This is a genomic window from Arthrobacter sp. MDB1-55 (genome assembly GCF_059092925.1).
Map to the genome: position 1 here is coordinate 115,344 of NZ_JBNHID010000004.1, position 89,163 is coordinate 204,506.

Genomic DNA, 89,163 nt, shown 5'->3' on the forward strand with positions numbered 1-89,163 from the left:
GTGGCGCTGGCGATCCTCCTCAATGAGCCGGTGGCTATTGCCTACGTCGTGGCAATCAAAGGTCTCGGGCGCTATGCGGAGCTCAAAGAAACCCCTGCAGCCGCCGAACGTTTCATCATCGGGACGCTGACATCCCTGCTGTGGGCGTGCGCTGTCGCGGGCCTCACAGCGGTCTATCTCCTCTGATCACGTAGGGTGGAGACATGAGTGTTTTTGCAGTCGAGTACGTGTATGGTGCCGAATCCGCAGCCAGCCGGGATGAGCATCGCCCCGCGCACCGCGAATGGCTGAACCAGCTGGTCAGCAAGGGAAACGTCTTGGCATCCGGCCCCTTCGCAGACAACGCAGGGGCGCTGCTGCTCTTCGTTGCAGGCAGCGAAGCTGAGCTGAGCGACCTCCTGAAGCAGGATCCTTTCGCAACCGCGGGCGTCATCTCCGCGGTCAAGACAACACAGTGGAACCCCGTCATCGGAGTTCTCTCGGAGCACGCGGACCGGTAGCCGGCCTGCCGCACCCAGGGTCCGTCCCTCCCCACCAAGCCTTACCTATCCCTGGAGGATGCTTTGACCTCGGTCAACCTCGGAATGCCCGCCGCTCCGCCGCCCACCCTGGCGCCTCGGCGCAAAACCCGCCAGATCAAGGTGGGGTCTGTAGGCGTTGGATCGGACTCACCGATCAGCGTCCAGTCGATGACCACTACTCCCACTACCGACATCAACGCGACGCTCCAGCAGATCGCTGAACTGACGGCGTCGGGCTGCGACATCGTCCGCGTGGCGTGCCCGTCTGCCGACGATGCCGAAGCGTTGCCCATCATCGCGAGGAAGTCGCAGATCCCCGTGATCGCTGACATCCACTTCCAGCCGAAGTACGTCTTCGCCGCGATCGACGCCGGCTGCGCCGCGGTCCGTGTGAACCCGGGAAACATCCGGAAGTTCGACGACCAGGTGAAGGAAATCGCGGCCGCCGCCAAAGCTGCAGGCACGTCCATCCGCATCGGCGTCAACGCCGGTTCGCTCGACCCCCGGTTGATGGAAAAGTACGGCAAGGCGACCCCCGAGGCGCTCGTCGAGTCCGCTGTCTGGGAAGCATCGTTGTTCGAGGAACACGACTTCCACGATTTCAAGATTTCGGTCAAGCACAACGACCCTGTTGTGATGGTGAGGGCCTACGAACTGCTGGCTGAGCGGGGCGACTGGCCGCTGCACCTCGGGGTCACCGAAGCCGGGCCTGCGTTCCAAGGCACCATCAAGTCCGCTACAGCCTTCGGCGCGTTGCTCTCCAAGGGAATCGGTGACACCATCCGGGTCTCCCTGTCGGCACCCCCCGTTGAGGAAATCAAGGTCGGAAACCAGATCCTCCAGTCGCTGAACCTGCGTCCGCGCAAGCTGGAAATTGTGTCCTGTCCCTCCTGCGGCCGCGCCCAAGTGGATGTGTACACCCTCGCCGACCAGGTGACTGCCGGTCTCGAGGGTATGGAGATTCCCCTTCGAGTTGCCGTGATGGGTTGCGTGGTCAACGGTCCGGGTGAGGCACGCGAAGCCGACCTCGGTGTGGCTTCCGGAAACGGCAAGGGCCAGATCTTCGTCAAGGGAGAAGTCATCAAGACTGTTCCTGAGGACCAGATTGTTGAGACACTCATTGAAGAAGCAATGAGGATTGCCGAAGAGATGGGCGAAGCCGATGGCGAAACTGCTGGCTCGGGTGGCCCCGTGGTTACCGTCCGGTAGACAGTCCCCGAGTGGAGTAGCCTTTCGGACTCTCACGGGGAGGGACACCCCACCTCTCTGGGAGTTGGTGAACTCGGACAGCACGGCCAACGTTTTCATGGCCGCGCACCTCGAGGCGTCCGGCACGGCCGCGCCGTCGTCGTCCGGCGGGGAAGTGATCGGGGCGTTCCGCGGCTCCCGGATGCTTTCCGCCTGCTGGACAGGAGTCAACCTGGTCCCCATCGGGATGGCAGGTGATGACGCCGCGGCACTGGGCACGCTGCTCGGCGAAAGCGGACGGCGGTTTTCCTCCATCTTCGGTCCGGCGGAGAGCGTGATGGGTATCTGGTCCACCTTCAGTCCCTACAGCCCCGACCCGTTCGACGTACGTGCCGAGCAGCCGCTGCTCGAGATCAGTGAGCCCTCGCCCGTTCGCCCGACGCCGACGCTCCGCCACACGCGAAGTGAGGAGCTGGAGAGAATCCTTCCAGCCTGCGCGGCCATGTTCGAAGAGGAGGTGGGATACTCCCCGTACATCGGAGGCGAGGAACACTACCGACGGCGGGTGGCCAGCCTTATTCGCAGGCGCCACTCGCTGGTGGATTTCGACGACGACGGGCAGGTGATTTTCAAGGCGGAGTTGGGAACGGTGTCGGCCAGCACAGCGCAGATCCAGGGTGTCTGGGTCAACCCGGTGTATCGCGGACAGGGACTTAGCGCAGGCTATATGTCCGCCGTCGTGAACGAGGCGCTCAAACTGGCGCCGGTCGCCAGCCTGTACGTAAACGACTTCAACTCCCGGGCACTGGCGCTGTACAGGACCGTCGGATTCAGGCAGTCAGGTCTCTTCGCTACCGTCCTCTTCTGACCTCCGGTCCGTTCCTCTCCAGTCCCGCCGCGAAAGGCTTGTCATGACCAGCGCGCATCGCATCGGCGTCGCACTCGCCGTTGTCCTCGCGCTGGCCGCCTGCACCGGCGCGCCGGTCGAAGAAGAGCCGGCGGCATCATCGACGCCCACGAACACCGCAACCTCCGCTGAGCCCGGTACGGGCCAGCCGGATCCCGGTACCGGCGGCGCGTCGCAAGACGGCGACGGTTCCCAGCTGGACCCGGCGGAGCTGGTTGGGGTGCTCACTGCTGTGGACGAGGCGGAATCCCTAAATGCCCAGGTAATTCCGGACGCAGAAATCCGCACCCGCGAGAAGGAAGCCGCTCAACAGGTCGCGGGCATCACGGTGACTCCCGAGGAGTGCCACGCCTACATTGAATCAAGTCCCGACGTGTCGGAAAGGGCCAGCCGCGGTGCGATGACCTTTGCGGGGGAGTCATCCCTGCAGCCCGACACCGTCAGCCTGTCGAGTTTCGCGTCGGCAGAGGCGGCGCGTGCACAGGTGCAGGCGAGCCGGAAGCAGTTGGGTCCCTGCTCCGAGTTCACCATGGACATCTCCAACCAGTCCGTCCGTACGACCGTGGAGCAGATCTCAGCGAATACCGCGGCAGACGAAACCCTGGCCCTGCGCACCACCGCCCAGGTGCCCGGGACCATCCAGCAGTCAATCACGGTCAGGGCCGCGGTGGGCAGCACAGTGGTGGACGTGCTCGTGGGGAGCTCAACGGATCCGGAAGCCGACGTCGCCCGGGCGGAGAAGCTGACTGACCGGGTCGTGGCGGAGCTGCGGCTCCGCTGAACTGCGGTGTCATTTACAGTCCGCCGGACCGGTTAGATTGGTAGGTGTTGTTTACTGCCGCCGTACTCCCTTCATCCGCGGCAGAAAGTGCCAAAGAAACGGATTCCAAGCGTGGTCCTTCGACTCTCCACTCTTTTCCTGCGCACGCTGCGCGAAGATCCCGCCGAAGCTGAGGTGGCGAGCCACCGCTTGCTGCTGCGCGCCGGTTACATCCGCCGTGCCGCTCCGGGCATCTACAGCTGGCTGCCGCTCGGACTGAAAGTCCTCGCCAGGGTGGAGACGATCATCCGCGAGGAGATGGATTCCATCGGCGCTCAGGAGGTTCACTTTCCTGCGCTGCTGCCCAAGGAGCCTTACGAGGCCACCAACCGCTGGACCGAATACGGCGAGGGCATCTTCCGCCTGAAGGACCGCAAGGATGCGGACTATCTCCTGGCGCCCACCCACGAGGAAATGTTCACGTTGCTCGTCAAGGACCTGTACAACTCCTACAAGGACCTGCCGCTCAGCCTCTACCAGATCCAGACCAAATACCGCGATGAGGCCCGGCCGCGGGCAGGGCTCCTCCGCGGACGCGAATTCATCATGAAGGACTCCTACTCCTTCGATGTCGACGACGCCGGTCTCGAGCGCAGCTACGAGCTGCACCGTGAGGCCTACCTGCGGATCTTCGCCCGGCTCGGGCTTGAGGTGATCCCGGTAGCCGCCACTGCCGGAGCGATGGGAGGCTCCCGCAGCGAGGAGTTCCTGCATCCTTCCGACATCGGAGAGGACACCTTCGTGGTGTCCGACGGCGGATACGCGGCGAACGTCGAAGCCGTCACCACGGTGGTGCCGGCCGAGCTTGACTACGCCGATGCGCCCGCCGCCGAGGTACGGGACACGCCTGATACCCCGACCATCGAGACGCTGGTCGACCACTCCAACTCAGTCCTGCCGCGTGAGGACCGCCCGTGGACTGCTGCTGACACCCTCAAGAACGTCGTGCTCGCGGCAGTTCTGCCCACGGGTGAGCGCGAGCTCGTGGTTGTTGGAGTCCCGGGCGACCGGAACGTCGACCTGAAGCGTATTGAGGCCAACATCGCCGTCCACCTGTCTGTCGGCGGTGAGGTTGCCGTTGAGGCAGCCACCGACGAGGACCTGAAAAAGCGCCCGGGGCTGGTGAAGGGATACATCGGTCCGGGCCTCAGCCCCGATTCAGCGGTGCTGGGCTCGAAGAGCGCTACCGGCCTTCCCTTCCTGGTCGACCCGCGGGTCGTCTCCGGCACCGCGTGGGTCACCGGGGCAAACGTCCAGGGAAAGCACGTCTTCGGCCTCATTGCCGGCCGTGACTTCACGTGGGACGGCGTGATCGAATCAGTTGAAGTGCGTGAAGGTGACGAAGCCCCGGATGGCTCCGGTCCGCTCCGCGCACAGCGTGGAATCGAGATGGGACACATCTTCCAGCTCGGACGGAAGTACGCTGAGGCGCTCCATCTGAAGGTCCTTGACCAGAACGGCAAGCTGACAACGGTCACCATGGGCTCCTACGGCGTCGGCGTCACGCGTGCAGTGGCAGCGCTGGTGGAATCCAACCGCGATGACAAGGGCATCATCTGGCCGCGCAACGTGGCACCGGCAGATATCCACCTCGTCGCGACGGGCAAGGGCTCTGAGATCTTCGCTGCCGCCGAGGAACTGGCAGCCGAACTGGAGGCCAGGGGCCTGAGCGTTCTGTACGACGACCGGCAGAAGGTATCTCCGGGCGTGAAGTTCGGCGATGCCGAATTGATCGGTATTCCGACCATCGTCGTCGTCGGCCGTGGGCTGGCTGAGGGCCAGGTGGAGGTCAAGGACCGCCGAACAGGTGAGAGCGGGGATGTAGCTGTGGCAGACGTCGTCGAGCATCTGCTGACGCTCGCCCGCGCCTGAGGCTCCCACGGTGATGTCCGGGCTGGAAGAAATCCAGCTGGCTACAATCGTGCTCGTCGTGGTGGCGGGCTTCGCCGCCGGTTGGGTTGATGCCGTGGTGGGCGGCGGAGGGCTGATTCAGCTGCCCGCACTGCTGATGGTGCCGGGCATTACCCCCGTGCAGGCTTTGGCCACGAACAAGATGGGTTCCATCTTCGGCACGACGACGAGCGCCGTCACCTTCTTCCGGCGCGCGAGACCGGATCTTCGGACCGCGGTGCCGATGGCGGTCATCGCGCTCATCGGCAGTTTCGGCGGTGCTGTCCTCGCGGCGTCGCTTCCGGCGTCGGTGTTCAAGCCCATCATCATCGTTGCGCTGGTGGCGGTGGCCATCTTCACCGCATTCCGTCCGACCGTCGGCACCCTCACCAAGCTGAGGCACACCGGTCACCGGCACTACGGGACGGCCGGCGCGATCGGGCTGGTCATCGGCTTCTATGACGGTCTGATCGGACCTGGCACAGGTTCATTCCTGATCATCGCAATGGTCACCCTGCTCGGATACAGCTTCCTGGGCGCCAGCGCGAAGGCAAAGATCGTGAACATGGCCACCAACTTCGGTGCGTTGGTCTTCTTCCTGCCCAACGGCTCCCTGCTGTGGGGCGTCGGCCTGATCCTGGGCCTGGCTAATATGGTTGGCGGCTATGTCGGTTCCCGGATGGCGATCACCCAGGGCAGTACCTTCATCCGAGCGGTGTTCCTGGTGGTCGTCGGAGCCCTCATCCTGAAGCTCGGCTATGACGTGTGGGTCGAGAACATTCGCTGAGTGACGGTTACGGGGCGGCAAGGCGGCCAGCCGGCGGCAGGTGCCCCAGCGGCTTGCGCAGAAGATTGCTCGCGACCCACAGCGAGCGGTCGGCGTCGTCGGCTTTCCCCTCGCGGAGGTAGCCCAGCGCGTTCTCCACTTCCCGGACCACCGACCAGTCTCTGGCCAGCATGGCATCCAGACCCGCGGCGAGTGCAAGGTCGGTGCACCGGTCGCGCAGGTGCGCCGCCGGGTCAGATTCCGACAGGTCGCTGATCCGATTCCACAGCATCGGGGCTACGGCGAACTCTGCATCTCCCAACACCGGCTTGGGATCGATCGCGAGGAACTGACGGGGCCGCTCGGGTACCGGCAGGATGTTCAGGTAGTGCAGATCGGAGTGAACAAGCACGTCGTGGTCCCGGCGCCGGCCCACCGCCCCATGCACCTGGCACACCTCAAGGGCGTACTCCAGCAGCCAGCGGTCGAACGGCCGCCCAAGCATCTCCCACTCGAGCGGTAACGTGTCCGTCCACTGCTCAGCCTGATCAGCGACGGAGGGGATGGACAACCATCTCGGGTCCGGTCCTGTGGAACCGCCAGGCCTGATGGAAAGCCGGCGCATGATCGATCCCCAAATCTCTGTGGTCTCGTTCAGGGGCAGCTCCGCAAGAGATGAATCGCCGTCGAGCCGCTCAAGAAGCAGCACGAAATCGTCGCCGGCACTGTCGAGCAGTTCAACGGCTCCGCGGCCGTCCCACAACGCCAGAGCCTCAGGCTCGGCTGCGGCCTCCGCGTGCGGGGCTGTGATCTTGAGGACGGCGGGACGCCCGTCGGCACAGGCAACGGGAAGCACGACGGCGCAGTGTCCTGTCCACGGTGCAGCCTCCGGTTCCAGCTCGAGAACCAGATCCCATTGGTCCAGGTAACGCTCGGCGATGCCGGCCCAGCACTCCAGCCACGCCCTGCCGCTCGGCAGGCTCAGGACCCTGCGCACCAGGGTGCGCGGGAGCTCGATGTTGAGTGCGTCCACCCGTCAAGACTAGCTGGCAGGCTCCGGCAAGCGTGGATACTCGACCGGGTCGATCCCGGGCAGTATTCCCGTGGCGTCCTTGGGCGACGTTCCTTCCACGGACTCGGCGAGGTGCTGGGCCGTTTCAACGAGTTGGCGCAGCGCCCACTCACGCACAGGTCCCGGTGCGCTGACTCCGACGAGGTCGGCGTAGGTAACTGTCAACCCGCTCTCAAGCTCCCGCAGCGCGTCGTCGGGCGCCGACTGGAAGCGGTCGTCGAGGGCGTAGGCGGCTGCCGGGAGCGGCTCGGCGACGCAGTGCTGCGCCAGTACGGCGGCACCCAGGGCGGCTGCGCTCTCGTGCTGCGCCATCCGCCGAAGGAAAGGTGCGGGATCGTCGGCACGGGCGGCGATCACCTCATACGCATAGGAGGCACGCTGTTCCGCCAGCACCGCCGTCCGTGCACCATCCAGGCCGGGCTCCGGCTCCTCCAACGTAGTGGTTTCCAGCGGGCACGCCGGTTCAGTGAGGTCGTCATGGCGCACTTCGGGCACCGGAATCCCGGGAACGGCGGCGTCGAGGCGCCCGGCAAGCTCCCGGCCCTGGAGCCATTGCGCAGTTGCCGCCGACGCCAGGACGCGGGAAGGGCCCGGTTCCACTGTGGCGGCAGCTTCGAAGCTCTCGGTATAGGAGGCTGTCAGCTCGGCCAGCAGGTCAGCAGGGGAGGGTGCCGGCGTCGTTGTCGCGGTGGAAGGCGACGGCGTCGAACTTACGACGGGGGAGACGGAGGGGGAGGGCGATTCCCTCGCGCCGGCGGGCCGGAGCGCGAGGGCATGTATCCCGAACATCTCCGCAAGCTCGGCATAGTCCGAGCCGTTGGTCACAGGTACTGTCCGCTCCAGGGCGGTGGCGGTGGATGCCAGGCCGTTGGCCGCGGTGGAGGCGCCGCTAAGGGCGACTTCCTCTGCGCTCGGTACGCGGTCCGGAGAACCCTTGCCGATGACCAAACCGATTGACGCGACGAGCAGGAGAACAAGCATCAGCACGACCGTCCGCAGGACACGCCGAACTGCTCCACCGAAGCCGCTGCCGGTGGTGGCGGAACGGTCATTCGATTGCGTCACAACCGATCATCATGCCATGCGAGAGACCCGTGTGGTGTGCCATTCACCGACCTGTCATAAAGTCGTTAGGGTAGTAGCTACAAGATCATCGAGCGGGAGGCGGCAATGGCTGTTAGGTCCGGCAAGCAGACCACTGCCGAAAGGCAAAAGGCTCCGGCATACGGCCGTAGTGAGACTCCCGCACACCTCAACGCCGCAGCTGAAGCCCAGCGGCTGAGGGATTTTCTGCGGCCCACCGTGGAGCAGCACAAGTTGATCCTCGAAGACGTCGAGGTCCGCATCGCCGGAAGCCACCGGACACTGCACGTAGTTGTCGACCTACCGGACGACGGCGCCGAGGGAGTGAGCCTCGACACCATTTCCGAGGTTTCGCAGAGCGTCTCGAATGCCCTCGACAACGATCCCGGCGACGACGGACGTCCCTACAATCTGGAGGTTTCATCGCCGGGTGTTTCCCGGCCGCTCACAGAGCCGCGACACTGGCGACGGAACGTCGGCCGGCTGGTGGACGTAAAGCTGGTAGACGGTGAAGTACTTGAGGGCCGGTTGATCGCCGCTGAGGAGCAGTCGATTTCCCTCACACCGCTCTTGACCGTCAAGAAGGGCACCAAGCCCAAATTCGGTGAAGACCGGGAGATTCCCTACGACCAAATCCGCAAGGGTACCGTTCAGGTTGAGTTCACCCACGCTGATGCCGAGGAATCCGGCGGCGACAATGACTGATTACACCGCTGGTTGCTGAGGAGGCCCCCAATGGACATAGATATGAGCGCTCTGCGGCTACTTGAACGCGAGCGTGAAATTCCCCTTGACCTGTTGATCCCAACGATCGAGCAGGCGTTGCTGGTTGCGTATCACAAGACCACCGGTGCGCAGGATATTGCCCGGGCGGAGCTGGACCGTCGGACCGGCCACGTCACCATCTGGGCGACGGAAGTCGATGACGACGGCGTAGCAGTGGGTGAGTACGATGACACGCCCACCGGTTTCGGGCGGATCGCGGCGAGCACCGCGCGTCAGATCATCCTTCAGCGGTTGCGCGACGCCGAGGACGACAACATCCTGGGTGAGTTCCGTGGCAAGGAGGGCGAGCTGGTAGCCGGCCTGATCCAGCAGGGCAACAACCCGCACATGATTCAGGTGAATCTGGGATCGGTGGAAGCGCTGCTACCGCCGCCGGAGCAGGTCCCCGGTGAAAAGTACCTCCACGGCACCCGTCTGCGTGCTTATGTGATCGACGTGCACCGCGGGATGAAGGGTCCGTCAATCACACTGTCGCGGTCGCACCCCAACCTCGTGCGGAAACTCTTCGAACTCGAGGTTCCTGAGATCGCGGACAAGAGCGTGGAGATTGTGGCGCTGGCGCGGGAAGCCGGCCACCGCACCAAGATCGCGGTGAAAGCCCACGTTCCGGGCGTCAATGCGAAGGGTGCCTGCATCGGCGAGATGGGCTCCCGCGTTCGCGCGGTGATGAATGAGCTCAACGACGAAAAGATCGACATCGTCGACTACAGCGATGATCCGGCGACCTTCATCGCCAGCTCATTGTCGCCGTCGCGCGTTTCGTCAGTGACCATCACGGATGAGAAAACCCGCAGCGCACGTGTCGTCGTGCCTGACTACCAGTTGTCTCTCGCTATCGGCAAGGAAGGCCAGAACGCGCGGCTTGCAGCGAAGCTGACCGGATGGCGCATCGACATTGCGTCGGACGCCGCCGGAGCCTGAGGCAGCGGGGAACTTTCCTCGACAATTTGCCAATGCGTCATATCGACGTCCATGGCGCTAGAATGGATAGGGCTTATGTCGTTACGCCACCAGCCGGTACGAACCTGCATCGGTTGCCGGGGCCGTGACGACCAAGTCTCTCTGGTTCGATGGTCAGCGGTTAACCGTGGCGGCGTCAGCGTCGCTGAGGTGGATCTTCGCCGTCGGCTGGAGGGCAGGGGTGCCTGGTTGCACCCCCGGCCGTCCTGTGTGGAGCTCGCGCTCAAACGCAAAGCGTTCAACCGCGCCTTTCGGGGCCCGGTGGATACGCAGAGCGTGGAACATTGGCTGCACACACTCCAGGGCAACTCCTGATGGGGCTGTCCTGTATGAACACCGTCCTCCCTGAAAGCGGGTCAGAAAACTGATGGAAACCCGATGAGTACCCAGCCATGAGTGCCCAACGATGAACAATCTGTTGAGCTCTGCAATCGGCGCGTCAACTGCTTCGGCGGTTGGGGTCTGCAGTAGGAATTAGACGGTTCGCTCCTTACTCGGTGCGGACCGAGAAGGAGAAATGTGGCCAAGGTCCGCGTACACGAGCTTGCAAAAGAGCTCGGCATTACCTCAAAGGATGCAGTAGCAAAGCTGCAGGAACTGGGCGAATTCGTCCGGTCGGCATCCTCAACCATCGAAGCCCCCGTCGTGAAGAAACTTCGCGGTGCTTTCCCCGATGCGCCGGCAGCCGCCAAGGCGCCCGCATCAACACCGGCGCGAGCTCCCCAGCCCGCGCCCAAGGCAGCAGCGTCCCCGCGACCGGCTCCGGCTGCTCCGGCTCCGGCGCCCGCCCCGGCACCGGTTTCCGAGAAGCCCGCAGCACCGGCGGCACCGGCAACTTCGGCGCCCGAGGCACCCCGCGAGCAGGCACCTGCAGCCCCGGCGTTCAAGGCACCTGCTGCTGCGAAGCCGGCTCCAGAGGCTCCGGCAGCCCCCGAATCCGGTTCCACCAGCGATTCCGGAACTGACCGTAAGCCTGGCCCGAAGCCTGCAGCCGCACGGCCGACGTCGGCACGCCCCGGAGCAGCTCGCCCCGGTGGTGATCGTGCAGGCGGTCCCCGCCCCGGCAACAACCCCTTCGCAACGTCCCAGGGCATGCCCCGATCCGGGCGTGGTGACGGCGATCGTGCCGGCGGCCCCCGTCCGGGCAACAACCCCTTTGCAACATCGCAGGGCATGCCGCGTCCAGGAGGGCGCCGCGATGACGAGCGACCACCCCGTCCGGCTGCCGGAGCGGGCGGTCCGCGTCCCGCCGCCGGTGCGGGCGGTCCCCGTCCGGGAGCACCGCGTCCGGGAGCACCCCGCCCCGGTGCACCGCGTCCCGGTGGTGCCGGCGGAGCCCGGCCGACTCCCGGCATGATGCCGAACCGTACCGAGCGCCCCGCGGCTCCCGGTCGCGGTGGAGCTGCCGGTGCCGGACCTCGTCGTGGTCCCGGTGGAGCCCCTGGTGCCGGTGCTGGAGCCGGTGGCGGCGGCGGAGCGCCGGTCGGCGGCGGTTTCGGCAAGGGCGGCCGCGGACGCGGCGGTACTGCCGGTGCCTTCGGTAAGGGTGGTGCCGGTCGCGGCAAGCAGCGCAAGTCGAAGCGGGCGAAGCGGCAAGAGCTCGAGCAGATGTCAGCCCCGTCGCTGGGCGGCGTCAGCGTTCCCCGCGGCGACGGCGGCACTGTTGTCCGGTTGCGCCGCGGATCGTCGATCACTGACTTTGCCGAGAAAATCGATGCGAACCCCGCAGCTCTGGTGACCGTGCTCTTCCACCTCGGTGAGATGGCTACGGCAACCCAGTCGCTGGATGAAGCAACGTTCGAGGTTCTCGGTGACGAGCTCGGCTACAAGATCCAGGTTGTGTCCCCGGAGGACGAGGAGCGTGAGCTGCTCGAGAACTTCGACATCGACCTGGATGCAGAGCTTGACGCTGAAGGTGACGCGCAGCTTGAAGCACGTCCGCCGGTGGTAACGGTCATGGGCCACGTCGACCACGGTAAGACCCGACTGCTGGATGCGATCCGCAAGTCGAACGTCGTGGCAGGCGAGCACGGCGGCATTACCCAGCACATCGGCGCGTACCAGATCGACCACGAGCACGAGGGCGACAACCGCGCGATCACCTTCATCGATACTCCGGGTCACGAGGCGTTCACCGCCATGCGTGCCCGTGGCGCAAAGGTGACCGATATCGCCGTGCTGGTTGTGGCTGCGGATGACGGCGTCATGCCTCAGACCGTTGAAGCGCTCAACCACGCCCAGGCGGCCGGCGTTCCGATCGTCGTTGCAGTGAACAAGATCGACAAGGAAGGGGCTAACCCGGACAAGGTCAAGGGTCAGCTCACTGAATACGGTCTGGTTCCGGAAGAGTACGGCGGCGACACCATGTTCGTGCACGTCTCCGCGCTGCGGGGCGAGGGAATCGACGAACTGCTCGAAGCGGTACTGCTCACGGCGGACGCGGCGCTCGACATGCGAGCCAACCCGAACAAGGACGCCCGCGGAATTGCCATCGAAGCGAACCTCGACAAGGGCCGCGGCGCAGTAGCGACCGTGCTGGTCCAGTCGGGAACGCTGACGGTCGGCGACACCATCGTCGCGGGTATCGCTCACGGACGTGTCCGTGCGATGTTCAACGAGGACGGCGAAAACGTCTCGGAGGCGGGTCCGTCCCGTCCGGTACAGGTACTGGGTCTGTCCACAGTGCCCCGTGCAGGCGACACCTTCCTGGTTACGTCGGATGAGCGCACCGCCCGTCAGATCGCTGAGAAGCGTGAGGCAGCAGACCGCAACGCGGCGCTGGCCAAGCGCCGCAAGCGCGTCAGCCTGGAAGACTTCGACCAGGCCGTCGCCGAGGGCAAGGTTGACACCCTCAACCTCATCCTCAAGGGTGACGTTTCGGGTGCGGTCGAAGCCCTCGAGGACTCGCTGCTCAAGATCGACGTCGGCGAAGGAGTCGCCCTGCGCGTCATCCACCGCGGCGTGGGTGCCATCACGCAGAACGACGTCAACCTGGCAACTGTCGACAACGCGATCATCATCGGCTTCAACGTTCGGCCCGCCGAGCGTGTGGCCGAGCTTGCCGACCGCGAAGGCGTGGACCTGCGCTTCTACTCGGTCATCTACGCAGCAATTGATGACATCGAGCTGGCGCTCAAGGGCATGCTCAAGCCGGAGTACGAGGAAGCGCAACTCGGCACTGCCGAGATCCGGGAAGTCTTCCGGTCCTCCAAGTTCGGCAACATTGCAGGCTCGATCGTTCGTTCCGGTGTAATTCGCAGGAATTCGAAGGCACGTCTCATCCGTGACGGGGTCGTGGTTGGCGACAACCTCACCGTCGAGTCGCTGCGCCGTTTCAAGGACGATGCCACCGAGGTCCGGACGGACTTCGAATGTGGTATCGGTCTGGGCTCCTTCAACGACGTCAAGGAAGGCGACATCGTGGAGACCTACGAGATGCGCGAGAAGCCTCGGGTCTAGGGTTCATCTCAGGCGGGGCCGCTGCATGCAGCGGCCCCGCTTCCTGCCCCATTCCGACGACGGGCCATTGCCGCCGTCGTCGTTGTCGCTCCCTGAGGGGAGGAAGTAAGGAGAAGTCATGGCAGACGCCGCACGCGCCGCACGGTTGGCGCAGCGCATCAAGGTCATTGTCGCCGAAGCCCTCCGCCGTCGGGTCAAGGACCCCCGGCTTGAAGCGGTCACCGTCACTGACGCCAGGGTCACCAACGACCTGCAGCACGCCACCATCTACTACACGGTGTTCGGCGAGTCAGAGGAACAGGCCGCAGTGCACAAGGCGCTGGAATCAGCGAAGGGTGTGCTCCGCTCTGAGGTGGGCAGGAACATCACGGCCCGTTTGACCCCCACGCTCGAGTTTGTTCCGGACGAGATCCCGGTCAACGCAAGCCATCTCGAAGATCTGCTGCGCACCGCGAAGGAACGGGACGCGGAAGTTGCGGAACTCGCTCGGAAGGCCGCTTTTGCCGGCGATGCTGATCCGTACCGCAAGCCCGGTGAGGAAGACGACCGGGACGACGAGTCGCGTTAGTCCTGTTTGCGCCCAGGAAGCCTGCTCACTCCGGTGAGCAGGCTTTCCTTGTCTGTACAGAGCGCGATGCGGATCCACCCCTCTCCGTTGGAACCGAAGGCAGTTCCCGGAGCGACCGCGACGCTCTGCTCCGCGAGGAAGGTCCGGACCCAGGAGCGCACATCGCCCCCGGTCGCGTGGGACATGTCGGCCCACAGGTAGAACGCTCCTTGCGCCTCAAGGTAGGGAATCCCGAGTGAATGAAGCACCGACGTCGCCGCGTCCCGGTTGGAACGGTAGTGAGCGGCCGCCGTTTCAATGTAGTCGGTGGGTCCGGTCAAGGCAGCGATCGCCGCATACTGGGGCGACGCTCCGACACAGGAGACGATGGATTCCATCACCGCGTTGAACTGTTGCCCCAGCCCGTCCGGCAGAATCAGCGCTCCTATCCTCAGTCCCGTCAGCCCGAACGTCTTTGACAGGGTGAGTGAGGTCAGCACACGCCGCGGCGTTCCCTCGAAGCGTGCAGGGCTCACGTGCGGAACGCCGTAGGTGAACGCTTCGTAGCATTCATCCGAGAGAATCCACAGGTCGTGGCGTTCAGCGAACTCCACGAGCTCCCTGGTGAGGTCCTCGCTGAAGACGGCGCCGAGCGGATTCGAGGGGGAATTCAGCACGAGAAGCCGGGTTCTCGGGTTCACCAGCTGCTCCAGGTCGCTGATCTTCGGCTGGAACCCGTTGTCCGGGCGGAGGGGGTAGTCGACAGCGCGAGCGTGCACCAGCTGGGCAGTCATGATGAAGGTCGGGTAGCCCGGGTTGGGAATGAGGACTTCGTCCCCAGGCTCAAGCAGCATGCTCATGGCCAGGTGCAGGCCCTGTTGCGCACCGGCAGTCACGTAGACCCGTGACGGGTCGACATCCACACCGTTCACTGTTCCGAAGCGTGCCGCGAAACCCTGACGCAGCACAGCGAGGCCCTCATTCGGTGTGTAATTCGTGTCGTCCCTGTCCAGCGCGGCGATTCCAGCGTCGAGGATGTGGCGGGGAACGGGAAACCCCGGCTCGCCGATGCTGAGTACGACGGCGTTGGGCGTCGCCCACGCGGCCTGGGTGATCTCCCGAATCTGGTTGGAGGGAAGGTTCTCGACGTGCTTGGCGATGGACGGCATACGGGCATCGTAGCGAGTGACGGGCGGGAAGGCGCCGAGACCTATACTGGAAGGCGTGAATTCCGGGCAGGTCCACTCAGGACTAGTGATAGTGGACAAGCCGCAGGGCTGGACCAGCCATGATGTCGTCGGCAGGATGCGGCGGTTGGCGGGAACCCGGAAGGTGGGGCACGCGGGTACCCTCGACCCCATGGCCACAGGGGTCCTCGTGGTTGGAGTGAACCGCGCGACGCGCCTGCTGACGTACATTGTGGGCACCTCCAAGACCTACACAGCCACGATCCGCCTGGGGCAGTCCACCATCACCGACGACGCCGAGGGCGAAGTGACGTCGGAGGTCTCGGCTGAAGTGGTTTCATCGGAGGCTATTCGGACGGCGGTTGCCGCACTCACCGGTTCGATCAGCCAGGTTCCCAGCAGCGTCAGCGCGATCAAGGTGAATGGTGAGCGTGCCTACAACCGCGTTCGCTCCGGGGAGGACGTGGTTCTGCAGCCTCGGCCGGTGACGGTTCACAGTTTCGATATTTCGGAGATCCGCCGGCTGCAGGGCGGAGTCGTACAAGACCTCGATGTAACGGTGCGGTGCAGTTCCGGAACCTACATCCGCGCCTTGGCGCGGGATCTCGGGGCTGCTCTTGGGGTCGGCGGGCACCTCACGGCGCTGCGCCGGACAGAGGTGGGACCGTACAGTCTCGACCAGGCATCAACCCTCGAAGAATTGGCACAGGATTTTCGGCTGCTCGGCATCGATGAAGCCGCCCGCGCACTCTTTCCCGTTCGTGAGCTGAGTGATTCAGAGGCTCAGGATCTTTCCCATGGCCGCAGGATTGGTGCCAGCGCCGACACCCCAGCGCCCTCAGCGGACCACACTGACCGTCCGGTTGCCGCTTTTGCCCCGGGCGGCGCGTTGATCGCCCTCCTCGAGAACCGGGGCCTGGAGGCCAAACCTGCCCTGGTCTTCGCACCCGGCGAGGCGGGCGCCTGATGGTGGTCGACGGTTTTTTCATCGCCGGCACGGTGGTGTGCCTTCTCTCGACTCTCATTTGCATCGGTGCGGCCGTGATCAGGCAGCCTCCCAATGACGTGACCATCCTTGCAGTGGCAGCCGTGGAGCTGTTCCTCCTCGTGTACCTGGTGGCGGGGATTTTCCGGCAGGCCGGCGGGGAACCCGTTACGGGCGAGGTATGGGAGTTCTGGGGCTATTTGCTGACCGCGTTGATGATCCCGGTGGGCGCGTTCTGGTGGGCAATCCTTGAGCGTTCACAATGGAGCAACCTGGTATTAGGCGCGGTAGGAGTGACCATTTTCGTGATGCTGTACCGGATGGAGCAGATATGGGACGGAGCAGTGCCGGCATGAACAGGCACGATGCAACGGGGGAGGCGGCTCACACCTCCGATGGCGCAGGTGTTGCCGGTGGAACCCAGGAACCGGGCGCTTCCGCAGGCACCCTGAGCAGGGGCCCGGGCCGCCTCCTCATTGCCGTGTACGGTGTTTTTGCGCTGGCGGCCACCGCGCGCGCGGCGTTCCAGCTCGCGACGAAATTCGACGAGGCTCCGCTGGCCTATGTGCTGACCGCGGTGGCCGCCCTCGTGTATGTCTTCGCTACCGTCTCCCTGAGCCGGTCGGGGGTGCGCTGGTACAGGTATTCCCTCGCTGCGGTGTCCCTCGAGCTGATCGGGGTCCTGACTGTGGGGACCCTGAGCGTTGTCGATCCGGTCCTCTTTCCCGCCGACACGGTCTGGTCGGTGTACGGCCGGGGATACGGCTTTGTTCCGCTGATCCTGCCGGTGCTTGGCCTGTGGTGGCTCTACCGACACCGTGCCGTAACGGCCGCGAACCGACGCACGTGAGCGCCGGGAGTGAGAGGATGAGCTGAGAGGGCCCGGCCCTGGCGGATCATCGAGCACAGAGGGAACATCATGAACAGCAACACCCCTGACAACACGGATCGTCGCAGTTCTTCCATGAACGCCGGACAGGACTCCGCGAACCCCTCACATGGTTCTGCGGGCACGTCCGACGCTTCCCGTCAACCCGCCTCCGGCCAGTCCTCGTCGGGAAAGGCCCCTTCAAAAACTTCCAAGAAGGACGCTGGGAAGACAACCAAGACCAGTCACGACTGGAGCGTGTTCCGCACCGTGGTGGTGCTCGTGGGGCTTCTCATTGCCGGCTTCGGAGCGTACTACCTGATTACCGGTTCAGCAGGGCTACCGGAGACGGGAGACGGTCCCGTGAACCCGACTCTGGAGAACCAGTTCCGATTCTTCGCCGCGATGATGATCGGCGTGGGCGCCGCCTTCGTGACGATCGCGATCAAGTTCCAATGGGCGAATATGCTCTGGCTGGTCTGCCTCATGGTGTTCATCGGCGGTATTGGCCGGGTTCTTTCGTGGGCGTTCTCCGGGACCCCGCACTTCCTCCTGATCATTCTCATGGTTCTCGAGCTCGCCTTCCCGGCTGCTCTGCTTGTCTGGCACCGGTACATCGCCAAGACGACCGAGCTGCGGCGGGAGTATGCCGCCCGCCCCTAGCGGTGTGCGGATTTGCCGGCAGTACGTCGCGATCGATTGCCGGCGTGTAGGCACGCAAGCCCGACTCCGAGCATGACAAGTGCGGCTCCGGAGGCAACCTTCGCAGGAATGCCTGTCTGTGCGAGTTCCGCTCGGGCGGGAGCCTGCCCGACCTCGTCTGAAGCAGGAAGTGCCGGCGCTACGGTGGCATCGGGTGTGGGTGGTTGTGCCGGCTCATCTTCCCCCACACACACCGTTTCCGAGGGCTCACCGAAAGCGGAGGTGAAAGCGTTGGTGTGGTCGTCGCCCGCGTAGGAGGCGACGACTGTGTAGCACCCGGGAGCGGTGAAGGCTGCGAAGGATTCACTGGATTGGCTGCCGTTCAGGGCCGGGACCTCGACTTTCGAGTGCAGCGGAGCGTCGGCGGGCACGTCAGCAGTGAGTGAGGGCCGCTCCGGGAGCGGGCCGTACATTGACAGGGTCACAACCGCACCGGTTTCGATTGAGGGTTGCCCAAAGCCTGACCCGATCACTGTGTCGGTAACCCGTTCACCGACAAGTGAGTCGTGTGTCGACAGTTCAGTGGTGATGTCTGGTGTCCACGGTACGAAGGTCGTCTCATCCGAGATGCCGTATTCCCCCTGCCAACCGAGCACATAGCGGGAGGCCTCAGCAGGAAGGGTGCTTTCGGGGCTGATCGACTCAGTCCAGACGTACCATCCCGGCGAGGGGACAACCAGCCCGGGGGTGTCGTACCTCCCCGGACCCTGCACGCGGGTGGTAACGGCGCCCACCATGGGGGTGTCGGAAGGCACTGATTCCTGAAGGACAGGACGAGACGGCAGGGGTCCCCACAGCGTTGATACGACCTCCACAGACACCGGGGTTCCGTCTCCGGGCATTGACAGCCACGGTGCCGTTCCACCAGGACCTCCTGCAGCGGGAGAGGTTCCCACTGTCAGGACATCATGAACGGTGGTGCCCACGCCTGTTCGCGCAGCGGATGCGCGGGTGACCACCGTCGGTTGGAAAGCCGGGAGGTCGGCGATTGCTGCGGCTGAATCACGCGGTTCAACAACTGCTGCAGCAAGCAGTCTCTGGACTCCGTCGCGGGATGGCAGGAGCCACTGCACTCCCGCCGCCGGTGTCCGGGGAACTGAAACCGTGAGTGAGCCTCCGCCTAGTCCTGTCCGCTTCAGGGTGAGCCGGTGGGGCTCATCAGCAGTGGTCCAGGTGGCGCCCCTCTCCTCAGCCAAGGCAAACGGTCCACTCAGCTCTGCACCGGCCGCCAGACCGGCTGCCGATGTGCCGTCTGCACCAAGAACGGAGACGGACGCGGTCATTGTTCCCTCAGCTCCCGCGGCCTCCAGTCTGATGTCAACCTCATAGGGGCCCGCTTCGCTGAATGCGACCTTGGTCATGGAGCGTGCCTCCGCCACCACCCCATCGGGCAGTCGCTCTGCCCTCAGGATGGCGTCCATCCCGGATGAATCCCACGCCATTCCGGGGGAGGTAAGCGCCCAGACGGCCAGCTGCACGGACGCCGCGGTGGCATTGTCCGCGGTGTCACCCCACCGGTGCAGCAGGTAGGACAACGCCGCGTTCTCTGTCGGATTCAATGCACTCCCGTCACTACGGATGAAGCCGCCCGAATGTCCGTCCTCGTATCCTCCGGCATTTTCCGGGGAGAGCCGCTCGAAATCAGTGCAGTACGCGGCCAGGCCTCGGGAGTTCTTGTACTGGCCCACAAAGTGTTCGGCCGCGTGCACACCGGCCGCTCGCGTCCATCCTCCTCCCACCGGCGCGGCCTGGGACGATGGCACCTGAGGCAGACACAAGAGGGTGACCAGGAAGAGGCACACTCCGGCCGTCCGCATTGCCCCTCGGCGCCGGGATAGGAACAGGGAAAATGACACGGAAGATCCTCCTGAGGTGAGTGGGGGCCGCGTTCCTCCCTTGTGGGTGCGGCCAACAGGTATCAATCGTCGCTGTGCCGTTCTCCGAGAGGCGGCCCTCCGGCTTCCATGTGCACAAACTGCCTCAACCGGCGTCGCTGTGCAGGAAAAGAGATTGGCCCGGGAAGTCTCCGTCCTGACTGCGTTCATGGATCGGCCATAATAAGGAACGACGAAGGGTACTGTTACCCGCCCAACCCCAAGGGAGATGCGTGTTCTACTGGAGAGACCTGGCCGATGTGCCGGAGGGTTTCGGTCCCGCAGTCGTCACCATCGGGAACTTCGACGGTGTCCATCGCGGCCACCAAAGCGTGCTTCAGCAACTGGTGGCTGCCGCCCACGAACGAAATGCAGCCGCCGTCGTCATTTCATTCGAGCCTCATCCCGCCCAGGTTCATCGGCCGGAGAGCGCGCCCGAACTGATCATGGGCCTGCAGGACCGAGTGGAAACCCTTGCCGACACAGGCATCGACGGCGTGCTGATGATGCATTACACCCTCGAGTTGGCCGCGTTGACGCCGGAGGAGTTCGTCCGGTCGGTCCTCGTCGACGGTTTGCGGGCGAAGGCCGTGGTCATCGGCCATGACGTGCGCTTTGGCCGCGGCAACTCGGGCGACCTCTCGACGATGCAGGAGCTGGGCGCCCAGCTCGGCTTCGACGTGGTCGTCATCGACGACTTCGGATCAAGCCTGCAGAGTACGACGACGGCTGGAGGCCAGCGGCGCTGCTCCTCAACCTGGGTGCGTGAAGCGCTGGTTGCCGGGGACGTCACGACGGCGGCCCGTATCCTGGGCCGGCCCCATCGCATGCGCGGCGTTGTCGTGCACGGAGCCGCCCGGGGGAGGGCCCTGGGATTTCCCACCGCAAACCTGTCCTCCGACTCCACCGGGTTCATTCCCGCTGATGGAATCTACGCCGGCTGGCTCATCGACAGCAGCCAGGTGCGCTGGCCCGCAGCGATCTCCGTCGGATCCAATCCCACGTTCGAAGGCGTGTCCAGGCAGGTCGAGGCGCACGTGATCGATCGGCCGAAGGAAGAGATCGACGTATTTGACCTGTATGGGCAGACGGTGATCGTGGAGTTCGTACGTCGGCTGCGGGGTATGGTGACCTACCGCGGGCCCGAAGCACTGATCGACCAGATGCGCTTGGACGTGGACCAGACCCGTAGCGTGCTTTCGACAGAACAGCGTACCTACGGGTAAAGTTGACCGAGGTCCTGCTGCAGTCCGTGGTTGCTGGACCACCGCCGGAGCTCCGCTCGATCTGCGAGGGGAACCGGCATCTACTTTGTTCACGGTACAACTCATAGGAGTTATTTGTGGCACTTGACGCCGCTCTGAAGCAGGAAATCATCAAGGAATACGCAACCTCCGAGGGCGACACCGGTTCGCCTGAGGTGCAGATTGCAATGCTTTCCCGCCGAATTCTTGACCTGACCGAACACCTGAAGAAGCACAAGCACGACCACCACACGCGTCGTGGCCTGCTTCTGCTGGTTGGTCGCCGTCGTCGTCTGCTGGACTACCTGCGCGACACCGACATCACGCGCTACCGTACGCTCATTGAGCGCCTCGGCCTGCGCCGCTAGTTAGACTGTGAGGCGGCCCCTTCCTTCGGGAAGGAGCCGCCTTCAATCTTTGCGGCAGATATGCCGCAAAGGAACCGCACTCCCAGGAGTGCGTTGGAAGTAAAAAGTCCATACCAGGAGCCAGGCGGACACGCAGGCATTCGCGGTCCTCGGTAGTGGTCTCCGGGCACCATCCGTGTGATGGCAGTTCCCGTGGACCTCGATCGAAGACCGGGTGCCACAACCCGTCCTAACGGCGTTGACCAGCAAGACGCCGCCTGCCTCCGTCACCACAGAAACGGAGGTGACTCTCTATGGAGGGTCCCGAAATCCAGTTCGCCGAAGCCGTTATCGACAACGGTCGCTTCGGCCAGCGCACAGTTCGCTTCGAAACCGGGCGTCTCGCCCAGCAGGCCGCCGGTGCCGCAATGGTCTACATCGACGAGGACACCGCGCTCCTTTCCGCCACCACTGCAGGAAAGTCCCCGCGCGAAGGTTTCGACTTCTTCCCGCTCACCGTGGACGTCGAAGAGCGTATGTACGCTGCCGGCCGCATCCCGGGCTCGTTCTTCCGCCGTGAGGGCCGCCCGTCCACCGAGGCGATCCTCGCATGCCGCCTGATGGACCGCCCGCTGCGTCCGGCCTTCGTGAAGGGTCTGCGCAACGAGGTTCAGATCGTCGTCACCGTGCTCGCCATCAATCCTGATGTCCGTTACGACGTCGTCGCTATCAACGCCGCTTCCATGTCCACGCAGCTCTCCGGTCTTCCGTTCTCCGGTCCGATCGGCGGCGTTCGCGTTGCGCTCGTCTCCGACGGCTCCGGCGAGGACCAGTGGATCGCGTTCCCGAAGCACTCCGAGCTCGAGAACTCCGTGTTCGACATGGTTGTTGCCGGCCGGGTGGTCGGTGACGATGTAGCGATCATGATGGTCGAGGCTGAGGCCACCGACAACTCCTGGTCCCTCATCAAGGACAACGGTGCGACGGCACCTACCGAAGAGGTCGTCGCCGACGGCCTTGAGGCTGCAAAGCCCTTCATCCGCGCACTGTGCGAAGCCCAGTCGGACCTCGCCGGCCGCGCTGCCAAGCCCACGGTTGAGTTCCCCGTGTTCAAGGATTACCAGGACGACGTTTTCGCTGCCGTTGAGGGTGCTGCCGGTTCACGCCTGGCTGAGATCTTCACGATCGCCGACAAGCAGGAGCGAGAGGACGCAGCCAACGCCTACCGCGCCGAGGTCATCGAGTCGCTCTCCGGCCAGTTCGAGGGCCGCGAGAAGGAAATCGCCGGAGCCTTCAACTCGGTCACCAAGAAGGTTGTGCGTCAGCGCATCCTGCGTGACCAGGTCCGTATCGACGGCCGTGGGCTGAGCGACATCCGCAAGCTCACCGCCGAGGTGGAGGTCCTTCCGCGCGTTCATGGATCGGCCATCTTCGAACGTGGCGAGACCCAGATTATGGGCGTCACTACGCTGAACATGCTCAAGATGGAACAGCAGATCGACTCGCTGTCTCCGGTGACGCGCAAGCGCTACATGCACAACTACAACTTCCCGCCCTACTCCACCGGTGAAACCGGTCGCGTGGGATCGCCGAAGCGCCGCGAAATCGGTCACGGTGCGCTGGCGGAGCGTGCTCTCGTCCCGGTTCTGCCCAGCCGCGAGGAGTTCCCGTACGCCATCCGCCAGGTCTCCGAGGCCCTCGGCTCCAATGGTTCCACTTCGATGGGCTCCGTCTGCGCTTCGACGCTGTCGCTGCTCAACGCCGGTGTGCCCCTGAAGGCTCCGGTTGCGGGTATCGCAATGGGCCTCGTGTCCGATGAAGTGGACGGCCAGACCCGTTACGCGGCCCTGACCGACATCCTCGGCGCCGAAGACGCTTTCGGTGACATGGACTTCAAGGTCGCTGGTACTTCCGAGTTCGTCACGGCGATCCAGCTCGACACGAAGCTCGACGGCATCCCGGCTTCTGTGCTCGCGGCAGCACTGAAGCAGGCCCGGGAGGCACGTTTGCACATCCTCGGAGTTCTTGAGGCTGCGATCGACACCCCGGATGAGCTCTCCGAGTTCGCTCCGCGCATCATCTCCGTGAAGATCCCGGTCGACAAGATCGGTGAGGTCATCGGCCCCAAGGGCAAGATGATCAACCAGATCCAGGAAGACACCGGAGCCGACATCTCGATCGAGGACGACGGCACCGTGTTGATCGGCGCCACTGACGGTTCCTCGGCCGAAGCTGCCCGCGCTGCGGTGAACGCTATCGCGAACCCGCAGGTTCCCGAGATCGGTGAGCGTTACCTGGGCACGGTTGTGAAGACCACCACCTTCGGTGCGTTCGTTTCACTGACGCCGGGCAAGGACGGGCTGCTGCACATCTCAGAGCTGCGCAAGCTCGCCGGCGGCAAGCGCGTGGACAACGTCGACGACGTCGTCTCCGTGGGCCAGAAGGTCCAGGTCGAGATCACCAAGATCGACGACCGCGGCAAGCTCTCTCTCTCGCCCGTAGTGGCGGAGGAAGCCGGCGAAGCCGCTGCTGACGACGCTCCGGGTGCTCACGCACAGGATGCCGCCGAGGGCGACGACAACTAGCGGACACGCTGACAAGCACAAACCAACGGCTCCGCGGCGAACTGATTCGCCGCGGAGCCGCTGGCGTTGAGGAGAAGTTATGACTGAAACAGGCCAGGGCTCACCCGTCCTACTTCCATTGGTGACGGGCGGTTCCGAGCACTCTTCCATGCTCGTTGCGGGAGCACAGGGGGGAGCGGTGGTCCGCCGCTCTGTGCTGCCCGGTGGTGTCCGTGTACTGACCGAGGCAATGCCCGGGCAGCGGTCGGCGAGCATCGGTTTCTGGGTGGGCGTCGGTTCCCGCGACGAAGCCGACGGAGAGCATGGTTCCACGCACTTCCTCGAGCACCTGCTGTTCAAGGGAACACAACGGCGGACCGCGCTTGATATCGCCGCCGCCTTTGATGAGGTCGGGGGAGAATCGAACGCTGCGACCGCCAAGGAAAATACCTGCTACTACGCGAGGGTTCTCGATTCCGACCTCCCGATGGCGATAGATGTCATCGCGGACATGGTGACATCGGCCGTCATCGATCCGGAGGAACTGGAGCAGGAGCGCCACGTCATCCTGGAAGAGATCGCGATGGACAGCGACGACCCGTCCGACGTCGCGCACGAAAAATTTGTCGAAGCCGTCCTGGGCGCACACCCGCTTGGGCGCCCCATCGGCGGGACCCCTGACGCTATCAAGGCCATCTCGCGCGACTCCGTCCTTGACCACTACCGCCGCTACTACCGTCCGGAGGAACTGGTGGTGACGGCGGCCGGAGGACTGGATCACGACGTCGTATGCTCACTCGTCGTGCAGGCGCTTGAACGGGCGGGGTGGACGCTTGCAGCAGACGCCGCCCCCGTTCCCAGGCGTGCGCCGGAGCCTACCGTGCTCAAGGACAGCGGTGGAGTGCACGTGATCCGGCGCGCAGTGGAGCAGGCGAATGTCCTGGTGGGCTGTCCGGCACTGACGGCCACGGACGATCGGCGCTTCGTGATGAGCGTCCTCAACGCGGTGCTCGGCGGGGGCATGTCCTCCCGTCTCTTCCAGGAGATCCGGGAGAAGCGTGGGCTCGCCTACTCGACCTACTCTTTCTCGGCGTCGTACGCCGACGCAGGTTATTTCGCCATGTATGCCGGGTGTAGCCCGGCGAAGACGGGCCAGGTTATCGGCCTGCTCAGCGCGGAGCTCGAGCGGCTGGCATCGGAGGGCGTCAGCGACGAGGAACTCAGGCGTGCGGTCGGTCAGCTCTCCGGCGGCATGGTGCTTTCCCTCGAAGACAGCGGTTCGCGGATGACCCGACTGGGCCGCGCGGAGCTGGTCAGCGGCGAGTTCCTCGGGCTTGACCTTACGCTGGAGCGCGTCCGGGCTGTGACTGCGGATCAGGTGCAGGCGCTCGCACGGCAGCTCGCTGATGCACCCCGGACTATCACGGTCGTTGGACCGTTCGACAGCGAGGCGGAGCTGGGCCTGTAGCCAGGCCGGCGATGTCCTGCCGCCTAGCCCCCGGCGAACGGCGGCAGGACATCGAGAACGTCGCCGCGTCCCAGTGGTGCGGTATGGTCGCGCAGCGCAACCTCGTTGAGCAGGAAGCTGCTTCGTTCCAGAACCTTTGCCATGGACGGATCGCCGTCGGGGTGGAGGCTGCGGATCTCGCCCAGCACCTCCGAAAGCGCCACGCCGTCCAGATCGAGGCGTTCTTCAGGGACGCCGGCGGCCGCCTGGGCCGCGCCGAAGTATCGAACCAGCAATTCAGCCGCCAATCGCACTCATGGAGCGGTCGGGCTGCACGAAGTCGGCAGCCCCAAGGCCGGTATGGTCCATGCCGTGCGCCTTGGGCTTGGCCCACATTGCTTCCTGCCAACGCCGGGCGATGGCGTCGTCGTCGGCGCCCGAGCGCAGCAGGTCCCGCAAATCTGTTTCTTCGCGGGAGAACAGGCAGCTCATGATCTTGCCCTCGGCCGTCACGCGCGTGCGCCTGCAATCTGCACAGAAGGGCTCCGTCACGGAGGCGATGATTCCCACGGTGCCGATAACGACGTCGGGCGCTTCCGGCCTGCGCACCTCCCACCGTTCGGCGGGGGCACCGTCGCGGTTCCGCGGGTCGGGCGTGAGCACGAACCGTTCGGTGAGACGTTCTCGGATCTCGGAAGCGGTGATCATCCCGTCACGGGTCCATCCGTGATCGGCGTCGAGGGGCATCTGCTCGATGAAACGCAGTTCGAATCCACGTAAGACAGCCCACTCCAGCAGGTCCGGCGCCTCGTGGTCGTTGATTCCGCGCATGAGTACGGCGTTGATTTTGACCAGCCCGAGACCGACGGCGGCAGCCGCCTCGATACCGCGCAGAACCCGGTCGAGGAAAGGCCGGCGGGTCAGCTGGGCGAAGGTGTCCGGGTGCAGCGAATCCATGGAAACGTTGATCCGGGTCAGGCCGGCGTCCTTGAGGCGTTGAGCTTTCTTATCCAGGCCCAGGCCGTTGGTCGTCAGCGATACCGGTAGGTCAGGGTGCTGGGCGCGGATATCGGCGATGATGTCGATCAGGTCCGCCCGCACCAGCGGCTCACCGCCCGTCAGGCGAAGTTCGCGGATGCCCAATATGTTCACTCCTATGGCGACCAGCCGGACAATTTCCTCGCGGGAGAGCACCTGGTCCTTCTGCAGCCATTCCAGACCCTCGGCCGGCATGCAGTAGGTGCAGCGAAGATTGCACTTGTCGGTGAGGGATAAGCGCATGTCTGTGGCCCTGCGCCCGTAGGAATCAACCAGCCCGGCATCGGGCGCAGGCATATTCGCGCGCACGGTAGGGCTGCCAAGTGGGATTGCCATAGTCCGACATTACGCCCTTTGTCTCAGGCCCTCCATTTATTTATCCCAAGGCTCGGGGAGCTTCGCGGGACGCGCCCCAGCTAGGCTGGGATGTGCATCATCGCATGCACACCACGTAATGTCCGCGCGGCTTGATACAACGGGGCACAATGACACGAACAGTCGAGGAACATCAGCAGGCCGTACTCGGACTGCTGAGGTACAGCAGCGCCTTCGCCGACCGGACGGCCGAAATGCTGCCCCTCAGGGCGGCGCGGGGACGGGTGCTCGCTGAGGACCTGCGCGCCCCCGTGAGCCTGCCTCCCTTCGACAACTCGCAGATGGACGGCTACGCGGTCCACCACGCTGACCTCGATGGCTCCGAGGCCCGGCGGTTCTCGGTCGCGCCCCCGGTGCCTGCCGGTGCCAAACCCGATGTACTTCTGCCTGGTTCTGCCGCACCCATCATGACGGGAGCCATGCTCCCGGAGGGGGCAGCCGCCGTCGTACCGATCGAGCGGGCGGTGCCCTCCCAGTTCCCCACCACCACTCAGTATCGGAACTCCCAGCTCACGGTGGAGTTGCCCGCCGTCGAGGAGGGCTCCTTCATCCGGCGCGCAGGCAGCGATGTTGCGGCTGGAAGTATCGCCCTGGAGGCGGGGACCCTGCTGGGGCCCGCGCAGCTCGGTCTGGTGGCGGCCTGCGGCCTGGCAACGGTGTCCGTGCGACCACGATTCCTCGTGTTGCTCCTCAGCACGGGCGACGAAGTCCAGAAACCCGGCACCGCGCTTGCACCCGGCCGGATTTTCGACGCCAACACCACACTGCTGACGACGGCACTTGAAGAGGCGGGCGCGGAAGTACAGCTCCACAACATCGTGGCTGACAATCCGGAGGAACTGAGGGATGCACTGCAGTCCATCGGCCGGCCGGTCAATCTCATCCTGAGTACCGGCGGCATCAGCCAGGGTGCCTATGAAGTGGTCAAGCAGGCGCTGGCAGACAGCAGCGTCGAGTTCCTGTCGGTGTCCATGCAGCCCGGCGGGCCGCAGGCCATCGGTACCATCAACGGAGTGCCCTTCCTCGGGTTCCCAGGCAACCCAGTGAGCGCGCTGGTCTCCTTCGAAATGTTCCTCCGGCCCGCGCTCAGCACAGTTACCGGGATACCGGGTAACCGGGTCTGCCTGCCGGCACGGCTCACCGAGGACGTCCGTTCGCCGGAAAATAAGCACCAGGTCCGCCGGGGGCTCTACACAGACCGAACCGGCCAGGGGGAGGGGATCGGAGACGTTACGCTGCTTGGCGGGCCAGGTTCCCACCTCCTGCACGCCCTTGCCGGATCGAACGCGCTTGTGCACCTGCCCGTCGGAACGGGCACTGTGGAGGCGGGCACACCGGTTGCCGTATGGCTGCTCAGCGAGCTCCGCGGCGTCGTGCAACCACTTCATCCCAGCAACCCCAACCGAGAGGCGCTGACATGACCGAACCCCAAGCCCGGCTGACCCATGTGCGCGACGACGGCTCAGCACACATGGTCGACGTATCGGCGAAGGCCGTTACCGCGCGCGAGGCAACCGCCCAGAGCGTCCTGCGGACAACCCCGGAAGTCATCGCGCTGATCGTGGACGGCGACCTTCCCAAGGGAGACGCCCTCGCGGTGGCCCGCATAGCGGGAATCATGGCGGCCAAGCAGACCTCGACGCTGATACCGCTGTGCCACCCGTTGCCGTTGAGCAAGGTGACCCTCGACTTCGCCCCGGACGGCGACGCGGTCGTCGCGACGGCAACGGTGAAGACCACCGCTGTGACCGGCGTTGAGATGGAGGCATTGACTGCGGCGTCCGTTGCCGCCCTGACGCTCTACGACATGATCAAGGCCGTGGACAAGCACGCCGTCGTCACGGACATTCGGGTCCTGGCGAAATCGGGCGGAAAGAGCGGGGACTGGATCGCATGAGTTCCCCCAGAACAGCCGCGCTGATCATCGCGTCGACGCGTGCCGCGGCAGGCGTGTACGAGGACGAATGCGCGCCCCTGATCCAGCGCTGGCTGGTGGGAAAGGGCTACGCCGTGCAGCGTGCGGAAGTGGTTCCTGACGGCGATGCAGTGCGCGAGGCCCTCGCCCTCTGCCTTGGCGGCGCACCGTCCGTGCTCATCACCAGCGGAGGCACTGGCCTGAGCGCCGACGACGTCACCCCTGAGCTCACCGAACCCTTCCTCACCCGTTCGTTGCCGGGAATCATGGAGGCGGTCCGTCGGGCAGGAGCCGCAAAGACTCCCATGGCCGCATTGAGCCGTGGATTTGCCGGAGTGTCCGGCTCCACCTTCGTCATCAATCTCCCGGGATCGCCGGGGGCAGTCCAGGACGGCCTGGACGTACTGGACCCCGTTCTTGACCACATCTGCGAGCAACTTGAGGGAAGCCATGAGCACTAGCACTGTCCTGCACGCCGGCGTTTCCGCCGAGCCCCTCGACCTGAATCTTGCCCTCAGCGTCGTAGGTTCCGCTGACTGCGGAGCGGTGGTGGGCTTCGGGGGAGTGGTGCGCAACCACGACGGCGGCCGGCAGGTTGACCGCCTGGGCTACAGCGCCCACCCTTCCGCGGGAAACGTGATCGCCGAGATCGCCGCGGAAATCGCCGAAAAGTACAAAGGCATCCGGATCTGGGTGGCGCACCGCACCGGCCCATTGGCGATTGGGGATCCGGCCCTGGTCGCAGCCGTGGCCTCGGGCCACCGCGGCGAAGCATTTGCAGCGTGTACTGAGCTCGTCGACACCGTCAAGGCCCGCGCCCCCATCTGGAAGGAGCAGTTCTTCGCGGACGGCTCGGTCGAATGGGTCGGCGTCGAGGGCTGACCGGACCAGTAGCGCCTGCTGGCCTCCCACGTCTCGCTGGCGCTCGGCGCGAGACCCTCGGCCAGTAGGCTTAGCCCCATGACTCAACCGACTTCCGTTGCCGTTCTTGGCGCCTCCGGCCGCATGGGTACCGAGGCCGTCAAGGCTATCGATGCTGCTGCTGACCTCCGACTAGTCGCTGCCCTTGGCAGGACAGATTCACTCGAGGACATTGTGACAGCTGGCGCGCAGGTGATTGTGGACCTCACGGTGCCGGAGAGCACCGAACACAACGTGGCGTTCGCCGTCGAGCACGGCATTCACGCCGTCGTCGGGACCACCGGCTGGGACGAGGAACGAATCGGTCGTCTCGAGGGATTGCTGGATCGGAACCGTCACGTCGGTGTGCTGATCGCGCCCAACTTCGCCCTCGGCTCGGTGCTCGCAACGGCCTTCGCCGCCCGGGCGGCGCGGTACTTCGAATCGGTTGAGCTCATCGAACTCCACCACCCGGACAAAGTGGATGCACCGTCAGGCACGGCGGAGCGGACGGCGGCTCTCATTGCCGACGCGCGTCGCGAGGCCGGGCTCGCCGCGAGCCCGGATGCCACCCGAACGGCACGCGACGGTGCCCGCGGCTGTGACATCGACGGTGTCCGTGTTCACTCCGTGCGCTTGCGGGGTCTCGTAGCGCACCAGGAGGTCCTCTTCGGGGGCGTCGGCGAGCAGCTGACCATCCGCCACGACTCGTTCCACCGCGAGTCCTTCATGCCGGGCGTGCTGCTCGGGGTCCGCGAGGTGAGTTCGCGTCCTGGCCTCACCGTGGGCCTGGACGGTTACCTGGACCTGCAGGCGTGATGCAGACTGTGGACTTTCTGAAGAAACATCGCGTCAAAATAGGCGTGGTCTTCGTCACTGTTCTCCTTGCTTTCTGGCTCATAGTCGCACTGCAGCGAAGCGTGATCCTGCTGACCGATCCGGATCCCGTCGCCAAGGCGCTTGGTGTGGCCTACCTCCTCCTTCCGATGATCGGCGCATGGGCCCTGGTTCGGGAACTCTCGTTCGGCGCCCAGACCGAGCGGATGGCGTCCACACTCGACTCAGAGGGCGGTTTGCCGGTGGATGACCTGCCACGCACGCCTGCGGGCCGCATCGTGCGGGAGGCAGCCGATGCGCAGTTCCCCGCGTACCAGGCGGAAGCCGAAGCCAATCCGGGCGACTGGCGTTCCTGGTTCCGGCTCTCATGCGCCTACGACGCCGCCGGCGACCGCACGCGCGCACGCCGCTCAATGCGTCACGCAGCGAAGCTTTTCCGCGGGGAAGCGGACTAGCCGGGCCTTCGTGCCCTGCCCGGTGAGCGGGCCGCGTCGCTTGCGCCGGCCGCTACAAATTCCAGCGGCCCGCGCGCGCCTAGTTTCCGCACCAGCAGCCCAAGGGCAACGAAGACGGTCACCTGGGCCCAGTAGACCGGCGCAGGGTCCAGGGGAACCTCCTGCTGGTCGACGATACTCATTACCCAGATGTGCAGGGAGTAAAGGGTCAGCGTCATTGCACCGGGAGCCGACAGCGGCAGCAGCAGCCAGGGCAGCCGACGTGTCACCACGAGGCAGAGCCCGACGACGGCCGCTGCCGTACCAGCGGTGTGCATCAGATCCAGCGGCGTGCCGGAGTGGGGAGCGCTGGCTGCAAGCCACCACCAGGTGCCGGCCTGGTCGACCCCCGTCAGACTGACTGGAAGCATTGCCTTGATGTCGTAGCGCTGTGCCTGGGGAGTATCGAGCAGGACAGCCAGCCCGCCAAGCGGCCCCAGCAGCAACGCGCTGATGAACTTCGCCGTGCTTGCAACGCCCACTCCGACGAGTAGCAGGCCGAACTGGACGCCGGGTGCCCTCAGGTTCAGACGGCCTATGAGCATGCCGAGCAGGAGATAGCTCAGCCACTGAATCGCGGGGTAGTAACCGGTCACGAGGATATCCGCGAGCAGTGTTGCAGGCTGCCCGAAGTGCTCGAGCGCGGGATTACCGTCCAGATCCGAAGGGTCGATGTTGGCGTCGGCCCAGGGCCGCAGCAAGAATGCCGCGGCGGGGGAGAGCAGCGTCCAGGCGACGGCCCACCACGCCAGCTGCCCCCGCGGCATCCCCACGAACGGCAAAGCCATCAGGAACAGGATTCCGTAGTGGAAGAGGATCACAGCGATGTTGGTTTCGAGGCCGCCAAGCATCAGGCCCACCATTGCAATAACGACGGCGCGCGCAGCGATCCCCCTGCGGTCGCGGGAGATACCGCCGCGGTTGTGCAAGGCGTTGCCACCGGTCAGCAGTGCCAGACCGATACCCGCCACGAGTGCGAACAGGGCAGATGACCGTCCGGAGAAGGTGGCACCTATCCATGAAGCCTCGGAGCTGCCCTCCAGGTAAAGGGGGAAAACGTGGGTGGACATCATGCCGAAAAGGGCTATGCCCCTGGCCGCATCGATACCGCTCAGCCTGCCCGGGCTCTGTGTGATGGCCATGATGGAATGTTCTCACGCCCGCTGCAGCGGGTAAGTTTGACCTATGGCTGCCTCCGATAATCACCCGCTCCCATTCGGTTCCCTCGTCACTGCCATGGTGACTCCGTTTACCCCCGACGGCGCTGTGGACTTCGATGCAACGGCTGCGCTGGCGGTCCGTTTGGTCGAGGACGGGTGTGACGGCCTGGTGATTTCCGGAACGACCGGTGAAACGTCCACCCTGGAGGACCAGGAGAAGGAAGACCTTTTTCGCGTTGTCGTGGAAGCGGTGGGCGGCCGGGCCAAGGTCATCGCCGGTACCGGCACGAACCACACGTCCCACTCGGTCGAGATGGCTCAGCGCGCCCAGCGCGCGGGTGCAGACGGACAGCTCGTCGTCACTCCCTACTACAACAAGCCGACACAGTCCGGCGTCCTGGCACACTTCGACGCGGTGGCCGCCGCCTCTGACCTGCCGATCATGATCTATGACATCCCGGGCCGGGCAGGTATCCCCATCAGCACTGAAACCATGATCCGGTTGGCTGACAACCCCAAGATCCTTGCGCTGAAAGACGCCAAGGCGGACTATGCGGCGGTGACACGGGTGCTCGCCAACACAGCGCTGGACGTCTACGCAGGCGATGACGGCCTGACGCTGCCGTGGATGGCCGCCGGCGCCGTCGGCGTCGTAAGCGTCAGTGCCCACGTAGCCACCGCGCAGTTCCGCGCGCTAGTCGATGCCGCGACGGCGGGTGACTTCGCCACCGCGAGAAAGGTTCATTTCGATCTCGACCCGGTGGTCCGCGCGGTCATGACCCATATTCCGGGTGCTGTTTCCGCCAAGCAGATCCTGCGGATGCAGGGAGTGCTCCCGAACTCCGTGGTGAGGTTGCCCCTGGTCGAGCCCACCGCCGTCGAAATGGAACCGGTACTGACTGACCTTGCCGAAGCGGGCTGGGACTTTTCCGCGGGCGCAACCCGCTAACCTCCGAAAGGCCGACGTATGACAGAACTCGCAGGGACCACACTCGTCCCGCCTCCGCCACTCGCCGAGGGAACCCTAAGGGTCGTTCCGCTCGGCGGACTCGGAGAAATCGGCCGGAACATGGCCGTCTTCGAAATTGGCGGCAAGCTGTTGATTGTGGACTGCGGGGTTCTGTTCCCCGAGGAGACCCAGCCCGGCGTCGACCTGATCCTGCCGGACTTCTCCTATATCGAGGATCGGCTGGATGACGTGGTGGGCCTCGTGCTCACCCATGGTCACGAGGATCACATCGGCGCAGTGCCCTACCTGCTCCGCCTCAAGGCCGACATACCGCTGATCGGATCGCAGCTGACGCTGGCACTGATCGAAGCGAAGCTCCAGGAGCACCGGATCCGTCCCTTCACCCTGACCGTTGCTGAGGGTCAGATCGAACAGTTCGGGCCGTTTGAGTGTGAGTTTGTTGCGGTCAACCACTCCATCCCCGATGCGCTCGCTGTGTTCATCCGCACGAAGGCCGGAACCGTTCTGCACACCGGTGACTTCAAGATGGACCAGTTGCCGCTTGACGGGCGTATCACGGATTTGCGTGCCTTCTCGCGCCTCGGCGAAGAGGGGGTTGACCTGTTCATGGTTGACTCCACCAACGCTGACGTACCGGGATTCACGACAGCCGAACGTGAAATCGGACCAGAGCTTGACCGGCTGTTCGGCCAGGTGAAGAAGCGTGTGATCGTTGCCTCGTTCTCTTCCCACATCCACCGCGTGCAGCAGGTACTCGATGCAGCCCAGGCGCACGGCAGGTTCGTGTGCTTTGCCGGCCGCTCGATGGTGCGCAACATGTCCATCGCCGCGAAACTGGGCTACCTCCGAGTGCCTGATGGAATCCTGGTCGATGTGAAGAACGTGGACGACCTCCCCGATGACCGGGTGGTGCTGATGTCCACGGGCTCACAAGGCGAGCCGATGGCAGCGCTGTCCCGTATGGCCAACGGTGATCACCCCATCACCGTGGGCAAGGGAGACACCGTCATCCTGGCCTCCTCCCTCATTCCCGGGAATGAGAACGCCGTCTTCCGCGTCATCAACGGACTCCTCAAGCTCGGAGCCGACGTGATCCACAAGGGCAACGCGCGCGTTCACGTCTCGGGGCATGCGGCTGCGGGAGAACTGTTGTACTGCTACAACATTCTCAAGCCGAAGAACGTCATGCCCGTGCACGGCGAAACCCGCCATCTGATCGCGAATGGGAACCTTGCGATCCAGACCGGTATCCCGAGCGAGAACGTCCTCCAGACAGATGACGGTTCCGTTGTGGACCTGAAGGACGGCGTCGCACGTATCGTGGGCGCGGTGGAGTGTGGATATGTCTACGTGGACGGCTCAAGCATCGGCGAGATCACCGACGCCGACCTGAAGGACCGCCGCATCCTCGGCGAGGAGGGGTTCATCTCGATCATCACCGTGGTCAACCGCAGTACGGGAACCATCGTCTCCGGTCCGGACATCCATGCCCGGGGCTTCGCCGAGGACGATTCGGTCTTCGACGACATCAAGCCGAAAATCAGCTCTGCCCTGGCCGAGGCCGTCATGAGCAACAAGGACCACACCACGCATCAGCTTCAGCAGGTGGTACGCCGCGTCGTCGGAACCTGGGTCAACCGCCGTTACCGACGCCGTCCCATGATCATTCCGGTCGTTCTCGAAGCCTAGCTGGCGTGCTAATCCCCGGAAGCAGGGGCCCGGTCCGGTAGCGTAGCGAGTATGGCGACCCGTACTTCCCCTCCTTCTTCGCGGGGTCAACAGCCGCGAGCTCCACAGTCGCGAGGTTCGCAGCCGCGCACCCGCAGCACGGCCGTTGCCGGCCGGGGGTCGACGGCGCGCGGAACCAGCAAGACGCAGCCGCTGCCTGAAGCTGAGGAAAAGCTTCCGCTGCCGCTGCGGGCAGTCCGCGGGTTCTGGATGGCACTGGCACATTTGATCGCCGGCGCGATCCGGAAGTTCGGCCATGACGTCCAGCCACAGAAAGACCTCCGCAGGGACGGTACAGGCTTCTTCCTTTTCCTCTGTGCAGTCGCCGTCGCGACGGTTGAGTGGTGGGCGCTCACGGGACCGGTTGCCGATGCCATCCACGCAATTGCCGGGGGATCGGTGGGCTGGATGGCCCTGCTCCTGCCCTTTATCCTGCTTACCGGAGCAGTTCGCCTCTTCCGCTATCCGGAGAACCCGCGCGCGAACAACCGCATCGGAATTGGGCTGACCGTCCTTACTTTCTGCGGAGCAGGTATCGCACACCTCGTCGGCGGCCAACCCGAACTTGCCGCCGGACTGGACCCGCTGTGGCGAGCCGGGGGAGTAATCGGGTACCTCATTGCCGCACCGGCAACAGCCCTCCTCTCTGTCTGGCCCGTCGCTGTTGTGCTCTCCTTCTTGATTTTCGTAAGCATCCTCATCATCACGGCCACCCCCTTCCGCCATATCCCGTCCCGGCTGCGCCACCTGTACGAGCACCTCATGGGCCAGGACCTCAATGACCGCGACAGCGACAGCGATGAACACGACCAGAGCTACCTGTCCGATCGTGAACGCGCCCCGGCCAAGCCAAAGAAGAAGTCACGCCTCTTCGGCGGTAGAAAGAACACGGCCGAGGAAGAGGAGCTGGACGGTTACGTCGGGGACGAAGCCTTTGAACGTGCCGTGCTCGACGACGACGCTGACACTCCTCCCGCGCCGCCGACGATTCCCCCGGGTGTGCGGCGTCCCACGCAGCAGGAGATGGCTACAGAGAAGATCAAGCGGAATCAGGGGCTGGGCGCCGCCGAACCTGCCACCGAAGCCATGTCGGTGCTTCCTCCCGCCAGTGCTCCGGCTGCGCAACCCGCGCCGGTCCCATCCAATCCGGTTCAGCCGCAGGCACCTACAACGCCGATTCCGCAGCGGACCGAGCAGCTTTCTCTCGCCGGTGACGTCACGTACACGCTCCCGCCATCCGACTACCTGCCGGCCGGCACCCCGCCCAAGGAGCGCTCGGAGGCAAACGACGCGGTCGTTGCCGCGCTGACCCACACCCTTGAACAGTTCAACGTCGATGCGAAGGTCACCGGGTTCTCCCGGGGTCCGACGGTGACCCGGTACGAGATTGAACTGGCGTCGGGCACCAAGGTGGAGCGGGTCACCGCTCTGTCCAAGAACATCTCCTATGCGGTAGCGAGCTCGGACGTACGAATCCTTTCGCCGATCCCCGGCAAGTCAGCCATCGGTATTGAGATCCCCAACACCGACCGTGAAACGGTGTCTCTGGGCGACGTCCTGCGTTCAGGCAATGCGCGCAAGACAGAGCATCCGATGGTCATGGGTGTCGGCAAGGACGTCGAAGGCGGGTACGTTGTAGCCAACCTCGCCAAGATGCCGCACCTCCTGGTGGCGGGCGCAACCGGTGCGGGTAAGTCCTCCTTCGTGAACTCGATGATCACGTCCATCCTCATGCGGGCCACGCCCGATGAGGTGCGCATGATCATGGTCGACCCGAAACGGGTTGAACTTACGGCGTACGAGGGCGTTCCGCACCTCATCACCCCGATCATCACCAGCCCGAAGAAGGCTGCTGAAGCCCTCCAGTGGGTTGTCCGTGAGATGGACACGCGTTATGACGACCTCGCCAACTACGGCTACAAGCACATTGACGACTTCAACAAGGCTGTACGCAACGGGAAGGTGGTCCCGCCGCCGGACTCCAAACGAGTGGTCCGCCCGTATCCGTACCTGTTGGTGATCGTCGACGAGCTTGCCGACCTCATGATGGTTGCCCCGCGCGACGTCGAAGACTCAATCGTGCGAATCACCCAGCTTGCGAGGGCGGCAGGTATTCACCTGGTACTGGCCACCCAGCGCCCATCGGTAGACGTGGTTACCGGTCTGATCAAGGCCAACGTTCCCTCCAGGATGGCCTTCGCCACCTCCTCTGTGACCGACTCGCGGGTGGTCCTTGACCAGCCCGGTGCGGAAAAGCTGATCGGTCAGGGTGACGCCCTGTTCCTGCCCATGGGCGCGTCGAAACCTATGCGCGTGCAGGGTGCCTGGGTAACCGAGTCGGAGATCCATCGGGTGGTGGAGCACGTCAAGGAACAGTTGAAGGCGGTCTACCGCGAGGACGTCGCAGTCGAGGCGCCCAAGAAGCAGATTGACGACGACATCGGCGATGATCTCGATGTCCTGCTGCAAGCCACCGAATTGGTGGTCACGACGCAATTCGGTTCCACCTCGATGCTCCAGCGGAAGCTTCGCGTCGGTTTCGCGAAGGCAGGGCGCCTCATGGATCTGCTCGAATCGAGGGGTGTGGTTGGCCCGTCGGAGGGCTCGAAGGCTCGCGACGTCCTGGTGAAGCCGGACGATCTCGGTCCGGTCCTGGCAGCCATGCGAGGGGATGACCCGCCCTCGGCGGCTCCGGCGGAGACCGCGGCACCCGATTCCTCTTACCAGCCCGGTGCGGTGACTGATCTCGTCGCAGACGATCTCGATTCCCGCCCTCAAGCGGTCGACTACCATGACGACGACGAAGACGACGGCTCTGAAGACGCTTGGTCCCTGACAGGCAGGTAGCCTTGGTCCGTGAGCAATTCTGAAGCCGGAGCGGTACCAGTCCTGAACGTCGCCAATGTGTTGACGGTCGTCCGGATTGCGCTGGTGCCGTTCTTCGTCTGGTTCCTCCTGGCGGACGCAGGCCAGGGCGGCCTCCTGCGATGGCTCGCCGTCGCAACGTTTGCGATCGCCATCTACACCGACAAGCTTGATGGGGACATCGCCCGCAGCCGAGGTCTCATCACAAACTTCGGGAAGATTGCAGATCCCATCGCGGACAAGCTGCTGATCGGTTCAGCACTGATCCTCCTGTCCGTGCTGGGTGAGCTTTGGTGGTGGGTCACTCTTGTGATTCTGGTTCGCGAGCTTGGAATCACCCTGCTGAGGTTCGCCGTGATCCGCTACGGTGTCATGCCGGCCTCCCGCGGCGGGAAGCTGAAAACTGTCGTCCAGACCCTGGCAATCTTCCTCTACCTGCTTGTCCCGGCGCTGGGAAGCTGGGCGTTCTGGCCGGCCGTCACCGTCATGTTGGCAGCACTTGTGATCACTGTGGTGACCGGCGTCGACTACATCCTTCAGGCTGTGCGCCTACGGCGCACGGCTCGAAACACCTCGGCCTGACCGAACGCTGTGGCATTGAACCAGAAGGGTGCAGCGGCGCCCGCGAGAGTAGTTGCCCTGGCTGCAGAACGCGGACTGACCATTGCCACCGCCGAGTCACTGACGGCCGGAATGGTCGCTGCGGTCCTGGCTGAGGTACCAGGTGCCTCGGCGGTGCTGCGGGGTGGCGTGGTGTCGTACCATCGTGAGCTGAAGGAATCGCTCCTTGGTGTCGACGCGGGGCTTCTCGCGCGCGTGGGCGCCGTCGATCCGGCAGTCGCCCTGCAGATGGCGCTGGGCGCGCGAGCAGCGTGCGGAGCAGACATCGGCGTAGCCACCACTGGCGTTGCCGGGCCGGAACCGCACGAGGGCAAGGAAGTAGGAACGGTCGTCGTAGCTGTGACCTCCGGCGAAAGCTGCATTGTGCGGGAATTCCGATTCGAGGGAAACCGTGCCCAGATCCGGAAGGCTTCCTGTGAAGCAGCCGTGAACATGCTCACGGAGGTGCTCGAACGGGAGCCGCTGGGAACAAACGGCGTACCGCAATAGTTATCAATAGTGTCCGGCACGCAGACGCAAGACGGGCTAGGCTTAAATCAGAAGGTCGCTCAGCGGCCGGCACAAGGGAGTTAGGCGATACACATGGTAAAGCAACCCGTATCCGTAAACGGTGTCATCCGTTGGCGGGATGTGGGGTTGGCAGAAGATCCGCAACGTAAGCCGAAGGAGCGCAAGATGGTCGTTTTACGCCACGAGATCGGGGACGTCCTGCGCGACGTCCGCCAGCGCCAGGGCCGTACGCTCAGGGAAGTGTCGCACAGCGCCCGGGTTTCGCTCGGCTATCTGAGCGAGGTTGAGCGGGGTCAGAAGGAAGCGTCCTCGGAGTTGCTTTCGTCGATCTGCTCCGCGCTCGATGTGCCTCTGTCCATGATGCTTCGGGAGGTCAGTGACCGTCTGGCTGAAGCCGAGGGGGTCGCTGTTCCGGACACCGTCCCTCAGGAGTTCGCCCAGCAGTTCGGCGGCGATATGCCGGACGACTTTACCGACGGTTTCAGCCGCGGACTGGCAGTAACCAAGAACTAGATCTGCTTCCAGCAGGCTTGAAGAGGCTCGCCGCATGCGGCGGGCCTCTTCACATGTCTGTGCTACCAGTTGTCCTTGGTGTAGGTCTGGTTCAACTGGGAAATAAGGTTTCCGAGCGTTGTGAGGTCGGCCAGACTCCAGTCTTCCATCAACTGGTGGAATGCCTCCTTGCGGGCCTCCTGCGCGGCAGAGAGTTGGGTCAAGCCGTCCTCAGTGAGGCTGATCGACTGGGCGCGGCCATCGAGCGGGTCAGCGGTCTTTTGGACCAGGCCCAGCTGCTCCAGCATCGCAATCTGCCGGCTGACGGACGGCTTGCCTACCCCGATGCTGGCGGCCAGGTCTGTCAGGCGCATTGACCCCTCCCGCTGTAGTATGACCAGCAGCCCGTAGGCCGCCGGCTCCATATCCGGATGGACGCGCCGAGCTACTTTGTAGGAGTTCGACCGCGCGCGCCTCCACAGCATGCTGAGCTGTTGCTCCAACGCCTGCACGGCAGCATCGACGGAGGCATCGGGTTCCTGGCGGTCTACAGTCATGCGTTTCATTCTAGGGTTTATCAGGACAAGGAGAACGCGGCATGCGCACAAGCGACTTTTGGCGCTTGATGGATGATGAATTCGGGTCCGCCTATTCACGGACACTGGCTCAGACCCTGCACCTCTCGGGGTTGGGTGACAGAACACCGGCCGAGGCCCTGGGCGCCGGCATCGATCCGAGGGCCGTGTGGATCGCGGTCTGTGAAATGCAGGACGTCCCTGAGTACCGGCGGCTCGGTCGGGACGTGAAGCCGCGCTAGACATCGGCGGAACACGCGCGCGAATCAATCGAATATGTATTCGGGTTCGGACTATGCTGAGCACAGAGAATAATCACGCCGCCCGTCCTCCACAGCTCCGCAGAAAAACGGGAGATGTCCACATCGGTTGCCCTCAAAGGCGCTTTGTCGGAGGGGGACGTTACGGTCAAGAGGAACAGTTAAACGGGCCTTAGGTGGCCACGAGTAAACCGAGGTGAATGATGGCCGTACCAGCCGATCGTGAGAAGGCTCTTGAGGCCGCACTGGCCCAGATTGACAAGCAATACGGCAAGGGGTCAGTCATGCGCCTTGGCGACGAGGTCCGTGCTCCCATCGAAACCATATCCACGAGCTCCATCGCTCTTGACGCTGCGCTCGGAATCGGCGGTTTGCCACGTGGTCGCGTCGTCGAAATCTATGGACCGGAATCGTCGGGTAAAACCACGGTCGCGCTGCACGCCGTGGCCAATGCCCAGCGCAACGGCGGAATCGCCGCTTTCATTGATGCCGAGCATGCCCTGGACCCTGAGTATGCCAAGAAGCTGGGCGTGGATACCGATGCGCTGTTGGTCTCTCAGCCGGACACGGGTGAGCAGGCGTTGGAGATCATGGACATGCTCGTTGGCTCAGGATCCATCGACATCGTTGTCATCGACTCCGTTGCCGCACTTGTTCCCCGCGCCGAAATCGAAGGTGAAATGGGCGACAGTCACGTCGGCCTGCAGGCCCGGTTGATGAGCCAGGCGCTTCGAAAGATCACCGGGCGCCTGAGCCAGACCAAGACCACTGCCATCTTCATCAACCAGCTTCGCGAGAAGATCGGTGTGTTCTTCGGGAGCCCGGAAACCACCACGGGCGGCAAGGCGTTGAAGTTCTACGCGTCTGTGCGTATCGACGTGAGGCGCATCGAGACCCTTAAGGAAGGCACTAATCCGGTCGGTAACCGGACGCGGGCAAAAATCGTCAAGAACAAGATGGCTCCGCCCTTCAAGCAGGCAGAGTTCGACATCCTGTACGGCTTCGGAATCTCCCGAGAGGGTGGCCTCATCGATGTCGGCGTAGAGAACGGTCTTGTCAAGAAGTCCGGTGCATGGTTCACCTATGACGGCGACCAATTGGGACAGGGCAAAGAGAACGCCCGTAAATTCCTCATCGACAACCCTGACCTTGCGGATGAACTGGAGAGGCGAATCCGCGAGAAGCTCGGAGTGGGAGGCGCAGCAGAGGCCGCTCCGGAAAAAGACAGTCCCAAACTCAAGGCAGTCGGCGGTGAAGGCGGCCGTTAGGCTTTGACGAGTGAATTCCCCCGAGTGCCGGGTGCCCGTCAGCCGGGCACCCGGCGCTCCGGTAAGAGGAACGGGCCCCAGACGCCCGTGCCGGGCACACCTGCGGACGTCACACCCGAAGCGGACCCCTATGAGGTGGCGCGCTCGATTGTTCTGAGGCAACTATCGATGGCTCCTCGGAGCCGTCATCAGCTGCACAGCAAGCTGCTCGAGCGCGGTGTTTCTGACGGGGTGGCACAGGAGATCCTCGACCGCTACGAAGAAGTCCAGCTGATCGACGATGCAGAGTTTGCCCGCATGTGGGTCAGAAGCAGGGCTCAGACCCGGTCGCTTGCAAGGTCAGCCATCAGGCGGGAGCTCGCCGACAAGGGTATTGCAGCGGAGCTCGCTGATGAGGCATTGTCCCAGCGCACCGATGAGGACGAACGCGCCGCGGCCGCGGAACTGGTACGCCGGAAAGTGAGGCCACTGGCTGACCCTGGAGACCGTGGCGCACAGGATAAGCAGGTGCGACGCCTCGTGGGGATGCTTTCCCGAAAGGGCTACTCGCCGTCGATCGCGTTTTCTATCGTCAAGGATGTCCTCGCCGAGCAGTAGGGTCCGGTGCCCGCAAACCTCTGCAGAGGGCAGGGCGTGGGCCGGATTGGGACTGGGCGCAGCGGGCCGTACCCTTAACTGGTGAGTTCCACAGTTGTTTTCCCGTCCACTCAGGCCGAGCCAGAGCCAGTCCCATCAGCCCGGCGCACGTACGACGTGCGCACGTTCGGGTGCCAGATGAACGTGCATGATTCCGAACGCATCGCCGGCCTACTGGAAGACGCAGGTTACGTTCCCGCTGCCGGCGATCAGGCCGACGTCGTCGTCTTCAACACCTGCGCGGTTCGCGAGAACGCTGACAACAAGCTCTACGGCAATCTCGGCCAATTAGCTCCCGTCAAGCAGGCGCGGCCGGGGATGCAGATTGCAGTCGGCGGCTGCCTTGCTCAGAAGGACCGCGACACCATCCTCCGCAAGGCGCCCTGGGTCGACGCAGTCTTCGGAACCCACAACATCGGCGCGTTACCCGCTCTGCTGGAGCGTGCCCGGCACAATGACGAGGCGCAGCTCGAAATCCTCGAGTCGCTTGATGTTTTCCCTTCCACTCTGCCCACCAAGCGCGATTCCGTGTACTCGGGTTGGGTATCGATCTCAGTCGGCTGCAACAACACCTGCACCTTCTGCATCGTGCCCTCGCTGCGTGGGAAGGAGAAGGACCGCCGTCCCGGGGAAATTCTCGCCGAGATCGAAGCCCTCGTTGCCGACGGCGCCATTGAAGTCACCCTCCTCGGGCAAAACGTAAATTCCTATGGTGTGGAGTTTGGTGACCGGGGCGCCTTCGCCAAGCTGCTGCGCTCGTGCGGCAACATTCCCGGGCTGGAAAGGGTCCGGTTCACCAGCCCGCACCCGGCGGCCTTCACAGACGACGTGATTGATGCCATGGCAGAGACACCCAACGTCGCTCCGCAGCTTCACATGCCGCTGCAGTCCGGTTCGGACCGCATCCTCAAGGCAATGCGCCGCTCTTACCGGTCGGAGAAATTCCTCGGAATCCTCGACCGGGTCCGGATGCGCATGCCGCATGCCTCGATCTCTACGGACATCATTGTCGGCTTCCCCGGTGAGACAGAGGAGGATTTCCAGGAAACCCTCCGTGTTGTTGAGCAGGCCCGCTTCGCCACTGCTTTCACTTTCCAGTACTCGAAGCGCCCGGGAACTCCGGCCGCCGAGCTTCCGGACCAGCTTCCGAAGGCAGTGGTTCAGGAACGGTACGAGCGTCTCACCGCCCTGCAGGACCGTATATCGGGGGAGGAGAACGCGGCTCAGGTGGGTCGACGCGTGGAAGTGCTCGTCACCGCGCAACAGGGCCGCAAGGCTCACGAGACACACCGTTTGAGCGGACGTGCGCAGGATCAGCGGCTCGTCCATTTCTCCGTCCCGCCGGGTGCCGATACCCCGCGGCCGGGTGATGTGGTCACCGTGACCGTCACCGGAGCAGCCCCGTTCCACCTGGTGGCCGACCCCTCGCTGCAGGATTATCACCTGAGGCGGTCCCGAGCGGGAGACGCCTGGGACCGATCGCAGGCGGAGTCCTGCGGTGCACCGGTACCGGGCGCGGGTGGACCAGGAGGAAAGGGCGTCGCCCTCGGCATGCCGTCGCTTCCCCAACGCCGTAACTGAGGTGAGCGGAACTGGACCGGCCAGACGATTGCCGCTGATCGCCGTCGTCGGGCCCACGGGCTCGGGCAAATCCGAGCTGGGTATCGCGCTGGCCCACAGGCTGGACGGCGAGGTCATTAACGCCGACGCGATGCAGTTTTACCGAGGCATGGATATCGGCACAGCCAAACTGCCGGTCGAGGACCGCGAAGGGGTTCCGCACCACCTTTTGGACATCCTTGATGTGCGGGAAGAGGCCAGTGTCGCCCGCTATCAGGAGTACAGCCGCCAGGTCATCACGGACATACGTGCGAGGGGGAACGTGCCCATCCTCGTGGGTGGATCGGGCCTCTATGTGCGCGCAGCTCTGGATGAACTCGAGTTTCCGCCGACCGACGCCGCGGTACGCGCGCGTCTGGAGACCGAGAACGACGAGAACGGACCAGCGGCCCTGCGAGACCGGCTCGCTGTGGTGGACCCAGTTTCGGCAGAGCGGCTGGGTGATGAGCGCAGGGTTATCCGGGCACTGGAGGTGCACGAAATAACAGGACGCCCCTTCAGTTCCTTCATGCCGCAACGTGTGTACCACCAACCGGCTGTGCAGATCGGACTGCAAGTGGACCGGGAGGTCCTGAAGGAACGGCTAGCGAAGCGGGTGCACCTCATGGTCGAGGCCGGCCTGGAAGACGAGGTGCGGATGCTCGACGGCCAGGGCCTGCGTCAGGGGCGCACAGCCGCACGCGCTCTGGGCTACAGCCAGTTCCTGCACGTGCTCGACGGCGAATGGTCGACGGCGGAGGCGGCAGCGGACACGATCGCGGCCACCCGCCGCTTCGCCCGCCGGCAACTGACGTGGTTCCGGGCTGACCAAAGGGTCCATTGGGTCGACTGGCGTCATCCGGAGCTCGTCGAGCTCGCCGAGAGAGCGGTCCGTAGCGGGGGAGCCCTATCCTAGAATGGTGAGCACATCCGCCGAAGCAGCACTGTCCGCACGTTCGCGTCTGTCCGGCCTGCCCTTCACCAAGGGACACGGGACGGGCAATGACTTCATCCTCGTTGCTGATACCGACGGATCGGTGGACCTCACCGCAGCTGACGTGGCGGTTGCCTGCGACCGGCACCGGGGCATCGGCGCTGACGGGCTCATCCGGGCGGTGCCGTCGTCGTACCTTCCCGAGGGCCGCGCCCTGCTTGAGCAGGCTCCGGACGCGCAGTGGTTCATGGACTATCGCAATGGTGACGGTTCGGTGTCCGAGATGTGCGGTAACGGAGTCCGCGTCTTCGTTCACTTTCTGGTCAGCAGCGGCCTGATAGACCTGCCGGAAGGCGCCGTCGTGGCCGTGGGAACGCGCGGCGGCGTGAAGCGGGTCGAACGTTCCGTGGACGGTTACTCGGTGGACATGGGAGCCTGGGAGTTTATCTACCCCCGGGCAGCCGCTGAGCGTGCCACGGATTCGCTCGTGGACGCCGATGGACTTCAGGTTGCCCGCCCGGGCCTGTCCATCAGCATGGGTAACCCGCATACGGTCGTCGCCCTCGCCGAAATTGCCGAACTGCGCGCAACTCGCCTCTTTGACGCCCCCGTCGTGAACCCTGTGCCGCCGAACGGTACCAACGTCGAATTCGTGGTCCCGCATGATCCCCTGATGCACGACGGCGTGGGCCAGGTCAGCATGCGCGTCCACGAGCGCGGTGTAGGAGAAACGCTGTCCTGCGGCACCGGTGCCTGCGCGGCGGCGGTTGCCACCCGTTACTGGGCCGGCGAGGATGCCCCGGACATCTGGAGCGTTACCGTCCCGGGCGGGACCGTGGGCGTGCGATTCGCGCCCAGCGCCGGTGGCTCGGAGCACGTGCACCTCAGCGGGCCGGCTGTCCTGGTGGCCAACGGGGTCTTCGCCTAACCGTCGTGCGCGTCAGCGGCTGCGTTTGACACGCAGAACGCGGAAGGATTTCGCGGTCGCTGCACGATCGACGTCGTACCCGGCTGGAAGCTCTGTGCCCAACCATCGCTGCAATGAATCGGCCCCCAGGTTCTTCTGCACTACGAGCCACGCGGTTCCGCCCGGTGCAAGGCGCGGAAGCCACTGCAGGAGCAGCTCGTGCAGGGCCTCCTTGCCGATGCGGATCGGAGGATTAGACCAGATCGTGTCAAAGGAGATGTCCGGGTCGACGTCGTCGGGCAAGGTAGCGGTGAGGTTGCCCAGGCCCAGCCGGCGGGCATTTTCTTGTGTCAGCTCCAGCGAGCGCTCGTTGACATCGACCGCGACGACGTTCGCGTCAGGCGCCTGAATCGCCATGGTGAGGGCGATTGGCCCCCACCCGCAGCCAATATCAAGCAGATTGACACCCCGAGGGGACGGCACCTCCGACAGCAGGATGGCCGTGCCCTTGTCCACCCCATCAGGGCTGAAGATGCCGCCTGACGTCACCAGTTCCCGTTCCTTGCCGGCAAGGGTCACCCGCAGCGGACGGCGGCGATCCGGTCCGGAGGGGGCGGCGCTGAAGTAGTGCTGCGAATCCATAGTGTTCAAGCCTAATGCGCATGGCGAAGGCCAGGTGTCTCAGAAGACGGGCTGCCACTCTTCGCGCTCAGAGAATCCTCCCCACACAGCTGCGGCAACGGACTACCATGGAAAGACACTTACCAAGGGAGAGTATGACCACACATCACGGAGCGTCGGCGACGCCCGAGCCGGAGATGGGCCCGGATGAGATTCAGGCCGTCATCGACCGGATCCTTGCCAAGGACCCCGCATCGTCCAGCGCTAGCAGCGCACCCCGCCGTTTCGGCAGCGGGCCCCAGAGCCGGGCACAGGCGCTGTCGGACCTCGACGAGGAGCACACCGAGTATGACGGTGAGCAGCAGGACCTCGAGGAGCGGCGTGCATTGCGGCGCGTGGCAGGCCTGTCCACGGAACTCGAGGACGTCACCGAGGTCGAGTACCGGCAGCTGCGTCTCGAACGCGTCGTCCTTGCAGGCATCTGGACTGAAGGCACCTTAGAGGAAGCCGAAAACTCCCTGCGGGAACTCGCTGCGCTGGCAGAGACGGCGGGATCGGAAGTGCTTGACGGCATCATCCAGCGACGCTTGAAGCCTGACCCGGGCACGTTCCTGGGAGCCGGTAAGGCCGAGGAGCTGAAGAGCATTGTGATGGCAACCGGCGCGGATACCGTTATCGTCGACAGCGAACTGGCGCCATCCCAACGCCGCGGACTGGAAGATATCGTCAAGGTCAAGGTGATCGACCGGACGGCCCTGATCCTCGACATCTTCGCCCAGCATGCGAAGTCCCGTGAGGGTAAGGCGCAAGTGGAGCTCGCGCAGCTTGAGTACCTCCTTCCGCGGCTGCGTGGGTGGGGTGAATCGATGTCCCGCCAGGCCGGTGGCCAGGTCGGTGGTGCCGGAGCAGGCATGGGCTCCCGTGGTCCCGGTGAAACCAAGATCGAACTCGACAGGCGTAAGATCCGCACCCGAATGGCCAAGCTCCGGCGCGAAATCGCAGGGATGAAGCCGGCGCGTGAGACCAAGCGGGCCAACCGCCGTCGTCATGAGGTTCCGTCCGTGGCCATTGCTGGGTACACCAACGCGGGTAAGTCTTCGTTGCTGAACCGGTTGACGGACGCCGGCGTCCTGGTGGAAAACGCGCTCTTCGCAACCCTGGATCCAACCATCCGCCGGGCTCAGACGCCGGATGGGCTTGAGTTCACTCTTGCGGACACCGTCGGATTCGTCCGGTCTCTTCCTACCCAGCTGGTTGAGGCCTTCCGGTCGACGCTCGAGGAGGTCGCTGACGCTGACCTGATCCTTCACGTCGTTGATGCCTCGCACCCCGACCCTGAGGGTCAGATCGCTGCGGTCAGGGAAGTTCTGACCGAGGTCGACGCCCGCAAGGTGCCGGAGATCGTCGTCCTCAACAAGGCCGACGCTGCGGATCCTTTCGTCCTGGAACGCCTTCGGCAGCGGGAACCGCGGCACGCTATCGTATCGGCCCGCACCGGTCAGGGAATCGACGAGCTGCTGCACCTGATCAGCCAGGCGATTCCGCGTCCCAGCGTGAAGCTGACCCTGTTGGTGCCCTACCAGCGCGGCGAGATCGTCAGCCGGTTGCACCAACCAGATGCGGAAATCCTCCGTCTGGAGCACATCGAAGACGGTACAGAGGTTGAGGTCATGGTCAGGGAGGGCCTGGCCGCAGAATTGGAGCCGTTCGTCAAGCATGGCTAAGGGGAACGTAAGTCCCCTTCAACTGCTCGATTCCGTCGTGGAAGCGATGGGCGGACAGCAGCGCAGCGGGCAGCATGAGATGGTGAGTCAGGTCGAGGAAGCTATCGACAGCGGCACCCACCTACTGGTGCAGGCCGGCACCGGAACGGGTAAGTCACTGGCCTATCTCCTGCCGCTCATTGCGCACGCGGTCAAGAGCGACACGACCTCCGTTGTATCAACGGCGACGCTGGCACTGCAGGCGCAAATCGTCAATCGCGACCTTCCCCGGCTCCTTGACACCCTGCAGGGAGCCCTGCCCCGGCCGGTGAATGTGGCTCTGCTCAAAGGCCGAAGCAATTACGTCTGCAAGCACAAGACTGCGGGGGGCTTTCCCGACGAGGACGACTCCGGCGCCTTGTTCTCCCTGGACGGAGACGCCGCTTCACCGCATCCGTCGGCCGGCCCCAGTACACCGCTGGGCCGTGAGATTGTCCGGTTGCGGGAGTGGGCTGAGGAGACGGACACCGGGGACCGGGATGAACTTCTTCCCGGCGTGAGCGACCGCGCCTGGCGCCAGGTCTCCGTGTCGAGCATGGAGTGTCTCGGAGCGCAGAAGTGCCCGGTCGCTGAGGAATGCTTCAGTGAGCGGGCGCGGGAGAAGGCCGGGCAGGCGGACATCGTCATCACCAATCACGCTCTGCTGGCGATCAACGCATTCGAGGGGCTTGCAGTACTGCCCGAGCATGATGTGGTGGTCATCGATGAGGCGCATGAATTACACGACCGCGTCACCTCGGCCGTATCCGGTCAGCTGTCAGGGGCTCTGATCGGGGCGGCCTCGTCCGCAGCGAGGCGTCATCTGAGCGCCAGCACGGACACCCTGCAGGCGGCACAAGCGGCCTTCGAGCTGGCCTTCGACGCCCAGCCCACCGGGCTGATGGCCGGCGGCCTCAGCGAGCAGCAGGAACTCGCCCTCGTCCAGCTGCGGGAAGCCTGCCGCCTGGCACTCTCCGAGTCGAGTTCGGACGGGGCGGCCCAGTCGGCCGACGGCGGACGCCAAATGGCCCGTTCCCGCCTGCTGATGCTGCTGGAGCTATCCGAGCGGATGGTTGCAGCAGGCGGCGCGGGTGAAGTGCTCTGGGCCCATCGACCGAGCACCTTCACGCCCGGCTCGGGCTATTCCTCCGCGGATGATTCTTCGCCGGCGACAATCAGCATCGCCCCTCTTTCAGTTGCCGGCCGGCTGAGGCGCGGCCTGTTCGAGGACCATACAGTCGTTCTCACCTCCGCGACCCTGGCCATCGGCTCCGAGTTCGGGCCTGTTGCAGGTTCTTTGGGGCTAACGGGAGAGGGCGCTCCTTCGTGGACCGGCGTCGACGTCGGCAGCCCGTTCGACTATCCCCGGCAGGGAGTTCTGTACGTTGCCAGGGACCTGCCGAAACCCGGCAGGGGCACCTCGGAGGAACAGCTGAACGAACTCGTTGCCCTCATCACGGCTTCCCGCGGCGGAGCGCTCGGATTGTTCTCGTCCCGTCGCGCCGCGGAGGAGGCAGCCGACGCTCTGCGCACGCGGGTGGACGTCGAGATACTGTGCCAGGGAGAATCCTCCATGTCGGCACTGGTTAAGCAGTTCTCCGAAGAACCGGACACCTGCCTTTTCGGCACTATGTCACTGTGGCAGGGCGTTGATGTGCCCGGAAGTTCCTGCAGGCTGGTGACGATCGACCGTATACCTTTCCCCCGGCCGGACGATCCGCTGATGACTGCCCGGACGCGGGCAGTTGCCAAGTCGGGAGGAAACGGGTTTATGCACGTCTCAGCTACGCATGCGGCCGTCCGCCTCGCTCAGGGTGCCGGCCGCCTGATCCGGGCGCACGACGACCGGGGGATGGTGGCCATTTTGGATTCCCGTCTTGCAACGGCCGGCTATGGGGGCTTCCTGCGATCCGCACTGCCGCCTTTCTGGCCGACGACGGACCGGGCAACGGCACTCGCCGTTCTCTCCCGGCTGGCCGCGACGCACGCCGCCTAAGTCCAGGGCTGCCGGAGCGGCCGGTCAGAGGGCGCGCATCACCGATACGACTTTGCCCATGATCGTGGCGTGGTCCCCAAGAATCGGCTCATAGCTGGTGTTCTGCGGCAGAAGCCAGGTATGGCCGTCCCGCTGCCGAAAGGTCTTCACGGTCGCCTCGTCGTCCAGCAGCGCTGCCACCACGTCACCGTTCTCGGCGTTGCTCTGCTTGCGGACCACCACCCAGTCCCCGTCGCAGATAGCGGCGTCGATCATGGAGTCGCCGGAGACGCGCAGCATGAAGAGGTCCCCATGGCCGACGAGTTGCCGGGGGAGAGGCATGACGTCCTCCACTACCTGGTCCGCCAGGATCGGGCCGCCTGCGGCGATGCGTCCGACCATCGGAACCATGGCCGCGTCAACAGCAGACGCCGCCGGTTCTTCCATCGAGCCGGAGTCGGGCAGCACACGCGATGAACTCTCTCCCAGGGTGAGGGGAAGAAGTATCTCCATTGCCCGGGGCCGCTTTGGATCGCGCCGGATATAACCCATGCGCTCAAGCTGGGCCAGCTGGTGAGTCACGCTCGACAGGCTGGCGAGACCGACGGTGTCTCCGATTTCCCTCATGGATGGTGGGTAGCCGTGTGCAGCCACGCTGCGCTGGATTGTTTCGAGGATTTTCTTTTGCCGGGCTGTCATTCCCTTGGGCGTGGCCCTGCCCCGCGGCCGTCCGCGTCCGCGCTTGACGTCGGTCGGCGGTACCTCCGTGATGTCCCCTGCCGCGTTGAGATCTGCCACGAGAATGCATCCCTTCCCTCCGGCGGGACCCGGCCCTCCGGCTCTCCAACCTGTTTTGTCAGTGGTGGGTGATGAGCTGGTCTTCGAAAGCGGCCGCGCCCTCACCCTTTCCAGCAACGCTAGGGGAGAGGGAACGTCTTTTCAAACATTTGTTCGAGCGAGTCTCGACAATATTAGTTCAAAGATGCTAAAAATAAACCCAGAGGAATAGAACACAGGTTCGAATAAAGCTTGTGGGACTCCGCACAAGAAGAAAGGTGGACGCCATGTCGACGCTCCATTTTGCAGGATCAGCTCCTTCGCTTAGCTTCAACATCGCTTCCCGTCCCGGGGCCGGCAAGCCAGTTCGCCTGCACCTGACGCGCCGTGGGTGGATCGTGCTGGTAGCCGTGCCGCTTGCTCTCCTTGCCGCAGCTGCGCTCATTGTCGGCTCATTCTTCACCTCGCAGGCTCAGGCCACCGGCGTTGGCGGCGCCGTCTCGGACACCGTGCGGGTCAACGTCGCCTCCGGAGAGACTCTCTGGACGTTGGCAGCCGAATATGCACCCGAACGGGATCCACGTGCGGTTGTCCAGGAGATCGTCGAGCTCAATGCTCTGGCATCCTCCACCGTGCAGGCTGGCCAGTCCCTGCATATTCCAGTGGACGCCCCGTAGCCCAGGTAGACATGCTTCGCGCGGGTGGGTGACGTAACCGGCGTAACACGGCAACAGGTCGCACGGTGCGATTCTGCGTTGCGGATCGAGCGGCCTTAAACTCGGGTAGTGACCGATCAGCTTGAACGCCTCAGCCGCCTGCCGATTCGAGAGAACCTGAGGGGCCTCCGGCCATACGGAGCTCCCCAGATCGATGTTCCGATCCTGCTGAATGTCAACGAGAACACCCATGGCGTCCCGGAAGACGTCCGCGTTGCAATAGTCGAAGCGGTACAAGAGGCAGTAGCTGGCCTCAATCGCTACCCGGATAGGGAGTTCACCCTCCTGCGGGAGCACCTGGCCATGTACCTCGGTCACGGCCTTGGTCCAGACAACATCTGGGCGGCCAACGGGTCCAATGAAGTTCTGCAGCACATATTGCTTGCCTTCGGCGGACCGGGGCGAAAGGCCATCGGCTTCCCGCCCACTTACTCGATGTACCCGTTGCTCGCCGGATCCACCGGCACCGAGTATCTGACGGGCGCCAGGGGAGACAACTTCAACCTCGATGCGCAGTCGACCGCGGAGGAGGTTGCTGCTACTGGAGCGAACATTGTTTTCCTGTGCAGCCCGAACAACCCAACCGGCACCGCCCTCTCACTCGACGTTGTCGCAGAGGTCTATGACGCCGGCGAAGCAGCGCAGTCGATCGTGATCGTCGACGAGGCATACGCGGAGTTCTCGCACACCGGCACACCGAGCGCCCTCGAACTGCTCCCCGGCAGGGAGCGGCTCATCGTCTCAAGGACCATGAGCAAGGCGTTCGCCCTGGCCGGAGCCCGCCTCGGTTATCTGGCGGCGGCCCCCGAGATCGCGGACGCCCTTCGCCTGGTGCGGCTCCCATACCATCTGTCCGCTATCACCCAGGCCACAGCAGTCGCAGCACTGACCCACTCCGCAAAACTGCTCGCAAACGTGGACGAGATCAAGCGCCAGCGGGATCGCATCGTGTCCGGGCTTACCGAGCTGGGACTTCCGGTCGCGCCGTCGGATTCAAACTTCGTCCTCTTTGGAGGCCTTCAGGATCCGCAGGCTGTATGGCAGGGTCTCCTCGACGCCGGAGTACTTATCCGGGAGGTGGGTATACCGCAGCACCTGCGCGTTACCGCGGGTACCCAGGAGGAAACCTCCATCTTCCTCAAAACCCTCGAATCCCTGATCCGGCCGAGCGTCTCCTAAACTAGACCGGGATGCACGCACGGCGCATAGCCCGTTGCGTTGCCGTTACAACCGTAAGGACCATCCATGACCGCGGAAGCTACCGCACTACGCGCTGCCCGACGGGAGCGGACCACGAGCGAATCGTCGGTCTTCGTCGAAGTCGACCTGGACGGCTCCGGCCGCTCCGAAATCAGCACCTCTGTCCCGTTCTACGACCACATGCTGACGGCTCTCGCAAAGCACTCGCTGATCGACCTCACCGTCAGGGCCACCGGGGACACCCACATCGATGTCCACCACACGGTCGAGGACGTCGCTATCACGCTCGGTGAAGTGCTGCGCGAGGCGCTCGGTGACAAGGCGGGAATCCGCCGCTTCGGTGAGGCGACCGTACCGCTCGACGAAGCCCTCGCCAACGCCGTTGTCGACATCTCGGGACGCCCGTACCTTGTGCACAGTGGTGAACCTGCGGGTCAGGAGTATCACCTCATTGGAGGACACTTCACCGGCTCCCTCACTCGTCACGTCTTCGAGGCCATCACGCTGCACGCCCAGATTTGCCTGCACATGACCGTGCTTGGCGGCAGGGATCCCCACCACATCGTCGAGGCACAGTTCAAGGCCTTCGCGCGGGCCCTGCGCGCTGCCGTTGAACCGGATCCCCGGGTAACGGGAATTCCGTCCACCAAGGGAGCGCTATGAGTGCGCCCAAGGTGACAGTCCTCGACTACGGCTCGGGAAACATCCGCTCCGCAGTTCGGGCGCTCGAGCACGTCGGCGCAGAGGTCACTCTGAGCGCCGCTGCCGATGACGTGCTCAACGCAGACGGACTGGTTGTGCCGGGTGTTGGTGCCTTCGCCGCCGTCATGCAGGGACTGAAGGACGTTGACGCGCTGCGAATGATCGGCCGCCGGGTCGCCGGTGGCCGGCCGGTTCTCGGCATCTGTGTCGGCCTCCAGGTCTTGTTCGAGGAAGGCGTGGAGCACGGCGTGCGCACCCAGGGCATGGGGGAGTGGCCAGGTACCGTTGAGCGCCTCAAAGCTGACGTGGTGCCGCACATGGGCTGGAATACGGTCGAGCCGCCGGCCGAATCGGTACTGTTCGAAGGCATCGAGGAGGAGCGTTTTTATTTCGTGCACTCCTACGGCGTGCAGGAATGGAACTTCGACGTCAACCAGCCGGCCATGCGTCCTCCGATGGTCACCTGGTCAACGCATGGTGGCCGATTCATTGCCGCCGTGGAGAACGGGCCGCTCTCCGCCACACAGTTCCACCCGGAGAAGTCCGGAGACGCCGGAGCCCAGTTGCTGCGCAACTGGACCGGGAGCCTCCGCTAACCATGTGGAGCGTGATTCTGATGGGGTTGGCCGGGCTCCTGATCGGCGGTGTTGTTTCGTTCCACCGGCAGGGGATGCCGCGAAGCCTCACCATCAGTTTCGGAATTCTCGCCGTCATGGCCCTGCTTGCTGCTTACCTGCTGACCCTCACCCCGTAACCGTCCACTGCGACGGCACCCAAGACCTGAACAAAGGACGTGCATGAGCCCCTTCACCGAATCACCCATCCTTGAACTGCTACCCGCCGTCGACGTCGCTGACGGTCAGGCGGTACGCCTGGTCCAGGGCGCCGCAGGCAGCGAGACGAGCTACGGCGACCCCTTGGATGCTGCCCTGCAGTGGCAGAACGACGGCGCCGAATGGGTTCACCTCGTGGACCTCGACGCTGCCTTCGGCCGGGGATCAAACCGTGACCTGCTCGCCCGTGTCGTCAAGGAACTGGACATCAAGGTGGAACTCTCCGGCGGCATCCGTGACGACGCGTCGCTGGAGCAGGCCCTTGAGCTCGGAGCAGAGCGCGTGAACCTCGGTACCGCTGCCCTGGAGAACCCTGTCTGGACCGCAAGCGCCATTGCCCGCTACGGTGACGCCATCGCCGTCGGCCTCGACGTTCGGGGGACCACGCTCGCAGCCCGCGGCTGGACCGAAGAGGGCGGTGACCTCTGGGAGGTGCTCGCCCGTCTCGACGACGCCGGGTGTGCCCGCTACGTAGTCACCGACGTCACCAAGGACGGAACACTGCGCGGTCCGAACATCCAGCTTCTCCGCGACGTCCTGGAGAAGACCCAGCGTCCGGTCGTGGCATCCGGCGGTATCTCCAGCCTTGAGGATCTGGCGGCTCTCCGGCAGCTGGTCCCGGACGGACTGGAAGGCGCCATCGTGGGCAAGGCCCTGTACGCAGGAGCTTTCACCCTCCCGCAGGCGCTCGACATCGCAGGGCACCCGGAACGCTGACCATGACGGAGCGCAGGCTTCCGGCCCATATCGAGGCGGCGCTGAACGGGAACGTCGCTGACTCGGCAGGGCGCCCCTGGAAGGGCAGGGACCTCTCCGGGGGCGGCAATCTCCTGCACGCATTCGATAAGGACGACGGCGCTGTCCCTGCTACGTACGCCGCTGCACTGCGCGACCTGGTGAACGGAGCCGTGGATGAGACGGCGGTCGTTCGGGCGCTGGCCACGGTGCGGGTCTTCGTGCCGGTGGTTGCCCAGTTGGGCGGGCAGGAGGCCGAGGCGCCCACGGACGGACACCATCACGACGGCGACAAGGAAGCCGACATGGCGCTGGTCGCCATCAAGTCCCCGGACGGCAGAAGTGTCCTGCCCGTCTTCACGTCCACGGGGCACCTTGAACGTTGGCATCCGGAGGCCCGCCCGGTCGCTGTGTACGCAGCCCGGGCGGCTCTTGCAGCTGTGGCCGAGAACGCGGATCTGATGGTGGTGGATCCTGGCGCTGAGGTGACTTTCGTCGTCCGTCGCCCGGCGTTGTGGGCCTTGGCCCAGCAGAAGGAATGGTCGCCGTCGTATGCTGATCCTGATCTCGCCCGGCTGGTCAGTGAGGCAGTCCCTCCGGACGGACGCATCACCCGCGTCGAGCTGGCGCCCGGTTCCGGCGTTTCGAGCCGTACCGCTGAGGGTAGAGTAGTGCGCGGCGGAGGTGCCGGCCCGGAGCTACGGCTGACCCTCGCTCTGGAGGCAGGCCTCTCGCAGGAGGACGTCCGCTCCACCACGGCGGCTTTCCAAAGCCGTCTCCAGCAGTTGCAGGAGTTCGTGGAGCGGGTCGACTCGCTCGAAATCCGGCTCACGCGTTGACCATTCACGCGGATGAGCCCGCGTGAAAGATGAAAAACGTTGAACTTTTCCGTATACCGGGACCTGTTGAGGGTTGTCCCGGTGCGCCGCCTGTTGATCGTCGGCATGATCGCGCGCTTCCCACACTCGGCCGCGGGAGTTCTCCTGACGCTGCACGTGGTGCAGTCTCTCGGTCGTGGTTACGCGGAGGCTGGAGCTGTCGCGGCCGTGATGACCATCGGTATCGCGGTGGGTGCGCCGTGGCGGGGCCGGCGGGTGGATACCGCGGGCCTGCGCGTGGCCCTGATTCCTTCCGTGATAGCCGAAGCCGTCATCTGGTCGGTGGCTCCCCACCTCACCTATGAGTGGCTGTTGCTGGCGGCCCTGGTGGGCGGGATCTTCACGCTCCCCGTGTTCTCCGTAGTCCGGCAGTCCCTGGGCGTACTGGTGAGCGGCGATTCGCGCCGTACCGCATTCACCCTTGATGCTGTAGCCACCGAAGTGATCTTCATGGGAGGGCCGGCTCTCGGAGCTGTCCTCGCGACGCAGGTATCCACGGTCCTGGGGCTGACGGTCGTCGGCATCTCCACCGCTGTGGCGGGCCTGCTCCTGATCTGGTTCAACCCGCCCACACGCAGCTCCCAGCCGGGCGCGGCTGCCGCGACGCCCTCTGCTGAGCAGGATGACCGGGCAGCCGTGGACGTGCTCGTGGCGTCCGCACCGGCACATGTCAGCGAAGCATCAGCCGAACTCGTGCCGGGAGCCCGGCCCGCCCGGACGGCTCGGGCGCGTAGCCGGGTGGCACACAGTTTCGCGTGGCTCACCCTTCCGGTGGCAGTGGTCATGATCGTCGCAGCGGGGGCCGGTCTTGTCCTGGCCGGGACCGACGTCGGAATCATCGCCGTGCTGGAGAGCGACGGGCGCGCGTTCGAACTCGGATGGGTCTTCCTGGCCTGGTGTTCCGCCTCCGTGGTGGGCGGCCTGGTCTACGGGGCAATGCACCGGCCGCTGTCCCCGTTGGTTCTCCTGCTCCTGATGAGCGTGCTGACCATTCCCATGGGTTTTGCCGACAGCACGGTGGTCCTCGCCCTGCTCTCAATCGCGCCGGGACTGTTGTGTGCCCCGGTGCTCTCGGCGGCGTCCGAGCGGATCGCCGACCTGGTCGCCGAGGAACGCAGGGGAGAGGCGATGGGCTGGTACGGGTCAGCCCTGACGTCCGGCGTGGCACTGGGGGCACCCCTGGCGGGCCTGATGATCGACTCGGTGGGACCCTGGGGTGGGTTCGTCGCAGTTGGGACGGCGGCCGCCGCCCTGAGCCTGATCTGCCTGGTGGCACAACAGGTACGGCGGCGGCGCTCCGCCTGAGGGCCGCCGTCAGTCAGTTGACCGGGGCCCGCCCCTGTACTCCTGCTAGTTGACCGGTCCGGTGAACTTCTCGCCGGGGCCCTGACCGGGCGCGTCGGGGATGAGGGATGCCTCGCGGAAGGCAAGCTGCAGGGATCGCAGTCCGTCGCGCAACGGTCCTGCGTGCTGGCTGCCGATCTCGGGCGCCGCAGCGGTGATGAAGCCGGCCAGCGCGGTGATCAGTTTCCTTGCCTCGTCGAGGTCCTTGTAGGTTTCGGCGTCGGAACCCTCTGCGAGTCCGCACTTGACGGCGGCTGCGCTCATCAGATGTACCGCGGACGTGGTGATGACCTCGACTGCCGCAACCTCGGCGATGTCCCGAACGTGATCCGACGCCGAGCCGGAGGCGGCCCGCGTCTCCTCCGGGGACTGGAAGGTGTGACGGGAGGCTTCGGGATTACTGTCTGCTGTGCTCATGCTGGTAAGCTTGTCACAGACCAACTGAGGGTCGTTATTTTTTATGGCCGGGAACGGCATGAAAAAGATCACCAGTATGCAAGCGGAGTCCTCTCCCACCCGCGATTGCCGCCGTTGCCCTTGAAGCAGCTACAGGCAGCCGGGTTCCAGGTCGGTGCTCAGGCATTCCCCTATGGATGTGCCATGCACTGATGCTCGAGGCCTTCGATTGCGCATGCGATTGGAGGCCTTCTCCTTTTGCAGGCGGTCCAGGTTTTCAACGGACATCAGGAGCAGCACATTAGCGAGCCAAGAATCAATGATCGTATCCGCGTCCCAGAGGTGCGGTTGGTAGGCCCTGCGGGCGAGCAGGTTGGAATCGTCCGTATTGAAGACGCCCTCCGCCTCGCCGCTGAGTCCGACCTTGATCTTGTTGAGGTGGCACCTCAGGCCAAGCCCCCGGTCGCCAAGCTCATGGATTTTGGTAAGTACAAGTACGAAGCCGCGGTCAAGGCGCGCGAGGCGCGCAAGAACCAGACCAACACGGTGCTGAAGGAAATTCGTTTCCGGTTGAAGATCGACACCCATGACTACGAGACCAAGCGCGGCCATGCCATTCGCTTCCTCGGAGCCGGGGACAAGGTCAAGGCGATGATCCAGTTCCGTGGTCGCGAGCAGCAGCGTCCTGAGATGGGCATCCGCCTTCTGCAGCGCTTCGCGGAGGATGTCGCCGAGGTCGGCGTAGTCGAGTCCACGCCGCGCATCGACGGTCGCAACATGGTGATGGTCATTGGCCCTGTGAAGAACAAGGCCGAGGCAAAGGCTGAAGCGCGCCGCGCGGCACAGCGTGCTGAGTCGAAGGCAGCGAACGAGTCCTCCAAGGGCAAGGTCGACACCTCCGGGCAGGCACCGTTGACTCAGAGCCTCGGGGATCTGCTTCCTGAGGAACTGCGTGCTGCGTCCTTGGCCTCTGCTCCGGAATCCGCTGTTGAGCCCGAAGCTGTTGAGACGGTTACCGAAGCCCCGGCAACGGAGCCAGCAGCGACTGAGCCTTCCGCCCCCGCGGCTGCCGCTCCAAAGGCGTCAGAGGTTGAGCCTGAGCTCGCCGAGGTGAAGCCTGAAGCTGCAGCGCCCAAGCAGGCGGCAGCTCCCAAGCAGGCGGCGGCACCCAGGCAGTCCGCTGCGCCAGCACCGGCTCCAGCGCCAGCACCGACTCCGGCCGCAGCGCCGAAGCCGGCTGCTACCCCGAAGCCTGCCGCAATGCCCAAGCCGGCGGCAACGCCGAAGCCGAGGCCCGCGGCTGCACCGAAACCAACCGGTAAGGCGGCGCCCAAGGGCACGCCAAGCCGTCCGAAGCCGTCCGGCTCCAACTAGGAGCCGGCTGCCGCCCCGGCAGCGAGGCAACACGTAAGCACCGCAGTTCGCTGCGGGTACCGCAAAGAGCCGCCGGCAAAGTGCCGGCGGAGACCAAAGGAGATCGGTTTCCATGCCGAAGATGAAGACACACAGTGGCGCCAAGAAGCGCTTCAAGCTGACCGGTAGCGGAAAGCTCAAGCGCCAGCAGGCCAACCGCCGTCACTACCTGGAGCACAAGCCCTCCACCCTGACGCGCCGTCTGGCCAGCGACCAGATTGTCTCCAAGGCGGACACCAAGGTCATCAAGAAGATGCTCGGCGTCTAACACAGCACCCCCTACCACTTCCGGACACCCTGAATATCGGCTGTACTGCCGCAGGGATACGCGTTCGGACGATCGAACTAAGGAGTACGCACGTGGCACGTGTGAAGCGGGCGGTCAACGCCCACAAGAAGCGTCGGGTTATTCTCGAGCGCGCCAAGGGCTACCGCGGTCAGCGTTCGCGCCTGTACCGCAAGGCAAAGGAGCAGCTGCTCCACTCGTTCGTCTACAGCTACGGTGACCGCCGGAAGCGCAAGGGCGACTTCCGCCGCCTCTGGATCCAGCGCATCAACGCTGCCTCCCGCGCCAATGGCCTCACCTACAACCGCCTGATCCAGGGCCTCAAGGCCGCAGGCGTTGAGGTTGACCGTCGCATGCTGGCCGATCTGGCCGTGACCGACGCCAACGCTTTCGCAGCCCTCGTGCAGATCGCGAAGGACGCACTGCCGTCCGACACCTCTGCGCCGGTGCAGGCCTAGCCAGCACTTCGCCGGTTTCCTCAGCCGGCCATCAATTCATGAGTACATCCGAACGCCCCCAGGCACCGCTACTCAGCAACCCCCGATCCGATCGGGTTCGCGAAGTAGCCAAGCTTGCGGGGCGTTCGGCGCGTCTGAGGCAGGGGCGCTTTCTCGCCGAGGGGCCTCAGGCGGTTCGTGAAGCTCTTCGTCTTCATCAGGAGCGGCTCACCGCAGAGCAGAGCGGTGTCGTGGATGATGTGTATCTAACCGCGGAAACCCTGGAACGCTATCCGGAGTTCGGCTCTGTGGTACCGGTGCGCATGGTGACAGCCGAAGTCCTCGCTGCCATGAGCTCCACCGTGACTCCACAGGGCGCTGTCGCAGTCTGCAGATTCATTGATTCCCCGCTTGCCACTGTGCTCGAGCGCCGTCCGGGGCTGATAGCAGTGCTCGTAGAGGTTCGGGACCCGGGAAATGCCGGGACCATCCTCCGCGCAGCCGACTCCGCGGGTGCTGATGCCGTGATATTCACAGCGGGCAGCGTCGACATCTATAACCCGAAGGCCGTGCGATCGACGGTGGGCTCACTCTTCCACCTCCCCGTAGTGGTCGGTGTTGAGACCCAGGATCTCCTCGCTGAACTGGTCGGGCGCTCCATGACGACGCTGGCCGCTGATGGGTACGGTGACTGGAACCTTGACGAGCTCCAGGACGCGAGCGCTGCCCGGCGGCTGGCGCCGTCGTCTGCGTCCGCACAGGAGGAACAGTCTCCATCTCCCTTACTGGAGGCTCCCACCGCCTGGCTCTTCGGCAACGAGGCGCAGGGCCTGGGCCCGGACGTCCTGGCCAAGGCCGACTACCGGGTGTCGGTTCCTGTCTACGGACTTGCTGAGAGCCTCAATGTGGGAACGGCGGCAACAGTGTGCCTGTACGCTTCAGCCCGCGCTCAACGGGGCTGAAAATTCCTCGCCACGCACGCCTGCGGAGGATGCAATCAGCGGGAAACCGTCTGCAGGACGGTTTCCGCCGTCGTATTCTTCCGGTCCATGCGCCCGCTCAAGAGGGCTACGCCGAGGCCGAAGGCGGCAAGGACCGCACCAACCAGGGCCGGGGCGGTGTACCCCCACCCCAGCGCGATGACTGCACCGCCGAGGAACGCGCCGAGGGCATTGGCCGTGTTCAGCGCCGCATGGTTCATTGACGATGCCAGCGACGGCGCATCAGGCGAGACATCCATGAGGCGGACCTGAAGCGACGGAATCAGCGACGAGCCGATCGCTCCGACCAGGAAGACAAAAAGCAGTGCGGTCGGCGCCCATTGAACCGCAAAGGCGAAGACCAGAAGGCACGCCGAGATACTTCCCATCACCCAGTAGATGGTTCCCAGGACCGAGATGTCTGCGAGCCGCCCACCGACGATGTTTCCGGCAACCATGCCCAGCCCGTACAGGGCGACGACGATCGGCAGCAGGGACTCGGAGACGCCGGCCACGTCAGTCATGGTCGGCGCGATGTAGGTGTAGACGGCGAAGAATCCACCGAACCCGACGGTTCCGATGAGCAGCGTCATCCAGACCTGGCCGCGCTTGAGGGCGCCGAGTTCGCGGGTGATGCTCGCGCCGTCGCGCACGTCCTGGTGTGGGACGAAGCGGGAGATCAGCAGCAGCGTGAGGACCCCGATCAGGCCAACGAGGATGAACATGGTCCGCCAGCCGTACTCCTGCCCCAGCCAGGTGGCGAAGGGAACGCCCACAACGTTGGCCACGCTCAGTCCCATCATGACCATGGCGACGGCCTGAGCACGGCGGGTCGGAGCGGACAGGGATGCGGCAATCACCGCTGCGACTCCGAAGAAGGCGCCGTGCGGCAATCCGGACACGAAGCGTGAGACCAGCAACCAGCCGTAGTCGTCAGCTATGTAGGAGGAGAGGTTGCCGGCCGTGAACAGCGCCATGAGAGCCAGCGCAACCCGCTTATGCGGCAGGCGTGCTCCGAGAGTCGACAGCACCGGTGCACCCACCACGACGCCCAGCGCGTAGGCGGAGATGACATGACCGCCGGCCGGGATGTCGACTCTGAGGTCGGCGACCATGTCGGGAAGGAGGCCCATGATGGCAAACTCCGTGGTGCCGATTCCGAACCCTCCGACAGCAAGGGCAAGAATCGCCAGCAGAAGGTTGTGCTGTTGCGGGCGCTGGGTGGTAAAAGCAGGCACGGGACTCATTTCGACGTCGGGACGCGCCCGTCAGGCGCTCGTGTGGTGGCCGCGCATCGTTGAGCAGGAAAAGGTGAGCAGGGAAATCGGTCATCTTCGAAACGGCATAACGCGCTGACGCTCCGGTTTATTCATGGAGCTTCTCGTTGCTGCCCACACGCAACCGCCTCGTGGCTGGCCACTGCGCCCGCAACGCGCCCTTCCACTTTACGGGTCCGAGACCGAATCGATGCCAAAACGACTTCATCGCGAACCGTCCGCGGCATCGGCATCGGCTCTAAACTTGGACCGGCACGAGGAGCGCGGAGCCATGGATGAGACATCCCCAAACCCTGTAATTTTCCCCAGAACGTCCCGGAATCTTCCTCGGAAACCGTATGACGGCAGGTCGCCCGCGCCGCCGTCGATCGTCCGAAGGACCGTCACCACCTGCCTGATGACCGTCAGCCTGGTTCTCGGCATGCTCGGAACGACGCTTCCCTCGGCGCACGCAGCCCCTCTCTTCGGGCACGACATCTCCTGGCCTCAGTGTTCGACGGCACAGGGCGGCTTCGGGTTGCCCCTTCCGCCGCCTGCCTCCCAGTTCGTCATCATCGGGCTGACGCGAGGGCTCGCGTTCACGGAGAATCCTTGTCTGGCCGACCAGGTCGCCTGGGCCCGCACCAACGGGAAACCGGCACACGGCTACGCCATGGGCACCTACCCGACCACGGCGCAACTGAACACCTACGGGACGCAGGGGCCGTGGTCGTCCGCGACCCATGCCGGCAGGCTTTCCAACGTCGGTTATTCCGAAGCCCGCTTCGCTGTCCAGAGCATGACCCGGGTCGGCTTCCGACCGCCGGTGGTATGGATCGACATCGAGCCTCGCCCGGCACAGCCCTGGCCGGCCGCCACCGCTGCCCAGCGGTTGGACAACAGGTACCTCATCGAAGGCCTGATGCGCGGACTGCGCGACTCAGGCTTCGCTTACGGCTTCTACTCCTACACAGCTGGCTGGCAGGAGATCACGGGCTCCTGGCGGCTGAGCGGTGTCCCTGTGTGGGCGACGGCGGGCACACTCGACTATCCGACCGAGGCCCTCGACCGGTGTTTCCAGCCCAGCTTTTCTGCCGGCCGCGTCTACATCTCGCAGTGGTACGACAATGTCCGCGATTACGATCGCACCTGTGAACCGTACAACTTCACCCCGCTGGCTATCCCTGCCTCGACGTTGTCCGGCTCCACCGCCGAGTTCAACGGCGACTGGCGAAACGACCTGCTGGCCCGGGTCGGGTCATCCGGTGAGCTGCGGCTGTACGCAGGCACCGGCCTCGGGCGTCTCAACCCCGGAGTGACGATAGGCACAGGCTGGGGGGTCTTCAATGCGCTCGAGACGGCCGGGGACTTCAACGGGGATGGCCCTTCCGACGTCGTCGCGCGTGAAGCGGCGACCGGGGTGTTGTGGCTGTACCGGGGTAACGGCACCGGAGGATGGCTTCCACGACTTCGCGTGGGAAGCGGCTGGAATGCATTCAACAGCATCGTCGCTCCGGGCGACTTCAACGGGGACCAGCGCGTGGACCTGCTGGCCCGGGACCGGGCAACCGGTGTGCTGTGGCTCTACCCCGGCAACGGCACCGGAGGCTGGTTGCCTCGTGTACGCGCGGGAAGCGGCTGGAACGGATTCAACGCCATCGTTGCACCGGGTGATCTCAACGGGGACCGCAACAGCGACATCCTGGCACGGGACGGCGCCGGCAACCTGTGGCTCTACCCGGGCAATGGCTCCGGCGTATTTCTCCCGCGTATCCGGGCGGGGCACGGCTGGACCCCCATGACCGCGATTGTCGGAGCCGGGGACCTCAACGGTGACCGTCTTGCTGACATCGTCGCCCGCGACCCCGGCGGTGCCCTCTGGCTCTACCCGGGCAACGGCCGTTCAGGATTCCTTCCGCGGACTCCCCTGGGAACGGGCTGGAACGGACTCAACGCCATCTTCTGACAGGTGCACCGGTTGAGGCCCGCCTACACTGGCTGAATGACCGATACCGCTCGCAAACAGATCGTTGGTGCCGCCATCGTGGATTCGCTGACGGCTCCCTCAAGGCTGCTCGTTGCGCGCCGAACCGCCCCGGAGCAATTCGCGGGCCAGTGGGAATTTCCCGGCGGCAAAGTCGAGCCCGACGAGGATGACGTCGAGGCGCTCCAGCGCGAAGTGCGCGAGGAACTCGGAGTCGAGGTGCGGCTCGGGGCCGAACTGGAAGGCCCGGAACCTGGAGGTTGGCCCCTGAACGACGTGGCGTCAATGCGTGTGTGGCTGGCTGTTATCACCGCGGGAGTACCTGCCGCACTTCAGGACCACGACGAACTGCGGTGGGTCGGCCTGGCGGACACGGGAACACTCAGGGAACTGCCGTGGATACCAGCCGATCGGCCCATCGTCGACGCGCTGCTGGACGCGGTGGTTCCCGTCGAGGACCTTGCGTAGGAAGGCTCTTCAGAAAAGGGTCGGTTCTGCGCTGGTCATGACCGGAGTTTTTGGTGACTGCTCCGAGCTGCCTGATTCCTCCCGGAAGAACCGAGCACCGGCAGACAAGCCATGACGACGCCGGTGGACCCGCAAGCGCTCGGAGAGCCACGCACGGTACTCACCGGAGGCATAACTGCCGCCGCGATACAGCCGCCGATACCGGCCCACGAGCTGAGGGTGCGTTTTGGCGAGCCACTCCATGTACCACTCGCGGGCTCCGGGACGCAGGTGCAGGGCTCCTGCCGACACTCCCGTGGCACCGGCTGACGCGAGGGCACCGAAGAGCGCATCCAGCGCTTCGTCGCTGTCGGTCAGCCAGGGCAGGATCGGCATAGCCATCACGCCACAGGGCAGCCCCGCATCCCTGAGCCGGGTGATCAGGTCCAGGCGGGCTCGCGGCGTAGGTGTTCCCGGCTCAACCGCATGGGCCAGTTCGGGGTCGAGTACGGCCAGGGAGATGCCCATTCCCAGGCTGACCTGCGTGCCGGCCTCCTTGAGGAGCGGGATATCCCGGCTGAGCAGGGTTCCCTTGGTGAGGATCGAGAAGGGCGTGCCGCTGTCAGCCAGGGCGCGGATGATGTCCGGCATCAGCCGGTACCGGCCTTCAGCCCGCTGGTAGGGATCGGTGTTGGTGCCCATGGCGACGTGCTCCCTGGTCCACGACGCTTTCAGCACTTCCCGTCGAAGGACCTCGCCTACGTTGGTTTTCACCACCACCTGGGAATCGAAATCGAGCCCGGTGTCCAGGTTGAGATAGCTGTGGGTCTTCCGGGCGAAGCAGTACACGCAGGCGTGTGAACATCCGCGGTATGGGTTGACGGTCCAGGAGAAGGGCATTCCCGAGCCGGCTGGAACTCGGTTGAGCGCGGACTTGGCCATCACTTCGTGGAAGGTGATGCCTGCGAACTCCGGAGTACGGACGGACCGGACAAGTCCCGCAAGCGGAACGAGAGGCTGTTCGGTCTCGCTGCCCACGGCCGTCGTCTTCTGTGCATCCCACCGCATGCTTTTATTAGAACATATGTTCCAACTATTTGTCGGCGTCGGGAAGGAATAATCTGGAGCAATGATTCTCCTCACGGGTTTCGAACCCTTCGGCGGCGAAACCGTCAATCCTTCGTGGGAAGCGGCCGAGCGGGCGGCAGGGCTTCTGGTCTCCTCGGGCGGATCGGCGGTCGCCGTCCAATTGCCGTGCGTCTTCGGTGCCAGTATCAAAGTCCTGGCAGAGGCGGTCCGCACCCACCAACCGGACGTGGTGCTCTGCGTGGGCCAGGCCGGAGGCCGATCGGAGGTCTCGCTGGAGCGGGTGGCGATCAACGTGGATGATGCGCGTATCCCCGATAATGCAGGGAATCAGCCGATTGATGATCCAGTTGTGGCAGGCGCGCCGGCTGCGTACTTCAGTACCCTTCCGCTCAAACGCGGCCTGGCCGCTCTCTCTGATGAGGGCTTGCCCGCATCGGTGTCGCAATCCGCCGGAACCTATGTCTGCAACCACGTCTTCTACGGGTTGATGCACCTGCTTGCCGAGCACGACGGGGGCACGAGGGGCGGCTTCATCCACGTACCCTTTTCACCTGAACAGGCAGCCGCCCATAACGCACCCGGTCTGCCGATCGAGCAGATGGCCGCGGCTCTGGTTATCATCGCCCGCACCAGCGCCGCCACAGGAGCGGATCTCCGGATAGCGGCGGGGGCGGAGCACTAACGTCGCCCGGCCCCGAGCGGGGTCGCAGCACTAACGCCGCCCGGCGCCGAGCGGGCGTCGCAGCACGCGTCGCACCGGACGCTCGACGTATCCGCCGTCGCGCAGCCCGGCCGAACGTTCGAAGGGGTTTCGCGAGGCGGGATCACCAGTGAGGAGCCAGGAGACTCCGGCGCACAGGAAATACGCGGGCAGGAACGGCAGCCCAAGGCACAACGCGTACTGCGTGCAGTGGCGGGCCTCATGAGCCAGCAGGTGCGGACGACGGGCGACTTCCGCAGGGCCTGCCCGGAACAACACGACGTTGCCTATCGTGAATGCCGACGCCTTCGGGAGGCGGGGAGTGTAGCGATGGGCGAAGATGAGGCCGTGGTCGGAGGCCCGGACCTCGCACCCTGTCAGCCTCGCCGCAGCAACTCCGAGCAGGGTGGAGCCGTTCATCCAGTTGAGTACCCAGCGGAGCCGGTCGCGGCCGTCCATGGACGTAAGTCTAGGAGGTGAACGCCTTGGGAAGCCGCACCTGTATCCGCACATATTCGGGCTCCGAGCTCACGGTCCTCTAGACTGGCAAGGCCGCCGGGATGCTGGATTCACTTCCGCTGCCGGCACCCATCGCGCTCACGACACCAAGGTAAAAGCACACTTATGTCTGAACCCAACCCACCCGCGGACCTCCCTACGTCGGATACTGCTGTGTCCGCCAACGTCGCCGCCCCGGATCCACTGGATGCTGGTGCGATTGCTGCCGCCGTTGACCGAGCCCTCAGCGACATCGCCGCCGCCGCCAACCTTGACGAGCTCAAGGCGGTGCGGCTCGCGCACACCGGTGAGAAGTCTCCGATGAGCCTCGCGAACCGGCAGATCGGCTCGCTCGCAAAAGATCAGAAGGCAGCCGCCGGGAAGAACATCGGCCCGGCACGTGGACGCATCAACCAGGCGCTCGCAGCACGCACCACGGAACTCGAGGTAGAGCGGGATGCACGCATCCTCGTGGAGGAGGCGGTCGACGTCACGGCAGCTCCGCGCCGTCGTCGTGCCGGCGCCAGGCACCCGCTCTCCATCCTGCAGGAGCGGGTCAGCGACATCTTCGTCGGCATGGGTTGGGAGATTGCCGAAGGTCCGGAGGTTGAATCCGAGTGGTTCAACTTCGATGCGTTGAATTTCAAGCCGGACCACCCTGCCCGTGAAATGCAGGACACCTTCTTCGTCGAGCCTCCCGAAGCTCACCTGCTCATGCGCACGCACACTTCGCCCGTGCAGGTGCGCGCCATGCTGGAACGCGAGGTTCCCATCTACGTGTTGTGTCCCGGCAAGGTCTTCCGAACCGACGAGCTGGATGCCACCCACACGCCGGTGTTTCACCAGTTCGAGGGCCTGGCCATCGACAAGGGCCTGAGCATGGCCGACCTGCGCGGAACGCTCGAGCACTTCGCCCGGCTCATGTTCGGTGAGGACGCCGGCATCCGCCTCCGTCCCAACTTCTTCCCCTTCACGGAACCCTCCGCGGAGCTCGACATCTGGCACCCCGGCGCCAAGGGCGGCCCGCAGTGGATCGAGTGGGGCGGCTGCGGCATGGTGCACCCCAATGTGCTTCGGGCTGCCGGCATCGACCCCGAGGTGTACTCGGGATTCGCCTTCGGCATGGGCATTGAACGCACTCTCATGTTCCGCAATGAAGTATCAGACATGCGGGACATGATCGAGGGCGATGTACGTTTTAGCGAGCACTTCGGGATGGAGATCTAACCGTGCGAATTCCACTGTCTTGGTTGCGTGAGTACGCACAGGTTCCGGCGGAGGCCACCGCCGAAGACGTCATGGCCGAGCTCGTCAAGGTCGGCCTGGAGGAAGAGGCTGTCCACCGTCCAGCGGACACGCTCTCGGGGCCGATTGTCGTAGGCCAGGTGCTCTCGGTCGTCAAGGAGCCCCAGAGCAACGGCAAGACCATCAACTGGTGTCAGGTCCGGGTAGTACCCGAGGGTGCGGAGCAGACCCTGACTGCGGACGGCATCGATCCGTCGGGCGTGCAGGGCATCGTCTGCGGGGCGCACAACTTCGTCGAGGGCGACAAGGTAGTGGTGACTCTCCCGGGTGCTGTGCTGCCCGGCGACTTCCGCATCGCGGCACGCAAGACCTACGGCCATGTGTCCGCCGGTATGATCGCCTCGGTGCGCGAACTGGGCATCGGTGAGGACCACGACGGCATCCTGGTCCTCTCCACACTCGGACTGGACCCCGAGGTGGGTTCGGACGCCATGGAGCTGTTGGGGCTGTATGACCAGGCGGCCGAGATCAACGTGACCCCCGACCGCAGCTACTGCTTCTCGATCCGAGGGATCGCCCGGGAGTACGCCCACGCCACAGGTTCCGCCTTCACCGATCCGGCAGGCGCCGTCGTCGTCGATCAGGCTGATGGCTCGGGATACCCGGTGCGGCTGGAAGACCAGGCCCCCGTCTACGGGAACGACGGCTGCGACCGCTTCGTAGCCCGCGTCGTTCGCGGTGTGGACGCCACCCGGCCGACGCCGCAGTGGATGGTGTCCAGGCTGAGGCTGGCCGGCATCCGGTCCATCTCGCTTCCCGTCGACATCTCGAATTACGTGATGCTTGAGCTTGGCCAGCCCACGCACTGTTACGACGTCGCCAAACTCACCGGTGACATCGTGGTGCGCCGCGCCAATCCCGGGGAGACGATCGTCACCCTCGATGACCGCAAGCGGGAGCTGCATGCCGAGGATCTGCTGATCACCGACGGATCCGGGGCCATCGGCATCGCCGGCGTCATGGGCGGTGCTGCCACCGAGGTATCGGACACAACCGCTGACGTGCTGGTCGAGTCAGCGCACTTCGACGCGGTATCAATCGCCCGGTCGCGCCGCCGGCACAAGCTTCCCTCGGAGGCCTCCAAGCGCTTCGAGCGCGGCGTCGACTGGTATGTTGCCGATGTTGCGGCGCAGCGTGTGGTCGACCTGCTGGTGAAGCTCGCCGGAGGCACCGCTGATGCGTCCATCACTGACGTCGGAACCTCGCCGGAACCCGTACTCATTGATCTGCCCGCAGGCTACGCCTCCGAGCGGATCGGCATCGATTTCGCGCCGGAGCAGGTTGTCGGAGCGCTCACTGACCTGGGTGCCGAGGTCAGCGAACACGACGGCGGCTGGCGCGTAACAGCCCCAAGCTGGCGCCAGGACCTCACCATCAAGGACGACCTTGCCGAAGAGATTGCGCGGTTGGTCGGTTACGACCAGATTCCGTCGCGCCTCCCCGTGGCGCCTCCCGGCCGGGGGCTCACACGCGCCCAGCAGCAGCGACGTCGTGTCCTGGCTGCGCTCGCAGACTCGGGCCTGACCGAGGTGCTGTCCTATCCCTTCGTGTCGCAGGAGGCGAATGACACCTTCGGCGCTGCTGAGGGAACAGGAGCGGCCGTCAAGCTCGCCAACCCGCTCAGCGCGGAGTTCAGCTACCTGCGTCGCTCCATCCTGCCGGGCCTGATCGAGGTGGCCGAGCGGAACTCCTCCCGCGGCTTCCGTGATCTGGCGCTCTTCGAGGCCGGTCTGGTCTTCCTGCCCCAGGAGAACCTCGGTACTGAGAGCATCCCGCCGCTCGGCGCGCTGCCCGACGACGCGACGCTCGAGGCGCTGTACGAAGGCCTGCCGGTCCAGCCGTTGACCATCGCCGCTGTCTTCCTGGGCAAGGACTCACCTGCTGCCGCCGGCCACACGCCGCGCGCATACGACTGGGCCGATGCCCTGGACACTGTGCGGCTGATGGCCGACGTCGTGGGTGTCGACCTCGTCATCGAGCAGGGTGAGCACCAGGCGTTCCATCCGGGACGCACCGCGCGCATCAGCCTGCGCACAGGTGAGCTGCTCGGCTACGCGGGCGAACTGCACCCTAAGCTGCTCGCCGCGCAGGACCTCCCGCCGCGCACGGTGGCGCTGGAGATCAACCTGGACCTCCTGTTCGACGCGGCTCCGGACGTCATCGTGGCACGGCATCTGTCCACATTCCCGGCAACCACCCAGGACGTCGCACTCGTGGTGGATTCCGCCCTGCCTGCGGACGCTGTCCTGGCCACCCTGCGCGAAGGCGCGGGGGAGCTGCTGGAGGACGTTCACCTGTTCGACGTCTATTCCGGCCAGGGCATCGGGGAGGGCAAGAAGTCGCTCGCCTTCGGCCTGCGCTTCCGCGCGACCGACCGCACCCTCACCGCCGACGAAGCAAGCGCCGCCCGCGACCAGGCGGTACACCTTGCGGCCGAGCGCCATGGAGCAGTGCAGCGCTAGGCCCTCGTTGAGTGGCAGGACACGCCCCGAATGGGTGGCCAGCGGGGAGTGTCCTGCCGAATGAACGATTAGGGGACAAGGAGGATCTTCCCGGTCGTCCTGCGTGCCTGCAGGTCTTCATGAGCCTGCGCCGCCTCGGCAAGCGGGTAGCGCGCGCCGATCCGTACTGTCAGGGATCCATCAGCGACCGCACCGAACACCTCACCGGAGCGCCAGCGCCGTTCTTCCGCGGACCGCAGGTAGAACGCCAGGCTGGGCCGCGTCACGTACAGGGAGCCCGAGCTGTTCAGTCTCTGCAGGTTGAAGTCAGGGACCGGACCGGACGCTGCCCCGAACAGCACGAGCATTCCGCGCACGCGCAGCGACTCCAGAGAACCGTCGAAGGTCGCCTTGCCGACGCCGTCGTACACCACATCGACGCCCTTGCCGTCAGTCAGCTCGCGCACCTGTTCCGGGAAGCCTTCATAGCGAAGCACGACGTCGGCGCCCGCTTCCCGCGCGAGCGCTTCCTTCTCATCCGTGGAAACAGTGGTGATCACCCGCGCGCCCTTCGCCTTGAGCAGCTGGGTCAGCAGGAGTCCGGTGCCACCGGCTCCGGCATGGGTCAGCACAGTCTCTCCTGCCTGGACCGGATAGGTGGAATTCACGAGGTAGTGCGCGGTCATTCCCTGCAGCGGAAGGGCAGCAGCGGTCTCAAGATCCACGCCGTCGGGCACGGGCAGCGCCTTGTCGGCGTCCACGAGGGTGTATTCGGCGTAGGAGCGGGATCCCTCCGCGAACGCCACCCGATCGCCGGGGGAGAAGCCTTGGGCCTCCGGGCCGACTTCCAGCACCTCACCGGCAGCCTCTCCGCCCGGGATGAAGGGGTAGTCAACAGCGTAGATTCCGGCTCGCTGGTACGTCTCGATGAAGTTCACTCCAACGGCGGCGACCTTCACCAGCACCTGCGAGCCGGTGGGGCTGGGCCTATCGACTGTGATTGGGCGGAGGACTTCGGGGCCTCCGGCGCGCTCCGCTGAGATGGCTGTGGGCATGGTCTGGGTATTCCTCTCGTCGGACTGCTCTTAACTGCACCAACCGGGGTTGCGGCGCGGTCATTCCTTCTGTCCGCAAGTTGAGTGCATAACTATGTGTTCTAGTGAATAGGTTTACTGTACGATGATTCGCATGAGTATTTCCGTGGCGGTATCCGGAGCAAGCGGCTATGCAGGCGGCGAAGTCCTGCGTCTGCTCTCCACACATCCGGACGTGACCATCGGTGCGATCACCGCACACAGCAGTGCCGGCAGCCGGCTGGGTGAGGTGCAGCCGCATCTGCACCCCCTTGCTGACCGGGTCATCGAGGAGACCAACGCTGACAATCTCAGCGGACACGACGTCGTCTTCCTGGCCCTGCCGCATGGCGCCAGTGCCGAGGTCGCCGCGCAACTGCCCCCCGACGTCCTTGTCATCGACGCCGGAGCCGATCACAGACTCGAAGACGCCGACGCCTGGCACCGCTTCTACGGATCCCCGCACGCAGGCACCTGGCCCTATGGACTCCCCGAGCTGCCGGGTGCACGCGATAGCCTGCGCGGCGCTCGGCGCATCGCCGTTCCGGGATGCTATCCCACCAGCGCCCTCCTCGCCCTTACCCCGGGGTTCACGGCAGGACTGCTTGAGCCTGACGACGTCGTGATCGTCTCTGCCTCGGGTGCGTCAGGTGCCGGCAAGGCGCTCAAACCGCACCTGCTCGGTTCCGAAATGATGGGCGGCATGAGTCCCTACGGAGTGGGCGGCAGCCACCGGCATACCCCGGAGGTCGAGCAGGGGCTGGGCTGGGCGGCGGGCACGCCGGTCACCGTCTCCTTCACACCTACCCTCGCTCCCATGTCGCGGGGAATCCTGACGACGGCGACCGCCCGCGTCGTTGCCGGCACCACGGCAGCGCGCCTGCGTGAGGCCTGGGAGACTGCGTACGACGACGAACCTTTCGTCACTCTGCTGCCGGAAGGACAGTGGCCGGCCACCAAATCGGTGATCGCCTCCAACAACGCACAGCTTCAGCTCGCTTTCGATGAGCATGCCGGCCGCGTCATCATCACCTGCGCGATCGACAATCTCACCAAGGGCACCGCCGGTGGCGCGGTGCAGTCCATGAATATTGCCCTCGGTCTGCCGGAGACCACGGGTTTGAACGGATCAGGAGTAGCACCGTGAGCGTTACCGAGCCGCGGGGTTTCCGCGCAGCAGGCGTTGCCGCAGGACTGAAGTCGACCGGCGCGCGGGATATCGCCGTCGTCGTCAATGACGGTCCGCATCACCATGCGGCGGCAGTCTTCACCTCCAACCGGGTGGCGGCTGCGCCGGTTCACTGGTCCCGTCAGGTCGTCTCCGACGGGCGGGTCGACGCCGTCGTCCTCAACTCCGGCGGAGCGAACGCCTGCACCGGCCCGGAGGGGTTCCAGAACACTCACCGCACTGCGGAATTCGCGGCTGAGGCACTGGGCGTTTCGGCAACGGACGTCTTCGTCTGCTCCACCGGCCTCATCGGCGAGCAACTGCCGATGGACAAGCTGCTGCCCGGCGTGAGCGAGGCCGTGGGCCTGCTGTCCGACGGCGGTGGGCGGGCCGCAGCAGAAGCGATCATGACCACCGACTCGGTGTCCAAGACCGCCACCTACCCGGCAACGCAGGACGCTCCGAGCGAGGGCTACTCCATCGGCGGAATGGCCAAAGGCGCAGGCATGCTGGCTCCGGGGTTGGCAACCATGCTGGTTGTGCTGACCACCGACGCCGTACTGGACCCCGCTGTGCTGGACGCCGCACTGCGTGCGGCAACCCGGGTCACCTTCGACCGCGCCGACTCCGACGGCTGCATGTCCACCAACGACACCGTTGTCCTGCTCTCCTCCGGCGCGAGCGGAGTACGGCCGGACGCGGCTCAATTCGCCGAGGCGCTCACCGGTGTCTGCGCGTCTCTGGCCCATCAGCTCATCGAAGATGCTGAAGGTGCCAGCCACACCATCGCCATCAAGACGATCAATGCCGCCACCGAAGCAGACGCCGAGGCCGTCGGGCGCTCAGTCGCCCGCTCCAACCTGTTCAAGGCCGCGATTTTCGGCAACGACCCGAACTGGGGCCGGGTGCTGGCTGCAGTCGGCACCACTGACGCCGCCTTTGAACCGGATCGTCTTGACGTAGCCATGAACGGAGTGCAGATCTGCCGCGACGGCGGCATCGGTGATCCGCGGGAACTGGTGGACCTGAGCGGCCGCCTGGTCACCGTGGAAATAAACCTCAACGCAGGTTCCGAGACCGCGACCATCTGGACGAACGACCTCACCCACGACTACGTGCACGAGAACTCCGCCTACTCCAGCTGACACGCTGAAGCCGAAGACGCTGAGTCGAAGGACCACATGAACACTCTCAACGCTGCACAGGACAAGGCGGCGACCCTGATCGAGGCACTGCCCTGGATCCAGCGGTTCGCCGGCACCACCATGGTCATCAAGTACGGCGGCAATGCCATGGTCAACGACGACCTGCGCCGTGCTTTCGCCGAAGACATCGTCTTCCTGCACCATGCCGGGATCCGCCCCGTCGTGGTGCACGGCGGTGGGCCCCAGATCAACGGCATGCTGGACCGGCTCGGCATAGCGTCCGAGTTCAAAGGCGGGCTGCGGGTCACCACACCGGAGGCGATGGACGTCGTCCGCATGGTCCTCACGGGCCAGGTGGGCCGCGAACTGGTGGGCCTGATCAACTCACACGGCCCTTACGCAGTGGGTCTCTCGGGTGAGGACGGCGGATTGCTGCGCGCCATCAGGACCGGCACGGTGGTCGACGGCGAGGAAGTCGACCTTGGATTGGTCGGTGAGGTTGTGGGAGTCAACCCATCAGCCATCCTGGACATTCTCGAGGCCGGACGCATTCCAGTGATCTCCACGGTTGCGCCCGAGATCGACGACTCCGGCAGCGGGACCGGACAGGTGCTCAACGTCAACGCGGACACTGCGGCGGCGGCCCTTGCCGAAGCCCTGGGGGCATCGAAACTTGTCATCCTGACAGATGTCGAAGGCCTCTACTCGAACTGGCCGGACCGCACCAGCCTCATCTCCTCGCTGACGGCGGCGGAACTGCGCAACCTCCTGCCGGGGCTCGAATCGGGAATGATTCCGAAAATGGCCGCCTGCCTCAAGGCCGTCGACGGGGGAGTGGAGCGTGCCCACATCGTCGACGGGCGCCTGCCGCACTCCATGCTGCTCGAGATCTTCACCACCGCCGGAATAGGCACCCAGGTTGTGCCGGACGAGGACGTCATCGCATGAGCACCAGGGAAACGTCGATCGAGACTGCTGCCGCAGCAGCGCTCGTGGATCCGGCGAAGGGCCAGGAATGGCTGCAGCGATATTCCGACGCCCTGCTCGGGGTCTTCGGTACGCCGCAGCGTGTGCTTGTCCGGGGCGCGGGGTGCCTCGTGTGGGACGCCGACGGAAAGCAGTACCTCGACCTGCTTGGCGGCATCGCCGTCAATGCTCTGGGTCACGCCCATCCCTTCGTCACCTCAGTCATCTCCTCACAGTTGGCTACCCTGGGCCACGTCTCGAACTTCTTCACCAGTCCCACTCAGGTGGCGCTTGCCGAAAAGCTCCTGTCCCTTGCCGGCGCACCCGCCGGCTCGAAGGTATTCTTCGCGAATTCGGGCACCGAAGTAGTCGAGGCTGCCTTCAAGCTGGCCCGCCGCAACAGCGCTCCGTCCCACGACGGAAAGCCGCGGACGCGCATCCTCGCTCTCGAAGGCGGCTTCCACGGCCGCACCATGGGCGCGCTCGCCCTCACGTCGAAGCAGGCCTACCGGGCGCCGTTCGAACCGCTTCCGGGCGGTGTGGAGCACCTGCCCTTCAATGACTTGCAGGCGCTGGAGGCAGCGCTGGACGAGACGGTCGCCGCCGTCGTGCTGGAGCCCATCCAGGGCGAGGCCGGCGTGCGTCCCCTCAGCATGAGCTACCTGCAGAAGGCGCGGGAGCTGACCAGCAAGGCCGGAGCCCTGCTGATCCTCGACGAGGTCCAGACCGGCGTCGGACGTACCGGGCGCTGGTTCGCACACCAGGCAAGCGGCATCACTCCCGACGCCATGACCCTGGCCAAGGGACTCGGCGGCGGCTTCCCCATCGGCGCGCTTGTGACGTTCGGCAGTGAGGTGTCGGCCTTGCTGACGCCGGGCCAGCACGGCACCACCTTCGGTGGGAATCCTGTCGCAACCGCCGCAGCGCTTGCCACTGTGCATGCGCTGGAAGCGGGCGCGGTGCTGCGCAACGCGGACGACGTCGGCAGCTTCCTCCGCGGCGCCCTCGCCGAGGTGGACGCAGTGGAGGACGTCCGCGGCGAAGGCCTGCTCATCGGCTTTGACCTTGACGGCGATTATTCAGCCGAGGCCGTCAAGGAAGCTCTGGAGCGGGGCTTTATCATCAACGCCCCGGCACCCCGCACACTACGGCTCGCGCCGCCGCTCATCCTGACCCGGGCGGAAGCACAAACTTTCCTCGACGCGCTGCCCGGGATTCTCGACACTGCGCGATACACCCACGAACAGAACACCGCAGCCCAGCCACCGGAGGATTCCGCATGACCCGCCACTTCCTTCTCGACACCGACCTCACTCAGGCTGAGCAGAACGAGGTCCTGGATCTCGCGCTCGAGCTGAAGAAGGCACCGTACTCAAACTCCACGTACGTGGGCGAGGGCAGCGGGCGCAAGACTGTCGCGGTCATCTTCGACAAGACCTCCACGCGGACGCGCGTGTCCTTCGCCACCGGTATCGCAGACCTCGGCGGGGTGCCGCTCATCATCGGTGCGGGGGAGTCGCAGCTCGGGCACAAGGAATCAATCACGGACACGGCCAAGGTGCTGGAGCGGATGGTCTCCACGATAGTCTGGCGCACTTACGCCCAGGCCGGGCTCGAAGAAATGGCTGCGGCTTCCTCCGTTCCCGTCATCAATGCGCTGTCGGATGACTACCACCCGTGCCAGCTGCTTGCCGACCTGCTCACCATCAGGGAGCACAGGGGCAAGCTGGCGGGCCTCACCCTCTCCTACTTCGGTGACGCCGCGAACAACATGGCAAACTCGTACCTCCTCGCCGGCGTCACCGCGGGTATGCACGTCCGCATCGCCGGTCCCGAGGGGTACCTGCCGGAACAACGCATCGTCGACGCCGCCAACAAGCGTGCGGCAGAAACCGGCGGATCGGTACTCATCACCACCGATGCCGGTGAGGCCGCAACGGGCGCCGACGTCATCGCCACGGACACCTGGGTATCCATGGGCCAGGAGATCGAGGACGAGGCCGCCAAGAGTGCGCGGTTCGAGCTGTTCCGTCCGTACGCGGTGGATGAGGCGCTGCTCTCCCAGGTGGCGGCTGACGCCGTCGTCCTCCACTGCCTGCCCGCCTACCGCGGATACGAGATTTCCGCCGGTGTGATCGACGGCCCGCAATCCCTCGTGTGGGACGAGGCCGAGAACCGGTTGCACGCGCAAAAGGCGCTGATGGTGTGGCTCATGGAGCGCTCGTGACCTCCGCTGCCCCTGCGGGTTCGGCCGGCGCCCAGCCGACCGGGCAGCCCACAACCAAGACGGCGCGGCAGGCGCGGATCACCGCCCTGCTCACGTCGCAGTCCGTGCGGTCGCAGTCGGAACTGGCGGACCTGCTGGCAGACGACGGACTCCAGGTCACCCAGGCCACACTGTCCCGTGACCTCGTGGAGTTGGGCGCAGTGCGCGTCCGCGGCAAGGACGGCGCGCTTGTCTACGCCGTTCCGGGAGAGGGCGGCGGACGTGCTCCCCAGAGCGGCGTCAGCCAGGAGATTCTGGACTCGCGGCTGTCCCGGCTGTGCGGTGAACTGCTGGTGACGGCTGAGGCTTCAGGGAACCTGGTGGTCCTGCGGACGCCTCCGGGCGCAGCGAACTTCCTGGCCCTGGCGATCGATCATTCGGTCATGCCGTCCGTGCTGGGTACGATCGCCGGAGACGACACCATCCTGCTGGTCACCCGTGATCCGGCCGGCGGAGCCGACGTCGCAGCCCGTTTCCTGCAGTTCGCCCATGAGGCCGCGTCCTGAGCGGGACGCAACAGACATCCCGACCAGACAGACCACCGAACATTCCACATCATTCGAAGAAACAAAAGGAGCTATTTCAGTGACTGAACGCATTGTCCTTGCCTACTCGGGCGGACTGGATACCTCGGTGGCCATCGGCTGGATTGCCGAAGCAACCGGAGCAGAAGTAGTGGCTGTCGCTGTCGACGTCGGACAGGGCGGCGAATCCCTGGAGACCATCCGCCAGCGTGCCCTCGGCTGCGGCGCCGTCGAAGCCTATGTGGCCGACGCCCGCGACGAGTTCGCCAACGAGTACTGCATGCCGACCCTTCGCGCCAACGCGCTGTACATGGATGCGTACCCCCTGGTGTCGGCTATCTCCCGGCCCGTGATCGTCAAGCACCTCGTCGCCGCTGCACGTGAGTTCGGGGCCTCGACCGTGGCGCACGGCTGCACCGGCAAGGGCAACGACCAGGTCCGCTTCGAGGTCGGCATCCAGACCCTCGGCCCGGACCTGAAGTGCATTGCCCCCGTCCGCGATCTCGCCCTCACCCGTGACAAGGCAATCGCCTTCGCCGAGGAGAAGGGCCTGCCGATTGAAACCACCAAGAAGAACCCGTTCTCGATCGACCAGAACGTCTGGGGACGCGCCGTCGAGACCGGCTTCCTCGAGGACATCTGGAACGGCCCCACCAAGGACGTCTACGACTACACCGACTCGCCCGAGTTCTCCCCGGCACCGGATGAAGTAGTCATCACCTTCAAGGAAGGCATCCCCGTTGCGATCGACGGACACGCCGTTACTCCGCTGCAGGCGATCGAGGAACTGAACCGCCGCGCCGGCGCCCAGGGCGTGGGCCGCATCGACATCGTCGAAGACCGGCTGGTGGGAATCAAGAGCCGTGAAATCTATGAGGCTCCCGGCGCCATGGCCCTCATCACCGCCCACCGCGAGCTCGAGAACGTCACCGTCGAGCGTGAGCAGGCACGGTTCAAGAAGACTGTTGACCAGCGCTGGACCGAACTGGTCTACGACGGCCAGTGGTTCTCTCCGCTGAAGCGCTCGCTGGAAACTTTCATCGATGACACCCAGCGCTACGTGTCCGGCGACGTCCGCATGGAACTTCACGGCGGCCGCGCGACCGTCACCGGTCGCCGGTCCGACGTCGGCCTCTACGACTTCAATCTCGCAACGTACGACACCGGTGACACCTTCGACCAGTCGATGGCCCGCGGGTTCATCGAGATCTTCGGCCTGTCCTCCAAGGTGGCATCGGGTCGCGATCAGCGCGCGGGGAACTAGGCAGTGACGGAGGCACGCGGTACAGCCGCAACCGGCACCAACGAGGGCTCGCTGTGGGGCGGCCGGTTCTCCGGCGGCCCCGCGGACGCCCTCGCTGCCCTGAGCAAGTCGACGCACTTCGACTGGCGGTTGGCCCGCCACGATATTGCCGGATCACGGGCGCACGCCCGTGTGCTGCACCGCGCCGGCCTGCTCGACGACGGCGAACTTTCCGGCATGCTGGCTGCCCTGGACGCGCTCGACGACGACGTCCGCACGGGCGCCTACCTCCCCGCCGACTCTGACGAGGACGTGCACGGCTCGCTCGAGCGCGGACTGATCGAACGCGCCGGACCGGCGCTCGGCGGAAAGCTGCGGGCCGGCCGTTCACGCAACGACCAGGTTGCCACGCTGGGCAGGATGTACCTGCGTGAGCATGCCCGCATCATCGCAGGCGGCGTCCTCGCCACGATCGACGCACTTGTGGAGCAGGCCCAGAAGCACCTCGAAGTGCCGATGCCGGGCCGCACCCACCTGCAGCACGCACAACCGGTACTGCTGAGCCATCACCTGCTCGCGCATGCCTGGGCTTTGCTGCGTGACCTGCAGCGGTTCCAGGACTGGGACCGCCGCGCTGCGGTGTCACCCTACGGTTCAGGGGCGCTGGCCGGATCCTCCCTCGGCCTCGACCCTGAAGCGGTTGCCGCAGAGCTCGGGTTCGACTCGGCGACGCACAATTCGATCGACGGCACGGCGGCGCGGGACGTCTACGCGGAATTCGCGTGGGTGGCCTCGATGATCGGCGTCGATCTTTCGCGGATCAGCGAGGAGGTCATCTTCTGGGCGACCAAGGAATTCTCCTTTGTCACCCTGCACGATTCCTTCTCCACCGGGTCATCGATCATGCCGCAGAAGAAGAACCCGGATGTTGCGGAGCTCGCCCGCGGGAAGGCCGGAAGGCTGATCGGGAACCTGACCGGACTGCTCGCCACGCTCAAGGGTTTGCCCCTGGCGTACAACCGGGACCTTCAGGAGGACAAGGAGCCGGTGTTCGATGCCATCGACACCCTCGAGGTACTCCTGCCTGCCGTGTCGGGAATGATCGCCACTTTGACCTTCAACACCGAGCGCATGGCGTCGCTGGCGCCGCTTGGATTCGCTCTCGCCACGGATGTGGCCGAGTGGCTGGTCCGCCAGGGCGTGCCCTTCCGCGAAGCCCACGAACTGTCCGGCGCAGCGGTCAAGCTGGCTGAAAGCCGCGGTGTGGAGCTGTGGGACCTGAGCGACGAGGACTATGCCGGCATCTCGGAACACCTCACACCGGGTGTGCGGGAGGTGCTCACGGTTGAAGGATCGCTGAGCAGCCGAGACTCGCAGGGCGGCACAGCTCCGGCTGCCGTTCGGCGCCAGCTGGAGGCCTTGAACACCCAGCTGCTCAACGTGCGCTCGACACTGCTGCCGCCGCAGGGCTGACGGTCGGCCTCCGGGAGGGCAGCGGGTATTGTCGGGACTGACCGCCCCTGCCCACCCGGAGGATAGCCGTGAACACACCAGAGACTGCCGTGCCCGAAAACCTCGCCGAACGGCTAGCCGACGCCGGCCGTGAACTGCTCGCGGCCGCTGCCGGCCTGGACGCGGCAGCAGTCACTGCGCCCTCGGTCCTTCCCGGATGGAACCGTGCCTTCGTTCTCGCGCACGTCGAGGGAGTGGCGCGCGCGATGGCACGCCAGCTTGAGTACGCAGCCCAGGGCGAGACCATCGAGTTTTACGACGACGGGTTCGACGGCCGGAACCGCGACATTGAGCGGCGGGCGCAGCGCCCCGTCGACGAGCAGCTGCGGAGCCTCACAGAGGCGGTCGAAGCCGTCGTCGCACGTTTCGCCGCCCTTCAGGGCAGCGGGTGGGACGCGCGCATCGCCTACCGGAACGGTACGGTGCGCGACGGCGGGCTTGCCCTCTGGAGGGAACTGGTCATCCATGCCTCCGACCTCGACACGGGACGAACTTCCCTCGACTGGGACAACACGTTCTGCCATTACCTCTTCGGCTTCCTCGCTGCACGTATCCCGGACGGAACGGCACTCAAGCTCCAACCGCTGGGTGAGCAGCCGCGCACGCTGTCGAGCGGACCCGGAACACCGGCGCGCACCGTCGTCGTCACCGGGTTGCTGCAGGACATCGCCGCATGGCTTGCCGGACGCAAGCCGCTGGGTGGACTGAACGCGACCGCCGCAGCAGACGGCATTGCCCTCCCGGAACTCCTGCCGTGGCCGGCGGCAGTGCCTCCGCGCGCCTGACGGGACCTTCGCGCCCGGCTCATCGGCAGTCTCGAAACATTAGGCCTTTGACCCTTCGGAGCCCTTATCAGGGGTCCGGCACTGCGCTAAGTTGGGAGGCACCCACGCGCCCACAGAAGCGAAGGCAGACGCCATGACGTCGGAAGTTGAACAATCAGCTGCGCACTCCGTTGTGCCGCTTGGCCGGATCGAACGGCTGAGCGACGGGTACGTTCTCGCTTTCGACCGTCAATTCGACTACCCCCGCTCCTACATCTGGAGCCTTCTGACGAACCCCGGGAAGGTTCGGCTCTGGCTCGGCGAACTCGCCGGGGAATGGGAGCTGGGAAAGGAGTATTTCCTGGACCTGGGCGGGGGAACCTCTACCGGGACAGTCCTGCAACTGAACCCACCCACCAGCCTCCAGATCAGCTGGGACGATGCACTGGGTTTCGAGTCCATCCTGGAATGGCGGGTCCTGGAAAGTGACGGCGGTACTCTGCTGCAGTTACGGGCACGCTCCGAGACGGCCGACTTCCTGACCGAGGGTGCCGCCGGCTGGCAGCACATCCTCGCCGCGCTCGATGACGTGGCCGCAGGCCGGGAACCGGCCCCGCCGGGGGACTGGGCGGCCCTCCGGGATGCCTATTCCCAGGAGTTCGATGTTTCCAACACGATGGGCTGGATGGAAACCGACGACGGCGTCACCATGGTCCACTTCGACCGCCGCCTCAGTTCCACCCTGCCGCTCGTCAAGGACGCACTCACAGCCGACCCGGAGCAACAGCCGAGGGTCGAACAGGCGGAGGTCGACTTCACCGCAGAGGGTTCCAGCACCCGCCTTACTGTCCGCCACGTGATTGAGGATCCAGCTGTCGCGCCGGCCCTGATGGCCCAGTGGCATGCTCATCTGGACGCCGTGGCGGTGTCGGTGGAGGGCGACCAGCCGCACACCAGCATGCGGAAGCTGCATGCATTGGAGGACTTTTACCGGGCTACGCTCGACACGGCTCCCGCCGGTTGAGCCGCTGCTTCACGCGCCAGCAGGCTCGTCTTCACGGCAACTCCCCACCGGAACCCGCCGAGGCTTCCGTCTGTCCGGATCACACGGTGGCAGGGAACAAACAGGGCAGCGGCGTTGAAGGCACAGGCTCCCGCAGCGGCCCGGATCGCGGATGGGCGCCCGGACAGGCGTGCATACTCGGAATAGGTGACCGGCTTCCCGGGTGCAACCGTGCGCAGAATCTCCCACGCGTGACTCCGGAACGGCCCCGACAACTGCTGCACCGGGACGGCCTCGATAGCCGCGAGATCGCCGTCGTAGTAGGCAGCCACCGCGTCCGTGATGGGGCTGGCGTGACTGACCGGGCGGATGTGTTCCGCCTGCAGTGTTGGGTGGATCTGGCCGGTGAGTTCGGCGACGTCGGCAGTCCAGCCGGAGGCAAGAACCACCCCGTCGCGTTCGATGACGGTGAACGGCCCGTCCGGGGTGGAGACGGTTACGGTCTGGGCGGTCATGATGCCAGTGCCTTTCGGGAAGTGTCTGCGGAGTGTGCCGATGACTGGGGTCTGGACGGCTTTTCAGCAGCGAGCCGCCAGAGGTGGAGCGTCGCATAGGAGCGCCAGGGGCTGAACCGCTCGAACCAGGCCTCGGTTTCACGGACGTCAGAGAGACCAACGGAAAGCCGGGCCAGGCCCGACCGGACAGCGGCGTCGTTGGCGAGGTGAATGTCGGTCGCGCCAAGGATCCGCATCGCCGCATAGCGTACAGTCCACGGACCGATCCCCGGCAGAGGCAGGAGCTTCTCTGCCAATTCCGCGGGGGTGTCCTGGAGCCCGATCACAACGCTCCCCTCGGCGAGGGCGCCGGCGGCTCCCACCAGGCTTTCCCGTCGCCGGGTGGGCCCCTTCAACAGGGGGGCAGCACCGTCCGCGATTGATCCTGCAGTGGGGAACAGCCGGCTGTGCCCGGGACGCCCAAGCGTTGAAGGTTCACCCAGTTCGGCGAGGATGGTGAGAACCCCGGTGGCGGCCGCGACGGAAATCTGCTGGCCCACCATGGCCCGAATGAGGATCTCATGGGCGTCGACCGCACCAGGCAGGCGCATGCCCGGATACCTCTGGACGCGCGCCTGCAGCGAAGGGTCCGCGGAGAGGACATCGTCGATCGCCGTAGGGTCGGCATCAAGGTCGAACAACCTCCGGATGCGGGCCAGCAGCACGGGCAGGTCCTTCAGGTGCTCCACTGTGACCGCGACGTTGAGGCCTCCGGGCGCGCGTCGGGCCTGGAACCAGCCTTCCCCGCCCGGCAGCCGGACCAGACGGGCGTAACTGGACGCGTCCGCTACCTCGATCCCTGCTACGGCGCGGGCCGCCAGGAAAGTGAAGATGCCGTCGTCGTACGGGGTCCGCGTGGGCAGTGTCAGGCTCAGGGAGGTCGCTGCGCCGGCAGCCGTGGAAGCATGCGACAGGAAGCGGCTGCGGTGCCGGAGCTGGGAGGGGGAGAGGTCATACACCTCCTGAATGGTCTCGTTGAATTGGCGGACGCTGTTGAAGCCCGCTGCGAATGCCACATCGGAAAGCGGCATGTCGGTGGCCGTAAGCAGCGTCCGCGCCGTTTGCGCACGGGAGGCTCGCGCCAGGGCGAGCGGCCCGGCGCCGAGCTCGGACTGAAGGATCCGACCGAGCTGCCGGGTTGAATACCCCAAACGGAGCGCAAGGCCCGGCACACCACTGCGGTCGATCTCGCCGTCGGAAATGAGCCTCATAGCCCGCGCGGCGGTGTCAGAGCGCAGGTTCCAGGCCGGGGTCCCCGGCACAGCTTCCGGCAGGCACCGTTTGCATGCGCGGTAGCCCGCCTCGTGCGCAGCCGCAGACGTGGGATAGAACGTGACGTTGGAGGGCTTGGGTGTGCGCGCCGGGCAGGATGGACGGCAGTAGATCTTTGTCGTTGCCACTGCGGTGACGAATTGCCCGTCGAACCGCGTGTCCCGCGACTCAATAGCGCGGTACTGCTGCCAGAAGTCCATGTCTCAATCCTCGCAGGCGGCATGGTGCGCTGCTAGCGGAAATCGGACACCGCCGTGCGGAGGACTCGGGACCGGCTTGATACGGTCTTTTGGTGGATCCAGCACTACAACGCGCCCGGTTGGCGCATCCGGCCATCGACGTGGCGCCGCTCCTGCTTGGCGCACACCTGACGCACGACGACGGCGTGGACCCGGTTACGGTGCGCCTTACCGAAGTGGAAGCATATATGGGCGCTGAAGACCCGGGCTCGCACGCCTTTCGCGGACAGACGGCACGCAATGCCACGATGTTCGGAGAGGCCGGCCACCTGTACGTGTACTTCACCTACGGGATGCACTACTGCGCCAACGTCGTGTGCGGGGTTCCGGGCAACGCCACCGGTCTGCTGCTGCGCGCCGGAGAGGTTGTCAGCGGACTGGAAACAGCGCGGCGCAGGCGCGGACACCCGCGTACGGATCGGGACCTCGCCCGCGGCCCGGCCCGGCTGGCGCAGGCACTCGGGATCGACCGCGCGCTCGACGGCAGCGACGTCTTCTCGGAGCGGCTCCGGCTCGAGCTTCCCGAGCATCCGGCTGACCCGTTGCGCGTGCAGACCGGACCCAGAGTCGGAGTGAGCGGTCCGGGCGGATCCACGGCCTACCCCTGGCGCTACTGGCTCGCGGGGGAACCCAGCGTTTCCGTGTACCGGCCCGCTGCCAAGCCCCGGGCAGCACGGAACACGGCGGTTGCCGCAAGCGCTCCGGTCCACGGGGAAGCCCCAGCACAGTCAGGACAGGCATGACAGTACAGACCCTCAGGGACCTCATCCTCACGCACTGCGTCAGCGTTCCCGACTTCCCCAAGCCCGGGGTCACGTTCCGCGATCTGACACCCGTCTTCGCGGACGCAGAAGCATTCGCTGCGATCATTCCAGCCCTCCTCAAGCCTTTCGAGGGCAGGTTCGACCGGGTGGCGGGAGTGGAGGCGCGCGGTTTCATCCTTGCCGCTGCGGCTGCCTATGGCGCCGGAACAGGGGTGACCGCCGTACGCAAACCGGGAAAACTTCCCCGCCAGGTGCACAGCGAAAGCTATTCGCTTGAGTACGGGAACGCAGCGGTCGAAATTCACCGCGACGAGTTCCCTCCGGGGACCCGTGTGCTGGTGCTTGACGATGTCCTCGCCACCGGCGGAACGCTCGCCGCGGCGGTGCGCCTGTTGGAACGGGCAGGCGCCGAAGTGGTGGGAGCCGCCGTCGTGCTTGAGCTGGAAGGGCTTGGAGGCAGGGCGGCTGTCCCAACTCCTGTTCACGCCCTGGTAACCATTTAGCAGTGTAAAAGGCGGACGCTCATGGAAATTCGCACGCAGCGGGATAGAATTGACGGTCCGCCTTGGCGAGAGGGAACGCGCAATGCCTGAAATGTCCATAGCCCGGAACGAACTGGAACACGAGCGCCGCTACGTAGCCGGTCTGTACCAGCGGCTTGATGAGCTCCGCGCCGAGAAGCAGCGCCAGCTCGATCAGGTGCGCCGGACAATATCCGCTGGTTCACACCAGAACCGGTCCGAACGCGACGCCTTCGCGACCATGTATGAGGATCGGCTCGCGCAGTTGAATGCTGTCGATGACCGTCTCGTCTTTGGACGGCTGGACCTCGACACGGAGGAAGAGCGTTACATCGGTCGTATCGGCCTGTCCACCGAAGACCTGCAGCAGCTCATGGTCGACTGGCGGGCGCCCGAAGCCGGCACGTTCTACCAGGCCACCGCCTTCGAACGCATGGGTGTGCGCCGCCGCCGCCACCTCATCCTGTCCAAGCGGGACGTCGTGGCCATCGAGGACGACGTCCTTGACGCCTCCATGCTCACGGAAGACGATTCCCTCCAGGGCGAGGGCGCTCTGCTCGCCGCGCTGAATTCCAAGCGCACGGGCCAAATGTCCGACATTGTGGGCACTATCCAATCCGAGCAGGACCGCATCATCCGTGCGCCGCTGCCGGGCGTCGTCGTCGTGCAGGGTGGTCCCGGTACGGGCAAGACCGCAGTGGCGCTGCACCGGGCCGCGTATCTGCTCTACACCCACCGCGAGCGGTTGAAGTCGGCGGGCGTGCTGCTCGTCGGCCCAACCAGCGCATTCATGAGATACATCGAGCGCGTGTTGCCCTCACTGGGTGAAACCGGTGTTGTGATGGCCAGCATCGGGAGCCTGATGCCCGGCATCCGGGCGGTGCCGGAGCCCTCCGAGGAGGTTGCTGCGCTCAAGGGCCGGCTGGATATGGCAGAGGTCGTGAAGCAGGCGGTCGCCAACCGCCAGCGCATTCCGGCCGAGAACCGCAAACTCAACGTCGAGGGAACAACGCTCATCCTGACGCCGCGGCAGGTCCGGCGGGCCCGTGACCGCGCGCGGGCAACCGGAAAACAGCACAACGACGCCCGGACGACGTTCGTGAAGATCATGCTGCGCGAACTCACCGAGCAGTTGACCGAGCAGTTGGAGGAATCATCGGGTGCCGGCAATACGGCGGACCGCTCGTACCTCGCCGAGGATGTCCGGACATCCCGGGACGTGCGGATCGCGCTGAACCTCGCATGGATGCCGATGACGCCCGAGAAACTCCTGCGAGATCTCTTTTCGAAGCCTGCGCACCTGGAAGCGGCGGCGCCCCACCTGACTGACGCCGAACGGGAACTGCTGTACCGGCCGGAAGACTCCCCATGGACCGAGGCGGACGTGCCGCTGCTTGACGAGGCAGCGGAATTGCTGGGGGAGCTCGATGCCTCAGCCGGCCGGAGTGCCGCCGAGAAGGAACAAGAACGACGCCGGGACCTCGCCAACGCGGAGCGCGCGCTCGAAAATGTCAGCGCGACCCTGGAAGATGCCGGCGTCGATGGGATGCTGACCGCGGAAGCACTGGCCGAGCACAACACCGTGGCCGAAGCCCGCCTGACCGCCGCCGAGCGCGCATCCGGTGACCGCACCTGGGCCTACGGGCACGTTGTGGTTGATGAAGCGCAGGAGCTCTCGCCCATGCAGTGGCGGTTGCTTATGCGCAAATGCCCCCTCAAGTCCTTCACCATCGTGGGTGATATCGCACAGACCAGCTCAATCGCCGGTTCGCATTCCTGGCAACAGGCGCTCGAACCGTTCGTGGGGGAGCGCTGGCAGCTTGAGGAACTTACGGTCAACTACCGCACGCCTGCGCAGATCGCAGAGGCAGCCGTACGCATGGCCAATGCTGCCGGCCTGGTGGTGTCTGCTCCGAAGGCGGTCCGTGATGGCCGGTGGGACCCGGTGATCGATCGGGTGACCGAGTTGGAACCCGCACTCCTGTCCGCATTGCCTGAAGAACTGGACGCAATAGCCGGGGGGCTCCTAGCGGTCATCGCCCCGGCGAGAATCGTCGAGCAGGTCCGTTCCGCTGTCACCCGTATTCATGGGAACCGAGTAGGTCAGGGCGCGGGCGGACTGGGCCAGGACATCGTGGTTATCACCCCGCGGGACGCGAAGGGTCTTGAATTCGATGGCGTGATCGTTCTCGAGCCGGCCGAGATGCTCCGGCAGGAGGCCGTCCGAATTGGCGACCTATACGTGGCGATGACCCGTCCTACCCAGCGCCTTCGTCTCATCTCAACCGGCGAAATTCCCGACGGCATTGAGGGCTGATACTTTGAAGCGGTGCAACAACCTATCGAGGCGGCCCGTCCAGCCGTGAACCAGCAGCAGAATGACAGCACTTTCGACAACCTCTGGCAGGAACTGAAGTGGCGTGGACTGATTCACGTTTCCACTGACGAGACGGAGCTGGAGAAGGTTCTCGCAGGGGAGCCGATCACTTATTACTGCGGGTTCGATCCGACGGCTCCGAGCCTTCACCTCGGCAACCTTGTCCAACTGCTGACCATGCGTCGTTTGCAGCTTGCCGGCCACAGGCCAATCGGTCTGGTCGGAGGCTCCACCGGGCTCGTCGGGGATCCCCGGCCGTCGGCTGAGCGCACGATGAACACCAAGGAAACCGTTGCCGAGTGGGTTGGGTACCTGCAGGGCCAGGTCCAGCGGTTCCTGAGCTTCGAGGGTGACAACGCCGCTCGCATGGTCAACAACCTGGACTGGACGGCGCCCATGAGCGCCATCGATTTCCTTCGCGATGTCGGCAAGCACTTCCGGGTCGGCACCATGGTCAAGAAGGAAACAGTCGCCAAGCGACTCAACTCGGATGAGGGCATCAGCTACGCAGAGTTCAGCTACCAGGTGCTGCAGGGGATGGATTACCTTCATCTGTTCCGGGACCACCAGTGTGTACTGCAAACCGGTGGCTCCGACCAGTGGGGCAACCTGACCAGTGGCACGGAGCTCATCCGCAAGGTCGAGGGCAAGAGCGTCCACGCGATCGGAACGCCGCTCATCACCAACTCCGACGGCACCAAGTTCGGCAAGAGTGAAGGCAACGCAGTATGGCTGGATCCGAACATGACCACGCCGTACGCGATGTACCAGTTCTGGCTCAACACCTCCGACGCTGATGTGATCGACCGGCTGAAGGTGTTCACGTTCCGTAGCCGCGCCGAAATTGAGCACCTTGCTGAGTCGGTTGAGAGCCGGCCGCACCTGCGGGAGGCTCAGCGCGCACTGGCTTTCGACGTGACCTCGCTGGTTCACAGCGTTGAGGCAACGGAGAAGGTCATCGCCGCGTCCGCGGCTCTCTTCGGGCAGGGCGATCTTGCCGCACTCGATGAGATGACGCTACGTGCTGCAACAGCCGAGCTGCCGAGCGCGAAGGTCGGCAGCAATGGGCTCGGTATTATCGACCTTCTGGTGGCTAGCGGATTGGCGCCGAGTAACTCAGCGGCCCGCCGCACCGTTGCAGAAGGCGGCGCCTACGTGAACAACGAAAAGGTTTCGGATCCCGAGGCAACCGTCGGATCACAGCAACTGCTTCACGGGCGCTTTCTGCTCCTTCGTCGGGGCAAGCGGACCCTCGCGACCGTCGAGGTCGGCTAGTTTCAGACGCAGACAGGTCCGGCCCGGTGCGGATTTGCACCGGGCCGGAACGGCGTGTAAAGTTTTCTGAGTCGCCGCCGCTGAGCAGCGACAAACTCCCTCCTAAAACTCAAGTGGTTCGGGCGTGCGCCGAAGGCAGCGTCCAAAGCCAGGCGATTTGTGGTGGGTGAATTCGAATTGTTTTGAACGAATTCGGGCAAATAAGCCGATTTGACAGAAACAAAGAGAATGAAATAGATTTAGAAACACCGCAGCACGGAAATGCAAAACAAATTGCATAGTACGTGAATTGCTTCTGTTGTTTGAGAACTCAATAGTGTGCCATGTTTGTTGATACCGATTGTTTTTTTGATTGGTTGATTTACTGGTCATTCACCTCCGTGGGTGGCTGGTTTTTTGGCTGGTTTCGAATTTTGTGCAGCATGGATCCTTCTTTTTCCG

Annotated in this window: 88 protein-coding genes (1 of these 88 cut by a window edge); 71 read left to right on the forward strand and 17 right to left on the reverse strand. The window is 64.9% G+C overall.

Annotated elements, in window-relative coordinates; genetic code table 11:
* The 7 genes from AC5RU3_RS15165 to AC5RU3_RS15195 all read left to right on the forward strand — a co-directional run.
* Window positions 1-186 carry the end of a hypothetical protein gene (locus tag AC5RU3_RS15165; protein WP_493966088.1) on the forward strand. It extends 249 nt beyond the left edge of the window, so 186 of the gene's 435 nt are visible here — the last part of the coding sequence; the start codon falls outside the window, past its left edge; it ends in the stop codon at window positions 184-186.
* A 17-nt stretch (window positions 187-203) separates the two neighbouring features.
* Window positions 204-500, forward strand: coding sequence for a YciI family protein (locus AC5RU3_RS15170; protein WP_309070605.1), 297 nt, complete (start codon window positions 204-206; stop codon window positions 498-500).
* A 63-nt stretch (window positions 501-563) separates the two neighbouring features.
* Window positions 564-1,730: a flavodoxin-dependent (E)-4-hydroxy-3-methylbut-2-enyl-diphosphate synthase gene (gene ispG, locus AC5RU3_RS15175; RefSeq protein ID WP_309070604.1), complete on the forward strand. Its 1,167-nt coding sequence runs from the start codon at window positions 564-566 to the stop codon at window positions 1,728-1,730.
* 67 nt (window positions 1,731-1,797) lie between these two features.
* On the forward strand, window positions 1,798-2,577 hold the full coding sequence (locus AC5RU3_RS15180; RefSeq protein ID WP_493966089.1) for a GNAT family N-acetyltransferase: 780 nt from the start codon (window positions 1,798-1,800) through the stop codon (window positions 2,575-2,577).
* 43 nt (window positions 2,578-2,620) lie between these two features.
* A complete protein-coding gene (locus AC5RU3_RS15185) occupies window positions 2,621-3,397 on the forward strand; it encodes a hypothetical protein (protein WP_493966090.1) in 777 nt (258 codons plus the stop codon).
* A 111-nt stretch (window positions 3,398-3,508) separates the two neighbouring features.
* On the forward strand, window positions 3,509-5,308 hold the full coding sequence (locus AC5RU3_RS15190) for a proline--tRNA ligase (RefSeq protein ID WP_493966091.1): 1,800 nt from the start codon (window positions 3,509-3,511) through the stop codon (window positions 5,306-5,308).
* Window positions 5,309-5,318: 10 nt separating this feature from the next.
* Window positions 5,319-6,113, forward strand: coding sequence for a TSUP family transporter (locus AC5RU3_RS15195; RefSeq protein WP_309070600.1), 795 nt, complete (start codon window positions 5,319-5,321; stop codon window positions 6,111-6,113).
* Window positions 6,114-6,120: 7 nt separating this feature from the next.
* On the opposite strand, the gene AC5RU3_RS15200 is transcribed toward AC5RU3_RS15195, so the two are convergent.
* Both AC5RU3_RS15200 and AC5RU3_RS15205 read right to left on the reverse strand, forming a co-directional pair.
* Window positions 6,121-7,125, reverse strand: coding sequence for an aminoglycoside phosphotransferase family protein (locus tag AC5RU3_RS15200; protein WP_309070599.1), 1,005 nt, complete (start codon window positions 7,123-7,125; stop codon window positions 6,121-6,123).
* A gap of 9 nt (window positions 7,126-7,134) precedes the next feature.
* On the reverse strand, window positions 7,135-8,229 hold the full coding sequence (locus tag AC5RU3_RS15205) for a DUF4439 domain-containing protein (protein ID WP_493966092.1): 1,095 nt from the start codon (window positions 8,227-8,229) through the stop codon (window positions 7,135-7,137).
* Window positions 8,230-8,334: 105 nt separating this feature from the next.
* On the opposite strand from AC5RU3_RS15205, the gene rimP reads away from it, so the two are divergent.
* The 5 genes from rimP (at window position 8,335) to rbfA (ending at window position 14,020) form a co-directional block, all read left to right on the forward strand.
* The gene (rimP, locus tag AC5RU3_RS15210; protein ID WP_309070597.1) at window positions 8,335-8,952 is read left to right on the forward strand and encodes a ribosome maturation factor RimP; all 618 of its coding nucleotides are present in this window, start codon (window positions 8,335-8,337) and stop codon (window positions 8,950-8,952) included.
* A gap of 30 nt (window positions 8,953-8,982) precedes the next feature.
* Window positions 8,983-9,954 carry a transcription termination factor NusA gene (nusA, locus tag AC5RU3_RS15215; protein ID WP_309070596.1) on the forward strand — a complete coding sequence of 324 codons (972 nt, stop codon included), beginning with the start codon at window positions 8,983-8,985 and terminating at the stop codon, window positions 9,952-9,954.
* 75 nt (window positions 9,955-10,029) lie between these two features.
* Complete coding sequence (locus AC5RU3_RS15220; RefSeq protein WP_309123945.1) at window positions 10,030-10,308, forward strand: YlxR family protein; 279 nt, start codon at window positions 10,030-10,032, stop codon at window positions 10,306-10,308.
* Window positions 10,309-10,512: 204 nt separating this feature from the next.
* Window positions 10,513-13,452 (forward strand): translation initiation factor IF-2, encoded by a 2,940-nt coding sequence (gene infB, locus AC5RU3_RS15225; RefSeq protein WP_493966093.1) that lies wholly within the window; start codon window positions 10,513-10,515, stop codon window positions 13,450-13,452.
* A 118-nt stretch (window positions 13,453-13,570) separates the two neighbouring features.
* Window positions 13,571-14,020, forward strand: coding sequence for a 30S ribosome-binding factor RbfA (gene rbfA, locus AC5RU3_RS15230; RefSeq protein WP_309070593.1), 450 nt, complete (start codon window positions 13,571-13,573; stop codon window positions 14,018-14,020).
* Here rbfA and AC5RU3_RS15235 read toward each other — a convergent pair.
* The gene (locus AC5RU3_RS15235; protein ID WP_493966094.1) at window positions 14,017-15,168 is read right to left on the reverse strand and encodes a pyridoxal phosphate-dependent aminotransferase; all 1,152 of its coding nucleotides are present in this window, start codon (window positions 15,166-15,168) and stop codon (window positions 14,017-14,019) included. The genes rbfA and AC5RU3_RS15235 overlap by 4 nt on opposite strands.
* 55 nt (window positions 15,169-15,223) lie before the next feature.
* On the opposite strand from AC5RU3_RS15235, the gene truB reads away from it, so the two are divergent.
* The 4 genes from truB to AC5RU3_RS15255 all read left to right on the forward strand — a co-directional run bounded on the left by truB (window position 15,224) and on the right by AC5RU3_RS15255 (window position 17,702).
* Entirely contained in the window at window positions 15,224-16,153 is a 930-nt protein-coding gene (truB, locus tag AC5RU3_RS15240; RefSeq protein ID WP_309123946.1) for a tRNA pseudouridine(55) synthase TruB, read from the forward strand.
* On the forward strand, window positions 16,153-16,527 hold the full coding sequence (locus tag AC5RU3_RS15245; RefSeq protein WP_309070590.1) for a hypothetical protein: 375 nt from the start codon (window positions 16,153-16,155) through the stop codon (window positions 16,525-16,527). Before truB ends, AC5RU3_RS15245 begins: the two co-directional genes overlap by 1 nt.
* Window positions 16,503-17,021: a hypothetical protein gene (locus tag AC5RU3_RS15250; RefSeq protein ID WP_309070589.1), complete on the forward strand. Its 519-nt coding sequence runs from the start codon at window positions 16,503-16,505 to the stop codon at window positions 17,019-17,021. The genes AC5RU3_RS15245 and AC5RU3_RS15250 overlap by 25 nt, the downstream gene beginning before the upstream one ends.
* Window positions 17,022-17,090: 69 nt before the next feature.
* The gene (locus AC5RU3_RS15255; RefSeq protein WP_309070588.1) at window positions 17,091-17,702 is read left to right on the forward strand and encodes a DUF4345 domain-containing protein; all 612 of its coding nucleotides are present in this window, start codon (window positions 17,091-17,093) and stop codon (window positions 17,700-17,702) included.
* On the opposite strand, the gene AC5RU3_RS15260 is transcribed toward AC5RU3_RS15255, so the two are convergent.
* A complete protein-coding gene (locus AC5RU3_RS15260) occupies window positions 17,699-19,597 on the reverse strand; it encodes a hypothetical protein (protein WP_493966095.1) in 1,899 nt (632 codons plus the stop codon). The genes AC5RU3_RS15255 and AC5RU3_RS15260 overlap by 4 nt on opposite strands.
* Window positions 19,598-19,848: 251 nt before the next feature.
* Between AC5RU3_RS15260 and AC5RU3_RS15265 the strand changes: the two genes are divergently transcribed.
* From AC5RU3_RS15265 to AC5RU3_RS15280, 4 genes are all read left to right on the forward strand, one after another.
* Entirely contained in the window at window positions 19,849-20,841 is a 993-nt protein-coding gene (locus tag AC5RU3_RS15265) for a bifunctional riboflavin kinase/FAD synthetase (protein WP_309070586.1), read from the forward strand.
* 116 nt (window positions 20,842-20,957) lie between these two features.
* Window positions 20,958-21,227 carry a 30S ribosomal protein S15 gene (gene rpsO / locus AC5RU3_RS15270; RefSeq protein WP_309070585.1) on the forward strand — a complete coding sequence of 90 codons (270 nt, stop codon included), beginning with the start codon at window positions 20,958-20,960 and terminating at the stop codon, window positions 21,225-21,227.
* A 293-nt stretch (window positions 21,228-21,520) separates the two neighbouring features.
* A complete protein-coding gene (locus AC5RU3_RS15275; protein WP_309070584.1) occupies window positions 21,521-23,791 on the forward strand; it encodes a polyribonucleotide nucleotidyltransferase in 2,271 nt (756 codons plus the stop codon).
* Between the two features lie 148 nt (window positions 23,792-23,939).
* Complete coding sequence (locus AC5RU3_RS15280) at window positions 23,940-25,238, forward strand: M16 family metallopeptidase (protein WP_309070618.1); 1,299 nt, start codon at window positions 23,940-23,942, stop codon at window positions 25,236-25,238.
* 23 nt (window positions 25,239-25,261) lie between these two features.
* Here AC5RU3_RS15280 and AC5RU3_RS15285 read toward each other — a convergent pair whose 3' ends face one another.
* On the reverse strand, window positions 25,262-25,513 hold the full coding sequence (locus AC5RU3_RS15285; protein WP_309070617.1) for a MoaD/ThiS family protein: 252 nt from the start codon (window positions 25,511-25,513) through the stop codon (window positions 25,262-25,264).
* Between the two features lies 1 nt (window position 25,514).
* Entirely contained in the window at window positions 25,515-26,591 is a 1,077-nt protein-coding gene (gene moaA / locus AC5RU3_RS15290) for a GTP 3',8-cyclase MoaA (protein ID WP_309070583.1), read from the reverse strand.
* A gap of 149 nt (window positions 26,592-26,740) precedes the next feature.
* Here moaA and AC5RU3_RS15295 point away from each other — a divergent pair, with 149 nt between their 5' ends.
* The 6 genes from AC5RU3_RS15295 (at window position 26,741) to AC5RU3_RS15320 (ending at window position 30,737) form a co-directional block, all read left to right on the forward strand.
* Window positions 26,741-28,051 carry a molybdopterin molybdotransferase MoeA gene (locus AC5RU3_RS15295; protein ID WP_493966096.1) on the forward strand — a complete coding sequence of 437 codons (1,311 nt, stop codon included), beginning with the start codon at window positions 26,741-26,743 and terminating at the stop codon, window positions 28,049-28,051.
* Window positions 28,048-28,527, forward strand: a complete 480-nt coding sequence (gene moaC, locus AC5RU3_RS15300; protein WP_493966097.1) for a cyclic pyranopterin monophosphate synthase MoaC — start codon at window positions 28,048-28,050, stop codon at window positions 28,525-28,527. Before AC5RU3_RS15295 ends, moaC begins: the two co-directional genes overlap by 4 nt.
* Window positions 28,524-29,006 carry a MogA/MoaB family molybdenum cofactor biosynthesis protein gene (locus AC5RU3_RS15305; RefSeq protein ID WP_309070580.1) on the forward strand — a complete coding sequence of 161 codons (483 nt, stop codon included), beginning with the start codon at window positions 28,524-28,526 and terminating at the stop codon, window positions 29,004-29,006. The genes moaC and AC5RU3_RS15305 overlap by 4 nt, the downstream gene beginning before the upstream one ends.
* Window positions 28,996-29,427, forward strand: a complete 432-nt coding sequence (locus AC5RU3_RS15310; RefSeq protein WP_309123950.1) for a molybdenum cofactor biosynthesis protein MoaE — start codon at window positions 28,996-28,998, stop codon at window positions 29,425-29,427. Before AC5RU3_RS15305 ends, AC5RU3_RS15310 begins: the two co-directional genes overlap by 11 nt.
* A gap of 78 nt (window positions 29,428-29,505) precedes the next feature.
* Window positions 29,506-30,264, forward strand: coding sequence for a 4-hydroxy-tetrahydrodipicolinate reductase (gene dapB, locus AC5RU3_RS15315; RefSeq protein ID WP_309123951.1), 759 nt, complete (start codon window positions 29,506-29,508; stop codon window positions 30,262-30,264).
* The gene (locus AC5RU3_RS15320) at window positions 30,264-30,737 is read left to right on the forward strand and encodes a hypothetical protein (protein WP_309070616.1); all 474 of its coding nucleotides are present in this window, start codon (window positions 30,264-30,266) and stop codon (window positions 30,735-30,737) included. Before dapB ends, AC5RU3_RS15320 begins: the two co-directional genes overlap by 1 nt.
* Here AC5RU3_RS15320 and AC5RU3_RS15325 read toward each other — a convergent pair.
* A complete protein-coding gene (locus AC5RU3_RS15325; protein WP_493966098.1) occupies window positions 30,734-31,918 on the reverse strand; it encodes a heparan-alpha-glucosaminide N-acetyltransferase domain-containing protein in 1,185 nt (394 codons plus the stop codon). The two genes, AC5RU3_RS15320 and AC5RU3_RS15325, sit on opposite strands and share 4 nt — an antisense overlap.
* Before the next feature lie 43 nt (window positions 31,919-31,961).
* Here AC5RU3_RS15325 and dapA point away from each other — a divergent pair, with 43 nt between their 5' ends.
* The 6 genes from dapA (at window position 31,962) to AC5RU3_RS15355 (ending at window position 39,143) form a co-directional block, all read left to right on the forward strand.
* Entirely contained in the window at window positions 31,962-32,885 is a 924-nt protein-coding gene (gene dapA, locus AC5RU3_RS15330) for a 4-hydroxy-tetrahydrodipicolinate synthase (protein ID WP_309124434.1), read from the forward strand.
* 18 nt (window positions 32,886-32,903) lie between these two features.
* Complete coding sequence (locus tag AC5RU3_RS15335) at window positions 32,904-34,595, forward strand: ribonuclease J (RefSeq protein ID WP_309072181.1); 1,692 nt, start codon at window positions 32,904-32,906, stop codon at window positions 34,593-34,595.
* 51 nt (window positions 34,596-34,646) lie between these two features.
* A complete protein-coding gene (locus AC5RU3_RS15340) occupies window positions 34,647-37,481 on the forward strand; it encodes an FtsK/SpoIIIE family DNA translocase (protein ID WP_493966099.1) in 2,835 nt (944 codons plus the stop codon).
* 9 nt (window positions 37,482-37,490) lie between these two features.
* Complete coding sequence (pgsA, locus tag AC5RU3_RS15345; protein WP_493966100.1) at window positions 37,491-38,081, forward strand: CDP-diacylglycerol--glycerol-3-phosphate 3-phosphatidyltransferase; 591 nt, start codon at window positions 37,491-37,493, stop codon at window positions 38,079-38,081.
* A 9-nt stretch (window positions 38,082-38,090) separates the two neighbouring features.
* Complete coding sequence (locus tag AC5RU3_RS15350) at window positions 38,091-38,609, forward strand: CinA family protein (RefSeq protein ID WP_493966101.1); 519 nt, start codon at window positions 38,091-38,093, stop codon at window positions 38,607-38,609.
* Window positions 38,610-38,702: 93 nt separating this feature from the next.
* A complete protein-coding gene (locus AC5RU3_RS15355; RefSeq protein WP_309072177.1) occupies window positions 38,703-39,143 on the forward strand; it encodes a helix-turn-helix domain-containing protein in 441 nt (146 codons plus the stop codon).
* A gap of 62 nt (window positions 39,144-39,205) precedes the next feature.
* On the opposite strand, the gene AC5RU3_RS15360 is transcribed toward AC5RU3_RS15355, so the two are convergent.
* Complete coding sequence (locus AC5RU3_RS15360; RefSeq protein ID WP_309072176.1) at window positions 39,206-39,679, reverse strand: MarR family winged helix-turn-helix transcriptional regulator; 474 nt, start codon at window positions 39,677-39,679, stop codon at window positions 39,206-39,208.
* A gap of 41 nt (window positions 39,680-39,720) precedes the next feature.
* Here AC5RU3_RS15360 and AC5RU3_RS15365 point away from each other — a divergent pair, with 41 nt between their 5' ends.
* The 6 genes from AC5RU3_RS15365 to dapF all read left to right on the forward strand — a co-directional run bounded on the left by AC5RU3_RS15365 (window position 39,721) and on the right by dapF (window position 45,322).
* A complete protein-coding gene (locus AC5RU3_RS15365) occupies window positions 39,721-39,939 on the forward strand; it encodes a DUF3046 domain-containing protein (RefSeq protein WP_309072175.1) in 219 nt (72 codons plus the stop codon).
* 221 nt (window positions 39,940-40,160) lie between these two features.
* On the forward strand, window positions 40,161-41,225 hold the full coding sequence (gene recA / locus AC5RU3_RS15370; protein ID WP_309072184.1) for a recombinase RecA: 1,065 nt from the start codon (window positions 40,161-40,163) through the stop codon (window positions 41,223-41,225).
* A gap of 3 nt (window positions 41,226-41,228) precedes the next feature.
* Window positions 41,229-41,822, forward strand: coding sequence for a regulatory protein RecX (locus tag AC5RU3_RS15375; protein ID WP_309124192.1), 594 nt, complete (start codon window positions 41,229-41,231; stop codon window positions 41,820-41,822).
* Between the two features lie 81 nt (window positions 41,823-41,903).
* The gene (miaB, locus tag AC5RU3_RS15380; protein WP_375164427.1) at window positions 41,904-43,442 is read left to right on the forward strand and encodes a tRNA (N6-isopentenyl adenosine(37)-C2)-methylthiotransferase MiaB; all 1,539 of its coding nucleotides are present in this window, start codon (window positions 41,904-41,906) and stop codon (window positions 43,440-43,442) included.
* Between the two features lies 1 nt (window position 43,443).
* On the forward strand, window positions 43,444-44,376 hold the full coding sequence (gene miaA / locus AC5RU3_RS15385) for a tRNA (adenosine(37)-N6)-dimethylallyltransferase MiaA (RefSeq protein ID WP_493966102.1): 933 nt from the start codon (window positions 43,444-43,446) through the stop codon (window positions 44,374-44,376).
* A gap of 1 nt (window position 44,377) precedes the next feature.
* A complete protein-coding gene (dapF, locus tag AC5RU3_RS15390) occupies window positions 44,378-45,322 on the forward strand; it encodes a diaminopimelate epimerase (RefSeq protein WP_493966103.1) in 945 nt (314 codons plus the stop codon).
* 12 nt (window positions 45,323-45,334) lie between these two features.
* Here the strand turns inward: dapF and AC5RU3_RS15395 are convergent, their stop codons facing one another.
* Window positions 45,335-45,943 carry a class I SAM-dependent methyltransferase gene (locus AC5RU3_RS15395; protein ID WP_493966104.1) on the reverse strand — a complete coding sequence of 203 codons (609 nt, stop codon included), beginning with the start codon at window positions 45,941-45,943 and terminating at the stop codon, window positions 45,335-45,337.
* A gap of 134 nt (window positions 45,944-46,077) precedes the next feature.
* Between AC5RU3_RS15395 and hflX the strand changes: the two genes are divergently transcribed.
* Entirely contained in the window at window positions 46,078-47,646 is a 1,569-nt protein-coding gene (gene hflX / locus AC5RU3_RS15400) for a GTPase HflX (RefSeq protein WP_309071426.1), read from the forward strand.
* On the forward strand, window positions 47,639-49,660 hold the full coding sequence (locus AC5RU3_RS15405; protein ID WP_493966105.1) for an ATP-dependent DNA helicase: 2,022 nt from the start codon (window positions 47,639-47,641) through the stop codon (window positions 49,658-49,660). The genes hflX and AC5RU3_RS15405 overlap by 8 nt, the downstream gene beginning before the upstream one ends.
* Window positions 49,661-49,684: 24 nt before the next feature.
* Here the strand turns inward: AC5RU3_RS15405 and lexA are convergent, their stop codons facing one another.
* Window positions 49,685-50,338: a transcriptional repressor LexA gene (gene lexA, locus AC5RU3_RS15410; RefSeq protein WP_309071440.1), complete on the reverse strand. Its 654-nt coding sequence runs from the start codon at window positions 50,336-50,338 to the stop codon at window positions 49,685-49,687.
* 365 nt (window positions 50,339-50,703) lie between these two features.
* On the opposite strand from lexA, the gene AC5RU3_RS15415 reads away from it, so the two are divergent.
* The 8 genes from AC5RU3_RS15415 to AC5RU3_RS15450 all read left to right on the forward strand — a co-directional run bounded on the left by AC5RU3_RS15415 (window position 50,704) and on the right by AC5RU3_RS15450 (window position 56,785).
* Window positions 50,704-51,093, forward strand: a complete 390-nt coding sequence (locus tag AC5RU3_RS15415) for a LysM peptidoglycan-binding domain-containing protein (RefSeq protein WP_309071428.1) — start codon at window positions 50,704-50,706, stop codon at window positions 51,091-51,093.
* A 108-nt stretch (window positions 51,094-51,201) separates the two neighbouring features.
* Window positions 51,202-52,311: a histidinol-phosphate transaminase gene (locus AC5RU3_RS15420; protein ID WP_493966106.1), complete on the forward strand. Its 1,110-nt coding sequence runs from the start codon at window positions 51,202-51,204 to the stop codon at window positions 52,309-52,311.
* A gap of 66 nt (window positions 52,312-52,377) precedes the next feature.
* A complete protein-coding gene (gene hisB / locus AC5RU3_RS15425; RefSeq protein ID WP_309071430.1) occupies window positions 52,378-52,995 on the forward strand; it encodes an imidazoleglycerol-phosphate dehydratase HisB in 618 nt (205 codons plus the stop codon).
* Window positions 52,992-53,630 carry an imidazole glycerol phosphate synthase subunit HisH gene (gene hisH / locus AC5RU3_RS15430; RefSeq protein ID WP_309071431.1) on the forward strand — a complete coding sequence of 213 codons (639 nt, stop codon included), beginning with the start codon at window positions 52,992-52,994 and terminating at the stop codon, window positions 53,628-53,630. Before hisB ends, hisH begins: the two co-directional genes overlap by 4 nt.
* A 2-nt stretch (window positions 53,631-53,632) precedes the next feature.
* Window positions 53,633-53,788, forward strand: a complete 156-nt coding sequence (locus AC5RU3_RS15435) for a hypothetical protein (protein WP_309071432.1) — start codon at window positions 53,633-53,635, stop codon at window positions 53,786-53,788.
* Between the two features lie 43 nt (window positions 53,789-53,831).
* On the forward strand, window positions 53,832-54,584 hold the full coding sequence (gene priA, locus AC5RU3_RS15440) for a bifunctional 1-(5-phosphoribosyl)-5-((5-phosphoribosylamino)methylideneamino)imidazole-4-carboxamide isomerase/phosphoribosylanthranilate isomerase PriA (protein WP_309071433.1): 753 nt from the start codon (window positions 53,832-53,834) through the stop codon (window positions 54,582-54,584).
* A gap of 2 nt (window positions 54,585-54,586) precedes the next feature.
* On the forward strand, window positions 54,587-55,441 hold the full coding sequence (locus AC5RU3_RS15445) for an SseB family protein (protein WP_493966107.1): 855 nt from the start codon (window positions 54,587-54,589) through the stop codon (window positions 55,439-55,441).
* 39 nt (window positions 55,442-55,480) lie between these two features.
* A complete protein-coding gene (locus AC5RU3_RS15450) occupies window positions 55,481-56,785 on the forward strand; it encodes an MFS transporter (RefSeq protein ID WP_309071435.1) in 1,305 nt (434 codons plus the stop codon).
* Window positions 56,786-56,830: 45 nt separating this feature from the next.
* Here AC5RU3_RS15450 and AC5RU3_RS15455 read toward each other — a convergent pair whose 3' ends face one another.
* Window positions 56,831-57,241: a DUF1844 domain-containing protein gene (locus AC5RU3_RS15455; RefSeq protein ID WP_309071436.1), complete on the reverse strand. Its 411-nt coding sequence runs from the start codon at window positions 57,239-57,241 to the stop codon at window positions 56,831-56,833.
* A gap of 321 nt (window positions 57,242-57,562) precedes the next feature.
* Between AC5RU3_RS15455 and infC the strand changes: the two genes are divergently transcribed.
* From infC to AC5RU3_RS15475, 4 genes are all read left to right on the forward strand, one after another.
* The gene (gene infC / locus AC5RU3_RS15460) at window positions 57,563-58,594 is read left to right on the forward strand and encodes a translation initiation factor IF-3 (protein ID WP_493966108.1); all 1,032 of its coding nucleotides are present in this window, start codon (window positions 57,563-57,565) and stop codon (window positions 58,592-58,594) included.
* A 112-nt stretch (window positions 58,595-58,706) separates the two neighbouring features.
* Complete coding sequence (gene rpmI, locus AC5RU3_RS15465; RefSeq protein ID WP_026545492.1) at window positions 58,707-58,901, forward strand: 50S ribosomal protein L35; 195 nt, start codon at window positions 58,707-58,709, stop codon at window positions 58,899-58,901.
* A gap of 92 nt (window positions 58,902-58,993) precedes the next feature.
* Window positions 58,994-59,377: a 50S ribosomal protein L20 gene (gene rplT, locus AC5RU3_RS15470; RefSeq protein ID WP_299165291.1), complete on the forward strand. Its 384-nt coding sequence runs from the start codon at window positions 58,994-58,996 to the stop codon at window positions 59,375-59,377.
* 38 nt (window positions 59,378-59,415) lie between these two features.
* Window positions 59,416-60,318 carry a TrmH family RNA methyltransferase gene (locus tag AC5RU3_RS15475; RefSeq protein ID WP_493966109.1) on the forward strand — a complete coding sequence of 301 codons (903 nt, stop codon included), beginning with the start codon at window positions 59,416-59,418 and terminating at the stop codon, window positions 60,316-60,318.
* A 35-nt stretch (window positions 60,319-60,353) separates the two neighbouring features.
* Here the strand turns inward: AC5RU3_RS15475 and AC5RU3_RS15480 are convergent, their stop codons facing one another.
* Window positions 60,354-61,583 carry an MFS transporter gene (locus AC5RU3_RS15480; RefSeq protein ID WP_493966110.1) on the reverse strand — a complete coding sequence of 410 codons (1,230 nt, stop codon included), beginning with the start codon at window positions 61,581-61,583 and terminating at the stop codon, window positions 60,354-60,356.
* A 427-nt stretch (window positions 61,584-62,010) separates the two neighbouring features.
* Here AC5RU3_RS15480 and AC5RU3_RS15485 point away from each other — a divergent pair, with 427 nt between their 5' ends.
* Both AC5RU3_RS15485 and AC5RU3_RS15490 read left to right on the forward strand, forming a co-directional pair.
* On the forward strand, window positions 62,011-63,558 hold the full coding sequence (locus tag AC5RU3_RS15485; RefSeq protein ID WP_493966111.1) for an FG-GAP-like repeat-containing protein: 1,548 nt from the start codon (window positions 62,011-62,013) through the stop codon (window positions 63,556-63,558).
* A 36-nt stretch (window positions 63,559-63,594) separates the two neighbouring features.
* Window positions 63,595-64,044: a (deoxy)nucleoside triphosphate pyrophosphohydrolase gene (locus tag AC5RU3_RS15490; protein ID WP_493966112.1), complete on the forward strand. Its 450-nt coding sequence runs from the start codon at window positions 63,595-63,597 to the stop codon at window positions 64,042-64,044.
* 9 nt (window positions 64,045-64,053) lie between these two features.
* Here AC5RU3_RS15490 and AC5RU3_RS15495 read toward each other — a convergent pair whose 3' ends face one another.
* Window positions 64,054-65,091, reverse strand: a complete 1,038-nt coding sequence (locus tag AC5RU3_RS15495) for an Rv2578c family radical SAM protein (protein ID WP_493966113.1) — start codon at window positions 65,089-65,091, stop codon at window positions 64,054-64,056.
* Between the two features lie 61 nt (window positions 65,092-65,152).
* Between AC5RU3_RS15495 and pcp the strand changes: the two genes are divergently transcribed.
* Window positions 65,153-65,794 carry a pyroglutamyl-peptidase I gene (pcp, locus tag AC5RU3_RS15500; protein WP_493966114.1) on the forward strand — a complete coding sequence of 214 codons (642 nt, stop codon included), beginning with the start codon at window positions 65,153-65,155 and terminating at the stop codon, window positions 65,792-65,794.
* Window positions 65,795-65,824: 30 nt separating this feature from the next.
* Here the strand turns inward: pcp and AC5RU3_RS15505 are convergent, their stop codons facing one another.
* Entirely contained in the window at window positions 65,825-66,271 is a 447-nt protein-coding gene (locus AC5RU3_RS15505; protein WP_493966115.1) for an eCIS core domain-containing protein, read from the reverse strand.
* Window positions 66,272-66,436: 165 nt separating this feature from the next.
* On the opposite strand from AC5RU3_RS15505, the gene pheS reads away from it, so the two are divergent.
* Window positions 66,437-67,537 carry a phenylalanine--tRNA ligase subunit alpha gene (gene pheS, locus AC5RU3_RS15510; protein ID WP_493966116.1) on the forward strand — a complete coding sequence of 367 codons (1,101 nt, stop codon included), beginning with the start codon at window positions 66,437-66,439 and terminating at the stop codon, window positions 67,535-67,537.
* Window positions 67,538-67,539: 2 nt separating this feature from the next.
* Entirely contained in the window at window positions 67,540-70,077 is a 2,538-nt protein-coding gene (gene pheT / locus AC5RU3_RS15515; protein WP_493966117.1) for a phenylalanine--tRNA ligase subunit beta, read from the forward strand.
* 68 nt (window positions 70,078-70,145) lie between these two features.
* Here pheT and AC5RU3_RS15520 read toward each other — a convergent pair whose 3' ends face one another.
* Window positions 70,146-71,111 (reverse strand): quinone oxidoreductase family protein, encoded by a 966-nt coding sequence (locus tag AC5RU3_RS15520; RefSeq protein WP_493966118.1) that lies wholly within the window; start codon window positions 71,109-71,111, stop codon window positions 70,146-70,148.
* A gap of 133 nt (window positions 71,112-71,244) precedes the next feature.
* On the opposite strand from AC5RU3_RS15520, the gene argC reads away from it, so the two are divergent.
* From argC to AC5RU3_RS15570, 10 genes are all read left to right on the forward strand, one after another.
* Window positions 71,245-72,276, forward strand: a complete 1,032-nt coding sequence (gene argC, locus AC5RU3_RS15525; protein ID WP_493966119.1) for an N-acetyl-gamma-glutamyl-phosphate reductase — start codon at window positions 71,245-71,247, stop codon at window positions 72,274-72,276.
* The gene (gene argJ, locus AC5RU3_RS15530) at window positions 72,273-73,442 is read left to right on the forward strand and encodes a bifunctional glutamate N-acetyltransferase/amino-acid acetyltransferase ArgJ (protein ID WP_309072506.1); all 1,170 of its coding nucleotides are present in this window, start codon (window positions 72,273-72,275) and stop codon (window positions 73,440-73,442) included. Before argC ends, argJ begins: the two co-directional genes overlap by 4 nt.
* Before the next feature lie 36 nt (window positions 73,443-73,478).
* A complete protein-coding gene (argB, locus tag AC5RU3_RS15535) occupies window positions 73,479-74,390 on the forward strand; it encodes an acetylglutamate kinase (RefSeq protein ID WP_309072507.1) in 912 nt (303 codons plus the stop codon).
* Complete coding sequence (locus AC5RU3_RS15540; RefSeq protein ID WP_493966120.1) at window positions 74,387-75,691, forward strand: acetylornithine transaminase; 1,305 nt, start codon at window positions 74,387-74,389, stop codon at window positions 75,689-75,691. The genes argB and AC5RU3_RS15540 overlap by 4 nt, the downstream gene beginning before the upstream one ends.
* On the forward strand, window positions 75,688-76,635 hold the full coding sequence (gene argF / locus AC5RU3_RS15545; RefSeq protein WP_493966121.1) for an ornithine carbamoyltransferase: 948 nt from the start codon (window positions 75,688-75,690) through the stop codon (window positions 76,633-76,635). The genes AC5RU3_RS15540 and argF overlap by 4 nt, the downstream gene beginning before the upstream one ends.
* Window positions 76,632-77,180: an arginine repressor gene (locus tag AC5RU3_RS15550; RefSeq protein ID WP_309072521.1), complete on the forward strand. Its 549-nt coding sequence runs from the start codon at window positions 76,632-76,634 to the stop codon at window positions 77,178-77,180. The genes argF and AC5RU3_RS15550 overlap by 4 nt, the downstream gene beginning before the upstream one ends.
* A gap of 79 nt (window positions 77,181-77,259) precedes the next feature.
* Window positions 77,260-78,462 (forward strand): argininosuccinate synthase, encoded by a 1,203-nt coding sequence (locus AC5RU3_RS15555; protein WP_309072520.1) that lies wholly within the window; start codon window positions 77,260-77,262, stop codon window positions 78,460-78,462.
* Between the two features lie 3 nt (window positions 78,463-78,465).
* Entirely contained in the window at window positions 78,466-79,914 is a 1,449-nt protein-coding gene (argH, locus tag AC5RU3_RS15560) for an argininosuccinate lyase (protein ID WP_493966122.1), read from the forward strand.
* Window positions 79,915-79,982: 68 nt separating this feature from the next.
* Entirely contained in the window at window positions 79,983-80,738 is a 756-nt protein-coding gene (locus AC5RU3_RS15565; protein WP_493966123.1) for a maleylpyruvate isomerase family mycothiol-dependent enzyme, read from the forward strand.
* A 133-nt stretch (window positions 80,739-80,871) separates the two neighbouring features.
* Entirely contained in the window at window positions 80,872-81,741 is an 870-nt protein-coding gene (locus AC5RU3_RS15570; protein ID WP_493966124.1) for an SRPBCC domain-containing protein, read from the forward strand.
* Here the strand turns inward: AC5RU3_RS15570 and AC5RU3_RS15575 are convergent.
* Both AC5RU3_RS15575 and AC5RU3_RS15580 read right to left on the reverse strand, forming a co-directional pair.
* Entirely contained in the window at window positions 81,705-82,235 is a 531-nt protein-coding gene (locus AC5RU3_RS15575) for a methylated-DNA--[protein]-cysteine S-methyltransferase (RefSeq protein WP_493966125.1), read from the reverse strand. The two genes, AC5RU3_RS15570 and AC5RU3_RS15575, sit on opposite strands and share 37 nt — an antisense overlap.
* Window positions 82,232-83,746, reverse strand: coding sequence for an AlkA N-terminal domain-containing protein (locus AC5RU3_RS15580; protein WP_493966126.1), 1,515 nt, complete (start codon window positions 83,744-83,746; stop codon window positions 82,232-82,234). The genes AC5RU3_RS15575 and AC5RU3_RS15580 overlap by 4 nt, the downstream gene beginning before the upstream one ends.
* Window positions 83,747-83,838: 92 nt before the next feature.
* Between AC5RU3_RS15580 and AC5RU3_RS15585 the strand changes: the two genes are divergently transcribed.
* The 4 genes from AC5RU3_RS15585 (at window position 83,839) to tyrS (ending at window position 88,722) form a co-directional block, all read left to right on the forward strand.
* On the forward strand, window positions 83,839-84,528 hold the full coding sequence (locus AC5RU3_RS15585; protein ID WP_493966127.1) for a DNA-3-methyladenine glycosylase: 690 nt from the start codon (window positions 83,839-83,841) through the stop codon (window positions 84,526-84,528).
* On the forward strand, window positions 84,525-85,052 hold the full coding sequence (locus AC5RU3_RS15590) for an adenine phosphoribosyltransferase (protein WP_309124391.1): 528 nt from the start codon (window positions 84,525-84,527) through the stop codon (window positions 85,050-85,052). Before AC5RU3_RS15585 ends, AC5RU3_RS15590 begins: the two co-directional genes overlap by 4 nt.
* A gap of 82 nt (window positions 85,053-85,134) precedes the next feature.
* Entirely contained in the window at window positions 85,135-87,387 is a 2,253-nt protein-coding gene (locus AC5RU3_RS15595) for a HelD family protein (RefSeq protein ID WP_375164442.1), read from the forward strand.
* Between the two features lie 12 nt (window positions 87,388-87,399).
* Window positions 87,400-88,722 carry a tyrosine--tRNA ligase gene (tyrS, locus tag AC5RU3_RS15600; RefSeq protein ID WP_375164443.1) on the forward strand — a complete coding sequence of 441 codons (1,323 nt, stop codon included), beginning with the start codon at window positions 87,400-87,402 and terminating at the stop codon, window positions 88,720-88,722.
* The last annotated feature ends 441 nt before the right edge of the window (window positions 88,723-89,163 follow it).

What these genes read in the sequence shown, in the direction of transcription:
- AC5RU3_RS15170 (WP_309070605.1), top strand. Translation starts at nt 204, where the DNA reads ATGAGTGTTTTTGCAGTCGAGTACGTGTATGGTGCCGAATCCGCAGCC.
- AC5RU3_RS15185 (WP_493966090.1), top strand. Translation starts at nt 2,621, where the DNA reads ATGACCAGCGCGCATCGCATCGGCGTCGCACTCGCCGTTGTCCTCGCG.
- rimP (WP_309070597.1), top strand. Translation starts at nt 8,335, where the DNA reads ATGGCTGTTAGGTCCGGCAAGCAGACCACTGCCGAAAGGCAAAAGGCT.
- nusA (WP_309070596.1), top strand. Translation starts at nt 8,983, where the DNA reads ATGGACATAGATATGAGCGCTCTGCGGCTACTTGAACGCGAGCGTGAA.
- AC5RU3_RS15220 (WP_309123945.1), top strand. Translation starts at nt 10,030, where the DNA reads ATGTCGTTACGCCACCAGCCGGTACGAACCTGCATCGGTTGCCGGGGC.
- rbfA (WP_309070593.1), top strand. Translation starts at nt 13,571, where the DNA reads ATGGCAGACGCCGCACGCGCCGCACGGTTGGCGCAGCGCATCAAGGTC.
- AC5RU3_RS15235 (WP_493966094.1), bottom strand. Translation starts at nt 15,168, where the DNA reads ATGCCGTCCATCGCCAAGCACGTCGAGAACCTTCCCTCCAACCAGATT.
- AC5RU3_RS15245 (WP_309070590.1), top strand. Translation starts at nt 16,153, where the DNA reads ATGGTGGTCGACGGTTTTTTCATCGCCGGCACGGTGGTGTGCCTTCTC.
- AC5RU3_RS15250 (WP_309070589.1), top strand. Translation starts at nt 16,503, where the DNA reads ATGGGACGGAGCAGTGCCGGCATGAACAGGCACGATGCAACGGGGGAG.
- AC5RU3_RS15255 (WP_309070588.1), top strand. Translation starts at nt 17,091, where the DNA reads ATGAACAGCAACACCCCTGACAACACGGATCGTCGCAGTTCTTCCATG.
- AC5RU3_RS15275 (WP_309070584.1), top strand. Translation starts at nt 21,521, where the DNA reads ATGGAGGGTCCCGAAATCCAGTTCGCCGAAGCCGTTATCGACAACGGT.
- AC5RU3_RS15280 (WP_309070618.1), top strand. Translation starts at nt 23,940, where the DNA reads ATGCTCGTTGCGGGAGCACAGGGGGGAGCGGTGGTCCGCCGCTCTGTG.
- moaA (WP_309070583.1), bottom strand. Translation starts at nt 26,591, where the DNA reads ATGGCAATCCCACTTGGCAGCCCTACCGTGCGCGCGAATATGCCTGCG.
- AC5RU3_RS15295 (WP_493966096.1), top strand. Translation starts at nt 26,741, where the DNA reads ATGACACGAACAGTCGAGGAACATCAGCAGGCCGTACTCGGACTGCTG.
- moaC (WP_493966097.1), top strand. Translation starts at nt 28,048, where the DNA reads ATGACCGAACCCCAAGCCCGGCTGACCCATGTGCGCGACGACGGCTCA.
- AC5RU3_RS15305 (WP_309070580.1), top strand. Translation starts at nt 28,524, where the DNA reads ATGAGTTCCCCCAGAACAGCCGCGCTGATCATCGCGTCGACGCGTGCC.
- AC5RU3_RS15310 (WP_309123950.1), top strand. Translation starts at nt 28,996, where the DNA reads ATGAGCACTAGCACTGTCCTGCACGCCGGCGTTTCCGCCGAGCCCCTC.
- dapB (WP_309123951.1), top strand. Translation starts at nt 29,506, where the DNA reads ATGACTCAACCGACTTCCGTTGCCGTTCTTGGCGCCTCCGGCCGCATG.
- AC5RU3_RS15320 (WP_309070616.1), top strand. Translation starts at nt 30,264, where the DNA reads ATGCAGACTGTGGACTTTCTGAAGAAACATCGCGTCAAAATAGGCGTG.
- AC5RU3_RS15325 (WP_493966098.1), bottom strand. Translation starts at nt 31,918, where the DNA reads ATGGCCATCACACAGAGCCCGGGCAGGCTGAGCGGTATCGATGCGGCC.
- dapA (WP_309124434.1), top strand. Translation starts at nt 31,962, where the DNA reads ATGGCTGCCTCCGATAATCACCCGCTCCCATTCGGTTCCCTCGTCACT.
- AC5RU3_RS15335 (WP_309072181.1), top strand. Translation starts at nt 32,904, where the DNA reads ATGACAGAACTCGCAGGGACCACACTCGTCCCGCCTCCGCCACTCGCC.
- AC5RU3_RS15340 (WP_493966099.1), top strand. Translation starts at nt 34,647, where the DNA reads ATGGCGACCCGTACTTCCCCTCCTTCTTCGCGGGGTCAACAGCCGCGA.
- AC5RU3_RS15355 (WP_309072177.1), top strand. Translation starts at nt 38,703, where the DNA reads ATGGTAAAGCAACCCGTATCCGTAAACGGTGTCATCCGTTGGCGGGAT.
- AC5RU3_RS15360 (WP_309072176.1), bottom strand. Translation starts at nt 39,679, where the DNA reads ATGACTGTAGACCGCCAGGAACCCGATGCCTCCGTCGATGCTGCCGTG.
- AC5RU3_RS15365 (WP_309072175.1), top strand. Translation starts at nt 39,721, where the DNA reads ATGCGCACAAGCGACTTTTGGCGCTTGATGGATGATGAATTCGGGTCC.
- recA (WP_309072184.1), top strand. Translation starts at nt 40,161, where the DNA reads ATGGCCGTACCAGCCGATCGTGAGAAGGCTCTTGAGGCCGCACTGGCC.
- dapF (WP_493966103.1), top strand. Translation starts at nt 44,378, where the DNA reads ATGGTGAGCACATCCGCCGAAGCAGCACTGTCCGCACGTTCGCGTCTG.
- AC5RU3_RS15395 (WP_493966104.1), bottom strand. Translation starts at nt 45,943, where the DNA reads ATGGATTCGCAGCACTACTTCAGCGCCGCCCCCTCCGGACCGGATCGC.
- hflX (WP_309071426.1), top strand. Translation starts at nt 46,078, where the DNA reads ATGACCACACATCACGGAGCGTCGGCGACGCCCGAGCCGGAGATGGGC.
- AC5RU3_RS15405 (WP_493966105.1), top strand. Translation starts at nt 47,639, where the DNA reads ATGGCTAAGGGGAACGTAAGTCCCCTTCAACTGCTCGATTCCGTCGTG.
- lexA (WP_309071440.1), bottom strand. Translation starts at nt 50,338, where the DNA reads ATGACAGCCCGGCAAAAGAAAATCCTCGAAACAATCCAGCGCAGCGTG.
- AC5RU3_RS15415 (WP_309071428.1), top strand. Translation starts at nt 50,704, where the DNA reads ATGTCGACGCTCCATTTTGCAGGATCAGCTCCTTCGCTTAGCTTCAAC.
- hisB (WP_309071430.1), top strand. Translation starts at nt 52,378, where the DNA reads ATGACCGCGGAAGCTACCGCACTACGCGCTGCCCGACGGGAGCGGACC.
- hisH (WP_309071431.1), top strand. Translation starts at nt 52,992, where the DNA reads ATGAGTGCGCCCAAGGTGACAGTCCTCGACTACGGCTCGGGAAACATC.
- AC5RU3_RS15435 (WP_309071432.1), top strand. Translation starts at nt 53,633, where the DNA reads ATGTGGAGCGTGATTCTGATGGGGTTGGCCGGGCTCCTGATCGGCGGT.
- priA (WP_309071433.1), top strand. Translation starts at nt 53,832, where the DNA reads ATGAGCCCCTTCACCGAATCACCCATCCTTGAACTGCTACCCGCCGTC.
- AC5RU3_RS15445 (WP_493966107.1), top strand. Translation starts at nt 54,587, where the DNA reads ATGACGGAGCGCAGGCTTCCGGCCCATATCGAGGCGGCGCTGAACGGG.
- AC5RU3_RS15455 (WP_309071436.1), bottom strand. Translation starts at nt 57,241, where the DNA reads ATGAGCACAGCAGACAGTAATCCCGAAGCCTCCCGTCACACCTTCCAG.
- rpmI (WP_026545492.1), top strand. Translation starts at nt 58,707, where the DNA reads ATGCCGAAGATGAAGACACACAGTGGCGCCAAGAAGCGCTTCAAGCTG.
- AC5RU3_RS15475 (WP_493966109.1), top strand. Translation starts at nt 59,416, where the DNA reads ATGAGTACATCCGAACGCCCCCAGGCACCGCTACTCAGCAACCCCCGA.
- AC5RU3_RS15480 (WP_493966110.1), bottom strand. Translation starts at nt 61,583, where the DNA reads ATGAGTCCCGTGCCTGCTTTTACCACCCAGCGCCCGCAACAGCACAAC.
- AC5RU3_RS15485 (WP_493966111.1), top strand. Translation starts at nt 62,011, where the DNA reads ATGACCGTCAGCCTGGTTCTCGGCATGCTCGGAACGACGCTTCCCTCG.
- AC5RU3_RS15490 (WP_493966112.1), top strand. Translation starts at nt 63,595, where the DNA reads ATGACCGATACCGCTCGCAAACAGATCGTTGGTGCCGCCATCGTGGAT.
- AC5RU3_RS15495 (WP_493966113.1), bottom strand. Translation starts at nt 65,091, where the DNA reads ATGCGGTGGGATGCACAGAAGACGACGGCCGTGGGCAGCGAGACCGAA.
- pcp (WP_493966114.1), top strand. Translation starts at nt 65,153, where the DNA reads ATGATTCTCCTCACGGGTTTCGAACCCTTCGGCGGCGAAACCGTCAAT.
- AC5RU3_RS15505 (WP_493966115.1), bottom strand. Translation starts at nt 66,271, where the DNA reads ATGGACGGCCGCGACCGGCTCCGCTGGGTACTCAACTGGATGAACGGC.
- pheS (WP_493966116.1), top strand. Translation starts at nt 66,437, where the DNA reads ATGTCTGAACCCAACCCACCCGCGGACCTCCCTACGTCGGATACTGCT.
- AC5RU3_RS15520 (WP_493966118.1), bottom strand. Translation starts at nt 71,111, where the DNA reads ATGCCCACAGCCATCTCAGCGGAGCGCGCCGGAGGCCCCGAAGTCCTC.
- argC (WP_493966119.1), top strand. Translation starts at nt 71,245, where the DNA reads ATGAGTATTTCCGTGGCGGTATCCGGAGCAAGCGGCTATGCAGGCGGC.
- argB (WP_309072507.1), top strand. Translation starts at nt 73,479, where the DNA reads ATGAACACTCTCAACGCTGCACAGGACAAGGCGGCGACCCTGATCGAG.
- AC5RU3_RS15540 (WP_493966120.1), top strand. Translation starts at nt 74,387, where the DNA reads ATGAGCACCAGGGAAACGTCGATCGAGACTGCTGCCGCAGCAGCGCTC.
- argF (WP_493966121.1), top strand. Translation starts at nt 75,688, where the DNA reads ATGACCCGCCACTTCCTTCTCGACACCGACCTCACTCAGGCTGAGCAG.
- AC5RU3_RS15570 (WP_493966124.1), top strand. Translation starts at nt 80,872, where the DNA reads ATGACGTCGGAAGTTGAACAATCAGCTGCGCACTCCGTTGTGCCGCTT.
- AC5RU3_RS15575 (WP_493966125.1), bottom strand. Translation starts at nt 82,235, where the DNA reads ATGACCGCCCAGACCGTAACCGTCTCCACCCCGGACGGGCCGTTCACC.
- AC5RU3_RS15580 (WP_493966126.1), bottom strand. Translation starts at nt 83,746, where the DNA reads ATGGACTTCTGGCAGCAGTACCGCGCTATTGAGTCGCGGGACACGCGG.
- AC5RU3_RS15590 (WP_309124391.1), top strand. Translation starts at nt 84,525, where the DNA reads ATGACAGTACAGACCCTCAGGGACCTCATCCTCACGCACTGCGTCAGC.
- AC5RU3_RS15595 (WP_375164442.1), top strand. Translation starts at nt 85,135, where the DNA reads ATGCCTGAAATGTCCATAGCCCGGAACGAACTGGAACACGAGCGCCGC.